The following is a 115,343-nucleotide window of genomic DNA, read 5'->3' on the forward strand; positions in this document are numbered from 1 at the left end:
AGCAGGATGTGATATAGCTACAGTTCCATATAAAGTTTTAATACAGATGACAAAACATCCATTGACTGATATAGGAATAGAAAGATTTCTACAAGACTGGAAATCAGCTTTTAAAAAATAATATCAAACATTCATATGAAAGGATGTGCTCTCAATGAAAGAACTAGATCAATTAACAATAAACACAATTAGATTTTTATCTGTAGAAGCCATAGAAAAAGCCAAATCTGGACATCCTGGCCTTCCACTTGGAGCTGCACCTATTGCATATACATTATGGGCAAAAATGATGAAACACAATCCTAAAAATCCAAATTGGGAAAACAGAGATAGATTCATATTATCTGCTGGTCACGGTTCTTCTCTTTTATATTCTCTCCTTCATATATTTGGATACGGTTTAACTATTGATGATTTAAAACAATTTCGTCAATGGGGAAGTAAAACACCTGGACATCCTGAATATGGACACACTGTTGGAGTTGAAACAACAACTGGACCTCTTGGACAAGGTATTGCAAACGCTGTTGGAATGGCACTTGCAGAATCATATCTTTCAGCTAAATTCAACAGGCCTGGTTATCCTATAGTTGATCACAATGTATATTGTCTTGCAGGTGACGGATGTATGATGGAGGGAATCTCTTCAGAAGCCGCATCACTTGCAGGCACACTTGGACTTGGTAAATTAATTGTGCTTTATGACTCAAATAATATAACTATTGAAGGTAACACAAATATAACCTTCACTGAAAACATAAATAAAAGATTTGAATCATATGGATGGCAAGTACTGAATATAAATGATGGAAACGATATTGAAGTGCTTGAAACCGCAATTGATGTAGCAAAAAAAGAAAAAAATAAACCAACACTTATAATAGTAAAGACTCAAATAGGTTATGGATGTCCAGAAAAACAAGGTAAATCTTCTGCACATGGAGAACCTCTTGGAGAAGAAAATATAAAAGATACAAAGAAATTTTTGAATTGGAAATATACAGAAAAATTCTATGTACCCGATGAAGTTAAGGAATATATGGATAAAACAATTAAAGCTTTAGAATCAGAAGAAGAAAAATGGAATAAGTTAAAATCTGAATATGATAATAAATTTCCAGAGCTTGCAAAAGAATGGAATATGTATCAAAAAAATAATCTTTCTAAAGAATTTTTAAATGACAATAACTTTTGGTCATTCCAAAAGGAAATGTCAACAAGAAACGCTTCTGGTGAAATAATAAATAAAATTTCTGCTAAAATACCAAATCTAATTGGTGGTTCCGCAGATCTTGCTCCTTCAAATAAAACTCATATAAAAAACGGTGGAGATTTCTCAAAAGAAAATAGACTTGGACGGAACTTGCATTTTGGAATAAGGGAACATGCTATGGCAGCCATTGCAAATGGAATATATCTTCATGGAGGATTAATACCTTATGTATCTACATTCCTTGTGTTTAGTGACTATATGAAGGCTGCTATGAGGCTATCTGCTCTTATGAAACTTCCTATAACATATGTGTTAACTCACGATAGCATAGGTGTAGGAGAAGATGGTCCAACTCATCAGCCTATAGAACATCTAGCTTCTCTTAGAAGTATACCTAATATGACAGTATATAGACCTGCAGATTCAAAGGAAACAGCTGCTGCATGGTATTACTCTCTTTCAAATAAAACAGGCCCTACTTCAATAATACTCACAAGGCAAACTGTTCCCCTTTATAAAGAAACCGGAAAGGATGCTTTAAAAGGAGCATACATCTTAAAGGATAGCAAAAATAAAATTCCAGATTTAATTTTAATGGCATCTGGATCTGAAGTAGAACTTATATACAAAGCTTCGCAAAAACTAGAAGAAAAAGGTATCGACACAAGAGTTGTAAGTTTCCCTTCTTTTGAAGTATTTGAAAAACAAGATGATGACTATAAAGAAAAAATACTACCAAAATCAGTAAAAAGAAGATTGGCCGTAGAAGCTGCCTCTTCTTTTGGATGGTACAAATACATTGGTCTTGAAGGTAAAATAATATCAATCGATCATTTTGGTTCATCTGCACCTGCTCTTAATCTATTTAAAAACTTTGGATTTACTGTAGAAAATGTAGTATCTGAAGCTGAAAAACTTTTATAAATTTTATAAATATAAAATTACTAAACAAAGAACTATTTCCATATAGAGGAAATAGTTCTTTATTACATATGTTCATTTTCAGCAACAACTACATTTATGCCATATTTTCTATACTTATCAAGTACATTTTCTGGAGAATTTGAATCAGTAATTATTGTATCAACTTTTTTTGAATCTGCAAAGCTTGATATCGAATTAACTTCAAGTTTTGAAAAATCAAGCATAGCAACAATCTTTTCAGCTCTAGACACAAGAAGTTTCTTTAATTCCGCCTCATATATATTAAATTCTGTAAGACCCTGTTCCAACGTAAAACCGCGTGCAGACAAAAAAGCTATATCAGCATTAATCTGTGAAATTAAATTTTTACCCATTAATCCTTCAAGTGCACCTGATTTTGATCTTACAACGCCACCTACAAGAATTACATTTATATTGTTATTGTCTTTAAGTTCAAGAGCTGTATATATTCCATTTGTCAATACTGTAATTCTGAAGTCAGTTTTACTTAAATACTTTGCAAAAGATACTGCAGTTGAACTTGCATCTATTATAATACATTGACCATCTTTTATAAAATCATAGGCTTTTTTACCTATAATATTTTTTTCATCTTGATTTTTACCTTTTCTAATTGTAAAGCTTAAATCTCTTTTTTGTACAGTTTCAGGAAGAACAGCCCCTCCATGAATTCTCTTTATAAGTCCATCCTTTTCCAATTTATTTAAGTCATTTCTTATAGTACATGCAGAAACATTAATCATTTCACTTAATCCATGTGTTGTAACTTTCTTATTTTTATATAACAACTCCAATATTTTATTGTGTCTTTCAAAAGCAAGCATAATTTCCCCTCTTTCTTATTGTTTTTTAATATTTGATTTATATAAAATAGTATATTTTAGAGAATTACTAAATTTTTTAAGCAAAACGAAAACATATAAAATTAAAACGAAAGTAAAACTCTATTAAAATTATATCAGATAATAATCCTAATAGAAACTCTAAGAACAAAAATTTATAGCGTAATTTTTTTACATACAATTTTATTGGTGTATAATTTTAAATATAGTATTTTTCAGGAGGAATAAATTTGAACATATATATAGATTTTCAGTTTAAAATAAAAAAAGATGAAGTTATATCTAAGCTATCATATTACAATAAATTTTTAAAACCAAATGAATGCAACTTAATCTTTAACTCTCTTTTACCTGTTTTATATGAATATGCCAATCCATATGGTGTATTTAAATCAGAAAAAAACTCTAAAATTTCAGTTACAGATAAATATGATTATACAATTTTCTGTGCCGTAACCCTTGGAAACTCCATAAGTAAAAAAATAGATGAATTATTTGATAAAAAAGATATAAAAAGTGCTCTTGTACTTGATTCAATGGCAGTTTTCTATCTATTTGAAGTGGCCTCTCAATTATTTGAGAAAATATATAAAAAAGCTTCAAAATTGAATTTGGGACTTACCCCTAGAATATCACCTGGAAATAAAAATTTTCCATTAAAATATCAAAAATATATAATAGATATTCTAAAAAACGAAGGCCCTCTTGATATAAAAGCTGAAGAAAGCTTCATGCTAAATCCTATATACTCAATGGCATATTTATATGGCGCAGACTCAAAATTAGCCTTAAACAAGCTAGATCACAGCTGTGATAACTGTAAAAATAAAGACTCATGTAATATAAAGAAAGGATTGATTTAGATGAATTTAAACAAGATAAATGGTAATACATATTATATAGATGCACCAACAAATTCAGGAATATTCAAATTCAAAAACAAAAATTGTCTTATTGTAGACACAGGTTTAAATAACTCTGCTGCAAAAAAACTAGATGAAGTAATTATAGAAAACAATTTACATCCAAAGTATATAATAAACACCCACAATCATATTGATCATTGCGGAGGAAATATATACTTTCAAAAAAACTATCCAGGAGTTTTAGTATATACATCTTACAGAGAAAAAGTATTTATGGAAAATGAATATCTTCACGCCTCTATTTTAAGTTCTTCGTATCCACCTAAGTCACTTAACAGGAGCAACAAGCCAATACCTACAGATTATGTACTTGACTATGGAATAAATAAAATAGGCGATGAAAAATTTAATATAATCAAACTTCCTGGTCATTCAATAGAGCACATAGGAATAATTACCCAAGATAAAGTGTGCTTTCTTGGAGATTCTATCTTCAGCAGCGAAATACTAGATAAATATTCCTTTCCATATCTGTACAATATATCAGACAGCCTTAATACCTTAAATGCCATAAAGGAAATAGATGCAGATTATTTTCTAATAAGTCATTCTAATGGTGTTGTTTCAAAAGATGAAATAGTTACTATTGCAGACAGGAATATAAAAAATATAGAAAACTATAAAGATGAAATACTTGAACTTTTAGATCAACCTCTGACGAGGGAAGATATTTTAGAAAATATAACAATACTTAACAACCTAAAACTTAATTTCAATGAATACTATCTTAATCTTTCAGGAGTATCTGCTTTCATATCCTATCTATACAACGAAAAACTCATAGACTGTTCTATAGAGGACGGAAAAATGTACTATTTTAAAGCAAAATAAGGAACACTGATTAATCAAACAGTGTTCCCACAACCTTATTTCCATCTCTACTTATAACACCATAGTTATAAATTCCAAGAAATTCCCCTTCATATTCTATCGACTTCTTGCTCTTTACTTCAGTAATAGTGTTTTCCGATGAGTTATTTATATAAATATTTCCATCTCTAGATATGTAAATATTCTTCTTGTTTACAGGTTGAGAAAGGGTATATGTTTTTCTGTTGCTTGTATCATCACTTAAGTTTATAACAAATATCTTGTTTATCTCATTGTTTTCACCATTTCCTATATAAACCTGTTCATCATTATCCGTTCCAAGAAGATAGTGCATGCCATTTTCTCCAGTAGCTATAACACTTCCACTTCTTCCTATTCTTATTCTGTTTGTACTTCTATCTTCATAAACTATTTGATCACCATCTTGGTTATTTATTGCTGCTATCTTATCTCCAAGTCGAATTCCACCAAAATCAATCTTGCTTAAGGCAGTCATACGATCTATTCTATATATTCTTCCTACCTCTCCATCTTCCCCTGAAGTTACATAAGTTACATTGCTTGCTCCTGAAAAAGCAATATTTTTAACTTCGTAATTACTATTTGGTAAAAGTATTTCAAGTGGTTCTTGCCCATTTTTACGCTCCTCAGAAGTATCTCTCTTTGCGTCATAGGCAACAAATTTCAAATAACTTGAACCTGCTCTTGAAAACTTTTCAGCCATAAGTATTACATCGCTTTCTAAATCCCATCTATAATAAGATAAGCTAGAATCAGAATCTACATCAACTTCTTTTTTATCATTTGTATCTGTATTAACTACATATATAGTTCCATCTTCATTATAAGATATATAGCTGCCATTATATGATACTTTTATATCTTCTGCATCTTCAGGAACCTTAACTTTAATTTTAGTAGGAGATTTCTCACCTGATATATCAATTTTTTTTATATTAAAAATTTCCTGGTCTTTAATATAGACTTTATCAATAAAAAACAACCCAATAAATTCAAGAATTATAGGTAATAAAGTCCATATAATTAATCTCTTAAGTACTTTCATAAAAATACACTCTCCTCTAACGTTCTACATATACTGCCGTAGCCACAGTTCTTTCTCCATTCCAGTCACATGGATCATTTATTACCTCTCCATTGTAGTACATAGTGGAAGAAGAACCTCCATCAAGATTTGCAGCATTAACTACTCCTCGCTGAAGCAGTATAGTTTGAACTTCTTTCAAACTAGCCCCAAGCTTAACCCCATTTCTCCCATCTATAACTAGAAGTACAACAGTACCATCACTTTTTTGTCCTATTGCAGTCCTTGGATTAAGTCCTGAACTTACAGCTACAGTTTTACCGTTTATTATAAGAGGAGTGTCAAAAGAAAGTGCTTCCTTTACGCCTTCTGCAAGTAATTCATTAAGGCTGTGATATCCAACAATAAGTTTTCCATTTGAATCAAAAGCAGCTACACTAAGCTTGCTTTCCGGATTTACATCTGAATTTATGCTCTTCCCATTTGAAATTACAATACCTTCAGGATAACCTCCAGTTCCAGTCCAAAGTTTTCCATTTGATGCCTTATCCTGAAATCCTCCACCATTTATAGCTGCTATTGCATTGTGATCTTCTGCTATTTCACTTGTCTTTTCACCAACTTTTCCAAGGTGCTTTGTATATCCTATTTTTATCCTAGTAGGATCTTTAACTTCAAGTATGTATCCATCAAATCTGGAACCAGGTATTTCATATTGCTCTATTCCCTTGTCATTTCTATGTTCTATACTTACTCCTTCACTATTTTCAGTTTGAGTTCCCTCTATTTCACCTTGTTTGCTATTATTTAATATTTCATTAATCTTTTCCTTTGATAAAAATGTAGTGGCTATGTATTGGTGTGTAAAAGTCTGCATAGCTGTATTTACCACCATATCTCTTACACCTGTAAAAGGGCCATAAAAAACAAGTAGAGGCGAAGTTATTGTGGCAATTATAAATTCATATATAAAAAATAAAATCAACCTAAACTTTTTCTTTTTCCTCCTCCGTCTTTTTAAACTTCTCTTTTGAGTACTCATATAATTTTACCTCCATAAAATAGGCATCTAGTTACATAAAATAAGTATTATAAATCATATTTTACTATTATTCCATAATTATTTCTACTAAAAAAACTATTTGTAAAAAATTCGTAACATAATTATACCAATTTAAGTACTAGATAAGCAATATTGGTTATATTTACTTAAAAACACTTTGGATTTAAAATCCAAAGTGTTTTTTAATTTAATAATTTATTAAATTAAATTATTTTCCAATGTCGCTTCTAAAGTACTTACCTTTAAAATCTATTTTTTCCAAATTATCATAAGCTGTTTCAACTGCTTTTTTTAAGTCATCTCCTAGTCCATAGGTGCACAAAACCCTACCTCCATCTGTCTTAAATTTTCCATTTTCTCTTTTCACTCCAGATGCAAATATATTTTTACAGGATTCTATACCCTTAATTTCAAATCCCTTTTTATAACTTAAAGGATATCCAGAAGATGCAGCTACAACACAGCAACAAGCACTTGATTTCCATTTTATATTGAAATTTGAAAGTTCTCCATTTAATGCAGAATATATAAGTTCAACAAAATCACTTTCCATAAGTGGAAGTACCGCCTGAGTTTCAGGATCCCCCATTCTCACATTATACTCTAAAAGATAAGTTCCTCTTTTAGTTATCATAAGTCCAAAGAATATAATACCTTTATAATCTAGATTTTCACCTTTTATTCCCTCTAAAGTTGGATTCATTATATCTTTTTCAAACTCTTTAAGTACTTTGCTAGTACAATATGGATTTGGAGCAATGGCACCCATTCCACCTGTGTTTGGTCCTTTTCCTCCATCATATATCTGTTTATGATCTTTGGAAGATATAAATGGAACTATACACTTTCCATCAGTTATAGATAGTATGGAAGCTTCTACTCCTTCTAAGAATTCTTCTATTATAATCTTCTTTCCAGAACCTTTAAATATATCATTTACCATAAATTCATTTATACTTGAAAAAGCTTCATCATAATTTTTACATATTGAAACGCCTTTTCCAGCAGCTAAGCCATCTGCTTTTATTACAACAGGATATCTGCACTGTTTTATGTATTCAAATGCACTTTCAGGATCTTCAATGCTCTTGTACTGTGCTGTTTTAACTCCATATTTTTTCATGAAATTCTTAGCATAAATCTTGCTTCCTTCAAGCTGTGCAGCTTTAGAATCTGGTCCAAAAATAGATAGACCTCTAGTTTTAAATTCATCTACTATTCCAAGTACAAGTGGAACTTCCGGTCCAACAATAGTCAAATCCACTTTCTTTTCCTGTGCAAAATCAGCAAGCTTTTTAATTTCATCATCTTTTATATCAACATTTACACATTTATCCTCTAAATCAGTTCCCCCATTTCCTGGTGCACAAAAAACAATATCTACATCTTTATTTTTAGATACCTTCCAAGCTATTGCATGTTCTCTCCCACCTGATCCGATTACAAGTACTTTCACAAAACTTCCTCCCAACATAAAATATGGTTAAATGAAATTTTAACTAGTGCTTGAAATGTCTTATACCTGTAAACACCATTGATATTCCATTTTTATTACACTCATCTATTGATTCCTTATCTCTTATGGATCCACCTGGCTGTATTATAGCCTTTATTCCATGTTTTGCAGCTTCTTTTACAACATCTCCAAATGGGAAAAATGCATCAGATGCAAGACATACTCCATCTCCTGCTCTATCCATAGCTTGACATGCAGGCCATATCCTATTTACTTGACCGCCGCCAATTCCCTTTGCCATAAAATCCTTTACTACAACAATTGCATTTGATTTTACATATTTACAAATTTTCATTCCAAATATCAAATTATCTATTTCATTTTGATCTGGCTTTTTATCAGTTACAACTTCCATTTTTTCAACTAAATTATTATCAGCTGATTGAACGAGAATTCCTCCATCTACCTTTACAATTTCAAAATCATTTGTAGGCTTTACACTGCACTTTATTATTCTCAAATTCTTCTTTTTCATTAAAACTAAAAGTGCATCTTCATCAAAATCAGGTGCAATAACTATTTCAACAAATATTTTGCTTATTTCCTCTGCAGTGTCTTTATCCATCCTTCTATTTACAGCTACAATTCCTCCAAATATTGAAGTAGGGTCACAACTGTATGCCTTTTTATATGCATCAACTAGTGTACTTCCTATTGCAGCACCACAAGGACTATTATGCTTTACTGCAACACAACATATTTCATCAAATTCATTTACTGCTTTCCATGCAATATCCATATCCTTTATATTATTATATGAAAGTTCTTTTCCATTTAATTTTTCAAAATTTTTCATTGGGTAAGTTCCAACTGTAGGTGTATAGTAAGCTGAACTTTGATGTGGATTTTCTCCATACCTTAGATCTGAATTTTTTCTATATGAAAGTGATAAGTACTCTGGATACTCTTCATCTAAAAGAAAGTTTGCAATAGATGCATCATAAGCAGACATTAAATTGAATACCTTCCCTGCCAGCTTCTTTCTTGTATTAAAGTCTACATCGCCATTTTCTTTTAATTTCTCTATAATTCCATCATAATCATTTACATCTGTAACTACAATTACATCTTTGAAATTTTTAGCTGCTGCCCTTATCATTGTAGGCCCACCTATATCTATAAATTCAATTTTTTCATTAAATTCTATATTACTATCAACTTTATTAAAAAATGGATATAAGTTTACAACAACCATATCTATTGGAGTTATATTCTTCTCTTTAAGAGTGTCCATGTGTTCTTTACTATCACGCCTTGCAAGTATTCCACCATGAATTACAGGATGTAGTGTCTTTACTCTCCCATCAAGTATCTCATCAAAACCAGTAATGCTTGATACTTCTACTACAGGAATACCATTTTCTTTTAGATATTTATAAGTTCCCCCTGTTGATACTATCTCCACATCTCTATTTACTAAAAACTGTGCCAATTTTAAAATACCACTTTTATCATATACACTTAATAATGCACGTTTTATCATTTTTTATAACCTCCAAATTTTACATAAATCTATTCTAAAATTTTAACTTTTCTTCCAAAAACTTTAACTTTACCCCTAGAAATAAGTCCTATAACTTCAGGAAGAACTTTATGCTCTTCCTCAAGTATCCTAGCTTGGAGAGTTTGAGGTGTATCCTCAAAATATACAGGAACAGTCCTCTGCATTATTATAGGTCCGCTATCTGTTCCATCATCTACAAAATGAACCGTACACCCTGAAACTTTGACTCCATATTCAATAACTTTCTCATGAACTTTTATTCCATACATTCCACTTCCACAAAAAGATGGTATAAGAGAAGGATGTATATTTATTATCCTATTTTTAAACTTTGAAATAAGATCTCCTTTCAATATGGAAAGCCAACCAGCACATACTATTAAATCAACTTTTCCATAAAGTACATTAAGTATACAAGAAGATATTTTATCTTTATATATTTTTCTATCAAACACATAAGTTTTAATATTATTTTTTTTAGCTCTTGAAAGAGCATAAATTCCATCTCTATCACTTATTGCAGCTTCTATGGAGCAGTTTTTAATATAGCCTGAGTCTATAGCATCTATTATTGACTGGAAATCCGTTCCTCCGCCAGATACTAAAACAGCTATTTTAAACATACTTTTTTATCTCCTCTTTTTACACTTCCGATTACATAGGAACGTTCTCCCATTTCAGAAAGTTTTTTCATTATACTATCAACGTCCTCTGGTGCAACACATAGCACAAAACCAATCCCCATATTGTATGTATTGTACATTTCCTCTTCATCTACTCCAAGACTCATAATATGCTTAAATATCTTTGGAATTGGAAAACTATTTTTATCTATTACAGCTGTAAAATCATCTTTAAACATTCTTGGTATATTTTCAAAAAAGCCCCCTCCTGTTATATGAGCCATAGCCTTAATATTAAAATTCTTTATAAGCTCATTTACAGGTTTAACATATATTCTTGTAGGAGTTAAAAGCTCATCTCCAAAAGTTTTATCTAAAAATGGAGCATCTAAATCCTCTATAAGCTTTCTAACTAGTGAATATCCATTACTATGAATACCACTTGAAGCCAGTCCTATAAGGGTATCCCCTTCTTTAACTGTACTTCCGTCTATTATGTTGTCCTTTTCTGCAACTCCTACAGCAAATCCTGCAATATCATATTCTCCTTCATCATAAAACCCAGGCATTTCAGCTGTTTCTCCCCCAATAAGTGCGCAACCTGCCTGAATACATCCATCTGAAACCCCTTTTACTATATCAGATGCAACTTTCGACTCAAGTTTTCCACAAGCTATATAATCTAGAAAAAATATTGGTTTTGCACCATGGCAAAGTATATCATTTACACACATTGCCACACAATCTATTCCAACTGTGTCATACTTTTTCTTGTGAAATGCTATTTTAAGTTTTGTACCTACTCCATCTGTACCAGATACCAACACAGGATTTTTATATTCTCCAAGTTCAAACATTCCTGCAAAACTTCCAAGTCCATTTAAAACTCCTGGAATAAAAGTAGCTTTAGAATACTTCTTCATTAATTTTACTGATTTATATCCTTCTTCAATGTTAACACCAGAATCCTTGTATGTTGTCATTATACCACTCCTTATTAATATTTTACCTCAATTTTTAGCCTTTTTAAATTTTTCCTCTGCAATTATACTATGGTCGTGTCATATTCTTTATCCGGAGTAGGCATTGGATATTCCCCATTAAAACAACCAAGGCAATAATCTTTTCTATTCTTCTTTCCAAAGGATTCAATCATTCCTGAAATATCTATATAAGCAAGACTATCTGCACCTATTTTTTCTCTTATTTCTTCAACTGAAAAATTTGCCCCAATTAATTCTTTCCTATAAGGTGTATCAATTCCAAAATAACACGGACATTTTACAACAGGCGATGATACCCTAAAGTGAACTTCTTTTGCCCCTGCTTTTCTGAGTATCTCAACAAGTCTTTTACTTGTAGTACCTCTTACAATTGAATCATCTACAATAACTACCCTTTTGCCTTCAACATTCATCTTAAGTGGATTTAATTTTACTGAAACAGATTTTTCTCTAAGTTCCTTTGAAGGTGCAATAAATGTTCTTGCTATATACTTGTTTTTTATGAATCCTATGCCATATGGAATACCTGATTCTTCTGCAAATCCAATGGCTGCTGGTATTCCAGAGTCTGGAACTCCAATTACAACATCCGCCTCTACAGGACTTTCTCTATAGAGTATTTTACCAGCATTTACTCTTGACTTATATACATTTATACCATCTATAGTGCTATCAGGTCTTGCAAAATACACATATTCAAAAGCACAAGTTTTACATTCTATATTTTTTGTAAATTTACTTGATTCTATCCCTTTCTTGTCAATAACTACAATTTCTCCTGGAAGCACATCCCTTACAAAATCAGCTCCTACAGCATCTAATGCACAACTTTCAGAACACAATATATAGCTTTTACCTATTTTTCCAATACAAAGAGGTCTTATACCATTTGGATCTCTTATTCCAATAAGTTTATCTTTAGTTAAAACAACAAGAGCATAAGAACCTTTTATATTTTTAAGTGAATCGGAAATAGCTTCTTCTAGCTTTGAACACTTACTATCCACTATGAGATTTAGTATAACTTCTGTATCTGCTTCGCTTTCAAAACAGCATCCACACTTTGACATATGATCTTTAACCAATTTAGCATTTACAAGATTGCCATTGTGAGCTATAGCAATACTTCCTTCACTATATTCTTTAACAATAGGCTGTGCATTTTCTATATTACTTGACCCTGCTGTAGAATATCTAACATGGCCTATAGCACTATTCCCAGTTAAACTATTAAGTACTTTCTTGTCAAACACATCGGCTACAAGTCCCATTCCCTTATGACAGTTAAGTTTCTCTCCATCAGATACAACTATTCCTGCACTTTCTTGACCTCTATGTTGAAGTGCATAAAGTCCATAATAAGTTACAGATGCTACATCTACATTATCTTCATTACAAAATATTCCGAATACTCCGCATTCTTCTTTAAACTTATCATCTGAAATATGCATTAGATTTTTTCTCCTTCTATAAGAATTAATTATTGCCACTTATTCTCTTAAGTATTTCTTCATAAGCTTCGCGTACATTTCCCATATCTCTTCTAAATCTATCTTTATCTAACTTTTCATTTGTCTTTGCATCCCAAAATCTACATGTATCTGGTGATATTTCATCTGCAAGAACTATCTTTCCGTTGAATTTACCAAATTCAAGTTTGAAATCAATTAATTTTACACCTTGTTTTAAGAAAAACTCTTTCAATATGTCATTTATCTTTGCTGTCATTTCATATATTTTATTTAATTCATCTCTTGATGCAAATCCAAGTGCTATTGCATGATAGTCATTTATTAGTGGATCTCCAAGTTCATCATTTTTATAGCTGAACTCAAATACTGTAGTTTTAAGTTCTGTTCCCTCTTCAACTCCAAGCCTTTTTGCCATGCTTCCTGCAGCTACATTTCTAACTATTACTTCAAGAGGAACTATCTCTACTCTTTTGCAAAGTTGTTCTCTATCACTAAGTTTCTTTTCAAAATGAGTTTCAATTCCATGTTTTTCTAAAAGTTCAAATAACATTGAAGTTATTGTATTATTAAAAACTCCTTTATCAGATATCTGCCCTTTTTTTTCTCCATTAAATGCAGTAGCATCGTCTTTATAGTAAATTACAACTCTATCCTTATCATCCGTTTCATATACCTGTTTTGCTTTTCCCTCATAAATCATATTTCCCTTTTTCATATTATAATTCAACTCCATTTCCATTTTCTTTGATAAATTTTTCTTTCATATTTTTTCTATATTCAATTAACTTATTTTTAATTTCAGGATATTTAAGTGCTAATATTTCCACTGCAAGCATTCCCCCATTATAGCTATTGTTTATTCCAACTGTAGCTACTGGTATTGACTTTGGCATCTGAACTATTGAAAATAGAGAATCAAGTCCTGAAACAGCTGCATTAAGTGGAACTCCTATAACCGGAATAGTAGTATTTGCAGCAATAACTCCTGGAAGATGAGCTGCAAGTCCAGCTCCTGAAATTATACATTCACATCCACTGTTCTCAAGCTTTTTTATAGTTTCCATAAGTTTTTCTGGTACTCTATGTGCTGACAGTATATAAGCTTCATATTCAATATCAAACTCTTTTAAAACTTTGGCTGCACCTTTCATTTTATCCGTATCGGAACTGCTTCCAAATATAATTGCTACTTTCATTTTTATCCTCCTAAAATCTCCTAAAATTTTATAAATAAAATCCATTCTAAAATACAAAAGCTTCACTATAAATTCCAATAATGAATTTAGTGAAGCCTTAAATTTGACAAATTAATTTATAACCTACTATCTTATAATAATATCAATAAGAGTTAAGTTATAAAACATTTATCCATAGACGGGAAATTTACGGCTTCCTGTAGAAACTCCTAAACCACATTATTAGGATTATATGGATTAATAAATATTTATGATATAATTTATACTAACATATTAAACTATATTATTCAATATATTATTAGAAATATATTAAATAATATTCGTATATTAACAGTATTAAAGTACTTTTATATAACTAATGTTCGTACCATACTGAATATTAATTAAATGAAAATATGAGGAGGTATTTTTAATGAAACTAGTCTGTATTGGCGATAGTATTACAGTAGGATATGGAGTATCAAAAGAAGATACTTGGGTAACTAAAGTTCAAAGATCATTTAAAATTAATATAATAAACAAAGGTGTAAATGGAGATACCACATCTGGCATGCTTTCAAGATCATTTAAAGATATAGTAGAGGAAAAACCAGATTTTGTTTTCATAATGGGTGGGTGTAACGACCTACTTAGCAACAGATCGTTAAAAATGATAGAAGACAATATTTGTGAACTTATAGATGAAGCTATTAAATACAATATAACTCCAATAATTGGCATAGAACCACCAATCATTGGAGTTATGGCAAGTGTTCATTGGAATACTGATTGCAACTATTCAGAAGCACTTAAAAATCAAGTAGAATATAACAATTGGCTTCTTTCATACTGCAAAAAACAAAATATAAAATCTGTGGATTTCTTTAAGTTATTCTCAGACAACCTAAAGCATACAGATCCCAAAAAACTATTTATAGACGGAATACATCCATCTATATTAGGACATAAGTTAATGGCAAATTTGCTAATTAAAGAATTATCTACTTTATTTCAAGATAAATAGCTTAAATTTTTCTTATAACTTCATAAGCAATGTATTTCCATATAGCAGGTACTTCTCTTATGTATCCTAAAATTTCGTAATTTTTATATGGTGGTACAAAAACACCAGAATAACTTGCATCAATTTTTTGCCACTTTGCTATCATAGAAGCTCTCTTTAAATGGTACTTATTAGATACTATGATAGCAGTTTTAAAACCATTTGCATCCATTTTTTCTTTAGAATTTGTCAAATTTTCTAAAGTGGAAGAGGACTTATCTTCTAATATTATTTTTGAAGAATCCATTCCCTTAAATATCAGATAACTCTTCATTGCCTGTGCTTCTGATATATCCTCTCCACTTCCTTTTCCACCTGAAACTATAATATAACTTCCATATCCTTCTTTATAGAGCCTCAAACCTTCATTTGTTCTTTCCTTTAAAAAAGCACTAGGCGTTTTTCCTGAAACCTTACATCCAAGTACAATTATACAATCAGATTTTTCAGCTTTAGCATTTTCTCCAAAAGATATAACTTGAAATTCAGTTACTAAAACAGCTACAAAAAATATAGTAATTAATGCTATTATTATTCTTAAAGACTTTTTCACATAAACCACCTACCATTTATATTATCAGTTATACTATAATATACCACAATTTATCAATTGACAGAAAAAGTCAGTAGTATGAAATGACTCATTTCATACTACTGACTTTTTATTTTAATTAAATTATATTTCTATTTTCTATGAAAGCATTGCAAATCTAAGTATAAACAATGCTGCAAGTACATATATTATTGGATGAACTTCCTTGTACTTTCCTGTTGAAACTTTAACTATTGGGTAGAATATTATTGCAGCTGCAATTCCGTTAGCTATGCTATAACTAAATGGCATAAATGCTATAGCAAAGAATGCAGGAAGTGCTTCTGTAAAATCACTAAAATCTATTTGGGTAACTGCTCCCATCATAAGCACACCTACAATTATAAGTGCTGGTGCTGTAGCTTCTGATGGAACAATTCCAACTAATCCGCTAAAGAAAAGTGATAAAATAAATAGTATTCCAACAGTAAGAGAAGTAAGTCCAGTTCTTCCTCCCTCTGTTACTCCAGCAGTAGACTCTACATAAGTACTTATAGTACTTGAACCCAATGTTGAACCAAGCGCAGTTGCAACTGCATCAGATAAAAGAGCTCTATGCATATTCTTTACTCTTCCGTTTTTATCAATCATTCCTGCTTTTTGCGCAGTTCCAACAAGTGTTCCTATAGTATCAAACAAATCAACGAGTGTAAATGTTAAAATTACCATAATCAAACTTGTAAAAGCTCCCATCAGTCCAGCTGTTCCAATTCCAAAAAGTCCTTTAAAGTCAAATGCTAAAAATGTTGGTGCAAGAGATGGTGGTTTACTTATAAAATATACATTGGAAATATGTGTTACTCCAAACGGTATTCCTACTAATGTAGTTAAGAGTATTCCCAAAAGTATAGATCCTTTAACTCCTCTTGACATAAGTATTGCTGTAATTAAAATACCTATAATAGAAACAAGTACATGTGGAGTAGTAAGATTTCCAAATGCAACTAATGTAGCTGGATCCGCCACAACGATACCGGCATTTTTAAGCCCTATAAGTGCTATGAAAAGCCCTATTCCACCAGATATAGCAAGTTTCAAATTATGTGGAAGTGCATCTACTATTTTTTCTCTTATTGAAGTTACTGTAATTAATATAAATATTATTCCTGATACAAATACTGCTGCCAAAGCCTGTTGCCATGTATATCCCATTCCCAAACAAACACTGTAAGTAAAGAATGCATTTAACCCCATTCCTGGTGCTTGTGCAAAAGGAAGATTTGCATATAAAGCCATAATAATAGTTCCTGCTGCTGCAGATATACAAGTAGCTACAAATACAGATCCTACTATAGGGTCATTGATTGCTGAAATTCCAGCTTTAACAGCTGCATCTCCCATAAGTCCTTGTGCATTCATTCCAGCTTGCATAAGTATACTAGGATTTACAAAAATTATGTATGCCATAGTTATAAAAGTAGTTATACCTGCAAGAATTTCAGTTTTAACTGTAGTGTTATTTTCTGAAAGCTTAAAAAATGATTCTAAAAAAGATTTTTCCTGTTCATTTGAGCCCTTAGGTTGTTCCATATATTTCTACCTCCAATATAAAAATAAAAAATTTTAAAGTTTAGGCAAGACTGAATCCACCTAAACTTTACTGAGTACATAATGGATTCACCCATAGTCAGGAATTTTTGGCTTCCTGGTAGAAACTCTTGAGCCATATAATCAAGATTATATAGATGATACCTAAATATTAAATTTATAACTCTATAACGTCTTTATTAATTTCATATTTATAATATCACCGCACACTACTAAAGTCAATATATTTTACTAAAAAACAGTTTATTATTCTTATCTATTCGTACTATAATTAGTATATTATAAAATATAATTCGTAATGATACGAATTATATTTAAAATGCCAATTTAATACACTTCCAATAATTGTAATATACTTTTTCTACTATCTTCATGTATTCCATATATAGAAAATATAATATTATCAAGTTTACCTTGAAGTATCTTTATTTCATTCTCATCAGTGCAATTTATTATATTTAGAACAATATTTCTTATATATTCTTCTTTATGAGTGTCGCATACCCTTATTGGAATTCTGTCTAAACTGTACTTCTTTATTTGTGGCATTGATCTATAATTTGTAACCATAAAATTTCTATAATACCACTTCATTAATTTTGAATTCAATATTCCCAAAATATATTCAGGATAAATAGCTTCACTATTTACTATAATTCCATATAATGATTGTTCTATTACATTTCCATCATAATCTATTGCAGAAACTATTTCTCTTCCAGTTTTTCTAATAACTATCTTTCCTTTATATCTTAATTTATCTAAATTCTTAGTTCCACCTTTTATATTTTCATCTATAAACTCATAATAAAAATTTCCAAGTACTTTATACTTATCTATATTTTCACCTTTTATTATTTTAATCTGACTATTAGTTTTTCTATTCTTAGTAATAATACTGCTTTTCCCTATAAATCCTGTAAAAGTTGTACTTATATCTCCTAGTTTATAACTATTACTTTCAATAATATCCTTTATAGAATTGTATTTGATATCCTGACAACTATAAAACTGTGTATTAAAGTTTTTTATATAGTTACTTTGCTCTGTTATGTATTTAACTGTATTTTTATCTTCTACAATAACTTTATTGTGCTTATCAAATTTATTTTGCAGTACAAAAATCATTGTATCTGTATTTATTCCAGGAAACTCTACATCAAACACTAAATTAACTATATTATATTTTTCTACTATGTACTTTCTAAAATCCTTATATTGAATATTTTTTGCAAATCTATCTGGAATTACAAATCCAAGTTTCCCATTTTTATTTAATACTTCAAGAGATCTTTTTATAAAGTACTCATATAGATTTGGGAGATATTTATTTCCATTGTAGTTTTTCATATAGTAGTTTGCCAAAGTTTCATCTATATTATTCTTAAATTTTCTACTGAGAGATACCCAAGGTGGATTTCCCACAATATAATCATACCTTCTACTCCAAAATAAAATTTTATTTTTAATTTCTTTTGTTTTTCCAACTACAGTATAATCTTTATCCCACCTTATAAGACTATTACAACATATTATATTTGAGTCTAAATTTACATTGCTTTTTGAAACTCTATTTAGATTTTCCCTTGTAATTTCTACTGCCCTTTCATCTATATCCGATCCATATATACAGTTTTTAAGTATGTGATAGCTTAAATTCTCAATTCTCCAGTATTCAAATCCATTTATCTTTTTATTCTCTTTAGAACTCTCAATAAAATACCACTCATGTTTAAACTTATTTTGGAGCATTTTTAAATTCTGTTCAAATAAAACAAAAAGAAATTTATAGGCACTTAATAAAAAGTAACCACAGCCACAAGAAGGATCCAGTAGTTTCAAAAATGGATTTTCTAGTATATCAATTCCAGCTAAAGTTTTTTGAAGTACAGAATTCACCAAAGACTCAGGAGTATAGAAAGCACCTATTTTTTTCCTAGATTCTCTATCTTTAGATTTTTCATAGTTATCTCCAAACATTTTGTTATATCCTATAACATTCAACTCTTTTCTAATCTAAATATAAGCAATTTAAAAAATTTCATAAGTTTTAATCTATATTTGGGTTCAACCCTTCATAGGATTTTCCACTATTTTTTACATTTAGTTTTTTTACCTCAAGAATCAAAAATGTAGCTGTAAGTATAGAAGAAACTGCATCCGAAACAGGTGATGCCGTCCATACCCCATTTAATCCAAATATTCTAGGTAGTATAAGTAGCATAGGTATAAGAACTATTACTTGCCTTGAAAGTGCTAGAAACATCGATATTTTTGCCTTTCCTATAGCTTGAAAAAAGTTTGAGCTTACTACTTGAAATCCCACTATAGGAAACATTATCATATATATTTTGATACCATTTATTGATATTGCCGCTAATGTGGGATCTGATCTATTAAAAAGTCCTACTAAAGTAGCTGGAAAAATATGAGTTAAAAGTGCACCTGTTGTAGATATAATAGTACCTGCTATAGCAGCAAGCTTTAATGCTTTTTTTACTCTGTCATAATGTTTTGCTCCATAGTTAAATCCAATTATAGGCTGAGCTCCTTGATTAATTCCAAATATAGGCATTAAAACAATTGTGCTTATACCATTTATTATTCCCATAGCACCTATTGCTAAATCTCCTCCATATACAGATAAGCTCTTATTTAAAATTACATTTACAAGACTAGCAGCAAGCTGCATAGCAAAAGGTGCCATTCCTATAGCAAATATACTCATTACTATTGTTTTTTTTAATCTAAGATTTGATTTTCTTATTCTTAGAATACTTCTTCCTTTTATAAAGTAATATAAGACCCATATCATATTTATACATTGTGATATTACAGTTGCAATAGCAGCTCCTCTTATGCCAAAGTGAAATATATATATAAATAAAAAATCAAGTATTATATTACATATGGCACCTATGAGCATTGTTGCCATAGCTTTTTTAGGATCTCCCTCTGAACGTATTATATTATTAAGTCCAAAACCCATAATTTGAAAAATAGATCCTGCAATTAGTATTGTTATAAATTGTCTAGCATATTCTATAGTATTACTACTTGAACCAAAAGCTATAAGCATTGGATCTACAAATTTAAGTCCAAATATAGTAACCATTAAAGAAACTATAATGAGAAGCACTACTGCATTGCCAAGTATATTTTCAGCTTCATCTTTTTTATTCTCCCCAAGCTTTATAGAAATTCTAGCTGCCGCACCAATTCCAACAAGCATGCCAAAGGCCATTATAAGTATTGCAATTGGAAAAGTTAGACTCACTCCTGATATTGCCATAGCACCAACTACTCTACCTATAAACATTCTATCAATTACAATATACATAGAATTTACTAGCATACCAACTATAGCAGGTATTGAAAATTCAAGGAGAAGTTTACTTATTTTTTTAGTCGCTAATTCTTTTGAATTATCCAAAGTATCTACCCCCCTTAAAAATTATTTACAAATTTCAGTTATTATATATGTAAATTTTATGAAAACCTTATTAACATATTTAACCTAAATAAATGTGTATTTATAAACCTTTTAAATAAGCGTACAATATATGCTATAATATTAAAAATTTATTGTCAACATAATTAGTGAATAAAACTCATTTAAAATTGTCATATCTAGTTAACATTTTTGACATAAGGCTGTAACAAATGAAAAGTAGTATATAAAAGTAAGATATAACTATAAATTTTTTAAGGAGGTAATTATTATGGATGGCTTTAATGAACATAAGGTAATATCAAGTAATGATGTATTAAAAAATACATCATCTGAAAAGAAACCCTTCAATTATAAATTCAAATTCAGAGGTGGAAAATTTTTATCTTTTATAGCAGTAGCTTTAATATCTAGTTTAATTGGTGGATTTGTATCCGCATTTGCATTTTTATATGTAGTTCCAAATACAAGTTTCTTTAAAAATACACCTTTATATGAAAGCATTGCAAGTGAAAATACATCAACTACTCAGCAGTCTACTAGCCTTCCTTCTGTATCAAGTACTTCAAGTACTACGGGGAATCTTACAGTTGCTCAAATAGCCAAAAAAGTAAGTCCTGCTGTTGTATGTGTATCTGTAAAATCAATTACACAGTCAAATTCATTTTTTGGAAGCGGTATTACGGAACAAGATGGAATGGGATCTGGAATAATAATAAATTCAGATGGATATATACTTACAAACTATCATGTAGTTCAAGGTGCTGAAACTGTAACTGTAACACTTAGCACTGGCAAGGAAGTACCTGCAAAAGTTGTAAATTACAATGCAAATCAAGATTTAGCTATAATAAAAGTAACCGAAAAGACTACTATGCCTGCTGTAGCAGAGCTTGGAGATTCATCTAAAGTGGAAGTTGGAGATCCAGTAGTTGCAATTGGAAATCCTCTTGGTAAGGAACTTTCAGGGTCTGTAACAAGTGGTATTATAAGTGCAAAGGACAGACAGATAACTGTTGGAAACACTACTCAAACATTTATTCAAACAGATGCTGCTATAAATGAGGGTAACAGCGGTGGTGCACTTGTAAATTCACAAGGTCAAGTAATTGGTGTAAACTCCGCCAAAATAGGTGGAAATGGTGTAGAAGGTATAGGTTTTGCAATTCCAATAAATACTGTAAAATCTAAATTAAGCAATCTATTAAAGCCTGCTCTTACAATAGGAATAATATGCCAAAATTCAAGTGAAGGTGTCTATGTTGAAGGCGTTCAAGAATCAAGTCCTGCTGAAAAAGCTGGTATACAACCAAATGACATAATACAGGAATTTGATGGTAAAAACGTATATACAGTAAGTCAGATAAATGCAATAAAAGCTAAACACAAATCGGGAGATGTAGTTTCTGTAGTAGTACTTAGAAATGGTGAAACCAAAACTTTAAAACTAACATTGGAAGAGTCATAAAAAAGAACTATCACATTTTTTCTATGTGGTAGTTCTCTTTTTTACTTTAATAACTATAAAAAACACTATGCTACATACAATACCCAAAATACTAACAAGTTGAGCAACTCTTATCGGCCCAAGCATTAAGCTATCTGTCCTAAGTCCTTCAATAAAGAACCTTCCTAGAGAATATAGTCCTATATATGCAAATATTACACTTCCCTTTACATGTTTTTTTCTAAATATATAAACTAAAATCAAACATACTAAAAGATCCCATACAGATTCATATAGAAAAGTAGGCTGATAGTATACACCTCCTATATTCATTCCCTTCTGTATAAATGCAGGAAATTTACTTATAAATTCATAACTCACAGGCCCTCCATGAGCTTCACCATTAAAGAAATTTCCCCATCTTCCAATTCCCTGAGCAAATACTATAGAAGGTGCCACTAAGTCTAAAATTTTAATGAAATCTTTTCTCTTATACTTAGTGTATATGTAGGCAGCAAGCAATCCTAGTATAAGTCCACCATGTATGGCAAGTCCACCCTCTCTTATATTAAATACATCCCATAAATTATCTTTGTAATCTTGAAACTGAAATATAACATAATAGGCTCTTGCTCCAATTATTCCAAATGGAAAGGCAATTAAAAAGATATCTATAATTGAATCAAAATCATAATTTTTTTTCTTACAGTTTATATTAGCTAAAATAAACGCAGCACCAACTCCACAAGCTATTATCACTCCATACCATCTAATATCAAACCCATTAATAGAAAAAGCTATTGGATTCATAAAAAGTCACATCCTTTACTAAAACATAGAACTATTGTAACAATATATTAAAACAAAAACAACTCATTATATTTTACATGTTAAATACTAAAGTCTTCTAAGTTCTTCAGGCTTATATCCATACTCTCCTTTTAAAACTCTGTCGATTTTATTTAAAAGTTTTTCCTTATCTTGAGAAAGTGTTCCAGCCAAAGATACATAATTTGATGCATGATTGCTCCTAAAAATACAATTTTGAACATCTATATTTTCAATAAGACATCTAGTTTCTAGCATAATCTCTTTTGGATTTAAAAGCTTAAATTTGCCAGATTTTATATCTCTATAAATTTTAGTACCATTTTCTACCATGAGAGTTAAAAGGCCTACATAATCAGGAGAAATACTATTTATAACACTGGCAGATTTTTCAGCATTTTCTCTCCACATGTCTTTTCCACCTATTCCTGAAATAAAAGTAGTTGAAAGTTTAATTCCACTTTGTTTAACCTTTTTGCCTGCCTCTATTATTTCAGAAGAAGTGACACCCTTTTGTATCTGTTTTAATACAGCATCACTTCCGCTTTCTATTCCCATATATAACATTTTAATGCCAAGTTCTTTTAATTCTTTAAGATCTTCAGGAGATTTCCTTAGAATATCTGATGGAGTGGCATAGGATGTAACCCTAGTGCACTCTGGAAAAATCTCCTTTATCTTAGTCAATATACTCCTTAACTTTTCCATTGGAAGCACAAGTGCATCTCCATCTGCTAAAAATATTCTATCTACATATTCATACATATTTCTTGCATCATAGAGATCATTATATATTTCTTCTAAGTTTCTTATTCTAAAACTCTTGTCTTTATACATACTGCAAAAGCTGCATTCATTATGTGCACAACCTATAGTAACTTGAATTATAAAACTTCTAGCTTCACTTGGTGGTCTATACACAACACCTTCATATTCCATAAACATTCTCCTTAAATTTATTTTACATTAATATAACAATTATACTATTTATTTTATCAAATTTAAAAATAATAGCAATACTATACCTATATGATATAGATTAAAACATATGATAAACATCCAGTATTAATCATTAATTGCTCTTTACTGGATGTTTCCATTACTATCCTTCATTCATAATTGTTAAAATTTCAATATCTGTTTCCTTCATTCCTTCTTTAGCCATTCTACATATACTTTTCAGAGTCTTTTCAATGTCATCTTTAATTAATCCTTCACCAGGATTAAAAACACTTCCTTGAGCTGCCATTTGATATCCCATTATAGCTGAATCAACAGCTGATGCTATTTTAGCTGCACATGATGGTTTAGCTCCATCACAAACTATTCCTGAAACATCTGCCAAAGTATTAATTATTGTATCTGATATAACTTTATAAGAACCATCATTTAAATATGCAATTGCTGCTCCAGCACCAGCTGCTGCACTTACTGCTCCACAGAAAGCAGATAATTTACCAATTCCCGACTTAATGTGAATAGAAACTAAATTACTTAATGCCAGTGCCCTATATAATTTCTCCTTAGGTGCTTTAAGCTGCTTTGCATAAACTATAACTGGCAATGATACTGTTAACCCTTGATTACCACTACCTGAATTTATTACTACTGGCAACTCGCATCCACTCATTCTTGCATCTGAACCTGAAGCAGCATAAGCTTTTGCTAAGTTAGCAACTTGCTCTCCATTCATTTTAATTAAAGTTCTACCAACATTTACTCCATAATTATTTTTTAATCCTTCTTTAGCAATTTTAACATTCAATTCAATTTGTTTTTCTAAAACTTTCTCAAGTTTTTTCACATCAACATTATTTATAAATTTATAAATTCCTTCTATAGACATTTTACTTCTATCTATAACCTTATTAACTTTTTTATCAATTTTTTTATTATTTTCAAAAAGTACTTTCCCATTTTTAGTAATTTCTATTATATTTGTATGTGAGTCTGCAATAGTTACAGTTGCCTGCTTCTCACCTTTAACTACACTTACCTTTATGTAAAGATTTTCCACACCCTTTGCAAGTTTAACCTTACATGCCTTTTTCTCTAATATAGTTTTAGTTATTTCCAAATGCTTTTCATTAATCTCTGATAGTACTTCTAGAACTTTATCTGCATTTCCACCTACAATTCCAAGAACAGCACTAGTATCTACTCCTTTCATATTTTTCGTACCTGGCACTATAACACTCTTTACATTTTTAATTATATTTCCGCTACATTCAACTTCAATACTTTCAGGCATACAACCAAGTACATCTCTTGCTTTGGCAGATGCATACGCTATAGCAATTGGTTCAGTACAACCAAATGCAGGTATAAGTTCTTCTTTCATAATATCTAAATAAAATTCATCCATATTAGCTCGCCCCCTTAAACAATCTATTTAATTAAATACTATATCATATTATTACACATTATAAATAAAAACACCATATTTTTTTATTATTATCAATTTCTATTGTTAAATGTTATTCAATTTATTATGACCTATACATATAATAATCTATAAGAACTATTATAAAGGATTGAATTAAATGAGTCCATTTATTCCTGAAAAACTCTCAGTAGAGTTGAGAGATGGTGTTATTACTACAGAACCTATTAATCACAGACGATACACTCTTACTCATTCTGACATAACTGCAGAACTATTCTTAACTATTGGACTGAACTACGCCTATGACAAAATTAATACTACAAGAGATGAAGTATTTGCTGAATGGTCAAAGCAAGGAGAAAGTTATTCCTTTTACACATATTTGCATGTAGATGATCCATTTAACCCTATGAAAATAGGGCTGCGAGATTATATTTTTAGACATGAATTACCCCTTGCACTAAAAGCTATAAGATACGGAGATACGGAGCTTTTTAAAAAGCATCCTGAGTTAGACAGTTCTCCAATAATAGTATACTTTATGTCATCTAACCCTCTATTTAACAGATTAGAAAATTGGGGAACTTTTTCAGATTATAAATAAAAACACCACTCAAAAGAGTAGTGTTTATAACATATTATGCGACTAAGTCTATAAGCCGAGTTCTGTATTAGACAATCATCTATCTAGGCCTATTGTTGCCAATAGGCTCCAGCGATACTACCCGAAAGCGAAGCGGGCCACTTCTTTTATGCTTTCCTATTCGATCTTGCTCCAGATGGGGTTTACATAGCCGCAAAGTCGCCAATGCGCTGGTGAGCTCTTACCTCGCCTTTCCACCTTTACCGAAAAAATTCGGAAGTATATCTCTGTTGCACTTTCCTTCAAGTCACCTTGACTGGGGGTTACCCAGCATCCTGCCCTATGGAGCTCGGACTTTCCTCTCCTGTAGATAAACTACAGCAGCGATTGTCTGACTTACTCGCAGGTAAAATGATACCATACTTTTTTAACATTTACAATAGTATTTTTATGTTTAATTATAATGTATTATTCTTCCGCAGTTATCACAATAAACTATTTTCTTATTTTTCTTTATATCATCTAAAGTTATAGCAGATACTTTCATTCTGCATCCTTCACATACTCCATTAGATACTTTTGCAGCACCACTTCCCTTTATATCACATATTGTGTAAAATTCATCAAGTAAATCTTTAGGAATTAATTTTTCAGTATCTGCTATATTTTGTTTTGCTTGTTCTACCTTTTTCCTTGACTCTATTATTGAATTATTATAAATTTCTTTGTATTTGTAAAAGTCATCTCTAAGTTTTACTAATTTAGTTTTACTCATATCTCTTTTATTAGACAGCTCCTCCTCATTATACATAAGCTCTAAACTTCTATCTTCCATATCTGCTACTTCTTGCTTCTTTACTTCAATTGACTTTTGCAATCCCTCTATAAATTTTAAATCATATTTCATATTGCTATAAAGTTTACTTTCATCTTTTTTAATCTCTTCTCTTATGATTTTAACATTATCCTCTATATTATTTATTTCCTCTTTTAAATTTTTTAATTTATTATTTAGTTCTACATAGACTTTTTTCTCACTTTCAAATTGTCTTTTAATTTCTTTAATTTCATTTATAATCTTATTATTTTTGGATTCTTTTTTTGTATCTTCTATAATTTGTCTATTACTTTGAATTTTGATTAAAAGATCAAGCATATTATATTAATACCTCCTTGTAATTCATTTAATATATGATAAAATTTAATAAAAAAAGTAGAAATGAATATATTAAATACCCACTTCTACTTATATTTATAAGGATCTTTATTACATTTAGACAGTATAACTCTGTTTTCAAATCCCATTTTTTCAATCTTTTCTTGTAAAAAGTCTGATATTTTTGCCATAGAAGGCCACTCTGTTCCAAAGTGCCCAGCATCTATAACAGCTACCCCTTCTTCATTAAAATCACTTACATAATGATAGGTAGTATCTCCTGTTATAATACAATCACAACCTAATCTTTTAGCCTCTTGAAAATAATCTTTACCGCTTCCGTTTATAACTGCAATTTTTCGTATAACAGCTGTATCATTTCCCGTATATCTTACATGGCTAAGTGCAAGCTTTTCCTTTACTTTTCTGCAAATATCACCTAATGTAACATTACCTTCAAGTTCTACAAATCTACCTATACCAGAGTTAGAGTTAAAATAGCTGTCCATATTTGATTTAGGCTCAATTATGGAAGCATTATAAAGTCCTAAAATGTCCATTATTATGTCATTCATTCCTCCTGGAGCAGAGTCCAAATTTGTATGACTTGAGTATACGTTGATTCCATTTTTAATTAATCTTATTATCTTTTTTCCAATCAATGTATCTGTAGTTATTGATTTGGGCCTAGAAAATAAAAGAGGATGATGTGTAAAAATTAAATTACAATTTTTATCTTCTGCTTCTTTAATTACATCTAAAGTGCAATCAAGTGAAACTAGAATAGATGTTACTTCACTTTCCATATCTCCAACCATAAGTCCAACATTATCATAATCTTCTTTGAGTTTTTCAGGTGCATATTTTTCAATTATTCTATGTATATCTTTTACTTTGAGATGCATTCAATCAACTCCTGTAATCTAACTATTTTACTATTTATTTCTCGCTTTCTGTTTTGAGAAGATATTCCTTCATCCTTTATATATCCAAGTATATTTTTATATTTATTTATCTTATGCTTCATAAATTCTACAATTAAAGGATGTCTTTTTTTAAGTAATCTATCACTAACTTCATAAAGTATAGGTTCTAATTTTACAACATGACTGTTATATTCTATTTTTATTATCTCATAAAATATATTTTCGTCAATGCACAAATCTTCATCAATTATATTAAATCCCATATCATATATATATTTTCTAAGTACTTCAGCATTTTGAACAGGTTGAAGTATAAATGATTTACTAGTCTTTAATATATCCATATTTTCATTTATTATATCCCTTATAAGGTTTCCACCCATTCCTGCAATTATAACTTCATCTGCTTCTCCTTTTACTATTGTATTAAGCCCATTTCCAAGCCTGCAATCTATCTTATGCTCAAGGCCTTTAGATTCTATATTAATTTTTGCTTTATTTATTGGACCTTCATTTATATCAGAAGCAATTGCCTTGTTACATATTCCATTTTCCACAAGATAAACTGGAATATATCCATGGTCAGTTCCTATATCGGCTATACAATGGCATTTATCTACCATGTTGCATATACTTTTTAATCTTATACTAAGGTTCATATTACATTCTCCATTCATGTCAATTAAACTTTTAAAGTTTTTATCTAAAATTTATAAGTATTCTGATTTGCATCACTAAAAATATAACTGCCATCATAAGTGCTACAACAATAAATTTATAAGATGCTTTTTTATCATATTTTTCATATAAAAATCCTGCATAATACATACAAAATAATATAGTCATATTCAAAAGTCCGTAACTCATTTGCTTAAATGCAAACTGTTTTGCAGTACCAAACTTTTCAGGTGTGAAGTCAGCATTAAATGTAAGAGGCATTTTATCAGGAATTTTATGAAAAAAATACATAACTATAGGATTTAGTGTAATTATAATTACTAATACAGATGCTATTAAGAAACTTATTATAAACTTTTTATCTCTAGTGTGTGAAAGATTTTTATCTTTATTTGGATTCCACTTTACATTTTCTATTCCATTATTTTTAATTTGATTTTCAAAGTTTGAAAAATTTTCCGGAGATATTCCATAGTTAATATCTTCAGTATTTAAATATAGAATCTCTTTATTAGAAGTAACAAACATGTTTACAATACCAATATCATCAATAAAAGACTTACCAATAGCAAAGTTGTTCTTTCCATGTCCAATTAACCTTACCCCTTTTATATGTCCTGTTGATTTCTGATAGGCTTTAATAGATGAAAATGGTATTATTTCTTTTTTCAATCCAAATATACTATTTATATAAATATTACTTTCATCAATGGAATAATTAATTGTTTCATATATTACAATGTAGTAAATTTCATACATATTAAATATAATAAATGCAAATTTCAATAAATTTAACAATTCATATGAATCTATAAAGCAGTATAGCAATATAAATATGATATCATATAAAATAGTTGTTCCAATAATATAATGAACTCCTGATCCCTTTACAGATTTATAATTTTTCACATCATCACCTTCCTATATATGATTATAACATAGATAAATATATAATTTTAAAAATATCTAAATGAAAAAACTTAAAGCACCTTGTTGGGTGCTTTAATCTAAATAATCTTTTAACTTTTTACTTCTACTTGGATGTCTTAATTTTCTAAGTGCCTTTGCTTCTATCTGTCTTATTCTCTCTCTTGTAACGTTAAATTCTTTTCCAACTTCTTCAAGTGTTCTTGCTCTTCCATCATCAAGTCCAAATCTCAATCTAAGCACTTTTTCTTCTCTAGGTGTTAAAGTATCAAGTACATTTATCAGCTGTTCCTTAAGCATTGTAAATGCTGCTGCTTCTGCAGGTGCAGGTGCCTCATCATCAGGTATGAAATCTCCAAGATGACTGTCTTCCTCTTCTCCAATAGGTGTTTCTAAAGAAACAGGTTCTTGTGCTATTTTCATTATTTCTCTTACTTTATCAACAGGCATTTTCATTATCTTTGCAACTTCTTCTGGTTGAGGTTCTCTTCCAAGTTCCTGAAGCAGTTGTCTTGAAACTCTTATTAACTTGTTTATAGTTTCAACCATATGTACAGGTATCCTTATAGTCCTTGCCTGATCTGCAATTGCCCTTGTTATTGCCTGCCTTATCCACCATGTAGCATAAGTACTGAACTTATATCCTTTTCTGTAGTCAAATTTTTCAACGGCTTTTATAAGTCCAAGATTTCCTTCCTGAATTAGATCAAGGAAAAGCATTCCCCTACCTACATATCTCTTTGCTATACTTACTACAAGCCTTAAATTAGCTTCTGCTAACTTTTTCTTAGCAACTTGATCTCCCTTTTCTATTCTCTTTGCAAGATCTACCTCCTCTTCTGGTAAAAGTAGTGGTACCTTTCCTATCTCCTTTAAATACATTCTAACAGGATCGTCTATTGCAATTCCATCCGGTACAGTTAAATCCAACTTCTTTTCATCTACTTCTTCTTCATGCATATCACCCATAAGTTCTATACCCATGGATTCAAGTGCTTCATATATTTTATCTATTTGCTCTGGATCAAGCTCCACATCTTCTAATTCATTCATTATTTCTTTATAAGTTAAGGTATTTTTCTTTTTACCTTTTTCTATAAGCTTTTTAACTGCCTTAATTTTTGAACTTTTATTGTTCATTTTTTTACCTCCCTTAACCATCGCTATACTTCACCAATCCTTTTTTGAATTTTTATAAGTTCCTGTGCTAATTTAAGAGACTCTTCAATCTTTCCCTGACTTTCAAGCTGTTTTATTCCATTTATAATATCTGTTTTACGCTGTCTTAATTTATGGATTTTTATATTCTTAATAAAACTATCTACTATACTCTTGCAATCATAATTTCTATACTTAACCTCTGTATTTAATATATTGACCCATTCCTTTGAAGTATCTAAATCAACACACTTAGATTCTATATATGACATTTTATGAGCTTTATCATAGTTACGACTTTCAACTATATATTTATATATTTTCTTGTGACTGTCAATTAAAATATCCTCTTCATTCATAATTTTATTCAAATATTTTAAAGCTTCATTATCTTCTATTGCCAATTTCAAAAGTGACCTCTCTGCCTTTAAATAGGCAGGTTCTAAATATAATTTTTGTCCAAAATGCTCATCTATATTCATATTTGGGTGTTTTTTTGTATTTTTTTGAATATTTCCATTTAACATATCATAAAGCACCTGAATCCTAATACCCGTTTCTTCAGATAACTTTTTCATATACACTTCTTTTTCTATTGGATCTAAATCAATCAATAACTTTAAAGCTTTTTCTGTATATTTTATTTTATCTTCTTCATCTGATAGATTTAATCCTTTTTTTATACTTTGCATTTTATAATCTACAAGTGGAATTGATTTTTCAATCAAATCTAAAAAAGCCTGCTTTCCATTATTTCTAATGAATTCATCTGGATCTTTTCCTTGTGGTATCAAAAGTACCTTAACATCCAAGCCAGTACTTTTTAAAATATCCAATCCTCTTAAAGTAGCCTTTTGTCCCGCAGTATCTGCATCATAAGATATTATAACCTTATCTACATACCTCTTCATAAGTTTTGCTTGAGCTGTAGTAAGTGCTGTGCCAAGAGATGCCACTGCATTTGTTATTCCGTATTGGTGGAGTGCTATGCAGTCCATATATCCCTCTACCATAATAAAATATCCCAAAGTATTATTTCTTATAGCAAAATTTAATCCATATAAATTTGTTCCTTTTTTAAACAATGTAGTTTCTGGGGAATTTAAATATTTAGGTTTGGAGTCATCCATTACTCTTCCTCCAAAGCCAATTATTCTTCCCCTATAATCAAACACAGGAAAGATTATTCTGTTTCTAAATCTATCATAGTAATTACCTTTACTGCTTTTTATTATAAGTCCATTTGAAACCATATCCAATTCTGTAAACCCTTTTTTCTTCAAGTGCATAAGCATACTGTTCCAGCTATCTAAGGAATACCCAAGTCCAAACTTCCTCATTGTATTTACAGTTATTCCTCTATTTAAGAGATAATTTTTTGCGTTGGTACTCCTATTTAGACAAGAAAAAAAATATCTTGCAGCTTCTACATTTAATTGATATAATTTTTTAAAACTGTTGTTTCTCCTCTTATTTTTATTTTTATCAATATCTAGATCTATGTTTGCTCTGTCAGCTAATAGTTTTACTGATTCTGGGAAATTAAGATTTCTAGTTTTCATAATAAAAGTTATAACATTACCTGCCTCTCCACATCCAAAACATTTATATATCTGCCTATCTTGAGATACACTAAATGAAGGTGTTTTTTCATTATGAAATGGACACAGCCCCATGTAATTTTTCCCAGATCTTTTTAATTTTACACTCTCAGATATTACTTCAACTATATCATTTTCATCTTTTACTTTTTGAATGACATCTTCCGATATCACAAAGCAACTACCACCTATCTAAAATTATTGTACCAAGTTTTAATATATTCGACACAAACTATTATATTCCTTCCTAATATAAAATTTTTTATATTTTATTTATCAAATTATTATTTATTATCTAGAGTTTGTAACTTGAAATGCATTAGGAAATTATTCAATTGCATGATGTATATTAAACGTATTTATTAAGTTATTATCCATTTAATAGCAATAGATATTTTATGTATAACTCCTGTGTTATCAATTGAAGTATATTATATATATTCTTTAAAAATTTTAAATATCCTTCAACAAATACACAAAATACGAATTTAATATTCACAGTTTTATTTTGCCATATAGAGCTAGAATATATTCCTAATTTATTACATTTTTAGACAAATATATAGCTAATAAATAACCTCAGATTAATAGTTCTATTTTCATTTTTAAAATTCCTTTTTAAGTATAATGTATAATATAAAAAAATATTTAATATTATTATAAAGAAGTATTTTTTAAGGGGCATTGATAAATGAATAAAGATATAAATTTATTATCTGAAGAAAATGTAAAAAAATATGTACTTCCTTATTATGACCTTCAAAATGCCAATTTAAGTAGAATAAAATTTAAAAATACAGATAAACAAAGAGCAGTATACAAAGTAGACTGTGAAGATAAAAGCTACTGTTTGAAAAAAGTGTATTTTGATGAATCAAATTTACTATTTGTATACTCTGCAGTTGAATGGCTTTATAGAAATAATATAAAAGTTCCAAGAATACTACCTACAATTAAAAGAAGTAGATTTGTAAATTATGAAAATATGTTATTTATACTAACTCCATGGATATTAGGTGAAAAGTGCAATTATGACAATATAAATGATGTAAATTCCGCTATATTAAATCTATCACAAATGCATAATTTTACAAAAAAATTTGTTCCTATTTTAGGAAGTAACGATAGAAAAAACTTCGAAGCTATACATCTATCTTTTGAAAAACATTTTCAGCAACTTTTAAAATGTTCAAATTTAGCCTTCGACTATAGAGATAAATTTTCAAATCTTTTTTTAGAAAATTTCAATATAAATTGTATGCTAGCAGAAATATCTGTTAAAGTATCTCAAACAATAAACTACAATAGATTACATTCATCTTTATGTCATCTAGATTATGTAAATAAAAATATAATATTTGACAATGATAAAAACATATGGACTATAGATTTTGACAAATGCAGCATAGCTTATTGTTCTCACGACATATCATATTTTCTAAGAAGATTCTTAAAACGTACAAATACAAATTGGAATATAAACTATACAATAAACTGCTTGAATTTATATGAAAAAACATTTTCCTTAAATTTAGATGACTATAAATATATAATTTCATATTTGTCTTTTCCTCAGAAATTCTGGAAAATATCAAGAGATTATTATAATAATATAAGCAAGTGCAATCACAACTCATTTTTTTATTTGCTTAAAAAGGCATCAAATAACACAGAAACTCAATTAAAATTTATAATTGAATTTGGTAAATATGTAGAAAAAAAGTTCAATACTTCTTTAATCTAAATAAGCCCTCTAGAAGAATTAAAAAAAGTACCATTAAATGGTACTTTTTTTAATTGCAAATCATATACAATTAATTTATTAAAGACTACTAGCGTGGATTCTTTACCTGTGCTTGAGCTGCAGCAAGTCTTGCTAGTGGAACTCTAAATGGTGAACATGAAACATAATCAAGTCCTATATTGTGGAAGAACTCTACAGATGAAGGATCTCCACCATGTTCTCCACATACACCAAGATGTATATCTGGTCTTGTTTTCTTTCCAAGCTTAACAGCCATATCTACAAGTTTTCCTACACCTTTTTGATCAACTTTCTGGAATGGATCAGATTCATATATCTTTTTATCATAATAGTAATTCAAGAATTTACCTGCATCATCTCTTGAAAAACCAAATGTCATTTGAGTCAAGTCATTTGTTCCAAATGAGAAGAATTCAGCTTCTTCAGCTATCTTATCTGCAGTAACAGCTGCTCTTGGTATTTCTATCATAGTTCCTACTGTATATTTTAAATCTACTCCAGATTTTTCTATTATCTCATTGGCAACTTTTACAACTACATCTTTAACATACTTTAATTCTTTAACTTCTCCTACAAGTGGTATCATTATTTCTGGTACAATATTATATCCTTTTCTCTTCTTTACATCTATAGCTGCTTCAATAACAGCTCTTGTTTGCATTTCTGCTATTTCAGGATATGAAACAGCAAGTCTACATCCTCTATGTCCCATCATAGGATTAAATTCGTGTAGTGAATCTACAGTTGCTTTAAGTTCATCAAAGCTTACATTCATTTCCTTTGCTAAAGCTTTTATATCCTCATCTTCAGTAGGAAGGAATTCATGAAGAGGTGGATCCAAAAATCTTATTGTAACCGGTCTGCCTTCCATTGCCTCATATATACCTATAAAATCACTTTTTTGCATTGGAAGTATACTATTTAATGCATCTCTTCTATGTTCTTCATCACTTGAAAGTATCATCTTTCTAACTGCAGGTATTCTGTCCTCATCAAAAAACATATGTTCTGTTCTGCAAAGTCCTACTCCTTCAGCACCAAATTTAACTGCTTGTTTTGCATCTCTTGGAGTATCTGCATTTGTTCTTATCTTAAGTTTTCTAACTTCATCAGCCCAGGACATAAACTCTTCAAAATATCCTGTTATTTCAGGTGCTGCAGTCTTTATTGCTTGACCGTATACATTTCCTGTACTTCCATCAAGGGATATATAATCTCCTTCTTTATAAGTTTTTCCAAGAACCTCTATCTTCTTTTCTTCCTCATTTATATTTATATCTCCGCATCCAGCTACACAGCATGTTCCCATTCCTCTTGCTACAACTGCAGCATGGGATGTCATTCCTCCTCTTACTGTAAGTATACCTTCTGCTGCTGCCATTCCTTCTATATCTTCAGGAGAAGTTTCAAGTCTTACTAAAATTACTTTTTCTCCAAGTTCATGATGCTTCTTTGCTGCAGTTGCAGAAAAATATATTTTTCCACAAGCAGCTCCAGGTGATGCTGGAAGTCCAGTTGCAATTACTGCTGCTTTTTTTAATTCGTTTTCATCAAAGTTTGGATGAAGAAGAGTATCAAGCTGCTTAGGATCAACTTTAAGCAAAGCTTCATTTTTAGTTATAAGTCCCTCTTTTACCATATCAACTGCTACTTTAAGTGCTGCCTGGGCAGTTCTTTTACCATTTCTAGTCTGAAGGAAATACAATTTACCTTGTTCTATTGTAAACTCCATATCTTGCATATCTTTGTAATGCTTTTCTAAGTTATTAGCAATTTTTATAAACTGATCATAACATTCAGGAAGATCTTCTTTTAATTTAGCTATAGGTTGAGGTGTTCTAATTCCTGCAACAACATCTTCACCTTGTGCATTTATCAGATATTCACCAAATATAGCTTTTTCTCCTGTTGCAGGATTTCTTGTAAAAGCAACTCCTGTACCAGATGTATCTCCCATATTTCCAAATACCATAGATTGAACGTTTACAGCAGTTCCCCAAGATCCAGAAATATCATTCAATCTTCTATATACTATTGCTCTAGGATTATTCCATGATCTAAATACAGCTGTAATTGCTTCTATTAACTGTTCTCTTGGATCCTGTGGAAAATCCTTTCCTATATCTTCTTTATATATCTTTTTAAATCTTACTATAACGTTCTTTAAGTCCTCTTCTGTTAACTCAGTATCAAATTTAACACCTTTTGAATCTTTAATCTCATCTAATACATCTTCAAATTTTCTCTTTTCAATTCCTTTAACAACATCTGAAAACATTTGTATAAATCTTCTATAAGAATCATACGCAAATCTTTGATTGTTAGTAAGTTTTCCTAATGCTTGTACAGAATTATCATTTAAGCCTAAGTTTAATATTGTATCCATCATTCCTGGCATAGATACTCTGGCTCCAGATCTTACTGAAACAAGAAGTGGATTTTCATTGCTTCCAAATTTCTTTCCTGTAGCTTCTTCTACTTTTTTGAGATTAGAATAAATTTCATCCACAATCTTATCATTTATAGTCTTATTATCTTCATAGTATTTTGTGCATGCCTCTGTAGTTACAGTAAATCCATATGGAACGGGGATTCCTAGGTTTGTCATTTCTGCTAAATTAGCACCTTTTCCACCAAGTAGATTCCTCATTTTAGCATTTCCTTCATTGAAAAGATAGACATATTTTTTATCTTCCATGAAATACGCATCTCCTTTTTTGTAATATTTACATTTGATTATATATAAACGGAATATTTCCGTTCATTGCCTTATTCATTTTCACCAATTTTTACAAAAAGTCTTGTTATATTAGTTTTCGAAACTTTTCCAACTATCTTAAGTTTATCTTTTGAATTATCCCCAAATACTTCTACAACTGGAAGACTATCCACTTCATGTTCAATTATCTTCTTAGCAGCAGTATAAGCAGAATCATTACGTTTTACAAATACTATATTAGGCATTCTTGTCATTATTATTCCAACTGGTACCTTATGCATATCAGTACCACCTATAGCTATTTTTAAAAAATCCTTTCGTGAAACAGCACCAATTAAAACACCATTATTCTCTATAAAAAGAGTACCAACATCATTCAAAAATAGATTTACTATTGCATCATAGAGCGTTGTATTTTCATCAACTACAATAGGTTTTGACATTATATCTTCAACACATATATTTCTTATATAATCATATAAAAGGCTATAAGATGGCTTATTAGCATATATATAACCAACCTTTGGTTTAGCTTCCAGTATTCCAGTCATTGTGAGTACAGATAAATCTGACCTAAGTGCAGCTCTTGTAACTCCAACTTTTTCTGCAAGTTGCTCACTTGTTATAGGCGCATGTTTCTTAACTAATTCCATTATTTTTTCCTGTCTATGTGAAAATTTAATACTGTCCACCCTCTCTCAGTGTAGTACGCAATATTGTTAAAAAGTCAATCAAATAATAAAAATTACAATACTCAATTAACTCTTAGAAACATTATACCATTATATATGAATAAATAGTATAGCATTTTTAATTTTTTATTTATAAAATTAAAATAAAAATGCCTTACGCACTACACAAATCAATGGTAATACTATAATTTTATATGTTATACTAATTATTTTTATCTCCAGTATCTTTTTTATCACTAGAGTTTTCATTATCAGCTACATCTTCATTTATATCATCAAAATTAACTGTATATTTATAAATATTCTCTGTGTTATCACTATTCTCCTTCTTTGTAAACTTATTTCTCACAGATGATACTGTATTAAAAATTTTATCCTTAACATCATTTACTGTGTCATCAGATACATTTTTTATTATCTTATTAACAACTTCCACTGATCCATCATCTCGCGTTACCTCTATTGTTACTTTTGTAAATACAGCTGTAAGTATACCAATTGCAATTAAAGGAGGCCAAACAAGTGCTGTAAGTGTAGCAACAATACCTGCATTTACGGGAATATCAACAACTGTCTTATCGTCTTTTTTTATTTTTATTCTATTTACATTTCCCTTTTCAACTGTATCCTTAAGCCATTTTATAAATTCATCCTTTGTTGTGTATGTGTCATTTCTATTAAAATCATTTGTCTTTTCAATATATATAAGTGCATCAACTACATTTGCATTACAAGCCTCTAATGCTTCTTTTGCTTCTGCATAACTTACTCCAGTCCTATCTCGTATAATATCAATTTTTTCTAAAGTTATTTCACTCATTTTATCCTCTCCTTTTACTAACAGTTTTAATTTTTAAAATCAGATAAAAGTTTTAAAGTTTTAAGACTCTTTGGGCTTCTAAAGTAATTTTGAGAGATAATCATCGAAAGAATTTTTTCTAGTTCATCCTTTATTTCTCTTGATAAATTTACTCTATATACCTTTTCTAAACTAACCTTTGAAATATACTTCAATGCGTTAAAAGTGGAGTTTTTTATAGATATGCCATTTACCTTTTTACACTCATCACATACTCCACCAAGATATTGCATGCTCAAATAGTTTGAAGTAGAAATCTTTTTTTTACATATAGCACAACTATCAAAATTAAGCCCATAACCTGTAGCTTTCAATATTTTAATTTCAAAAGCTCTCGCCAAAGTTTCAATATCCACTGCATGATTTTTCATAAGATAGAATGCAGTGACAAGATTCATAAACAAAAACTCACTTTTTTCTTCATAATCCATTCCTATATCCACCAGTTCACAAAAATAAGAAGCATATGTTAGAGTATCTAAATCATCAAGAAGATCCTGAAATGAATCTATTAAATTGCTTTCATCTATGACATAAAATTTTTTTGACTTATATAGTACATAATCTCCATAAGAAAATGGAAGTGTTGTAGAAAAAAGTTTGTTTCTAGTTCTTTTTACCCCCTTGGCTATAGTAGATATTTTTCCCAGTTTTTCTGTAAACAGCCAAACTATTTTATCATTTTCCTTTATGTCTTGAGTTTTAATTATAACTGCTCGTGTTTTAAGTATACTCAGAAAACCATCTCCCAATATTTCTATTTACTTATATCCAAGCTCCTTTAAAAGCCCAGTACTATCTCTCCATTCTTTTTTAACTTTAACCCATACATTTAAGTATACCTTAGAGCCTAAGAATTTCTCCATATCCTGTCTTGCATAAGTTGATATTCTCTTTAACATAGATCCATTTTTTCCTATTATTATTCCCTTATGAGAGGGCTTTTCACAAAGAAGATTGGCTTCTATATCATAAATATTTTTTTTCTTTTTCATAGATACTATCTCAACTGCTATACCATGTGGTACTTCTTCAGAAAGAAGTTTTAAGGCCTTTTCTCTTATAATTTCAGATATAACAAATCTCTCCTGTTTATCTATTATCATATCATCAGGATAATATTTAGGTCCTTCTTTCATATATTTTACTATTGTATCTTTAAGTTCATCTAAATTTTTATCTTTCAACGCAGATATAGGAATATACTCTTTAAAATCAAACTTCTCTGAATAGACTTTAAGTGTTTTTGCAACTTTTTCATGAGAATTCTCATCTATTTTATTAAGAATCATAAATACTGGAACATTGCATTTTTCTAACACATCTAATATAATTTGATCTCCCTTTTTTATTTCACCTTCTGGAGTAGTTAAAAATAAAACTAGATCTACATCATTTAAAGATTCCTTTGCAGATTTAACCATATATTCACCTAATTTATGTTTAGGATCATGCACTCCTGGAGTGTCTACAAATACTAATTGAAAATTCTTCTCCGTGAGTATTGCTTGTATATTATTTCTAGTTGTCTGTGGTCTACATGATACTATTGATATTTTTTCTCCAATTAACCTATTTAGTAAAGTAGACTTTCCCACATTAGGTCTTCCTATTATAGTTATAAATCCTGATTTAAACATATGTATTCTCCTTATTTTTTTGAATCTGTTTGTATAAATATTTTAGGTAATATCCCATATTTTATTCATCTAACATCATTTTTATATTTCCAATTAAAAAAAACTACCCAAATATTTTAAAAAGCAAAACAGTTATAAGCATGCCCAAAACTGCTCCCCAAAATACTTCTGATATAGAATGCACTTCTGAGTCAACTCTACTTTGGGCAACTATAAAAGCTAACAAAAAACTAAGTACAACTACTATAAAATCTTTAGATATAAGTGCAATCATAGTAGCTATTGAAAATGATATAGTACTATGACCACTTGGCATACCTCCTTTTAGAGGCGTTCCTTCTCCAAATATAGCCTTTATAATTATGGTAGATATACACACAATTACAAGTATTATAAATACAGTATACGGACTTGCAGTTCTAACCTTTCTCATAAGTACAAAGTTCATATACCTCAATTTATCCCAAAATATTATATAACCTACTAATACAGCATTTATTGCAGTTACAAGAACTCCCCCTGCTGCTACATTCTTTGCAATTTTTGCTAGTGGATGATAGTAATTTGTAGTAGCATCTATTGCAAATTCTACAGCTGTGTTGAAAAGCTCAGCCATTATTACCATAGTTATAGTTATAGCCAATATTTCGATTTTGCTCAAGTCATAAAAGAAACATAGAGTAAGCACCAAAAGTGCAACTACCATATGAATTCTCATATTTCTCTGAGTTCTTACAGAATATATTATTCCCTCTATAGCATAATTAAAACTATCTAAAAGTTTTTTAACTTTCATGTTAATTCCTCTTTTATATGTAAAGTATATTTAATCAATATATTATAAATTAGAAATCACATTATAACTTAAATACTTTTAAAATTTCTTCCTCCCTACTTCTCATAACTTTTTTTTCATCTTCTTTCATGTGGTCATATCCTAAAAGATGGAGCACAGAATGAACTGTCAAATAGCATACTTCTCTTAAAAATGAATGTTCAAATTCTATACTTTGTTCCTTTGCCTTTTCAAGTGAAAGTGCAATATCTCCAAGGACTAAATTGCCACAATCTAGATCACTTTCTTTAAAGTCATACCCTACATAAGTTTCTTTGAATACTTTACCATCTTGATACTCAAGCATTGGAAAAGAAAGCACATCAGTTTCTCTATCTATATGCCTAGTATCTCGATTTATAACCTTTATTTTTTCATTGTCAACAAGTATCATACTGACTTCACAAGGTATACTTACCATTTCTTCTTTTAAAGCACATTCAATAACATTCTTTATTGTATTTTCAAGTTCATCTGTAACTTCTATTTTCGATTGTCTATTATCTATAAAAATCATATTACTCCTCCATTATGTCTTTTGTATCTGTTTATATTCTGTATTTTTCACTACATTTTTTTCAATAATACTATTATTCTTTTCATTCCACTTGTCCTTAGGATACTCTATTCTGTGATGATATATTCCAAGCAGCACTTTTAAAAATGAATCTTTTATCTTACCTATATCCTTAAGTGTAAGGTCACAATTATCTAGTTGTCCTTCATTGAGCCTATCCTTTATTATATTATCTACCATTTTCTCTATATTTTCTTTATTAGGTTTTTTAATTGATCTTACAGCAGCTTCTACACCATCTGCAAGCATTATTATACCAGACTCTTTACTATTAGGTATAGGACCTGGATACATAAAGTCTTTCTTGTTAACTTCATCTGGATTATCACTAGAATTTTTCATTGTTATATAAAAATATTTTACAAGAGATGTACCATGATGCTGCTCTATAACATCTTTTATTACTTCAGGAAGTTTATATTCCTTTGCCATTTCAACACCATCTTTTACATGAGATATTATTATAAGCGCACTTAAAGCTGGAGTTATTTTATCATGTGGATTATCATTGCCCAATTGATTTTCCTTAAAAAAATATGGCCTCTTTATTTTTCCTATATCGTGATAGGAAGCTGCTACCCTTGAAAGAAGTGAATTTCCGCCAACTGCCTCTGTAGCCATTTCTGCAAGATTTCCAACTAATACACTGTGATGATATGTACCTGGTGCTTCTATAAGCAATCTCTTTAACAGTGGATTATTTGGATTTGAAAGTTCTAATAGCTTTATAGTTGTAACTATATTAAATGTACTTTCAAATAATGGCAGAAAGCCTATTACAAGTATTCCAGATATTATACTTGCTATTCCTGCAAAAGCAGCTTTACTTATAACATCTGTAACATTGCTACTTAATAAAAATCCCATAGATGAAGTAAGTAAGATATTTATAAGTGAAATATATATAGATGCATATAGTATATCATTTCTCTGCTGCAATTTTCTTATTATAATAGAACCTACAATTACATTTATAATTGAAAGCACAGTTATCTGTATATTAAACTCAACAGCAGTACTTATAAGTATACAATTAACAGAATTCAATACAAGAGACACTTCACCATTTATAAGTATTGAAAATATCATTGGAATAAATGCAAGTGGTATAAAATAAGGTGAAACGACTGCAGTTACTCTTGCAAACAAAACTGACATACAGCTTAATATATTTATCATAATGAATATATTTATATTGTCATAAAGTTCTCTCTTATATATTCTTAAATACACCCATTGGATTGTAAATACCAACATTACAATCACTCCAAGTGATAAATATATATACCATTTAAAATATGAACCATCATTTAAAAGTCCTAAATCTTTAAGAATAGCTATTTGATATTTAGTTACTGGTTCACCTTCCTTAACTATAATCTGATCTTTTTTAACTATTACTGGAGATACCTTTTTTGCAGTTTCTTTTTTTAACTCCTCTGTTTTATCCTTGTCATAAAAAAAATTAGGAGATATTTGATTATAAGCTATATCTATTGCTGTATCTCTAATTGACTTTGACAAATTTGATGCTCCAACTTTTAGCATTATATTTTCCTTGGCTTTTTTAATATCTTCCTCATTATCCTTTTGACTATTATCACTTATATTATTATTGTCATACAAATCTGACATGGCATTAACTAAAAATACTTGAAGTGACTTTATATCTCCTTGACTCATTTTAGACAGTGATTCATAGACATCACTTGATAGATTCATATTTGAAACACTTTCTATTTTCTTTTTTTTCTCACTTTGAGATAACTGATTATCTGAAACTATTTGTTGCACTTTTGAAAAAAAACTATTTAATCTATTTACTGTTTTAGTTTTTACTTCTGGATCTTTATTATATTGAATAGGTACAGAATCCAATGCCTGGTTTATTCTGTCTTTAGTTGAAAGCTCATCTTCTACTTCTCTTGGAGCCTTAATATCTGATTTAGCAATTTCTCCTACCTTCAAATTATATCTTTTAGTAGTAAGTCCAGTTAAAAGTACACCATATACGAAAATAAAACTAATCACAAAAATAATAACCTTATTCTGTCTTTTACCTAAAAACAATTTTCTTACTTGTAGCTTCTTCATTAGAAATCACCCTTTATAATTCTAATCACTTTTACTTTTGTTATCTATACTATCTTTATCACTATCTTCTTCTATATTTTCCTTATGTTTTATTTGTAATGTAATATTTTCTTCAGCAATTACCATGACTCTTACCTTAAGTATCCCATTTTTCTCTTGTTTTTTATCAACTATCTTATTCAATATTTTAACAGATTTATCTAAATTTGAACATATATCTCTATAAAGTTTTTCTCCTGTACTTTCAACTACTTTATTCGCATCTTTTTTAACTGTAACATCTTTTACTTCATAGAAAGTTTCTTTGTTGAAAAACAATTTTCTTTCCTCTATTTTATCATACTTACTAAAATTATTTATATGTTTTTTTAAATATAATTTTTTGCCATTTATATTTATATAGTAATTTTCTATTTTCTTTCCAGTCCTCTGTGTCTTAGTATCGGTAATTTTTACAGATTGAGATCTTTCATAAAATGTCCTACACAGAACCTTTCCATCTGCATGTATAGGATAAGTTGATCCTTCTTTTCCCTGCACTCCACTTACAAGAAGTTGACCTTTTTTTACTACATCTCCTACTTTAACTACAGGTGTACCTGCAGTTGTATAAAGTCTAATTACTTCTCCATCTTTTGATGCTATAAGATCACAGGGAGAATTATCTAAAACTATATTTGGAGGAGATTTTCTCTCCTCTACAGTCACTGTAAGTCTAGATCCATCTATCCTTGCTCTTACCCACATTATATTATCATTATTTTTTATAAGAAAGCTTTCCAATTTATACACATCTAAATTCTTCTTACTAATTCCTGGAACTACTCCATAATTTTTTAAAGTTTGTCTTATTTCATATGGTGGCAAGCTAGAATCTGTATTTATATCTATTTTCCATATGAAAGTAGACATATAATATACTATCCCTATAAATAGCATTACGCCTACAATTACCATTTTATTTTTCTTAAATCTTAATAATAAAAATGATAATCCTCTTCTTTTAACTATCTTTATTCTAACACCATTTCTTTTGGCTATTTTATTTATTTTATAAAAGTCACTTAGTCTTACTTCCATAACTCTTGTAGTTATATTTTTCCTTCGTATATTTTTTATATATATGTTATCTTTCCATAAAAGGTTGATAAATTTTTCAGGCATAATAGATTGTATCTCAATTGTTATTACGGCACTTTTATATTTTATAAAATTAAATCCATTAGTTTTCTTCATAGATTATGGACTTAAATTTTCCCCCTATTGTTATTGTACTTCCTCCCATAAAAAGCACTTCAAATTCACTTCCATATATTGAGATTATACCTATACCTGAATCTACCTTTATTTTATCTTTTTCAAAAAGTACTATCCCTTTGTGATTTTCTATTATTATTTCATTGTCACCAGTCACTTGTATTTTTGGCATATTTAAAATTATATCTCTTGGAAGATCTAACTTATCTGCAACATTTTGTTTTGTATTATATAATTTGTTTCCCATAAAACCACCTCTAAAAATTTATATAGGTTTATTTCTCTTACTAATTTATGAATCATCCACCTAATAAATTACTTAAAGGCAAAAATAAAAAACCTTTTCAAAGGTTTTTAAACAAAAAAGGCTGAGAAGACCCAACCTTTTACTTATTCAAATATTGTTTTACAATTTCACTTACAAGTTTGCCATCTGCCCTACCTTTTACTTTAGGCATAACATATGACATAACTTTTTTCATGTCTTTTATACTATTTGCTCCTATGTTTTCAACTGCTTGATGAACAATTTCGGTAATTTCTTCTCTACTTAACTGCTGAGGAAGGTAATTTAGCAAAATCTTTATTTCATTCTCTGCAGAATCAACTAAATCCTGCCTGTTACCTTTTTTAAACTCCAGTATAGCCTCACGTCTTTGCTTGACTTCTTTTGCAATAATACCTATTACTTGTTCATCGTCAAGTTCTTTTCCATCAGTTTTTTCAACTAATAAAACAGCCGCTCTTGCCATACTTATTGTATTAGCTTTAAATTTATCTTTAGCTTTTAAAGCATTTTTCCAATCCTCTTGTAATCTTTTTTTAAGAGACATTAATTTTGGTACCCTCTTTCCAAAAGAACTCTACTTAAACTTTCTCTTTCTAGCAGCTTCTGATTTCTTTTTTCTCCTTACACTTGGCTTTTCATAATGTTCTCTCTTTCTTACTTCTGAAAGAACACCAGCTCTAGCACATTTCCTTTTAAATCTTCTTAATGCACTTTCAATAGTTTCATTTTCTCCAACTTTTATTTCTGACATATTATATCCCTCCCTCCGCTAGCTCAATTTAATTTTAAAAATTAAATACAGTTAACATAGGCCAAATAGCACATAGATTATTATACAACAAATGTTTTTATACTGTCAACAATTTCAACTCAGCCTGGTGGCCAATTAAGTGATCTTCCACCTAACAGGTGAAAATGTACATGAGGAACTGTCTGCCCTCCATTTTTCCCAGTATTTGAAACTATTCTGTATCCATCTTCTGATATATTTAAATCTTTAGCAATTTTTTTAGCAGTCATAAATATATGTGCAATAATTTTTGAGTCCTCTTCACTAATATTGTTTATACTATCAATATGCTTCTTTGGAATTATAAGCACATGAACAGGTGCACCAGGATTTATGTCTTTAAAACTTAAAACTAAATCATCTTCATATATCTTTTCTGATGGTATTTCACCTTTTATTATTTTACAAAAAATGCACTCTTCCATATATTCACCCCCTTTATTTGTGATATTATCTTATACAATTTCAGGGTAATTGCATTTAAATCATAAATTGATTTAAATACATATTGTTTATAATATTCAATAGTAATCTCAAATATCCTTCTAAATCTAGTAAAAACTTTTATATTCTAAATTAATTTGCCTTCAATATATCCTTCTTTTAAATTAAGAAGTTTTGTTTTTCTTATTGAATCCCTTAAATTTATATTAGATTTTGCAACAACCTTTATATAGTTTGGAGTATATCCTTCATAGACATTTTCATTTTTGCCAAACTTTTGTTCATATAATACATCCATATCTTTCAAAATAAATTTATCCATAAATTCTTTTTCGAGTATTTTATCTAAATTTATAAGCATTTCGCTTCTTTTCTCTTTAATTTTTCCGTCAACCTGATCTTTCATAGTTGCAGCTTTAGTACCTTTCCTTGGACTATATTTGAAAACATGCATCTTAGAAAGTTTAATTTTTTGCAAAAATTCATAGGTTTTATTAAACTCTTCTTCAGTTTCACCTGGAAATCCAACTATAATATCAGTTGTCACAGACACATCTTCAATGGAACTTCTCAGTTTATTTAAAATTTCCTCATATTTTTCTACAGTATATCTTCTATTCATCCTCTTAAGTGTTTCATTGCATCCGCTTTGAAGTGAAAGATGAAAATGAGGACATAATTTTTTTAGAGAACTTAACTTTTTTATAACTTCATCAGTAAAAAATTGTGGATCTATAGATCCTATTCTAATTCTTTCTATACCATCAACTTTATCTATTTCTTCCAAAATTCTCACAAGGTTCCAATCACCTTCAAGATCAACACCATATGAGGCTATATGTATACCTGACAAGATTATTTCTTTAAAGTTATTTTCTGACAGTTTTTTAACTTCACTTATAACTGTATGTGGATCTTTACTACAAACAGCACCTCTTGCAAAAGGAATAAGACAATATGAGCAAAATCTATTACATCCATCCTGTATTTTTAAAAATGCTCTTGTTTTATTCTGGTACTTTTCAATATTCAAATTTTCAAATACATTATTTTTAAGAACTTTATTTACTTCTACAACTTTTTTTCCTTTATTAACAGCAGAATTTATCCAATGAAGTATATCCCCTTTATTCTTAGTGCCAAGTACCACATCTACACCTTCTATATTTGATACTTCTTCTGGTGAAACTTGTGAATAACATCCTACAACTGCAATAATTGCATTTTTATTTTTTCTTCTTGCCCTATGTATCATCTGCCTGGATTTTTTATCTCCCATATTAGTTACAGTACATGTATTTATAACATATACATCGGAAACATCATTAAAATTCACTGAATCATAACCTGATTTTATAAACTTTTCAAGCATTGCTTCAGTGTCATATTGATTTACTCTACATCCAAGCGTAGCCATGGCTACAGTCTTATTTCTATTATAAGTATTAAAAAATTCCTCTTTATTTAAAGTTAAGTCCACCATCTTATCTAATCTTTCCAACTAATCTATTCCTCCTAAATCACCCAATTCATACATGAGTAAAGATACACATACAAAACCAGCCGTTTCAGTTCTAAGTATTCTAGAACCAAGTGTAACTATATTTGAATTTATATTTTTTAATGCATTTATCTCTGAATCTGCAAAACCACCTTCTGGTCCAATAATTACAGCAATACTTTTCACATTATTCCTATCTATGCTTTTAATTAATTTTTTCACTCCAAAATTTTTTTCATTTTCATAAGGCACTACAATAATATCCTTAGATTTAACAGCCTCCACTACTTCATCAAAATCCATTGGCAAATTTATTTTTGGAATTATACTTCTTTTGCATTGTTTACAAGCTTCCAATGCTATTTTATTCCATCTTTGAATTTTTTTTGATTCACAATTTTTATTTTTTACAATTACTCTTTCAGTAAAAATTGGTGTTATTTCTCTCACACCTAATTCAGTGGCTTTTTGAACTATTAAATCCATTTTTGTAGATTTAGGAAATCCTTGAAACAAGTGTATCTCTATATTGCTTTCAGAATTTAGGTGGAGCTTCTCTATTATTTTAACTTGAACTTCACTTTTATTTACATTAGATATTACTCCTGAGAATTCTTCACCACAGCAGTTATTTATGATAACAGAATCTCCACTTTTTAATCTGAGTACCTTATATATATGTTTTACATCTTCTCCTAAAATATGAGCCACACCATCTATTATATTTTCATCTGCTACAAAAAACTTACGCATAAAAAACCTCTTTAAAAATTTATCTTCTTATAAATCTTGCAGTTACACAAGTCCATTCTCCATCTTTATTTACATCTTCTATATCAAACCCAGAGTGCTTCAATTTGCCTATTACATCATTTTCTCTACCTTCAATTATCCCAGAACATATAAATAATCCATTATCATTTAAGAAATTTTTAACTTGATCAGTTAAAAGTATTATGATCTCAGCAATTATATTTGCAACTACTATGTCTGCTTTTCCACTTACTACATCCATTAAGTTTCCATGCAATATTTTTATATTCTTTAAATTATTATATTTTACATTGTTTTTAGCAGACTCTACAGCTATACTATCTAGATCAACACCTAAAACAGAACTGGCACCTAATTTTGCAGCTGATATAGAAAGTATTCCAGATCCTGTTCCTATATCAAATACCGTAGAATTCTTATCTACATACTTTTCCAATTGTTTAATACACATTCTAGTAGTTTCATGAGTACCAGTACCAAAGGCCATACCAGGATCCAGTTTTACTACTATATCATCATCTTTTTCTTTATAATTTTCCCATATTGGCACAACAACTATCTTATTCCCAACTTTAGTAGGTTTATAATACTTCTTCCAATTATTTTCCCAGTCCTCTTCATTTACATCTTTTACTACAATATTACCTCTACCCTTATCAATGCCAAATTCTTCTAGATTATTAATTGAATCTTTTATATAATCTAAATTTTTGTTAAAATCTTTATCTCTAGTAAAATAGGCTTTTATTACTGCATAATCCTTTTCCTTTAAAAGACTGTTATCAAAATAGTCCCAATCCTCGGGATGTTTCTTTTTAAATTCAACATCTTCTGGATCCTCAATGGAAAGGCCCTTAACTCCAACATTATAGAGCACTCCAGAAATTGCCTCAATAGCTTCGCTTTTAGTTTCAATAGAAACTTCCACCCAATTTTTATCCATTTATACACCGCTTTCAATAAAATAACTCATATTTTTAAAATTTATGCTTTAGTTTGTTTATGAAAGATTCTTTGCCCTTTTTTCCTCCTACAATTTCTCCACTTGCCTCCATAAAATCAATAAGTGCCTCTTTTTGTTTCTGATTTATATTCTTTGGAACATCTACTATTACATTTACATACTGGTCACCTCTGCCATGACCATTTACTCTTTCTACGCCTTTTCCTCTAAGTCTAAATACAGTTCCAGATTGAGTTCCTGCTGGAACTTCGTATTTCACTTCACCATCTATTGTAGGAACTTTTAGTGTCGTTCCTAAAACTGCATTTCCAAAGCTTATATGCTTATCTATATATATATCAAAACCATCTCTCTTAAATGTAGGACTTGGAGCAACTTTTATATTTATATACAGATCTCCAGAAGGGCCTCCATTTGTTCCTACTTCTCCCTGTCCTCTTATAGGAATTACATTTCCATTGTCTACCCCAGCTGGAATATTTATTTTTATCTTTTTCTTCTTGCGTACTTTTCCACTTCCTTTACAATATGGACAAAATTCTTTTATTACAGTTCCAGTACCTCCACATTTGTCACATGTACTCATTCTCACAACACTTCCAAAAGGTGTACTTGTCTGTGTCTTTATTTGTCCTGTTCCTCCACATTTATCACAAGTATGTGGCTTAGTACCAGGCTTTGCACCTGTACCATGACAATGGCTGCAAGTTTCATGCTTATTTAAACTTATTTCCTTTTTAACTCCAAAAACAGCTTCTTCAAAAGTCAAATTTAAAGTATATTCAAGATCTGCTCCTCTTTGTGGTGCATTTCTCTGTCTTCTTGAACTTCCACCTCGTGAAAATGCTCCTTCAAAAAACGAATCAAATATATCTCCAAAACCACCAAAATCTGAAAAATCAAATCCACCGAATCCAGCTCCACCTGAGCCCATATTTCCAAAATCAGCTGTTCCGAATTGATCATACTGTGCTTTTTTCTGTGGATCTGATAAAACCTGATAGGCTTCATTTATTTCTTTAAACTTTTCTTCAGCCTCTTTATTATTTTGATTCCTATCTGGGTGGTATTTTAAAGCCAATTTTCTATATGCTCTCTTTATTTCATCATCACTGGCACCTCTTTGAAGTCCCAAGACTTCATAATAATCTTTATTTGCCATTTTACATTTCACCACCTAATAAAAAATATACTATACCTATTAATTTATAATTCCAAATTAAATCCTATACTTAAATTAAGGGAGGAGTAAAAACTCATCCCTTAACTATTACTATTATACACATTTAACATATAATCGTGAAGAGAATATATTATTATTTATCGTCGTCTACCTTATAATCTGCATCTACTACATTATCATCTTTCTTATTTGAACCTGCACCTGGATTTGACCCTGCGCCTGGGTTTGAACCTGCACCTGGATTTGGTCCTGCCTGTTGTGCATTCTGACTGTATATCTTTGATGAAATTCCGTAGAATGTCTGAGTTAAATCATCAGTAGCTTTCTTTATAGCATCAAGATCATCACCATCTTTGATCTTCTTTAAAGCTTCTATTTTTTCCTCTACCAACTTTTTATCTTCTTGAGATACCTTATCTCCTAAATCTTTCAATGTCTTTTCTACCTGATATACAGATTGATCTGCATTATTCTTTATCTCTATTGATTGTTTTCTCTTTTCATCTTGTTCTTTAAACCTCTCAGCATCTTTAATTGCCTTATCTATTTCTTCATCAGTTAAGTTAGTAGATGCTGTAATTGTTATATTAGCCTCTTTTCCAGTTCCCTTATCCTTAGCAGATACATTTACTATACCATTTGCATCTATATCAAATGTAACTTCTATCTGTGGAACTCCTCTTGGTGCTGGTGCTATACCTGAAAGCGTAAATCTTCCAAGTGTCTTGTTATCAGCTGCCATCTTTCTTTCTCCTTGAACAACATGAATTTCTACTGAAGTCTGACCATCTGCAGCAGTTGAGAATATTTGACTCTTCTTAGTTGGTATTGTAGTATTTCTCTCAATAAGTGGAGTTGCAACTCCTCCTAAAGTTTCAATTCCAAGAGTAAGAGGTGTAACATCTAAAAGCAATACGTCCTTTACATCTCCTGTTAAAACTCCTGCTTGAATAGAAGCTCCAACTGCAACACATTCATCAGGATTAACACCTTTTGAAGGTTCTTTACCTGTAAAGTTCTTTACAGCTTCCTGAACTGCAGGTATTCTTGTAGATCCACCAACAAGTATTACTTTATTTATATCATTTATTGTAAGTCCTGCATCATTTAATGCCTTTTTCATAGGTTCTATTGTTCTTTGAACTAAATCCTGTGTTAATTCATTAAATTTAGCTCTTGTAAGATTCATATCTATATGTTTTGGACCTGATGCATCTGCTGTTATAAATGGAAGATTTATATTCGTCTGCATTGATGATGAAAGTTCAATTTTAGCTTTTTCTGCAGCTTCCTTTAATCTTTGAAGAGCCATTTTATCATTTCTAAGATCTATTCCATTCTCAGATTTAAATGTATCAGCTATATAATCAATTATCTTCTGATCAAAATCATCTCCACCTAGATGAGTATCACCATTTGTAGCTTTAACTTCAAATACTCCATCTCCAAGTTCCAATATTGATACATCGAAAGTACCGCCACCTAAGTCATATACAAATATTTTCTGATTTGTTTCTGTTTTATCCAATCCATAAGCAAGTGCTGCAGCTGTTGGTTCATTTATTATTCTGCGTACATTAAGTCCTGCAATTTTACCAGCATCTTTAGTTGCCTGCCTTTGACTATCATTAAAGTATGCAGGAACAGTTATAACTGCTTCTGTAACACTTTCTCCTAAATAAGCTTCAGCATCAGCTTTTATCTTTTGAAGTATCATTGCTGATATTTCCTGTGGTGTATATTGTTTTCCGTTTATAGTTACCTTATGGTCTGTTCCCATTTCTCTTTTTATTGACATTATTGTTTTATCAGGATTTGTTATTGCCTGTCTTTTTGCTACTTGACCTACAAGTCTTTCTCCTCCATCCTGAAATGAAACTACTGATGGAGTTGTTCTTGAACCTTCTGAATTCGCTATTACTACAGGATCTCCACCTTCCATAACTGCTACACAAGAATTTGTTGTACCTAAATCAATACCTATTATTTTTGACATATTAATTACCTCCTAAATTAACTAACTTCAAAATCAACTTTAACCTTTATTTTGTATTTTGAATTAATTTGCTACTTTAACCATGCTATATCTTATTACCTTATCTCCCCTTCTATATCCCTTTTGAAATACTTCAGCTATACAATTTTTGTCATAATTTTCATCTTCTATATGCATAACTGCATTATGAAGATGAGGATCAAATTCGCCATCTGTAGGGATTTCTTCTACACCTAACTTTTTAAATGCATCATTAAAAATATTCATTGTCATCTTGACACCTTTTTTCAAATCATCTGCACTTCCATCTGCCGAAATTGCCCTTTCCAAATTGTCAAGTACAGGAAGTATTTCCTTTAACACATCTCCACATGCATCTGTATATATATTTTCCTTTTCCTTTGCAGTTCTCTTCCTAAAATTATCATATTCTGCAACTGTCCTTGCCAACCTATCCTTTAAGGCTTCAAATTCATTTTTCAGTTTTTTACTTTCATCTTTCAACTTTTCATTTTCACCTTTCAGCTTTTCATTTTCACTTTTTAAATCTTTTATAAGTTTCAGATCCCCTATATTTTCTACACTGTCATCTGAACTATTTGTATCCTGTGATTCATTTGAACCTTCTTCATTCTCATTATTACTAGGACTCTCATCTTCATTTGATGTTTCTAAATTTTCTTCATGACTCTCTTCATTATTTTTCAATTCCTCTTTAACATCTTTACCTTCTAAGTTTTCATCTTTACATTTCTCATTGTTTTTCATATCATCCTTCTTTTTAAACATTTAAATGCTTCCTCCAATTCACTATTTTATAATAAAATATAGGTGAACACTAACATCAATTATCATCAAAATAAGTATTTGTCAATATATAATTTAATTCCTTGACTACATTTGTCAGTAAAGATACTACTTTAGAATATGGAATTCTCGTAGGGCCTATTAATCCAATATTGCCTATAGGCTTATTACCAAGATTATAAACTGCTGATATAACACTGCAGTCTTCTGCCCCTTTTATATAATTTTCATTCCCAATTCTTATTGAAATACTTGATGAATTATTTAGAAGTTCACTTACTTTTTCTTTATTGTCCAGCATTGACAGAAATCCTTTAGCTTTTTCAATATCTTTATATTCTGGATAGTTGAATATATTTACAGTACCTTGCATATAAATATTTACATTATCTGCACTATTCAGATTATCATATAAAACAGGTATTATTGCATTAAATATATCTTCATATCCACTCAACTCTGCTTTTATATTATTTATAACTTCTAAATTTATCTGTTCGCTATTAAGTCCTTTAAGTCTACTACAAAGTATATTACTTAATTTTGTAAGCACTCTATCAGAAACATTTTTTCCAATTCTTATTACATTGTTCTTTATAACTCCATTATCTGTAACAATCAAAAACAATATATTGTGATTTGACTCTATATTTATAAGTTGTAGATGTTTTATATAACTCTTGCTTACAGAAGGAGTCTTTACTATACATGTAAGTTTAGTAAGTTCTGAAAGAAGAAGTGTTGCTTGCTTTATTATCTTATCCATTTCAAAAATAGCACTATTTAAAATATGTTGTTTTATCATATACATTTCTTCTTGAGTAATATCTGGTACATGCATAAGTTTATCTACATAAAGCCTATAACCTTTATTTGAAGGTTTCCTTCCTGAAGAACTATGAAGTTGTTCTAAATACCCCATGTCTTCCAGATCTGCCATTTCATTTCTTATTGTGGCAGAACTTATACCCATATCATATTTTCTAGCTATGGTTCTGGATCCTACAGGCTCCGCAGTCTTTATATAATCGTGTATTATAGCCTGAAGTATTCTTATTTTTCTTTCATCCATTTCCATAATATCACCTCTTTATTAGCACTCTCTATCGTTGAGTGCTAATTGCTATGATTAAAAAATATCACTGATATTTTTTTTTGTCAACTTTATGCAATGTCTTTTATATAGTTAAATAATACTATATACTTAATTATATTAAATATTTATATTAAATACTAAGTTTTTCTCCAAATATCTATGCAATATATTTATCACGTCAAGATAAAGTCACACATTACACTATTAGATACATTGATACCTCTTCTACTAAGATGCAATCTATCTCCTTTTCTAATTAATGTTCTATATTTTAAATGTTTCTCTATTGGATTTTTATAAATTGAATATATGTCTACATTAAACCTTGAATTAAATTCTGAAATTGATATTCCACGAATCTTTCTAAGTCCCATAAACATAAACTCTTCCATATCATCTTCAATAGAATTTTTATGTAAATCCAATTTAACTATATTATTTTCATTTGCCTGATTTATATATTCTTTTATATTTTTTGACTTCCTATATCTGTATCCATTCATATAAGAATGTGCATCAACTCCACATCCTAAATACTCTCCTAAATTCCAGTAAGTCAAATTATGAGCACATTCATATCCTTTCTTTGAAAAATTTGATATTTCATATTGTATATATCCATTATCTAAAAGAAAATTTATAGCAAAATCATACATTTCTCTCTCTTTTTCTTCTTCTGGGACTTTAACATCACCTTTTTTATACATATAATATAGTGGTGTATTTGGTTCAATTATAAGACTATAGCATGATATATGCTCCGGATCCAGTTTTATAACATTTTCTAGCGTTTCTTTCCAATCTTCAATATGTTGATTGGGAAGACCAAACATCAAATCAACATTTATATTTGAAAATCCAAGCTTTCTTGCCATATTATATGATTGAATAAATTCTTCAACAGTATGTATTCTTCCCAAATTTTTTAGAATACTATTTTGCCATGCCTGAAGTCCAATGCTCAACCTATTAACACCTATCTTATGTAAAAACTTAAGTTTTTCTTCAGTAAATGTTCCTGGATTGCCTTCAACTGTAAATTCAACATTGTCAGTAAATTTAAGGGAAGATATAGCCTTATATATATTTTCCCATGAACTTAAACTTAAATAAGTAGGAGTTCCCCCTCCTATGAATATAGTCTTTACTTTTTTACCTGTACAAGACAGTATATCTTTTGAAAGTGCTTTAGAATATTCCTCCATTAAATTTTCTACACCACTAAAAGATGTAAAATCACAATAAATACACTTTTTAAAGCAAAACGGTATGTGTATATACAATGATACACTGTCCCTTTGATCAAATGCACATTTAAATGATTCCATATAATATCAACCTAATCCTCTGTTTTTAATATAGCCATAAAAGCTTCCTGCGGTATTTGAACTGATCCAACTTGTCTCATCCTTTTCTTTCCTTCTTTTTGTTTTTCAAGAAGCTTCTTCTTTCTTGAAATATCTCCACCATAACACTTTGCAAGCACATCTTTTCTCATAGCTTTAACTGTTTCTCTTGCTATAATCTTTCCTCCTACAGCTGCTTGAATAGGCACTTCAAATAACTGTCTTGGGATTATATCCTTTAATTTCTGTGATATAAATCTTCCTCTTTCATAGGCTCTTTCTTCTGGAACAATCATTGAAAGTGCATCTACCATTTCTCCATTTAAAAGTATATCCAATTTAACAAGTTTTGCTTCACTGTAACCTTTTAATTCGTAATCAAAAGATGCATATCCCCTTGTTCTTGATTTTAATGCATCAAAGAAGTCATATATTATTTCATTTAATGGTATATCATAATTCAAAGACACTCTTGTAGTTTCTATATACTGCATATCTCTAAATGTACCTCTTCTACTCTGTGCAAGTTTCATAACAGCTCCAACATAATCAGAAGGGGTTATTATAGACGCTTTTACTATAGGTTCTTGCATATATTTTATTTCAGATACTTCTGGCATATTTGTAGGATTTGTAAGTTCTAGAACACTTCCATCTGTCTTTATTATTTTATATACAACTGATGGTGCTGTAGTTATTATGTCTAAATTAAATTCTCTCTCTATTCTCTCTTGGATAACATCCATGTGAAGAAGTCCTAAAAAACCACATCTAAATCCAAATCCCAATGCTATTGACGTTTCAGGTTCAAATGAAAGTGCTGCATCATTTACTTGAAGTTTTTCAAGTGCATCTTTTAATTCCTGATATTTTGCACCATCTACAGGATAAATACCACTAAACACCATTGGAACTGCAGGTCTATATCCCTCAAGTGGCTCAGATGCAGGTCTTGTGGTTTCAGTAACTGTATCTCCTACTCTAGCATCTCTTACATTTTTTATAGAAGCAGTAAAGTATCCCACATCACCAGCTTTCAAACCATCATTTGGAAGAAAATTAGGTGCAAACACTCCTGTTTCTGTAACTTCATAGGACTTATTTGTAGCCATTAATTTTATCTTCATTCCAGGCTTTATACTTCCCTCTTTCACTCTTATATGACAGACAACCCCTCTATAACTGTCATAATTTGAATCAAATATAAGTGCTCTCAAAGGAGCTGTTTCATCTCCATCTGGTGCTGGAATCTTTTCTACTATAGCTTCAAGAACATCCTCTATATTTAACCCTGTTTTAGCTGATACCAGTGGAGCATCTTCTGCCTCAATTCCAATAACATCTTCTATTTCATTTTTTATTTCATCCGGCCTTGCACTTGGAAGATCTATTTTATTTATTACAGGAACAATTTCCAAATCATGATCAAGAGCAAGATAACAATTGGCTAGTGTCTGAGCCTGTATGCCCTGAGTAGCATCTACTACAAGTATTGCCCCTTCACAAGCTGCAAGACTTCTTGACACTTCATAGTTAAAATCTACATGTCCTGGTGTATCAATAAGATTTAATATGTATTCTTCATCTTCAGATCTTTTATATACTAATCTCACAGCTTGCGATTTTATAGTTATGCCCCTTTCCCTTTCAAGTTCCATATTATCAAGCACTTGTGATTCCATTTCTCTTTTAGTAAGAGTACCTGTCTTTTCAATAAGTCTATCTGCAAGTGTTGATTTACCATGATCTATATGAGCAACTATTGAAAAATTTCTTATATTTTTTTGTCTTTCACTTTGCATGCTAAATAACCTCCATCACTTGGTCATCAAATAAATTTAAAAGATTTGCACTTTTTGCAAATCTTTTTACACAAACACTATTATTTATAATAAATTATAACATATCACATATTCAGTGAAAAGACTATACAATAGCAAATTGCAATATTGGAATTTAAATTTTTATAACAAGATTAATGACCAACTATTGATTTTATTCCGTCAAACATTTTAAACATACTATCAGTGATTTTATTTACTACATATTCTATTTCTTTTACAGAACTTGTCATAATTTGAGATGACTTTTTTCCTATATTACTTATTAAATTTCCATTCATATCAATAGAATAATTTGTAGTTTCTACTTTGAAATTCAATGGTGATATACTGTATTCTATGTTAAAATTTGACTCGTCTTTAACAAACTGAGGCATGCCATTATTTATGACAACTACACCCGTTAAAATAAAAACAATACAAAATATTAATACCAATCTAAATGCATATTTGCTCATAAAAATCACCCTTATAATAAAAATTCTATTATTTAGGATGACCATATTTTACATATTTTATTCACATTTAACATTTTATATAATTTAAAAGTCTTAATCTAAGAAGGAATCTATCTCCTTTGTATTAAGTTCAGTTTGCAGTGCTATATTTATTGCAGTTGCTATTACTTTGGATATGTAATTCATGACTGCATCTACATCTTTTGGAGTAACCATAATATTTTGAGAATATGGATTAAGCACATCGCATATTAACTTTTTTTTCTCTTCTCTATCTACATCTTTTAACATATTGTAAAACTCACTACCTTTTTTAGATTTTGATATTAAATCCTTTAATACCATGTCGATAGTGTCATTTGCCATAGTAGCTGCATCTACCACAGTAGGTACACCTATTGCAATTACTGGTATTTTAAGTGTCTTCTCACTTAATTCCATTCTCTTATTCTGAACACCTGAACCTGGTGAAATTCCCGTATCGCTTATCTGTATAGTTGAATTTACTCTATCTAGTTTTCTAGATGCCAATGAATCTATACATATTATAAAATTAGGCTTTACTCTATCTACAATCCCTCTGACTATTTCCACAGTTTCAATTCCTGTAATTCCAAGCACTCCTGGAGCTATAGCACATACAGACCTTATTCTTTCATCTATTTTATCAGGAATAAGCTGCCTTAAATGTCTTGTGACCATTAACTTAGAAATTACTTTAGGTCCAAGGGAATCAGGAGTTATATTCCAGTTTCCAAGTCCAACAACAAGTACAGTCATACTCCTATCTATTTTGGTTTTGAGAGAATTTATCACTTGTTTCAACTCAAATCCAACTACACCACTTAATTTATCTCTTACTTCTCCATCATAATATGTGTGTCTAGGTATATCAATTGTTATATAAGATCCCCTTGGTTTACCTATCTTTTTCTCTCCAACATCATCTAATACTCTTACATTAGTTATTATAATATTATCTTTTACTTTCTCATCAACTTTAATTCCATCTATTTTTGATGAATTTTCATTTTCATAGATTTGCTTAGCTTCTACAGCTAAGTCAGTTCTAACATTATCAAACACAATAATCACTCCAAGTTCATATAGTTGTTAATTATTATTATCTACTTTTAAAATGTATATATTCATTAAATAATTGAAAATTGAAATTTAAAAATTCACTTGAAGAAACTTACTTTTAATGCTATAATAGCATTTGTCAAATATTCGAAACTCACTAGCATTCCCCAAAGCTGCTGAGATTTTATAAAATTATAAGGGGGTGAACTAATATGGCAAATATTAAATCAGCAAAGAAAAGAATAAAAGTTATACAGACTAAAACTTTAAGAAACAAAATGATAAAATCTTCATTGAAAACAACTTTAAAGAAGTTTGAAACTGCAATTGAAAACAAAAACCTTGAAGAAGCTAAAATTACTTTTGCTGCCTCAGTAAAAGCTTTAGACAAAGCTGCATCAAAAGGTGTATTACATAAAAATAAAGCAGCAAGAAAAAAATCTAGATTGGCAGCAAAATTAAATAATTTATCTGCTTAATAAATAAACCGGTTCAAACCGGTTATTTATTTATGCAGCAGTTGTATTTATTATAAGAAGTTCCATTTCAGTTTTCTCATCTACAGACAAACTTTTAATTCTTTGCTCTACATTTAAACATAAATCCAAAGCGCGTCTAAGTTGTTTCAACGTAAACTTCTTACTTTGACTTACCATAATACTATAGGCATAGTCAGATCTAATTTTAAGAGTTTTCATTATGCTTTTTTTGTCTTTTTTTAATTCAAGTTCAATTTTTATTCTAAGCAGCATATCAAATTGTCTTTCCACCATAGCTAGAATATAACTTATCTTAACCCCTTTATATAAAAGTTCATCTAAAACGTTCAAAGCCTGTTTTACTTTCTTATTTGCTATAGAATTTACAAGGTCAAATATATCATCATCATCAACTTTCATAAAAAGCTTTCTTATATCATCTTTAGTTATATCTCTTCCATAAGTATAACAACAGAGTTTTTCTACCTCATTTTTCACAGTACCAAAATCAATATCTTCCATAATACTGCAAAATATCCTAAGCTCAAATTTTCTTATATTCTTTTTTTTCTCATTAAACAGCTCTTGAACTCTATTTTCAAACTGCCTTCCTTTAAGTTTACCTACATTTACTACACATGCATTTTTATCAATGTTGTATATCTTTCTACCGGGCTTATCTCTCTTACTTTTAAAAACATCATACATTATAAGAATACAATGCTTTGGAATCTGTTTTAAATAACTACATATATTTTTAAATTGTTTTTCACCTGACAACTTGCTCTTATCTTTTGAATTGTCATTAATAAATGATGCTCTGTAAACAATCACAACTCTTTTTTCACTCATAAAAGGAAGAGTTTGGCATGCATTTATTACTCTATCAAAACTTTCAAGTGAAGATCCATCAAACTTTTCACAGTTTAATTCTAAGAAATTGTGTTCTATAACCTTATCTACTATACTATTTATACATTCTTCAATAATCTTTTCATCTGTTCCATAAAATATGTAGCAACTTTTTAAATTTCCCTTTTTAATGTCTTCTTTAAAGGTAAATGTATCAATCATAGTATTCACCTCACTTTATAATACCTACTTAACTCTAATTATCCTGTTAAATATTATAACATATTTAATACTACTATCTAATGTATTATAATATTGTTGTTTTTCTTTTATTTTAGGTATATAAACTGTATTTTCACTGCCAGTATCTATGTTAGATTTATTCTTAGAAGAAAATACAAAATTAAATTTACTCCTATTTTCATATAAGCTTACAACAGTACAATTATTCTGTTGAAAATCTAATTTTAAAAATTTATTTTTATCTATTTTATAGACAGTTTTTTCTCTAGGATTTGTTACAAGTTTATCTAGATTCACATGTTCTTTTATATCATCTATCCATTTCCAATGTAATAGATCATAACTACAAAACATAATTTTATCATTTTTATTACTTATAATAATAGACTGTCCATTTTCAAAATTTAAAGCAGTTATCTCAGTAAAAAAGCTATAACTTTCTAAAAATACACCTATTAAAAATATAATTGGAAAATACTTCATCTTTTTATATCCTGATCTATACAAAATATAACTCATATAAAAAATAATGATCAAAATTCCTTCTAAATAACTTAAATGCGTAATATTGGAATGTAATTTTAATATCATATAAGATGAACCTTCTGCTGCTACTAAAACAGTATTCACAAAATGAGCTATTATATTGAACAATGGGGCAAAAAAACAAGCTATAAGAGCTATATTTCCAAGTACAACAACTACAGAATATATAGGAACTAAAAATAAATTTGCAATAAGTGATACATAACTAAACTTTTGAATTGTAAATGCAATATATGGAAGAGAATATATCTGAGATGACAGTCCAAGGCTTATACCTTCATTTATTTTCTGTGGAAGCATATATAGTTTTCTTGATAATTTACTATAATATAAAAGTATTCCTAATGTAGCTAAAAATGATAATCCAAATCCTACATCAACTATATAGTAAGGTTTAGCTATCATCAGTACAATTGCCGCTAGACTCAAAGATGAAAGGCTGTCATATTCTCTAAAAAATATTTTTGACATTTTAAATATAAATATCATTATAAATGCTCTAACAGTAGCGGCAGACATGCCTGTAAAAAATGCATATAAAGCAGAAGCAACTACTGCCAATTTGAATCCAAGTAAATTTTCCACAGCTCCATAAAGAACAGCCATATGAAGTCCTGAAACACTTACAGCATGAACAACTCCAAGTTTCTGAAATTCCAGATTTTGATCTTCATTAAAATATTGAGTATCTCCAAAACTTATACCCATTAAAATGGCAGCTCTATCATTTCCAATTGCATTTTGAAATTTCTCGTGAATAAATTTTTTATATTGATAAGAATAATATACAATATCCTTTTTTAAAGTTACATATTTTTTAATATTGTATTCTCCTATAATTCCTCTTGAAAATTGTCTATTGATTTTAAAACTTCCAAATGCATATATTTTATTACCTTCTTTAATGTCCTCTATATTTCCATTTAATATTATCTTTCTTCCTCTTATATTACCTAAAAAATAATATCCTTTGTTTTCAAGTACTCTTATTTCTGTACTCTTTCCTACATCAATATTAAAATAATTTAAAGTACTAAGTACAGCAAGAATAAAAAATAGAACATTTATTATAAAAAATTTTCTCTTAAGGGTAGTAAAGTATATTATAAAAAATAGAATAGCAATAGCTATTCCTACTAATACGTTATCAAAACATTCCAATGTAAACAGACATCCTACACCTGTAGAAACTGCATAAAATATCAATGGTTTTTTCATAGGCAGCACCTCTGTATACAATTGTATCCAATAAGACAAATTATAAACATTTAAAATGAAACAGAATCAATATTTATAATAGTTTTCCATATCTAATTTATGAAAGACGCAAAATACAAACCATGGCAGAGTAAATATAATTGTAGTAAGCCAATAATTAAAATCATTTATAATCATAAATCCATCTATTAATGGTACTATTAAAATTTGGAGAATAATATTTACTGCAAGTATGACATTGGGAATTTTACCCTTAAATAACTTTCTATTTGTAAAACTCAATATGAAAATTGCAAAGTAAAGATTTAAAACTATAGATGATACACTACTTGAAAAATTACATCCAAAAAAACTTGCTGTTTTAAAAGAAATAAATCCTAGCAACCCAATTAAAAATCCATTAAATATTATAAATGATAATCTATCTTTTACCATGTCTTTTCCAAAACTATAATTATTGTATTCTGTATTCTCATCTTTATATTGATTCACAAGTGCAAGAGATGATAAAGACATTAGCGCAACATTTATCCATACTGTTTTTAAAAACATATTTTGTATACTATCCAGATTAATACCTGAACACATATTTATAAATAGGAAAGATAAAATCCCAAAACTACATGTTAATATGTATATTACTATTTTTCTCAGTACATTTATTATTCTTCTACAGTCTTCAACTAGATTAAGCATCTTCATAAAATCAATATCTGATACAAATATATCTGATAACTTCTTAACTATATTACTTTCACTATTTGTTATTCCAACATTAGCCATATTAAGTGCCGGAATATCTGTTAGCCGATATCCAGTTATAGCAGTCATATATCCATAGTCTTTCAATGCCTGTATAATTTGGATTTTATGTTTTGAATTAATTCTTGAAAAAATATTTATCTTTTCCCCTATACGTTTAAATTCTTCATTTTCCATATTATCTATCTCAACTCCAGATAGTATTTGTTGAAGCTTCTTTACAATTCCAAGTTTTTTCCCAACTGCAAGAGCAGTTAGTTTACCATCATCTGTGATTATAATAGGTTTTATAGAAAGTGCATAAGCTTTCTTAATAGATATTTCTGCAGTTTCATTCAACTTATTCTCAAATCCAATGAGTCCTACAAACACAAGATTACTTTCTATATTTTCATTTTGACTTGGTTCATAATTAAAATTTCTATATGCAAAACCAACTACATTTAGTGATTCATTTGACATGTTTATATCTGCATTGCGTATAGAATTTATATCATCTTCAGTTATTTCAAGTTCTACCCCATTTTTTAATATATGAGTACATCTTTCAAGTATTGAGTCAACAGCACCTTTCACATTTGCTCTATACTTATTGTTAACTTTGTTTACAGTAGTTATTATGCGTCTTTCAGTATCAAAAGAAATTTGGAATAATTTTCTATATTTCCCTTGAATCTTTCTTTTATAAATTCCCTTTTCTTGTGCAAATCTTATAATAGAAGCATCCACTAAGTCATTCTTTGATTCATCTATATTTTCATAATCAGATTTTATATCACTACATAAAACTCCTATATTTAACATTCTAAACAAATTTTCATTCATATCTCCATTAGGATCTTGTTCATAAATATCTATAAATTCACCACTTCCATAGGCCTTTACTATATCAACTCTTTTTTTTGAAAAAGCACCTATCTTATTAGTACATATAGCAGATACCTTAGAAAATTTTTCAACACTAAAAATATTTTTGAAATTTATGTTATGTTTTTTAAGCTTGTTTAATAATATATTATTAATAAACCAGAGAATTACACAAAATCCAATAGGAAAACAACTTAAATACAAAACTATTGGATTAATTATAAAGTCTTCAATATTTCCCTTTAAATTATATTTAAGTAAAAGTCCAATTAAAGAAACTGATATCAAAATCTTAGAATACATATTTAATATTTCATTTAAACTTTCTTTAAAAGAACCTACCATTTTATTCTCTTTTAAAAGAAGTTTCATTATTTCTGCAACTTGTGTATCCATTCCAACTGCCACTACAATTGCAGTAACATCTCCCTTTACAACAACAGAAGACTTAAAGAGCATATTTTTCATATCAGAGAGTCCAATCTCATCATCTTCTATTTTAGCTTCATATTTATCTACAAGATATTTTTCTCCTGTAACAGAAGATTCATCAACTTTTAAATCATTACATTCTATAATTCTCATATCAGCATTTACAGCTTCACCAGTACCTACTATAACTATATCTCCAACTACAATATCTTCTGATGGAATTTTCATTGTCCTTCCATTTCTTATTACTCTTGCATATCCCATATTTAATTTTTTTAATTCTTTAATATTGTTTTCATCCTTATACTGATTTAAAGCCACACATATAGAATTAATAAGTATTATACAAATAAGTATTCCGGATAGTAAAAAAAGCTTAAAATATGTAAGCACTAAAAAACATAAAAAAAGAAATAATATCCAAAACTCTCTAAATTGAGTAAACACAATATTTAAAAGACTTTTAACTTCAGGCATTACTATATTGTTAGTTCCATATTTTTTTCTATGATCTTCAACTTGTTCATCATAAAGTCCATAATAACTATTGCTATCTAATTGTTTTACAATTTCACTCCAGGATTTTTTATACCATTTAATCATAAAATTTTTCACCTTCCTTTTAAAAAGGACAAAATAATATACTTATATTATATCGTATTTAAATATTTCAACTTTATAAATTAAAATAAATTATATTTTTACAAGAATAATACAAAAATATTTTTATATTTTAATTATATAATAAAATATTTAAATGAAAAATATCATAATTGTATAATAAATGAATGAAATATATATTTATAATTTATTCTAATTTTATATAAATAATTATATACAGTCATATTTAGAAAATATTTTAACATAAAACTATTAATTTTTAATCATTTTTATGTATTAATATTCATACTTAAATTACTATAAATTACTATTATTATATATAAATATTGCAATACTATTAATATTTTACACTAATTACTCTATTTATATACCATCCAAAACCATTGACATATCAATATTTATATGATAATATTACAAAAATGTACATTTAATAATATTGTTTACTTATCAATCTATTATTTTTTGAAATAAATATTTTATTTTAAAAATATATTGAATTAATTTTTGCATATTTTTGCATATTCAATTAATTATTTATATTCTACAGTAAATAAAATTCATTTTTTGAATTATGAATTTTATAGAAGTTAAATTATTATATACTTTCATAACAGAAAGTCTTACAATTATCACACAATGGGGGTTAAAAAATGCTTAAGTATATTTTGAAAAGATTAGTCTATAGTGCTATTACAATATGGATTGTAATAACAATAACATTTTTCCTAATGCACTTGATTCCTGGTGGGCCTTTTGACGATGCAAAAAAACTTCCACCTCAAATAAAGGCTAATTTGGAACAAAAATTCGGGCTTGATAAGCCTTTGAGTGAACAATATTCTACATATCTTAGCAATATAGTACATGGTGACTTAGGTCCTTCTATGAGATATGAAGGAAAAACTGTAAACCAAGTAATATCAGAATCATTTCCTGCATCTGCAAAAGTAGGTACATTAGCTATACTTTTTGCACTCATATTAGGATTAATTATGGGAATAGTGGCTGCCCTAAATCAAGGAAAATGGCAGGATAATATTGCAATGCTAATATCTACTCTGGGAGTAACTGTTCCAAACTTTGTAATGGCTACCTTTTTTATGTACTTTTTTTCAGTTAAACTTGGATGGTTCCCTACTATAGGTCTTGATTCTCCAAAAAGTTATGTACTTCCTGCTATTGCACTAGGTGCGTATTCCATGTCATTTATAGCTAGACTTTCAAGATCAAGTTTACTTGAAGTAATTAGACAAGACTATATAAAGGTAGCAAAAGCCAAAGGACTATCTCGAAGTAAAGTAATATATAAACATGCTTTAAAGAACTCACTTATACCTATAGTTACATATATAGGTCCGTTATTTGCAGGAATTCTCACAGGTAGTTTTGTAATTGAAAATATATTTGGAATACCTGGACTTGGTAGAGAATTTGTTCAAAGCATATACAACAGAGATTATACTACAATACTCGGTGTAACAATATTTTATAGTGCATTCCTAATATTATGTAATCTTGTTGTAGATATACTATATGTAATTATCGATCCAAGAATAAAACTTGAATCATAGGAGGTTTAAAAAATGGAAATACCTAAGAGTGAATTTGAAAAAGTTTCTGCTGAGGAAAAACAATCTGAAGCTATATTAAGACCTAATATGTCCTATTGGCAGGATGTATGGAGAAGATTAAAACTAAATAAATTTGCCATGGCTGGTTTTATATTTGTAATATTTATTACGTTACTTGCTATATTTGGCCCAATGTTTTCACGATATAACTATTACACACAGAATTTAAATATGGCTAATCTACCTCCAAGCTCTGAACACTGGTTTGGAACGGATAAATTTGGTAGAGATATATTTGTAAGAATATTATATGGTGCAAGGATTTCTCTAACAATAGGGTATGTTGCCAGTTTCTTAAATATAATAATTGGAATATTATATGGAGGCATAGCAGGTTATTTTGGTGGAAAAGTAGATAATATAATGATGAGAATAGTTGACATTCTCTATTCCGTACCTATGACAATCTATGTAATACTTTTTATGGTAATATTCGGTGCTGGGTTAAAAAGTATAATAATCGCTCTTGCAGTTGCCTTTTGGCTTACAATGGCAAGAATAGTAAGAGGTCAAATAATGTCCCTTAAAGAACAGGAATTTGTACTAGCAGCAAAAACACTAGGTGCATCATCTGCAAGAATACTTCTAAAGCATCTTATTCCAAATTCTATGGGACCGATAATTGTAACTTTAACTTTATCAGTACCTGAAGCTATATTCACAGAATCATTTTTAAGTTTTATAGGTCTTGGCGTATCAGCACCTATGGCTTCCTGGGGAACACTAGCTTCTGAAGCTTTAGATGGATTTCAAATGTATCCACTTCAACTTTTCTTCCCATCTATGGCAATATGTTTAACTATGCTTGCATTTAATTTACTAGGTGATGGATTGAGAGATTCTCTAGATCCTAAAATGAAAAAATAACAGGAGGATATGTAAATGGATAGATTACTTGACATAAAGAATCTGCATACATCTTTCCAAACTTATCTTGGTGAAGTAAAAGCAGTAAGAGGAGTATCATTTCATCTAGATAAAGGAGAAGCTCTTGGAATAGTTGGTGAATCCGGAAGTGGAAAAAGTATAACTATGATGTCAATTATGAAGCTTCTACCTGACAATGGAAAAATAAAAGCAGATAGTATACAATTTTCAGATAAAGAACTAACAAAATTAAGCAACGCTGAAATGGAAAAAATACGAGGAAATGAAATTGGCATGATATTCCAAGATCCTATGACCTCATTGAATCCAGTTTTTAAAATAGGATATCAGTTATCCGAACCACTTATAAAACACAAAAATATGAGTAAAGAAGAATCACGAAAAAAAGTTATTGAAATGTTAAAACTAGTAGGAATTCCTAGCCCAGAGAAGAGAATCGATGAATATCCACATGAGTTTTCAGGTGGAATGCGCCAAAGAGCTATGATAGCTATGGCTCTTATCTGTAATCCAAAGCTTTTAATTGCAGATGAACCTACTACTGCTCTAGATGTTACAATACAGGCTCAAATACTTGAACTTATGAAGGATTTAAAAGATAAGTTGGGCATGTCAATAATACTTATAACTCATGATTTAGGTGTGGTTGCAGACGTATGTACAAGAATAAATGTAATGTATGGTGGAATGATAATTGAAAGAGGTAGCACAAGAGATATATTCTATAATTCGAAGCACCCATATACTTGGGGACTTTTAAGAAGTATACCAAATCCTAAAGAAGATATAAAAACCAGACTTAAACCTATAGAAGGAACTCCTCCAGATCTTTTGAAACCACCTGTTGGATGTCCTTTTGCTCCAAGATGTGAATATGCAATGAAAATTTGTTTAGAAAAAATGCCAGAAGCTTTTGAAGTAAATAAAGATCATTTTGCTTCCTGCTGGCTAAACCATAAAGATGCACCAAAACCAGAAGGAGTTTACACAGGAGGTGAAAAAGATGGAAAACAATAAGCCACTTATTGAAATAAAAAACTTAAAAAAATACTTTCCAGCTAAAAAATCATTCTTTGGCAAAACAATTAGTAACGTAAAAGCAGTTGATGATGTATCATTTGTAATAAATAAAGGTGAAACTTTAGGTCTAGTTGGTGAATCTGGATGTGGAAAGACTACTACAGGAAGAACCATATTAAAATTGTATGAACCAACTAGTGGAAATATAATCTTCGATGGCGTTGATATTTCAAAATTTTCTCCATCTAAAATGCTTCCTTATAGGCGAAAGATGCAGATGATATTCCAAGATCCATATGCATCTCTTGATGCAAGAATGACAGTTGGTGATATAATTGGAGAAGCAATAGATATTCACAACTTAGCTAAAGGAAAAGAAAGACAGGAGAGAATTCAATATCTCTTAAATAAAGTTGGTCTTAATAAGGAACACATCAGCAGATATCCACATGAATTTTCAGGTGGACAAAGACAGAGAATAGGAATTGCAAGAGCTCTTGCTGTTGAACCACAATTTATAGTGTGTGATGAACCTATATCAGCTCTTGATGTATCAATTCAAGCACAAGTTGTAAACATGCTTGAAGATCTACAAGATGAGCTTGGTCTTACATATTTGTTTATAGCCCATGATCTTTCAATGGTAAAACATATATCTACTAAAATTGGTGTAATGTATCTTGGAAAAATGGTAGAACTTGCAGGAAGTAATGAATTGTATAAGAAACCACTACATCCTTATACGAAAGCACTTTTATCTGCAATTCCAATACCAGATCCTGATGCTTCAGCTAAACAAAATAGAATTATACTTCAAGGTGAAACACCATCTCCAATAGATCCTGCACCAGGATGCAGATTTAAAGATAGATGCAAATATGCCACAAAAAGATGTTCTGAAGAAGAACCTCAGCTAAAAGATATCGGTGGAGATCATTATGTAGCGTGTCACCTATATAATAATTAACTAAATAAATTAAGATATATAAATATTTACACTTGTAAATATAAATATATATTAAATTTTAAATTTTAAAGGAGGACTATTATGTTAAAAAGCAAAATTAAAACTCTTGCACTTGTAATGTCACTTACAGTTGTAGGATCTTTGTTTGCAGGTTGTGGAAATTCAAAAACAACAAGCGATAAAAGCACCATAAAAGTAAACATTGGCGCTGACCCTAGAACAATAGACCCAGGCCTAAACAACTCAGTTGAAGGTGCTCACATTGATGTAAATGCCTTTGAAGGACTTACAAACATTGACAAAGACGAAAAGCCAGTACCTGGTGTTGCAAAAAGCTGGGATATCTCAGATGATGGACTCACTTATACTTTCCATCTTAGAAAAGACGCAAAATGGTCTGATGGGAAAAATGTTACTGCACACGACTTTGAATATGCATGGAAAAGAGCACTTGATCCAAAAACAGCTTCTCAATATGCATATCAGTTATTCTATTTGAAAAATGGTGAAGCATATAATGAAGGAAAAGTTACAGCAGATAAAGTAGGCGTAAAGGCAACAGATGACTATACTCTAGTTGCTACTCTTGAAGCTAATACTCCTTATTTTCTATCACTTACAGCTTTTCCTACATATGATCCTGTAAGAAAGGATATAGTTGAGAAAAATCCTGATACTTGGGCTACAAAACCTGAAACTTTCATATCAAATGGACCTTATAAAATGGTTGAATATAAGGCAAAAAGCAGTTTAAACTTTGAAAAAAACCCTTATTACTGGAATGCAAAGAATGTAAAAATAGATAGAATTGAATTCAAGACTCTTGAAAATGCTAGCACTTACTATGCAGCTTTCAAAACAGGAGAACTTGATTTGATAGATAAACCACCTGCTACAGAAGCTCCTACTTTGCTTAAAAATGGAACTGCAAAATCTTATCCATATTTAGGTACTTACTACTATGATTTAAATGTATCTGAAAATGCCAAGAATGTAAATCCTGAAGCTGCAAAAGTATTAAGTGATGTAAGAGTTAGAAAGGCTCTAAACCTTGCTATAGATAGAACTGCTATAACTGAAAAGATTACAAAAAGCGGCGAAGTACCTGCAACTGCATTTGTTCCTGCTGGAACAAGTGATTCAAACGGTAATGAATTTGCTGGTAAAGATTATCTTCCTACAACTGCTAATGTAGCTGAAGCAAAGAAACTTTTAGCTGAAGCAGGTTATCCAAACGGCAAAGGATTCCCTTCACTAGAAATATTCTACAATACAGATCAAGGACATCAAAACATAGCACAGGCAGTACAAGATATGTGGAAGAAGAACCTTGGAATAAATGTTACTCTTAGAAACGTTGAAAGAAAGATTCACCTTACTCAACTTCAAAATCACGAATATATGATTGGAAGAGATGGTTGGATAGCTGACTACGACGACGCTATGACTTTCCTTGATATGTTTACAACAGGAAATGATAACAACAATTCTGGTTACTCAAATGCAAACTATGATAAACTCATAGCTGAAGCAAAGGCAGAATCAGATGTAGCTAAAAGAGCAGATTTAATGCACCAGGCAGAAGATCAGCTTATGACTGATTTACCTATAATACCAATTTACTATTACACTGAAGTTGTATGCATGAACCCTAAACTTAAGGGAGTTCACATATCCAATCTTGGATTCTATATATTCAGAGATGCTTATCTAGCTGAATAAATATAAAAAGAACTGTTCTAAAATCTAGAGCAGTTCTTTTTATTATCATACTATTTTATTTTTATCTAAAAATCCGATAGTAATTTAAATACTAATTAGTTTAATAAATTTTTTTAAACTCTCTATATATTTTCTTCTTTTTATATACAACTTCTCAGCTTCTTTAATAGTTATTTTAGCAAATTTAACTTTATCAAAAGGCTTAAGTTGAACTAATTTCTTAATGTCACAATAAGCAACATGTGCAATTTTAGGATATCCACCTGCTGTAGCTCTATCAGCTAAAAGGACTATTGGATTACCTTCTGGTGGAATTTGAATAGTTCCAAAAGACACCTCTCCTGATATCATTTCTATATCTTCTTCAAATCTAATTTTGGGGCCATTTAATCTATATCCCATTCTATCTGACTTCGTATCTACAGTAAAATAAGAATTAAAAAAATCATATATACTTTCTTCACTTACATTTTTAAACTGTCTATCTTCAAAAACTCTAACAACTGAAGGATTTGAATTTTTTACAACAGAATTCTTTACATACCACTTTGCAGCAGTAAAACTTCCACCTCCGTAAAGCACCTCTAATTTCCTTATAATATTCAAGGAAATCTCACTTTTATGCCCAGTTTCAAGAACATCACCTTTTTTTAAAGCTCTCCCATCTTTTCCACCTATTTTCCCTCTTAGATATGTACTCTTACTTCCCATAAAAGTTGGAATATTGAAACCTCCAGCTATTGCTAAATAACATCTTGATCCACTTATACATTTTCCAAAATTTAATATGCAATCTTCATTTAAGTAAACAGGTCTTCCAAATGGAACCTTCTTTCCATTAATTGTTGGAGAAATATTGGCTCCAGTTAAAGAAATCAAGCTTCCTTTTGTTATTTTAAGTGACGGACCCATTAAAGTTATTTCAAGTACACCTTCATTTTCCTCATTTCCAACAACAATATTAGCAAGTTGCATAGAATATGTATCCATGGCACCACTAGTAACAATTCCATATCTTTGATAGCCATATCTACCAAAATCTTGAATTGTAGTTAAAAGACCTGGAGTTAAGACAGTTACACTCATAATACATTCTCCTTTAACTTTACATACTTGCTATGTGAAATAGGATAAAATTTTACTATATCACCACATTTTAAGAGAGATTTTTGTTCACTTTCAAAATCAAACAGTTTTATTGGAGTATTTCCAATTATCTGCCACCCTCCAGGAGTTTCTATTGGATAAACTCCCGTCTGATTTCCTGCAATTCCAACTGACCCTTCAGGAATTGCAGTTCGTGGAGATTTGCGCCTTGGAGTATAAATTTTTTCTGACAATCCTCCAAGGTAAGGAAAACCAGGCGCAAACCCAATCATATAAACCAAATATCTTCCTTTAGAATGAATTTCTATTACTTCATCTACAGTAAGATTATTAACATGTGCTACATATTCTATATCCGGACCAAATTCCCCACCGTAGCAAACTGGAATTTCAACTACTTTTTGATCATAATCACAAGAAAAATCAAGCCTTGAAAGTATATCCTCTAATACTGATTTTACTTCTTTAAATGGCTCGCTACTTTTTATTTTTAAAGGATCATAAATTACAGAAACACTTGAAAAGTATGGTACATACTCTATCAACCAATCAAATGGATTTTCTTCAAGATATTCGCAAAATATTCTTACTTTTTTATTTATACTTTCATCAATTTTATTTTCAAACTGCAAAAGAGCCGCAGTTTCATTTGCCTGAAAAATATTGAATTCATTTTGTACCATATTTATCACCTGCTATTAAAATCTTTCTTGTAATTATTCATACCTTCTATATTTATAATGCATTTATAATGCTGATATTTCTATATTTTCCTCTTTAAAAGTCTTATTTATTTTCTTCACAAATTCCAATGCCTTTACCCCATCTCCATGGACACATATGGAATCCGCTTTAATTGGAATATCTATTCCATTTATAGTTTTCACTTTATTTTCTCTAATCATTCTAATTACTCTCTCAATTGCCAACTCTTCATCTTCAATAACTGCTCCAGGCTTACCCCTTTTAACCAAAGAACCATCATCATTATATGCTCTATCTGCAAAAACCTCACTTGCCACTTTTAAACCAATCATTTTTGCTGCATCAATCATTTTACTGCCACTTAATGCAAGTAAAGTTAGATTCGAATCAATTTCATATATACCTTCACAAATAGCTAGTGCTAAATCAATATCTTTAGCTGCCATGTTATAAAGCGCTCCATGAGGTTTCACATGATTCATTTTTATACCTTTAGCTACACAAAAAGAATTTAATGCCCCAATTTGATATTGTACAATAAACTTTGCTTCTTTACAGGAAATATCCATTTTTCTTCTTCCAAACCCTACTAAATCAGGCAATCCTGGATGTGCTCCTACAGAAACATTATATTTTTTCGAAAGCTCCACTGTATTATTCATGACTACAGGGTCAGATGCATGAAAGCCACATGCTATATTTGCAGATGATATATATTGAATTACTTCTTCATCTAAACCAATTTTATAGTGCCCATAGCTTTCTCCTAAATCACAATTTAAATCTACCTTATACATAATACCTCCTTAATACTTAAGGTCTACATTTTTTATATCTGTTATAAGCATATGTCCTGGGGAATGAGTGATAACTATCTTTGGCTTTACATTCATTACTACTGACTGAGGTGTAACACCACAAGGCCAAAATACAGGCACTTCACCTTCTTTTATAGTAACTGCATCTCCAAAATCGGGCTTTTCTATGTCTTTTATCCCTATAACTGAAGGATCTCCTATATGAATTGGAGCCCCATGTACCTTAGGCATCTCTCCTGTTACCAAAACAGATTTTACTACCTGATCATAGGGAATAGGTCTCATACTTACAACCATTTTTCCATTAAATATTCCTGCTGGAGTACAGTCAATATTTGTAATAAACATAGGGACATTACATTTTTCTTCAATATGTCTTACAGCTATACCAGCATCAATAAGACTTGACTCAAAAGAAAAGCTACATCCAATTAAGAAACTTACAAAATCATCTCTCCACATATCTTTTATATTTGTATATTCACCTGTTAAGATTCCATATTCATATACTCTATATTTAGGTATATCTGTTGTAATATCAATATCTTTTCCCAAGTATTTGAGCTTTTTATCTCCAACATCACCTACTTCAAGTATTGGACATGATTTTGGATTTCTCTGTGTAAAAAGCAGAAAATCATAGGCAAGTTCCTTAGGTAAAATAACTAAATTAGCCTGTGCATATCCTTCACACATTCCTGCCGTTGGGGTTACAATTTCCTCTTTACGAATTAGATTCCGTACATCATAAGGTTTCATCTTTGAATAATCCATATTTCATACACCTCTAAATTATTCTTTTCAATTTTTTATTTTCATGTTTTGGCAATTTATTATCATCATAAAATCCAAGTTCAATTACTTTTTCAAACCATGTAGCACAAGTTTTTTTAAGTTTGATTGCAGATTCTACACACTCTCTCATAAGGTTTACTATCGAAGTATTCATTGTTAATCCACATCCATCAATAGCTGGAATTAAATCACCATACATATCTATCATTCCGCTTCTAGATGCAGTTATCATTGCATCCTTTTCCATTTCTTTTGTGTGCATTATATTTAAATCTTTCTTTAAATATGCCATTGCAGCTATAAGGCCATAACATCCCCAATCTGATACAGTTGCAGTTATTATGTTATCAGCTTTTACACTTGCTATTATTCCTCCATTACATCCACATCTACAGCTTCCTTGTGCTGCATATGGTACATATTTTTTAAGATGATCTTTTATAGTTCCCATGCCAAGTTCATTTCCAAGATCCCCTATTGCTATGTTAAGTACTCCCTTTTCCTTTAACTTAGTAAATAAAATATCAGCCTTTGCCTCTATTTCAGTTACATCTAGTCCAGTAGCATTATGATAAACTCCTTTAGAGTTTGCTCCAGGACACTCTATGCTTATAACTGCACTAGGCAATCCTTTAGCAATAATCTCATCTGCTTGTTTACTGGCTTCTTTTTTATCCTTTGTAAAAGGTATAGCTGCTATTGACAATGGATATTCTTTCAACTCATCTATATTATCATAATAGTGAAGTCCAACTGAATAAGCTAAATTTTCAACTGCCTTTATATTATCTTTAGGGCATACTATTACAGGTTTTACATTGAATCCTTTTACTAAAGCTCTTGCCAAAAGCATTGTACTAACAATTCCATCCATTTCAGCTTTTTTAAATGGAAGCAAAACAAATCCTGTCATTATATAAACTAAATCCCCTTCTTTTAATGTTCTAACTAGTTTTTTTGCACTATTCATTGTCAAAGGTTCTTTAGTATATTCTCTTGCTGCACTATATAAAATTCTACATACCCCATATCCTCTTGGGTCTAAATTCATTAGATTGTCCAAATTTTCTCCTATATTTAATACAGTCAATTCTTCTTGATTCATAAGACAGCCCCCTATTCTGCTTTTGTTTCTTCCAAAAATTCTTCAAGTAGCGCATCTTGTAATTTTTTAACTATTTCTGGAGCCTTTCCCCCTACAGGCTTACCATCAATCTCACTGGCAGCCATACAAAATTGACCAGAACTTGTAACTATAACCTCATCTGCATCCATAAGTTCATCTAGTGTAAAAGCAGTTTCATCTACAGGTATATTAAACCTCTTACACATTTTTATAATATGTGCCCTTGCTATACCTGGAAGAATCAAGTTGTCAGCAGGTGCTGTTTTAAATATACCATCTTTTATAATAGATACGTTACTGTGTGCACATTCAGTTACTCTGTTACCTCTATGAAATACAGCTTCTTCACATCCTGCTTCATTAGCTTTTTGTGCAGCCATTACACTTGGAAGTAAATTTAAAGTTTTTATATTGCAGTGTAAAAATCTAGTATCTTCTACAGTTATAAGTTTCAATTTCTGTGACATATCTTTTATCTTCATTGGTTTTAGCATAATCCATATATTAGCCTTAACATTATTATCAGGGAAAATGTGATTTCTCATTCCTGTTCCTCTTGTAACTTGCCAATATACAAACTGTTCTCCATCATCAACTTTTTTTACCATATCTTTTAATAATTCCTTTAACTCTGATTTTGTATATGGAATTTTAATTTTCAACAAACCTGCACTATTAAAAAAACGATCAATATGCTCATCTAATGCAAATATAACATGATTTCTGCTGTAAGTTGCATCATAAACTCCATCACCAAAGTAACATACACGGTCATTCATAGGTATCTGCATATTTTCAATTAAATCATATTTACCATTATAATATCCTAAATTTTTCATTTATGTTCCCTCCTATTTATTAACGAATTAATAAATTTATATATTTATTTTTAGTATTTTAGTTAAATGTATAGATATTTTTTAGCACTTTATTATAATTACATAGTATATTATACATAGTATATTACTAAATACTTTTTTGCAATATTTTTTATTAACTTATGTACATTTTATTCTTTATTCTGGTATAAGCAAAATTTTTTCGCTTTTTTTTATATATATTGTAATTTTTAGTTTGATAAAATATTGACATTTTATTTAGTAATTAAATTCTATTTTAGATAATTAATTATCATATTTAATATTATTTAAAATGCAATAAGTTTTTGTTTTAGATACTCCTTTAATATTTTTAATTTTATAATGAATTTCCTCAAGCTCTTTAGGTGACTTGCAAATTATCTTTAAAATAAAATCAAAATCACCTGTTACATAATAACAAAAACTTATATTGTTATTATTTTTAACAGCATTACTAAATGACTCATAAAATTTTGGATGATCTAAGCTAACTTCCATTAAAGCACTTGTAGTATTTCCAATTTTATTTTCATCCAATACTATAGTATAATTTTTTATTATACCATTTGCTTCCATTTTTCTGATTCGTTCAAGAACAGCTGAAACTGACATATGAATTTGCCTACTTATTTCTGAAGCCTTAATTCTAGCATTTAACTTTAAATACTTCAATATTTTATAATCTATATAATCCATGATATCACTCCAAATATTATCTTATTTTTATATACTGTCTTTTTTCCAATTTTATCTATGGAAACAACTATCTTCTTGCATTTATTTTATCATATATATCTAAAAAAAATCACTTTACTTTCACTAAGGATATTTAATAATCAAATAATCTATTACAAATTTATTTCCTGTGGATTATTGAAAAGTTGTAATTTATTTGGTACAATATTATCAATATATTTAATTTATCCCTATATTTTTTATCATTTTAATATTAATTTTATAGAAAGAGGTGCTCTTTATGGAAGGTTTAATTAATGTTCTGAACAGTATTGACAGCATAATGTGGGGATTACCGATGATCGTTATACTTTTTGGAACACATATTTTCTTTACTTTTAAAACAGGAATTATTCAAAGAAAAATTTTTACAGGAATTAAGCTGTCAGTTACAAAAAATCCAGACAGTAATGGAGATGTATCACAATTTGCAGCTCTTACAACTGCACTTGCAGCTACAATAGGTACTGGTAATATAATTGGTGTTTCAACAGCAATTACTCTTGGAGGTCCTGGCGCAGTTCTATGGATGTGGTTAACAGGAGTATTAGGTATAGCAACAAAATATGCCGAAGCTCTTATATCTGTAAAGTACAGGGTTAGAACAAAAAATGGAACTATGCTTGGAGGAGCTATGTATGCCCTTGAAAGAGGACTTAATATGAAATGGCTTGGAGTAATTTTCGCTATCTTTACTGCACTTGCAGGTTTTGGAATAGGATGCTCTACTCAAACAAATGCTATCGCTTCAACTTTAAATGATAGCTTTGGAGTACCTACTTGGATTACTGGAATAGTAGTTTGTGCATTTATCGGAATAGTCATTATAGGTGGAATAAAATCAATTGCTAGAGTATGCGAAAAATTAGTACCATTTATGGCTGTATTCTATATAATAGGTTGTGCAATTATTTTAATAATGAATGCAGATGTTCTTGGACAATCAATTGTACTTATAGTTAAATCAGCCTTTACACCTCATGCAGCTGGTGGTGGTTTTATAGGTTCTACTGTTGCAGTCGCTTGCAGATTTGGAGCAGCAAGAGGTCTTTTTTCAAATGAAGCAGGTCTTGGATCAGCTCCTATTGTAGCTGCAGCTGCAAAAACTAGAAATCCTGTAAGACAAGCTCTTGTATCAATGACAGGTCCTTTCTGGGATACAGTTGTAATATGTCTTATAACTGGTCTTGTAATTACAAGTAGTGTAATTAAGAATCCTGCAATTGGCACAGACAGTTCTTCACTTCTTACAAGTGCAGCTTGGAATCAAATTCCAGTTGTTGGATCATCAATAATAGCAATCGCACTGTCTGTATTTGCACTTTCTACAGCACTTGGTTGGTCTTACTATGGAGAAAGAGCTGCAGAATATCTATTTGGTAAAAAAATTATTAAGCCTTACAGAGTTCTTTGGGTAATAGTTGCGTTATTAGGATCTATTATAAGCCTAAATGTAGTATGGACAATTGCAGATATATTGAATGCAATGATGGCAATTCCAAATATTATAGCAATGTTCCTTCTCAGCGGAGTTATTGCATCTGAAACTAAAAAATATGTAAATAATCCTGATTTACCTTCAGAAGAAAAAATCTCCTAATAATATACATTGTATTAAAAACATAACTGCACTAATTTTTACAAAAAGAGATATGATATTTTTCATATCTCTTTTTATATCATATATAAGCAAACTATCTCACATCTATTTTGCTTTTCATCTTTTCAAATGTCTTATCTCCTATTCTGTCTACATTTTTTATATCTTCTACTGATGAAAAACCTCCATTTTCTTCTCTATAATCTATTATCTTCTGTGCTGTCACATCTCCTACTCCTGGTATGCTCTTTAATTCTTCTTTTGAAGCAGTATTTATATTTACCGTACCATCTTCATTTACTCCAGATTCAGAATAAGCAGCTGTTTTCTGAGATTGATCCACATTTTGTATTTTATCTACATATATATAATCTTCATCCTTTAATTTTTTAGCAAGGTTTATTTTATAAGTATCTGCATCATCTTTAAATCCTCCTGAAACTTTTATCAGATCTTCTATTCTACTGTCATTCTTCAATTTATATACTCCAGGCTTTTCAACCTCGCCATTTATATATACACTTATACTTTCAGAATTGCTTTTAAGTCCTCCTTGAGCATCTTTATTCTCACTATCTTCATATTTTTCATTAAAAATATCACTACTATTAGATATATTAATAGGCCTTGAATTAATGTACCCTATTATAAGAAATATTGTAAATAAAATAATAATAACTAAAGAACCTATAATCTTCTTTTTATACTTTGAATTTTTGTTTTTTTCAATCCATACATAAACTTTATCTATTATACTCATAAAGTTTCCCTCCAGATAAAAAATATGCTAAATTTGCAATTTACATTATTTTGAATTAAAATATATATTTGTATCCATTATTTATATTATTGACAATATACAAAAATTATATCGCGAATAATATACTTTTTTGATATAATGTTATAAGTATTGTAAAGGAGGAAATTATGAAAAAAATATTTACATATATCATACTGACTTTATTTATAGGAGTGATTATAAATCCAATTGAAGTTCATGCAGAAAATACTCCACCTTCAGTATCAGCTGACAGTGCTATACTATTAGATGCAAATACAGGTGAAATTCTATTTTCTAAAAATCCTGATTCTGCTTATCCTCCAGCATCAACTACTAAAATAATGACTGCACTTTTGGTATTTGAAAATGCCAATTTAAATAATTATGTTACCGTTGGTGAAAATCCTCCCAAAGTAGACGGAACTAGACTTGGTTTAATAGAAGGTGAAAAGATAAAAGTAATAGATTTGCTATATGCAATGCTCCTGGCCTCAGACAATGACTGTGCAGAAGCTCTTGCTGAATATATAGGCGGTTCTATTGATAATTTTGCAAATATGATGAATAAACGTGCAAAGGAACTTGGGGCTACTCACACCAATTTTGTAAATCCAAGTGGTCTTTTTGATAATAATCACAAGACATCCGCTAATGATCTTGCACTTATAATGAAGAAACTATCCGAGAATCCGGAATATTCTAAGATAGCTACTACGCTATATTATAAAATATCACCAACAAATAAATCAAAAGAAACTCGAACTGTATGGAATGAAAACAGACTAGTACAAAAAAACTCCACCTATTACTATAAAGACGCCATTGGTGGAAAAACAGGCTACACTATCCAATCATTTCACTCATATGTAGCAACTGCAACTCGAGATGGTCACAAATTAATAGTAGCTCTAGTTCACGATAAGAAGAAGACATTTTTTCCTGACTCAATAGCACTATTTAATTATGGTTTCAACAATTTTAAATTAGAAAAACTGTATTCAAAAGGAGATATTGTAACTACATATACAAAAGACAATTTATCTATTCCACTAATAGCTGCATCTGACTTCTATTACACAAAAAAAGTAGACAGTAATTCAATACCTACACTATCTCTAAAGAAAACAAATTTAAGCTTGAAATCATTTAAAAAAGGTGATACTGTAGAACAGGCCACTATACTAGTAGATGGTAAATCTCTTGGAAAACTTGAACTTATAAGTGGAACAGATTACAGTCCGAGGACTCTATTTACCACTCGTTTAGTTGAAATGCTACATATAGATCCACAATACACTCCTATGCTATTCTGTTTATTCATACTAGTAGCAACAGCTGCAGTATTTGTTATAAAAAAACGAGTTTCAGCATAAATAATAGTATCTAAACATAAAAAATAAGTTGAAATCTATGTTATAGTTTTCAACTTATTTTTTTTATCAATTTTTTTATATCCTCTGGCAAATCTGTTTCAAGTTCAATTATCTTTCCCATTCGTGGATGAGGAAATTTTATTTTATATGCATGAAGTGCCTGTCTTTTTATATATTCGCTATCATCATATTCACAATACAATGCATCTCCAAATATTGGGTGACCTATACTACTTAGATGTACTCTAATTTGGTGAGTTCTTCCCGTTTCAAGTGTCAATTTAACAATATCACCCATTTTCATACTATCAATTACATTGTATCTTGTTATACTCTTCTTTCCTCTTTCATCAATAATTCTCTTTATACCTATTCCCTCAGGTTTATATATAGGTAAATTTATAGTTCCTTGTTCATCTTTCATATTATTATGTACTACTGCAATATAGCTCTTCTCAAAACTTTTAGATTTCATATCTCTTGCAAGTGCCATATGTGCATATTGATTCTTAGCAACTATAACAAGTCCTGAAGTATCCATATCAAGTCTACTTACAAGTCTTACTATACAATCCTCACCATTTTCTCTAAAATGATATAATAATCCATTTGCCAATGTTCTACTCTGATAACTCTTGGTGGGATGAACTACCATTTGAGGTTGTTTATTTACAACAATTACATCTTCATCTTCATATACTATATCCAAATCCATTTTCTCAGGATTTATATTCTGAGTTTCCTTCTTAAATGGATCTAGTGATACTCTGTCATTTAATTTTAATATATAGTTCAATTTAGCTCGTCTTCCATTTACCTCAATTCTTCCATCTAAAGCTGCACCTTTTATCAGCCTTCCTGATAAATTCTTATGTTTTCTAAGATATTCTCTAAGCTTTAATCCTACTTCTTCTTTCTCTACATCAAAAAATAATTTTCTGTCTTCTTTCATAAGTCTATCCCTTCTTTAAAAAAATACAGGAGAGCTATAAACTCTCCTTAAAAATTACTTATCTAATGTTGCTATTACCTCTATTTCTACAAGTGCATCTTTTGGAAGTTTTACTTCTACACATGATCTTGCAGGCATATCAGATTTAAAGTATTTTGCATAAACTTCATTTACCGCTGCAAAGTCATCCATATTTTTAACAAACACTGTAGTTTTAACAACATCTGCAAAAGAGCTACCCGCCTCTTCTAAAATTGCCCCTACATTTTTTAAAGATCTTTCAGTTGCTTCTTTAACATTGCCAGAAACTAATTCTCCTGTATCTGGATCTAGTGGAATTTGTCCAGATACAAATAATAAATTTCCAGCCTTTACAGCTTGAGAATATGGTCCTACAGCAGATGGTGCTTTTTTAGTACTTACTATACTCTTCATAAAAAGTCCCCCTCTTTATTTTTTTATTTATATTTTATATTGAGAAATTAAATAATTTCTTCCTTTTATAGTATTTACATGTAGTAACTGTCCCTTATTAATTACATGTTTTATTGTATTATTAAAACAATCAAGAAGAGTTTTATCTAAATTAATTAATGCATCATTTCTTATATCATTTACTCCTGGAAAATTTCTTCCAGGCTCAATATAATCTGCAATATATATTATCTTTTCCATTAACGTCATATCTTCTTTCCCTGTAGTATGATATGCTACAGCACTGAGTATATCTTTATCTGATATACCCATCTTATCTCTTGCTATTACAGCTCCTACTGGACCATGGAGAAGATTAGGGGTTTCCTCAAAAACTTCATCTATAGTAATATTATTTTTATTTGCAATACTTATTAATTCCTCATCTGACATACATTTTGCACAGTCATGTACAAGTCCTGCAATTTTAGTATTATATACATTTACATTATATAATTTCGCCAATTTTTCCGCAGTATCTCTAACTCCCAAACTGTGTTTAAATCTATTTATTTTCAAATTTTCTTTTAAATATTCAATTATTTGTTTCTCATCCCACATTTTCATTATCACTCCAAAGCAATCAATTATATATTTTATCTATAAAGATTATATTTTTTTATTATATCATAAACACTTTCAGGCAAAAGATAACTAACATTTCTACCAATTCTAATATTTTCTCTAATACTTGTAGAAGAAATGTCAAGAAGTGGAGCATCTAAAAATATAATATCTGCTGAGTACTTATTCTCTATATATATTTTCTGATTTTCTATACTTTCTTTGCTAAATCCAGGTCTATTAAACACTATAAATTTACAAAGTTTAAATATACCACTTGGATTATTCCACTCTTCTACATCCATCAAGCAGTCTACTCCGGTTAAAAAATACCATTCTACATTTTTATCTACTTTATTAAAATGAGCTAAAGTTTTATAAGTATAACTCACACTGTTATCTTTCATTTCATAACAACTTACTTTAAATTTATCTTCTTTTTCAACGGCTTTTTTTACCATATTATATCTCAAAGATGCATCTGTTACTTCATTTTCCATCTTATGAGGTGGATTACCTGAAGGCATGAATATAACTTCATCTAAATTAAGCTTATATAGTGCTTCATAAGCTATGTGTATGTGCCCATTATGCAATGGATCAAATGTGCCGCCAAAAATAGCTTTTTTAATCATTTTGTTATCTCTCCAAATAAATTATATCAGATATTCAAATTCAAAATCATTTAGTTTTATAATATCTCCATCTTTAATTCCCATTTCTACTAATTCATCCATTACACCTTTATTTTTAAGTACTTTATAAAAATATCTTAGTTCATTATAGTCATTTACGTTGACGCTTGCAAGTAATCTGTCTACAAAGCTTCCTTCAACTATATATGTGTTATCTTCTTTCCTTATTGTATAGGTAAATCTCTTTTCTTGTGGTACAAATTTCTCACTTTCATCTATATCCATTTCTTTAACTGGTATTTCATTAAGAGTTTTAGCTACTTCCTTCATGAGTTCATTTACACCTTGATTTGTAGCCGCTGATATTTTAAACACCTTTTTATATCCAAGCTTTAGAACTTTTTCTTTAAAGTCATTAAATACACTGTCATCATACATCATATCTGCCTTGTTTGCTGCAATTATCTGAGGTCTATCCCAAAGTTTCACGTCATATTTTTTTAACTCTTCATTTATCTTTATAAAATCATCAAATGCATTTCTTCCTTCAATTTGTGATATATCCACAACGTGTATAAGTAATCTCGTTCTTTCAATATGTCTTAAAAATTTAAGTCCAAGCCCAGTACCAGATGAAGCTCCCTCTATTATTCCAGGTATATCAGCCATGACAAAACTGTTTATACCAGGTACATTAACTACTCCAAGATTAGGATTTAATGTAGTAAAATGATAATTTGCAATTTTAGGTTTTGCCCTTGTTACAACTGAAAGCAATGTTGATTTACCTACATTTGGAAAACCAACGAGTCCTACATCAGCTAATACTTTGAGTTCAAGGGAAATATATCTCTCCTCTCCTGGCATACCAGGTTCTGCAAATTCAGGTGCCTGTCTTGTAGGTGTAGTAAATCTAACATTTCCCCTTCCCCCTCTACCTCCTACGGCTACTGTATATCTATCTCCTTTATGGGAAAGATCTGCCATTATCTTATTTGTTTCAACATCGCGAACAACAGTTCCCAATGGAACTTTTATATATAGATCTTCTCCATCTTTTCCAAAACACTTAGATCCACCACCGTTGCCACCATTTTCTGCCTTATACTTTTTCTTATATGCAAAATCTAATAGAGTTGTACTGTTTTCATCAGCTACAAGTATTACATCTCCTCCATCTCCCCCATCTCCTCCATCAGGTCCACCTAGAGGAACGTATTTTTCTCTTCTAAATGATATAGCACCATCACCGCCATCTCCAGATTTTACAAAAATCCTAGCCGTATCAACAAACATCAATATCTCACTCCTTTTTACTTTTATTTAAAAAAAGCACCCTAAAATGGGTGCTCATACATATTATTCAGCCACAAGTTCTTCCTCTGGTAAAGGATAAACACTAGCTTTTTTTCTGTTTTTCCCTACTCTTTCAAATCTAACTACACCATCTACTTTAGCAAATAGTGTGTCATCTGAACCTATTCCTACATTATTTCCAGGATGAATCTTTGTTCCTCTCTGTCTAACTAGTATGTTACCAGCTAATACAAATTCTCCGTCTGCAGCCTTTGCACCTAATCTCTTAGATTCACTTTCTCTACCGTTTCTTGAACTACCTACTCCTTTTTTATGAGCAAATAACTGAAGATCTATAGTAAACATGTACCTACACCTCCTTAACACATATATTTATATATTTACCATAACTTAATTCTATTCTCTCTAATCCAAGCAACATGGTTTTCATAAGTACCTGGCATTTACTTACATCACTTTGTGACATATTTTCCAAAGAAAAACTCAAAAACCCATTATCTATCGAATAGTTAACATCAAGATTTAAAACTTCTGTCAGTCCAATTAATATACTTTGGGACAATACAGACACAGCACAACATACTAAGTCATACCCTTCTTCAACGGAATCTGCATGCCCTTTTAATTTAACTGAAACCAAATTACTTGATTTTTTTTTAAATTCAACATTAATCATAACTAAGCATCTATTTTTTCTATCTGCAATTTAGTATATGGCTGTCTATGTCCCTGTTTCTTTCTGTAATCTTTCTTTCTCTTGTACTTAAATACAACCACTTTCTTCTTCTTTCCTTGAGCTAGAACTTTAGCACTTACTTTAGCACCTTCTACTTTTGGCTTTCCAACAACTAATTCACCATCTTCTTTGCTTACTGCAAGAACATTGTCAAATTCAACTGTTGAGTCTACCTCGGAGTTAATCTTTTCAACATATATAATGTCTCCTTCTGAAACCTTATACTGCTTTCCTCCTGTAACTACAACTGCATACATAAAAAAACACCTCCTCAATCCAGTCTCGCCTAAAAGGTATGTAGAAAACATCTACAATTTAAACCTATTTCGTGCGGTCTACAAAGGGTATTTTAGCATACATGATTTGCTTTGTAAAGTTTTAATTACAAATTCAATTGGCTTTACTGCTCTACTTCAACCTTGAATTCACTAAAACTTTGAATCTGATTTGAAAACACAAGAGGTTCTACTTTAAAATATTCTCCTCTTCCATAAGTTAAATAAATATTTTTATCTAAAGCACCTATACTTTCTAAAAATCTCTTTTTATTTTGCTGAATATTCTCTTTATAAGCATTTCCTATTTGAAGATGAATATTCTTTTCCTGTATTTTTTTTATCTTATTACATATAAGCATACTTATATAGGAAAATTTTATTCTTCTACCTTTCCCATCGCACAATTTACAATCTTCATCTATATAATCAACTATTGATCTTCCTGATCTTTTTCTAGCTATTTGAATAAGGTTTAAATCTGTAAATGGATATATCACTGTCTTATTTTTATCATTAGAAAATCCTTTTTTCAACGTGTCCATTACTCTATTTTTCATTTCATCATTATCCATATCAATAAAATCTATCAATATAATACCGCTCAAATTTCTAAGTCTTACCTGACGAGAAATTTCCTCTGCAGCCTGAATATTTGTAGTAAGTACTGTATTTTCCATGTGTTTGTTTTTTATGTTTTTCCCTGAATTTACATCCACCACATACATTGCTTCAGTTCTATCAATAACTATGTATCCACCACATTTTAGATATACTTTTCTATTTCTGAGAGCAAGTATATCTTTCTCAATATTACTGTACTCATGTATATTTATAAATTCATTACAGAATTCTACTCTGTTTTCATCATATCCGTATTCTTTTAAAAAAGAAACAACATCTTCATAAGTTTTCCTACTATTTGTAAATATTTTAAAATCATTTACTTCTAATCTATCTCTTAAAACTTTTTGTACAAGTCCTCCATTGTCAAAAATAAGTTCAGGCTTTACCGAATATCTAGCTTTTCTCACTACATCATTGTAAATTTTATATAATTTATTGAGCTCTTTTTGTATAGTATTAACAGAAATATTCTCTGCTGCCGTTCTAATTGTAACACCTAAATCTTTGGGAACACAGAGATTTTCACATACTGTTTTTTTAAATTCACTGCTGACTATTTTCTTTGAAAACTTTATACCCTTATTAAAAGTATTCAGCACACAATATTTCCCGGGCACATCAATATAATTTGTCACTTTAGCAGCCTTTTTACCTAAATTTTCTTTTACAACTTGAACTAAAACTTCATCACCTTTTCTAAGCCTTGTATTCTTAAACTTACTGTCTATATACATATAGGCTTTTTTATTAATTCCTATATCTATAAAAGCAGATTTTATAGCAGGAACTATGTTTTTAACAACTCCTTTATATATTTCTCCTGGATATATTTCATCTTTTTCTTTAAAAAACAACTCATTCATTACACCATTTTCTAGAATTACAATTCTTAAAAGCTCATTACCTTCATCTATAAATATAGATCTCAAAACTTCACCTCATTTATAAAACATACTCAATACAATTCTACTATTTCTAGAAGAGGCATCATCTTTCCTTTATATATTCCATACAGCTCCTTCCTCATTATATCCACAAAGGCATCAAAATTTACATTTCTTGTATTTTTCTGTATAAACTGCGCTAAAAGTGAACAGGATAGATTTTCTATACTTCCACAGCTAATTGTAGTATCAATTACTAAAGTGTTCCCAGATACTTTGTATTCAATATTCTTTACAAATTTCTTTAAATCAGACTCTTTTTCTCCTCTCTTTGTCTTCTTAATAGCTCTCCATTCAGGCATTTCAAGTATATTTTTCATATCTTTATTTATATTTGAAATATCATTATACTTTATTTTTATAATATATCTTGCTGCTCTAATTTCCGCCATAGATTTAAATACTTTTTTATTTGGATCATCACTTATTTTTCTTACGCCTAATACTTTTATACCAGCAGGTGAATTTTCATTAAGCCTAGACTTTATTTCATCTTCTGACACTTCATTTTCAAAAGAAATATCCATATACTCTCCACAGGAATATACTCCTACAGGAAGGGGCTGTGCAATAGACATATTTATATGTGGATTAAATCCATTAGAATATTTAACTGGTAATTCGGATCTTCTTATCATTCTTTGAATAGTCCTCATAAGGTCAAGGTGTCCTATAAACTTTATACTGCTTTCTTTAGTGAATTTGATTAAATATCGCACCATTAAAACATTCTCCTCCCTCAACATTTGAATTTGCTCCACATTTTCTACACCCCTGTCTGCAATCAGGAGTTATTTCTGCATTCTTGGCTTTTTCATTTTCCCTTATAAGATATTCTTTTTTAACTCCTATATCTATAAAGTCCCAAGGTAAAACTTCATCATAACTTCTATTTCTATAGGCATAAAAGTCACCATCTACACCGCACTTTTTAAATGCATCCATCCATATGTCGAAGTTGAAATACTCAGACCATCCATCAAACTTTGCACCCATTTTAAAAGCCTCTACTAAAACATCACAAACTTTCCTATCACCTCTTGCAAATATAGCCTCTAAATAGCTTACTGGACTTTCATGCCACTTATAGGTTATTTGTTTACTTTTTATAGATTTTCTAATACATTTAATCTCATTTTTTACATCATCCATAGATATTTGTGGAACCCATTGAAATGGTGTAAATGGTTTCGGAACAAATATAGCTGTACTTACAGTTACCTTAAGTCCCTTTTTTCTCTTTTCTTTAGGAACTGAATAATATTCATTAACTACCTTTTCTGCAAGTTTTGCAATGCCTTCTATATCCTCCATTGTTTCACATGGAAGACCTATCATAAAGTAAAGTTTTATTGTAGACCATCCAGATTCAAAGGCACTTCTTACAGAATTAATAAGGTCATCTTCTGTAACTCCCTTATTTATTACATCTCTAAGTCTTTGACTTCCTGCCTCAGGAGCAAAAGTAAGTCCAGTCTTTCTAACTTTCTGTATTTCATTTATTAATCCTACAAAAAATGAATCTATTCTAAGAGATGGAAGGGATACTCCAACTTTTTTATCTTTATATTTTTCCATAAAATCATGTACAAGATTTTTTAAGTTGGAATAGTCACATACACTAAGAGATGTAAGTGAAACTTCAGAATATCCAGTACTTTTTATAAGCTTATCAGCTTCTTTTAAAAGGGTATCCTCAGTTTTTTCTCTAACAGGTCTGTATATCATGCCAGCCTGACAAAATCTACAACCTCTTGTACATCCTCTAAAAGTTTCAAGCATTATTCTATCATGTACTATATCAGTATATGGAACTATAAGTTTATCTGGATACTTAGCATGATTAAAGTCAGATATTACTCTCTTTTTTACCTTTTTCGGTACATCATCATATAGAGGAACAAATTCCTTTAACGTTCCATCTTCATTATAATGTGCTTCATATAGTGAAGGAACGTATATACCTCCTATATGTGATGCTTCCCTTAAAAACTCTTTTTTCTTCCCTTTACCCTTGTATTTCTTGTATAGTTCTATCACTTCCTGAAGCTGCTCTTCTCCCTCTCCAAGTGCAAATATATCTGCTATATCATAAAGGGGTTCAGGATTATATGCACATGGTCCTCCACATATCACAATTGGATCATTCTCCCCTCTTTCAGATGCCCTTACAGGAAGTCCTGCAAGATCAATCATGTTCAATATATTTGTATAACTCATTTCATATTGAAGAGTAAATCCTATAAAATCAAAGTCAGTAATTGGATCTTTACTTTCAAGTCCATATAATGGTATGTCATTTTCCCTCATTAATTTTTCAAGATCAGGCCATGGTGCAAAAACCCTCTCACAGTAGGTATCCTCTCTAGTATTTAATATATAATAAAGTATCCTCATGCCAAGATGTGACATTCCAACTTCATATACATCTGGAAAGCAAAATGCAAATCTAATATCTATGTCTTTTTTATCCTTTATAAATGAATTCAGTTCTCCTCCAATATAGCGGGACGGTTTTTCAACTTTGAACAATATATCATCAGAAATTCTATTCATTAGAATCCTCCTCTTAAGTACATTTTTATAATCTCATGCAAAGTCATCATTTTTATATTCTAACATAACCCTATGTTTTTTTAAACATTATCACCTTTTGGGTAATTTAAAAATTCTTCCAACGTTATATTACCATATACTTTTAATCCTTCTATTATCTCTTCTTCATATATAACATCTAAAATTTTCATATTATCATCAAGTACATTAAAAATATTATACTTGTTTTTATCAAACATGGACATAGCAGTAAGTAAATCCTTCTTATAATGTATTGACATACTTCTATTTTCCATGTATCCTCTTTTTAAAAATTTATATTTCTTTTTAATAATATCACTCATAAGTATATATGATATCCTTTCATTTTCTTTAAGAGAAGATATAACTATAAACAATCCAATAATTCCAATATTAAAAAAACCTTCTCCTTTTAAAAAGCTTATTAAGTAAATGAGCATTAATATACCTCCTATAATAATGCTCACAATTATCATTATTTTATTTGCTCTTCTATAATTAGTCTTAAAATTCAATATATCTCTTAAAATTCTTCCACCATCTAATGGGAATGCAGGTATTAAATTAAATAAACCTATACCTAAATTTATATAACATAGCATATAAGCTAAATTAATCTGCGTCTTTATATAAAAAAAATAAAATACAACTGAAAAAAACAAATTTGCCAAAGGAGCACAGGCAGATATTACAATGTCTTCTTCTTTATTCGCCTCATCTAAATCCCTTAATTTCATTACAGTTCCAATTGGTATGAACTCTATATCAAATCCAGAAAACTTATAATATCTGGCAACAAGATAGTGAATTAATTCATGGCAAAAAACTATTATAAAGGTATAAAAAATTTGACCTCTATAACCTATGATAGTTAAAAATATTACATATGGAATAAAATATTTATTAATTTTTATCAAAAATTATTCCCCAATCTTTTACTTTGGTATATTCACTTGAAGTCTGTATATTATATTATGTGCCTTATCTTCTACAGTCTTAAGATCCACATTACTTAAATTTTGCTTTAGTACCTTATAATCATAGGTTTTATTAAGTAGTTGTTTGGAATAATTATATATATCTTTAGTTTGCCGAGTAGGTATAATTTTACATCCTAATACAAATATAGATAAAGCTAAAACTCCTGCTAAATCTCTTATTATACGCTTTACAATATAATTCATTTTAGATTTTTTAGCATTATTACTTCCACTATTATTATATCTAGGCGAATATTTGACTCTGCTCTTAAGTCCATTGTAATAATCCTCATATTGCGAATTATAATAACCCAAAAATTATCACCCTTCTAATATCATTAATCATAATCTATATATATTTAAATTTGTTCTGAATTATTACATCACAATATAGGATAAAAAAATAGCCAGTAACTAAATAGAATAATTCCTAATTACTGACTTAAATAGTTTGTCCATTTTAAATTATAAGTTTTTATCAGCATGCATTGTAATTACTTTAGCAAATATCTCTGCAGCAGCCAAATTAGTTGCAAGAGGTACACTGTGTACGTCACATATTCTAAGAAGTGCAGATACATCAGGTTCATGAGGTTGTGCTGTAAGTGGATCTCTTAAAAAGAAAACAAGATCAATTTTACCCTCTGCAATTTTACCTCCTATTTGTTGATCTCCTCCAAGAGGACCTGAAAGGAATCTATGAACTTTAAGTCCTGTTGTTTCATTTATCAACTTTCCTGTAGTACCTGTAGCAAAGAGTTCATGTCCTTTGAAAGATTCCTTATATCTTCTGACGAAATCTATCATGTCATCTTTTTTCTTATCATGTGCAATAAATGCAATTTTCATAATACTACCTCCAAGATTAAAAATAATTATAAAATATTAATACAACAAAATATTAATACAATAATCTAAAAATTAATTTTCTTTCTTCTCATTCCTATATTCAAAACAAGGGCAATATTTATAAAAGCAGTTAGAATTGAACTTCCACCGTAGCTCATAAAAGGAAGGGTTATTCCTGTTATTGGAAGTAATCCTATAGTCATTCCTATATTTTGCAATATTGAAAACAACATTGTAGAAACAACACCTATACATACTACGGATCCAAATATATCTTTAGCCTCTCTTGCAATACATATTATTCTATACAAAATAATTCCATAAAACAGTATTAGAACTATTGCTCCTAAAAATCCCCATTCTTCTCCAACTACTGAAAATATAAAATCTGTAGATGCAAATGGAACGTATCCACCAGAAATCTGTGTTCCCTGCAAAAATCCCTTTCCCAAAAATCCACCAGAACCTATTCCTATCTGTGATTGTCTAAGTTGAAGTGCATAAGAGGTTTCATACTTCACAGGATTGAAAAGAGCTATAATTCTCATCTTTTGATAATCCTCTATAAGTGAAAATTTCCAGGCAACAGTTATTAGCCCTGCAACAGCTACAATACCTCCAGATATCACCCTAAAATCCAATCCTGATACAAAATATATACCAAGTACAGTAAAAAAGCAGACCATAGTCATACCAAGATCAGGCTGAATTACTATAAGAGACATTGGAATTACTGCATATAAAGTAAGTTTAAAAAAGTTTTTTACATTATTTATATTACCTTCCATGTTATCCAACTCTTTTGCTATCATAAGTATTATACCCACTTTTGCAATCTCCGATGGCTGGAAGGAAATAGATCCTATTTTTATCCAGGAGGAAGCACCATTTACAGTAGACTTTATACCTGGAATACAATTAAGCACAAGTAAAAATACTCCAAACCAATAGAATATACTTGCGTAATCCTTTATTACAGCATAGTCTATTACTAATATTATGTATGTTAATATAATACCTCCTATAATCCATATAACTTGACTTTTGAGTGTTGAAAATCCCCTTGTCATACGAGTGGCACTATATATATTTAAAGCTCCAAATATGGCAACTACAAGTACTGTTATTATTATTGTAAAATCCAGTTCTCTTAGAAATCTCTTTTCAATAGTGATCTTTTCTAGCATCCTACCTACCCCCAATATAACTAATATGATTATACCATATTAATTAAAAAAAGCTATGCATCAATACATAGCTATTTTTTGTGTTTCACATTTTTTATAGGCACACTTGCAATTAATGCCGGAGCATCCAATTCTTTTTCAGATGTCATCTTTACATCTATATCTCCAAAATCAACCTCCATATATTTTGAAAGTACTTTTAAAATATCTTCTTTTATATTTTCAAGCAGATCAGGAGAAATATTGGATCTATCATGTATAAGTATCAATCTAAGTCTTTCTTTAGCTACTTTTTTGGAAGACTGCTTAGAAAACATATTAAGTAAATCCATTATATTACCCCCTATCATTTAATCTTAAATAATCTTTTTATAGACGAAAAAAATCCTTGTTGATTTTGACTGAAATCTATAAATGGTACTTCTTTACCTGTAATCCTTGCAGATATATTTCTAAATGCTTGTCCAGATACAGATTTTTCTTCTAAAACTACAGGTTCACCATTGTTAGTAGATATAGTTATATCTCTATCATCTGGAACTACTCCTATTAATTCTATAGCAAGACTATCAAGTATATCATTTACATCAAGCATTTGACCACTTTTAACCATATCATAATTTATTCTATTTACTATAAGCTGATGATTTTCAAGCCCTTTAGAGTCAAGCTTTCCAATAACCCTATCTGAGTCCCTTACTGATGTAACTTCTGGGTTAACTACAATAAGTGCTCTATCAGCTCCTACAATTGCATTTTCAAATCCCTGTTCTATACCTGCTGGACAATCAATTAAAACATAATCAAACTCTCTTTTCAGTTCAGATATCAAATTAAACATATCATCACTGTTTACATCTTCTTTATCTCTAGTTTGAGCTGTTGGAAGTAAATAAAGATTAGAAAGCCTCTTATCTCTTATAAGTGCTTGCTTTAGTTTGCACTTTCCCTCTATAACATCTACAAGTGTAAATACAATTCTATTTTCCAGTCCCATTAACACATCTAAATTTCTAAGTCCTGTATCACCATCAACTACAACTACGCTATAATTTAAAGATGCTAGGCCAGTACCTAGATTAGCTGTAGTGGTAGTTTTTCCAACTCCTCCTTTGCCTGATGTTACTACAATTGCTTCTCCCATAAAAAAAACCTCCATTATATAAATTTATTAGGCAAATACGGTTCAACTATTATAGTATTACCTTTTACTCTTGCTACTTCTGGATATTTGGGCTTAATATTGTCCTCTGGTGCCCTAGTAAGTATATTTGCAATTTGGAGTATTTCAGGTTCAAGAGAAATAGCTGCAACTATCGCCTTTATATTACCTGAAAATCCTGCATGAACATATCCTCTAAGTGCTCCAAATACGATTATATTACCACCTGCATAAACTTTAGAACCAGCATTTACATCGCCAATTACAACTATGTTTCCAGAATAATTTATAATCTGTCCACTTCTAACTGTTCTCCTTAAAAATTTGGTTCTTCCTTCATATATACCAGAGAATACTTTGGTATACTTTTCTTTTACATCTTCAAATATACAATCTTTTACAAGGAATTCCTCAAATAATATATCTTTGAGCTTTCTATACTGTCTTTCATTTACATCCCTCAAATCAGTTGTTATCTTTAAAGTACATCCCCTGTAAAAGTTTTTGCCTTTAGAAAGTCTATTTTTTAATGTTTCAACCATTTCATCAAAATCTCTAAACTTATTTATATTTATAATTACATTTATTCCCTCTCTATTTCCCTTTATAAGTATACCTCTATCCATATTACTAGACCTCCAAAACCTACCACCACATATTATATTTCAACATAGCTAATGTAAATCCTTCTAAAAAGTTAAATTTTATTTTAAATTAAGTGAACTACCACACCCACAAGGGGATGTGGCTTCTTTGTAAGAAGTTTGGCATTTAACTTTCGACTTGAATTAACAAGCAACCCTTATTCTTAACGGGCGAGAACACTTGCCCTTATCCCTCATAGTTTCAACTAACTTGGGAATACATTTTTCTTCTTTTCTTAATATGTTTAGGCTACCATTTACATCTGAATTTACCAATCCAAAACTTGATTTGAATAGTCCTCTTACTACTCTACGAGATTTATCATATGTATTTTTAGTTATTAGCTCTAAGTCAAAAGCACTACACCCACTTGTATAACTTTCTTCTTTATATTTAACTTTGATTCCTTGAAGTTTAGCTTTATACTCTACAAGTTCTGCCAATCTTTGAATAGGAATTTGAACAAAACCTTTATTATAATTCATGTCTTTCTTAATTCCTTTAAGCTTACCTATAACTATTTTCCCAACCTTATGCTCTATTGCTTTATCAATAATATTCTTACTTACTTTGTGAAGATAATCATTTACATAATTATTTCTATATCTTCTTAATCTATTGATTTCCTTAGTGTTTTTAAATTTATCAGAACCACACTTTTTCATTTCAATACTTTGCAATTCTGCAATTCTTTTATTTGTATAAGAATTAACTGATTTAAGTTTCTTACCACAAAATAAGTAACTATTTTGATTTTCTTTGAATGTTAATGTAGCCAAATTATCTAAACCTAAATCTATTGCCATAACATTAGTGTTATTATCAGTTTGTTCTAATTCCTGTTTTTTGTAGATTACAATTAAGTACCATTGTTTTAAAGAATTATCCCATTTAATTCTTACTTGTTGCAATCCATCCCAATTTATGAGGCTTTGAAGTTTGCTTAAAACCTCAAAATTTAAACTCTCTACCTCAAAAATAGATTTAATTGCTTTAGATAAGGACAATTTTAATATGTTATCTTGAAATCTTATAGCAAGATTAGTGAATATAATTTCATTTTTTCTATCTTGCATGTTCTTAAATTTTGGTGGTTTTGGTAGTCCATTATATTTATGTGGATTTACTTTATAATCTTTGATACTTGCAAAATAAGATTTCCAATTCTGCTCTAATACCTTAAATGCTTGTTGCCTTGTATGACTATGAAGAAAGTCACAATGCCAATTTGATTTAAAAGCATTTTCAATATCTACATAAGATTTAAAACCATTTTCTCTTAAATCATAATTTATTATGTTGTAGAGTTTTGTTGTGTGAAAAGACAATTCTTCTATGATTTTTAATTGCTCTACCGTAAAATTTGGTTTGAATTTAAATGATAATTTCATTTTCCACCTCCTTTACATTGTTATGTATGTTTATTTTAACATAATATTTTTAAAGTCCTTACATCTACAGGCACAAGACACAGTGGTTTTACGGACTAAATTAAATAAAATTTGCGAATAGAAAATTCCTAAACGCAAATTTTATACACAATATAATATTAAATGTTCTAATTATTTGTAGTGCTTTCAGTATTTTCATCATTTTCATCAAGTCCAAAATAAGCAGAATATATACTCTTTGCTATTTGAGCAGACCCTGCTCCTTGACCACCATCAAATACCACAGCACATACAGCTATCTCAGGATCATCAATTGGTGCAAATCCAACATACACAGCATAATCTGTTCTCCCAATTTTTGTCATATGTTCTTCACTTCCAATACTTGCAGTTCCCGTCTTACCAGCTGTTTTAATTGGAAAATCTGCAAATACCTGCGATGCTGTTCCCTTTTCATTAACAGCTTGCATTCCAGCTTTTACCCATTTAATAGTTGATTCACTTACACCTGTATCTTCAAGGACTTCAGGTTTTGTTTTACTTATTACCTTATTGTTTGGATCAATTATCTTATCAACTAAGTGAACCTTATATCTTGTTCCTCCATTTGCAATAGTAGCCATATAATTTGCCAGCTGCAGAGGTGTAAATTGATTCAATCCCTGTCCTATAGAAGCATCTTCTATATTTGCAGGAACTTTAAGCTGTGAATTTGCATCTAATATAGTTATATAGTATATAACATCAAGTAATGTGTCCATTTGCTTTTCTGTAATAGTCTTCTTATTGTTAGGATCCTTTTCTGTAAGTTCAGTAAACAACTCTTTATACTTTGATTTATCAAAACTCTTAGTTCCATTTTTTATACAATCTTGAATAAGTGTTTTTATACTCTTTTTAAGTGCAGCTACTTCCTTTGAATCTTCTTCACTGTCATTCAAATTGATTTTAACTACCTTGTTACCTCTATCATCTTCACCATTTCTAAGTACATCCATTACTTTCCAAAGATATGTATTTGCAAAAGTATTCTTATTTGATACAGTATTATACACTTGCCCAAATTTCTCAGGTATCTCTATACCAGTAGTTGGCACTTCACCACTAGTTGGATCCGCTCCAAGTCCAAACTTCCATGCATACTTTGCAAGAATATCATCCCCAAATGCATCACGAAGCATTTTACCTACAGTCATAAAATAAGGGTTACTTGACTTTTCTATAGCACGAACAAGATCAACTATTCCATTTGCACCATCTAAAGTAAAATTAACAATATTTCCTCCACCTTTATCAAAATAACCTTCATCATCAACTGTAAAATCCGGAGTTATAACACCACTTTCAAGTCCTGCAATTGCAGTCATAGGCTTGAAAGTCGAACCAGGTGGTATAAGAGATTGAGTTGCATAATTGTAAAATGGTTTTGGATATATATCATACAAATCCTTCCTTATAGTCGTATTTCCCTTTATACTCTTATCTATTGGAAAGAGTTCATCTAACACTTGCTCTTCAGTTTTTCCTGAATAATATTGTGTAAGATTTCTCTTTTCAATATATTCTTTTCCAAATTTCTCAAGATCAGGATTAAAATACTGAACATACTGTTCTGATGTCAACTTTCCAGGATTGGAAAACAAATTTGGATCATATCCTGGTCTACTTGCAAGTGCAATTACTGCACCTGTTTTTACATCTATAGCAACTGCTGCACCTCTGGTTGCATTTGTAGTATCAGATCTTCTCTGTCCATAAGGATTTTTCTGCAACTCTTCCATTCTATTATCAAGGGCTTTTTCTGCAGCTTCTTGAACATTTTTATCTATAGTAAGCTGTACTGTATTTCCAGGAACAGCTTCTTTCGTTCCCATTTCCTCAATTATCTTTCCGTTGTTATTAAGCTTTACTGTTCTGCCGCCTTTTTCACCTCTAAGCTCATCTTCAAATGCAGCTTCAATTCCCGCTTGGCCTACATAATCTGTATTAACATCATATCCTTTTTCTTTATACTTTGCAGAATCTGTACTACTTATCTTTGATATGTATCCAATTACTGATGATGCAAGGTCCTCATTTGGATAGTACCTCATCGGTTGGGTATCTACATTTACCCCTGGAAGATCATTTAACATTTGAGAAAACTTAAGTGCAGTTTCTTTTTTTATATTACTTGCAATTACAACTGGATCATATCCTGAATAGCTGTGCATCTTTAAAGTGTCCTTTACTATCATAAATCTTCTTTGTTCTTCTAATGAATAGTTGCTACTTATACCATATTTTTCTAAAAGCAGTTTAAAAGTTTCCTCTGGAGAAATCTTTAATAGCTCTTCATTTACTTTTTCTTCAAGTTCATCATCTGATATATCCTTATTTTTACTTTTTATTTTTTTCTCTATAGAGTCGTTTAAATTTCTATCTCTTTTAAATCGTATTTCTAACATCTGTCTTGTCTTTGGATCATCACTTCTAAACTCAAACTTAAATGGATTTATTTTAAGCTCAAAATCATCATCTTGACTTTCTCCATTTTCATCTAGAATTTTAAATACTTTATCCATTGTCTGAAAAAAATGTTTATCACTTTCATCGGTTTCATTGTAAACAAGATTATATCCCTGTCTACTTGTTGCCAAGAGTTCCCCATTTTTATCAATAATATCACCTCTTGGAGCAGAATCCGATATCTGTCTTATAGATCTATTGGAGGCTTCTTTCTTATATTCATCTCCATTTAGAATTTGGAGTGAAAAAAGTTTACCAATAATTATACTAAATATACATGCTATAATTATAATAAGTGCAGAATATCTAGTTAGTCCCTTTTCCTTCTCCAACTTCATAATATTACCTCCTCTTTAAAATCTATTAAAATTTCCATTCAGTTTTCATGTAACTAATTTGAGAAAGTCTATATACAGGTTTATACATAAAAAATCCAACTACAGTATTGTATATGGAAACAAAAAACAAACTTACTAAGTTTATAGTAATACCGCTTAACCAAAGTATTACAAATAGAAATAGTCCTTTTAAAATTGATAGTCCAAAACAAGATAAAACAGGAATAAATTTCTTATCCTTAAATATACTATTTCCTATAAATCCTGAAATAACACATACTATCATATTTACAAATGCATTTATCCAGAAACCATCTATAAAATAGATATCTTGAAGAATTCCTGCAAAAATTCCAATAAAAAGTCCATAATAACTTTCACTTGCGATACAATAGCAGATTATAAAAACAAAAAGCAAACTTGGATATACCGTTTTTATAGCTAAAAATGGTACAACCGAATTATCTAGAATAAAAAGTATTACTAACAAGAACAATAATATAAATATCTTTTTCATAAACATCACCTTAGTACTTTATATCTGCTTCATTTTTAGGAACTACAACCATTACTTGTTCAAGTTTATCAAAATTTACATATGGCTTTATTACCGCTTCTTTCATTACCTTTGCTCTGTCAAGCTCTACACTTATAACCTTACCTATTTTTATTCCCTTTGGATAAGAATTATCTATTCCAGAAGTTAAAATTGTATCACCTTTTTTAATTTTAGATTTAACAGGAAGATAATACATCTTTGCAAGCATATCGTTTGAAGTACCTTTGTATCCTTTAACAATTCCCTGTTCTGTAATTTCATCTTTAGTACTTATGCCTTGAATTTCACCGCCTACTGCAATATTCTCATTTACTATAGACTGAATTATAGCCCAATTTTTTCCAACATAAGTCACCTTTCCAACAAGTCCTTCAGGTACAATTGCTACCATGTTTTTCTTTATTCCGTCACTGCTTCCTCTATTTATTATAAATTGATTTAAAGCAGCATTTTGTCCCTTTCCTGTTATATCACATCCTATATATTCATACTCAGATCTATTTTTTTTAAAATTCAACTCTTCTCTCAAATTAGCATTTTCATTTTTTAAATAATTATAGTCTATAAGTTTATTCTCAAGTTCACTATTTTTCTTAATCAATTCTTCATTTTCTTTTTTCACTTCGGAAAAGTTTATTATAAAACTAAAAAACTGCTTTATATTATTATTGAATTTATAGATTACACCCTGCACAGAATTGAATGTAACACCAAGTTCATTTCTCATAAAGAATACATTATTACCCTTTATGCTAAAAGAGATTAAGATCAAAAATGTAACTGACAGCACTATTACAATTACTGCCAGCTTATTTCTAAATGACTTCATAAGGCATCACTATTTTCTACTAGATACTATTTTATCTATAGTATCTAGTGCTTTTCCTGCACCTAATGCTACACAATCTAAAGGTGTTTCCGCTATATGAACTGGAATATGTGTTTCTATATTTACAAGTTGATCTAAACCTCTAAGCATAGCTCCTCCACCTGCTAGCATGATCCCTTTGTCCATTATATCAGATGCAAGTTCAGGTGGTGTTTTTTCAAGTGTAGTCTTTATAGCATCTATAATTGCAATTACAGGTTCTTTCAGCGCACCTCTTATCTCTTCTTCTGTTATAGTTATAACTTTAGGAAGTCCTGTAACAAGATCTCTTCCTCGTATCTCCATAGATTCATTCTCTCCAATATCATAAGCCGATCCAAGTTGTATCTTAACATTTTCCGCTGTCCTATCACCTATCATAAGACTATATTCCTTCTTTATATAGCTTATTATAGCCTGATCTAATTCATCTCCTGCAATTCTTAAAGATTTACTTGTAACTATTCCTCCAAGGGATATTATAGCAACTTCAGTAGTTCCTCCCCCTATGTCAACAATCATACTTCCAGTTGGTTCATTAACAGGCAATCCTGCTCCTATTGCGGCTGCCATAGGTTCCTCCATTAAAAGTACATCTCTAGCTCCTGCATGTTTTGTTGCCTCTTCTATTGCTCTCTTTTCAACTTCTGTAACCCCTGATGGAAAACATACAAATATTCTTGGACTAGTAAAAGCTGACTTTGGACTTACTTTTTCAATAAACTTTCTAAGCATTGTGTGAGTAACATCAAAATCTGCAATAACTCCATCTTTAAGTGGTCTTATGGCTACAATATTTCCAGGAGTTCTCCCTATCATATCTTTTGCTTCATTCCCAACTGCCATAACTTTTTTTACATCACTATTTATAGCCACAACGGAAGGCTCTCTAAGAACTATTCCCTTACCCTTTACATATATTAAAGTATTTGCAGTACCTAAATCTATTCCCATATCTCTTGATATTCCAAAAAATCCCATTTATATTTCTCCTTTCAAATTCACAATATTCCCTTTTCTTTTAAACTTATATATCTTCCATTTCCTATTATCAAATGATCAAGTAATTCTATTCCTAAAATTTTTCCACATTCATTTAATCTATATGTAACTTTAATATCTTCTTTACTTGGAGATGGATCTCCAGAAGGATGATTATGACATACTATTATGGAAGCACTACTCTTTTTAATAGCATCATTAAAAACTTCCCTGGGATGCACTATAGATGAATTTAAACTTCCAACAAAGATTGTCTTTACACTTATAACTATATTTTTTGTATTTAACATTATAACTACAAGTTTCTCCTGATTAAGGAACTTCATCTCTCCCATTACAAGTGATGCAGCATCTTTTGAACTGCATATCTTATAGTTTTCTCCATTTTTAAATGAATTAAGCCTTTTAGAAAGTTCAATAATAGCCATAATCTTTGCACTTTTTGCCTTTCCAATTCCATCAATATTAATAAAATCCTCCAAAGTAGATTTCATCATTCCACTTAGTCCACCTTCTTTATGGATAATTTTACTACTTAAAGATATTATATTTTCTTTTTTACTTCCAGATCCAAGTAATATAGCCAAGAGTTCAACATTTGATAAAATTTCAGGTCCATATCTAAATAATCTTTCTCTAGGTCTTTCATTTTCAGGTAAATCCTTGATTTTTAACATAGTATTTAATCTAACTCCTTACTACAGATTTACCCCCATCCCAACTAATATTTTATAAATTTTATTTAAAGGAAGTCCTACTACATTGTAATAGCATCCATGAATTTCAGATACAAATACTCCTCCATAACCTTGAATGCCATATGCACCAGCCTTATCCTTATATTCACCTTTTTTTAAATATCTCTCTATCTCATCATCAGATATATCTGAAAACTTCACAGAAGTTTTAACAAAGTCCTTTTCTACAATTCCAAGCTCTTTATTTATAACTGCTATTCCAGAGTACACCTGATGTTCATTTCCACTTAAAGATTTAAGCATATAAAAAGCTTCATCTCTATCTTTAGGTTTTCCAAATATCTTTCCATTAAAATATACTACAGTGTCACATCCTATTATAACAAGATTTTTTTCAGGTAATTTCAAGCAGGCATTTTTGGCCTTGCCAAGTGCAAGATCCATAACATATGTACTGCAGTCCCCCTTGAATTCAACACTTTCTTCTGAAAAGTTACTGACAAACACATCAAAATTATCTACAAGTCTTTTCAAAAGCTGCTGTCTTCTAATTGATGCAGAAGCTAATACAACTTTCATTTAATCACTTCCTAATATCTTCTATATAATATTATAGCCACAATTACACCTATTATAGTCATTATATTAATATTAAATTTTAACCCAAGAGTTACAGTCATAATTCTAAAGCTTAAAATTAAAGGTGCATTGGTGCCTACTTCATAGAAATTTTTTAAAAATTTTAACTCACTAAAACTATTACCAAGAGTATCACCAATAAGGCTGCCTGCTATAGCACCTAGTAATATCAATAGCCATAAAAAAGCTGAATTTTTAACTGTACTCTTCACTTGAATCCCCCTATTCAACAGTATGTCTAATATAGTTTATCATTTAATATAATCATAAACAAGTACATACACTATTGTTTAAAAAATTTTTTAAATTAAATATAAAAATAGCAGGTATTGTAAAAAAATTATACATACCTACCTCTCTATCTCCTCTTCAATTATGCATTTTAAGATAAAATAATATACTAAGTTACATTTATTTTATGCTTTTTAATTTACTGTATATATATATATATTCTTTTGAGCTCTCATCTCTTGAAAGTGTATCTTTAAGTGATTTTACATGTTCTTTTAAATCGTTAAGCACTGCAAAATTTTCATCACTTTTATCTAAGTTTTCCAAAGAATCACACCATTTTTTTAAATCATCAGTTTTTATATACTCTACACTTTTATCAGAAAACTTATTTAAAATCTGTAAATTAGCATTTATGATCTCTATTATTTCCGCATTGCAAAGATTACTTTTCTTTATAATAAAATCTTTTACTGAATTATCCACCTTTTCTTTTTTTAAAGATTCAGTAACAGCTTTTGCAGCATCACTTGAGTATATACCTAAAAAAACTCTTACCTCTCCACCATCATTTACAGTAAATGGAGTTCCATATTTAATTAAAATTTCTTTTTCCTTTTCTGCATTGTTTTTATCCTTGTAAATTCCACCTTGAATTGCTACAAATTTTACACTACTTCCATCAACAATAGTCTTACCACTATTAACATTTGAAGCCTGAGATGTATTTTGAGTATCTTTAAAAGCACTTTTATCAGTTTCACTTAAAAATATTTTAGATGCAACTGTTCCTATTATGAATGCTAAACAAAGTATAATTAACATAATAAATACAAAGCTTTTAGTTTTATTTTCCTTTTTTAAATCATATCTTGTGTACTTCATTTTTCCACCTCATTTTTCTAAAGTTTGTATATTATATATATAATTACAAGGTGGAAAAATTATTACTCTATTTAAATTATTTTTCTAAACTATATAGCCTTTACCCCTTCAATATCCGGTTCTAACAATACAATATCCCATTTATCTTTAAGTTTATCTAAAAACTTATTCATAGATTCAATAAAGAAGCTTGAATTTTCATCTAAAACAACTGCCATAAGTGTTGATCCAGATCCACTTATAAATTCACCTAAAGATCCAAATTCTCTACATTTTTTAAATATAGTATCGGAATTTTCTATTAAATCTCTTCTATAAGGCTCATGAATCTTATCTTTAAAGCAATACCTAAGTTTATCAAATTCAGAATTATTCAATGCACTTATAAGCATTGAAGCCCTCGACACATTAAATATACAATCTTCCTTTGAATATGATTTTGGGAGGATCTTTCTAGAAAGTGCTGTATTGATTTCAAAATCAGGTATCATGGCAACAAATCTTAACTTAGAGGGTAAATTTACCCTGGAATAGCTTATTTTATCTTCCGATTTCAAAGAAACAACCATTCCTCCAACTATAGCAGGTACTACATTGTCAGGATGTCCTTCTATTTTAACTGACAAATCAATTATATCTTGAAAAGACATACTACCATTCATAATTAAATTAGCCGCATATATTCCACCTACTATACAGGAAGAACTACTTCCAAGTCCTCTTGACATTGGTATGTCACATTTTGACACATTTATCCTTATACCTTTAGTATAATATCCCTGATTATCCATAGCCATTTTTATACTCTTATATATTAAATTATCATTAAAATCCCCATTTATCTTAACCCCATTGTTGTATATTTCACTTTCTCCCTCTATTTCCTCAACTTCGATTTCATTGTATAGTTTAAGAGCCATTCCTAAAGTATCAAATCCTGGTCCCATATTAGCTGTAGTTGCAGGTGCTCTAACCTTAACTTTACTCATATCTGCTCTGCGCCTCCTTTGTAACTCAATTTACTAAGAATACCTTTTACTTATCTAAAACTAATAACTTTTTCACAGACTTAAACCATGTGTTTTTCTGTATCTTTTTTATATATTCATCTATTTTAACTTCACTTTTAGCATTTACAAAAGCCGCAACTTCATTATTCTCCTTAGAGGCTTCATTTGACAGTATATAACTTGTTGCAAAGTTCTCAGCTATACTCTCAATAACAGATACTCTATCTAGTGTTTTTATTCTAAGCAGCCATTTTCCTTCAGTATTCCACTTTTTATTTACTTCTATTTTTTCATCGTTGAATGTAATTGTGTCTTCCTCTCTATGAGCAATTATATCCACTATATCAGAAAAAACAGCACTAGCAGTAGGAAACATTCCTGCACCTTTTCCTGAAAACAATACATCTCCTACAGCATCACCTTTAACTAAAATTGCATTGTATTCATCATGAATTCTTCCAAGAGATGAATTTTCATTTATCATAACAGGTCTTACAGCAGCATATACACCTTTATCTGTTCTCTTACTTATGCCCAAAAGTTTTATATTACATCCTCTCATTTTTGCATATTTAAAATCTTGCTCATCAATATCTGTAATTCCCTCTATATCCATATCTTTCCAATAAATTCTCTTATTATATGCTATTGTAGAGAGTATAGATAATTTTCTTGCAGCATCGTAACCTTTTACGTCAGATTCAGGATTTGCTTCTGCAAAACCAAGATTCTGTGCAAGCTTTAGTGCATCTTCATAGCTCATATTTTCACTTCCCATTTTGGAAAGTATGAAATTAGTAGTTCCATTTAATACAGACATTATACTCTCTATTTCATTTCCAACAAGACATTCATTCATTGATTTTAATATAGGTATTCCTCCTCCTACACTTGCTTCAAAATGTATAGTTACACCATTTTTATCTGCAATTTCAAGAAGTTCATGTCCATATTCTGCTATAAGATCCTTATTTGCAGTAACAACATGTTTTTTCATTTCCAGTGCTTTTTTCACATATTCATAAGATGGATTAAGTCCTCCCATTGCCTCCACAACAATGTCAACTTTTTTACTGAAAACATCATTTATATTATCTGTTAAAATATCTTTATTTTTGTTATTTAAATGTTTGGATACATTTTTCACTAGAATATTTGATATAACAAGTTCTTCATTTAACTTTTGTTTAAATTTATATCTATTTTTCATTATGAGTTCGACTACCCCGCTACCAACAACTCCATATCCTAACATAGCTATAACTGCCATTTTATATGCCCCCTTTTTATTTATATAAAGAACTCATCATAAATCTTGCTGAGTTCGCAATATCTTTTAACTACCATATTATAATTTTTTGCAGTTTTAATTCATAGCAATACATTTTTCCTTTAACTTAGGTATATAGCATTTAACAAATTTAAATTAAAATCTTAAAATTCAATTATTCCACAGCTATAAGTCTAACACTTACAATATTTTCCATATTCTCTATATCTTTAACTAATTCTTTTATATCTATTAAAAGCTTTGACGCATCAAAAGTTACAGAAACACTAGCAACATTATTTATTGGTATATCTTGATTTATAGTAAGTATATTTCCATGTTCTTCGGCTATTTTATCAATTATCTTTGAAAGTGTACCAGCTTTATGGAGTATCATAAACCCCAATGTAATCTTATGACCAGCCACTCCTTCTGACATGTCAAATACCGAATCCTTATACTTATAGTAAGTACTTCTACTTATTCCAACTTTTCTTGTTCCTTCTGATATGTCTTTTACTCTTCCTGTTCTAATAAGTTCTTTTACTTTTATGACTTTTAAAAAAACATCTGGAAGAATATCAGAATCAATTATCAAAAACTTATTACTCATATCTTCTCCTTTTGTATGCGTATGACGTACATCTGTACGCAATAAATTTTATAGTCTTTATAGTATCACATATTAATTTAAAATTCAATATTTTTTTCACCTATACAAATATGCAAATAATTATTTTATCAACTAAAGACATAATATATTATTATATTTTTATATGTAAATGTTTAATAAAGTAAATTTATGTATAAATAGCCTTTATAATTTAAAAAAATTAGAAATCGCAACTTAAATTTAATTAAACTGCCATTTCTAAATTAATTTACATGTATTTTATTTTTCAACTATTATATAAGGCACTGTAACTATTGCTATATTTCTTCTTTTAAGAAGCATAGTCCTTATAAAAAGTGAAGTCTGATTATGAAGTATATTCCCCCACCACTTTGTAACTACAAATTGAGGGAGAACTACAGTTATGGTGTCTTGCGGTCCAGCCGCATATTCTTCCGATTCTATGAATTTAACAAGTGGTCCTACAATGCTTCTATATGGTGATTTTTTAACTATCATAGGTATATCTACATCATATTCATTCCATTTTTTAAGGAGCCGTTCAGTAGCTTCATCATCTACAGATACATGAAATACTATTATATTATCCGATATTGTTCTTGCATAATTTAATGCCTTTAAAAATGATTTATTAAGAGTATCTATAGGAACTATTGCATATCTCTTTTGCTCATCAAAATTTATTTTCTTAGGTTTTTCATCCAAAGGAAGTTTTAATTGTTTTGAAACTTCACAATAGTGCTTATTTATAGCAAGCATAAAATATACAATTATAGGTACCAATATGAAAACTATCCAGGCACCACTTGTAAACTTAGTTATTCCAAGCATTACAGCAGTAGCTAGTGTTACAAACGCACCCATTCCATTTATAAAAGCTTTGTATATCCATCCTTTTTGTTTTTTTCTAATCCATCTCATAAGCATTCCTGTTTGAGATAGAGTAAATGATACAAATACTCCAACTGCATAAAGAGGCAGAAGATAATGTGTTTCTCCATCAAACATTACAACAAGTAATGAAGATATAATTCCAAGAGTAACTATACCATTTGAATAACCAAGTCTTTTTCCTCTCTTTGCAAACTGTCTTGGTGCAAATCCATCTTTTGCTATATATGCAAGAAGCATAGGCAATCCTGCAAAGGCAGTATTACTTGCCATAATAAGTATAATAGCAGTAGTCGCCTGTACTATATAAAAGAAAATGCTATTTCCAAATACCTGAGATGCAATTTGTGCTACTACTGTTACACTTGTATTAGGAACTGCATGATATAGTGTTGAAAGATATGACAGTCCTCCAAATATTATAAACATTATAAGTGTCAAAATTCCAAGAACCATTTTTGCATTTTTTTGCGATGGTTCCTTGAAATTTGGTATTCCATTACTCACAGCTTCTATTCCTGTAAGAGCAGTACATCCCGAAGAGAATGCCCTTAAAAACAAAAATATAGTTATATCTCCAGTAACCTCTGGTATCTTATAGATAGATACAGGAACATATCCCAAAACCTTAATTTTGAAAACTCCCCATATTATCATAAACAGAGTTACAATAATAAACAAATATGTAGGAACTCCAAATATCTTTGAAGATTCTCTAACTCCTCTAAGATTTCCAATTGTCATAAAAAGTATTAAAAATAATGTTATTCCAACTCTGTGAGGTAATAATGATGGAAAAGCTGAAATAACAGCTGCAGTACCTGCAGAAGCACTAACTGCAACTGTAAGTATATATCCTATAGTAAGCGATGCACCTGCAATAAGTCCAGGAAGTGTACCAAGGTTATCCTTTGCTACAATGTAGGAGCCACCCCCACCTGGATATGCATCTATAGTTTGTCTATATGACAGAGTAACCAAAAACATTAAAAACACAATGCAAAGCGCTGCAAGAAACATGTATTTATAAGACAATACACCTAATACAGGTATAAGTATCCAAAGTATTTCTTCTCCTGCATATGCCACCGATGAAATAGCATCACTTGACAATATTGGTAATCCCCAAAACACATTGAGCTTTTCTGATTTTAATTCTTCAGTTTTTAAACTTTTTCCTGTAAGGATGTTTAAAAACTTTCCTAATTTAGCTATCATTTTTTAGCACCCCTAAAAGTAAATTTTCTTTTAACTTTAACACGGAATGATTATATATTATTATTCATCTTTATCATAACTTCACTCAGTTTATTTAAAGCTTATTTAAGATTAAATTCCTTAATTTTATCGACAATACAGACACTTTAGTTTGTTTTTTTATGTTATTCTCTATTTTTAATAGGATAGATATTTCAATATTTTAAAATAGTCATATTAAACCTTTACATTAAAATTTTCCATTCATCTTTTAAATTTAATATAGAAATGCTATACTAAATTTAACTTTTATATATAAAATACTTTTATCACAGGAGATAATGCCTATGGAAACAATTAAATATGAACATAGTTTAGAAACTATTATAGAGTCACCTGTATTTAAGTCAATTTTAGAATCTATATATGACGGCATTATAATAACAGATAATAATCTTTATATTAAAGCATCAAATCCTTCTGCTTCAAATATATTAGGTGTAGAAGAAAACAAGCTCAAAAAGATTTCCATGAATGAAATCTTAAAAAAAGATTATATTAAATCGCCTATAAAAACAGGTGAAAAAATGCTTGATGAAGATTTAAAATTTCATATAAATAACAGATATATAAGATGCGTCGTTAATATTGTTCCCATAAAAGTTGATAAAAATGTAATAGGGCTTATATTTTTATTAAGGGACACAAAAAAGCTACATCATATAGTAAATAATGTAGTTGGCTATAAAGCTTCTTTTACATTTGATGACATAATAACAAAATCAAAAAATATGATTTCTATAGTAAATCAGGCAAAGAAAATTGCAAAAACTGACTGTAGTATACTAATTGAAGGTAAAAGTGGAACAGGGAAAGAAGTATTTGCCCAGTCAATTCACAATTATAGTAAAAGGCACAATGCACCTTTTGTAGCTGTAAATTGCGCTGCAATACCAAGAGAATTAGTTGAAAGTGAATTATTTGGATATGAAAAAGGTGCATTTACAGGTGCATCAAAAGGAGGCTATCCTGGTAAATTTGAACTAGCAGATGGTGGAACTATATTTCTAGACGAAATAGGTGAACTTCCTCTTGATGTTCAATCAAAACTATTAAGATTTTTAGATAACTTAAAAATAGTACGAGTAGGTGCTACTTATGAAAAAGCTGTTGATGTTAGAATAATTGCAGCAACTAATAAATTACTTGCAGAAGAAGTAAAAAACAAAAATTTCAGATCTGATCTATATTACAGGCTAAATGTAATGAAACTACACCTTCCACCATTAAATGAAAGAAGTGATGATATAGAACTCTTAGCTCATTATTTTATAAATAAATTAAACGCAAAGAATCCAAGCTGTCCAAAATATATAGATTCCACATACATATCAAAACTGAAATCACATAATTTTCAAGGAAATATAAGAGAGTTAAGAAATTTAGTAGAAAGTTCCTATTATCTATGTGAAAGTAATATTATAACAAGCAATCATCTAAATTGTAACAATACAAATACAACTTATAAAACAGATTTAGATAAAGATGATACTATATTACCTCTTGTTAATGTAGAAAAAATATGTATAGAAAATGCACTTAACAAATTTAAAGGGAATGTATCAAAATCAGCTAAAGCATTAGGTATTGGAAAAGCAACTATGTATAGAAAAATCAAGAAATTCAACATTAATTTACAATTTTATAATAAAAAAATATGAATTAAATAGTTGACAATGCATATAAATGTAGTTATAATACTAAATGTATCAATTGAATTGTGCGAGAGTGGCGGAATAGGCAGACGCGCACGTTTGAGGGGCGTGTGGGTAACCGTACGGGTTCAAGTCCCGTCTTTCGCACCATTTTTATAATTATCTTTTGAAAATGTTTGCAAAATTATTGACATAGAAATTAATAAGTCTTATAATATGACTTGTAAGCAATTTCAAATTCTGAAATATGCGTCAGGCTTTAATTTGAACCTACATTAATTGAAAGGGAGTTCAACATTTAGATGCTTATATGTACCCTTTAAGACATAGGAGTGATAGCGGTATCTGTGAGGACACCCACCTATCGGGAGATAGGTGTCAAATGAAGTCAGCGGTATTTTGGATTTAATTTAAAATTCAAAGAGAGATGTAGTCATCTCTCTTTTTTGTATATACAATATAAATTGAATAAATTGAGATAAAAATTCACATCAATTTATATTGTACAAATATTTATATATTTTATAGTTTACCTTTACTTTCTTCACATACTTATCTGTTTCTTTAAATGGTATATATTGCAGGTTCTTTCCATCAGAAGAGTGTTCCTTAAGCCACTTTTGAACATTTCCTCTACCACCATTATATGCTGCTAATACAAGATCAGTATTTCCTTCAAACTCCGTTTCAAGATTGTTTATATACCAACATCCCATATTTATATTAAATTGTGGATCATAGAGCATATCCTCCTTAAAATTGTATATCTCCATTTTTTCCGCAGCCCACTTGGCAGTGTCAGGAGTTATCTGCATAAGTCCTATGGCATCCTTATTTGATCTTACATTTTTGTTAAATCCACTTTCTGTTTTTATAACAGCTGCAACTAAATATGGATCCAAATTATATTTTTGAGAATATTGAACTATATATTGTTCATATTTTAGAGGATAAAATTGTCTTACTATATTCTTTGCATTTATTATAAGTAAAGCTAAAAATACTACAGCAATTAATTTCTTTGTAAGTTTCAATATTAGATATGCCCTAAATATTGAATTTAGGACATTTCACCCCCTTGTGTTTAGTAATTATCTTATTAAGTATATTCTCTAAATTTTTTTTAGTTGTAGAAATATCTTTTGAATTATCCAATATAAAGCTTGCATACTTCTTTTTTTCATCTAACCTCATTTGTGAATTAATTCTTGCCATCACTTGATCTAAGTTAAATTTATCCCTTATTTGAACCCTCTTTATCTGTGTTTTCAAGTCCACCCAAACTAAAATAACCTCATCCATATATTGGTGTAAATTATTCTCTATAAGAGTAGCTGCATCAAGTATACAGATATCTTCATTCTGTGCTGACAATTTATCAATTTCAGAAAATATATCTTTTTTTATATATGGAATTATAATGTCTTCATATTTTTTTCTAAATTCTTTATTTGCAAATAAAAAATTACCAAATTCCCTTCTTTTAAGATTCCCATCACAATCAAAAAAACTTTTTCCAAATATCTCTTTGATATTATACATTATTTCAGGATACTTACTCAGTACTTTTCTACTTACAACATCTGCATCTATTATTGGGATCTCTCTTAATTTAAGCATTGAAGATACAGTACTCTTCCCACTTCCTATTCCTCCTGTAAGACCTACTTTTAGCATAACCTACCCACCTTAACCTATTTTATTTCATACCAATTATATCCAGAACTCATATCCACTTCAAGTGGAACTCTAAGAGAAACACAATTTTCCATCTTAGTTTTCAATATACTTTTAACTTCTTCAATTTCACTTTTATAAACATTCAAAATAAGTTCATCATGAACTTGAAGTATTAATTTACTTTTCAAATTTCTCTTTTTAAGCTCCCTATACACATCAATCATAGCTATCTTTATAATATCAGCGGCACTTCCTTGTATAGGAGTATTCATAGCAAGCCTTTCACCTAGGGATTTAACTATCTTATTTGAAGAATTAATTTCCCTTATAAATCTCCTCCTGTTCATTATAGTAGTAACATATCCGCATTTTTTAGCTGTATCAACTATATCTTCCATATACTTTTTTACATTTGGATACCTTTCAAAATAAGTATCTATATATTTTTTAGCTTCCTTTCTGCTTATATTTAAGTCCTTAGCCAAGCTAAAATCTCCTATACCATATACTATTCCAAAATTTACAGCTTTAGCATTACTTCTCTGTAATTTACTAACTTTATCTATTGGAACATTAAACACCTCTGAAGCTGTCTTTGCATGAATATCACTGTGATTTTTGAAAGCTTCTATCAAATTATCATCATTTGCAATGTGTGCAAGTACCCTAAGCTCTATTTGTGAATAATCCGCAGATAGTATAATACTATCCTCATTTTCAGGTACAAACACTTTCCTTATTTCTTTACCTATTTCATACTTTATAGGTATATTTTGCAGATTTGGCTCAGTACTTGAAAGTCTGCCTGTTGCAGTTATAGTTTGATTGAAATTTGAATGAATTTTCTCATCTTTATCTATAACAGCACTTAACCCCTCTACATAAGTTGAATATATTTTAAATATCTGTCTATAATAAACTATTTTAGGTATTATAGGATGTTTATCCATTAACTTTTCAAGTACTTTGGCATTTGTTGAATATCCCGTTTTTGTCTTTTTTATAACTGGAAGATCTAATTTTTCAAACAATATTTTTCCAAGCTGTTTTGGAGAATTTATATTAAATTCTTCCTCTGAAAGTTCATATATCTCTTTTTGAACCTTCTCTATTTCAGCTTTAAATTTTACTCCTAATTCATCAAGCTTACCTCTATCGACTCTAAAACCTTCTGATTCCATAGAAGCCAACACTTCAATAAGAGGAAGTTCAACTTTATACATAAGGTCTTCCATATTGTAGTCAATTATTTTCTCTTTAAGAGATGTATATACTTTTTTTAAAATAGAAGTTGCCTTTTCAAAAAAATATTGATCCTCATTTTCTATAGAAATTCCAGCATATTTATTTATAATTGATGAAAGATCAAATTTATCTGATGGATTCAATATATAAGCTGCTATCTTTACATCAAATTCTACTTTATTCAAATGAATATCCATTTTATGAAATATACTATAAGGTGTTTTAAAATCATACCCTACTTTATCTATATCTATATCCTGAAATAGAACTTTCATTAATTTCTTTGTATTTATACTATCTTTATCCATCAAAACATCTAGATTAATTACATAATTATTTTCTAAAAAATTGATATATATTTTAGAAATACAACTTTCAGAATACTTCTCTTCATTTAAAACTTTAAAATTAACATATAATATTTTATCTTTATCATTATTTGAATTTATAGTTTCTATTAAACCTTGAAATTTATCAATACTATCTATATCAGAAACATTTAAATTGAATTCAACTTTTTCATCTTCTAAATCATTCATTCCAGGCATTCTATCTATAAATGACTTAAATTGAAGTTTTTCAAATAATTTTTTCAATTTAGCTGCATCATAATCATCTTTTGACTTTATAGATTCCATATCTATATCTAAAGGTACATTAGTTACAATTGTAGCAAGCTTCTTACTAAATATTGCCTGTTCCATGTATTCATTAAGATTCTCCTTTAACTTTTTTCCTTTTATACTATCTATATTTTCAAATATATTTTCAATACTTTTATATTCTTTTATAAGTTTAAAGGCAGTCTTCTTACCTATTCCAGGAACTCCTGGAATATTATCAGAGGTGTCACCCATAAGTCCCTTTACATCTATGAACTGGGATGGCGTTACACCATACTCATCTATCATTTTTGTCTTATTATAAACTTCTTTTTCTGTGATTCCCTTTTTAGTTATAATTATATTTATTTTATCTGAAGCAAGTTGTAAAAGAT

109 protein-coding genes, 1 tRNA gene, 2 other RNA genes and 2 riboswitches (2 of these 114 running past the window's edge) are annotated in these 115,343 nt (G+C 29.8%); of the genes, 19 read left to right on the plus strand and 93 right to left on the minus strand.

Going from position 1 to position 115,343, the window contains the following annotated elements:
* Together fsa and tkt are read left to right on the plus strand one after the other, a co-directional pair.
* A protein-coding gene (gene fsa / locus H2684_RS00665) for a fructose-6-phosphate aldolase (protein ID WP_182087426.1) crosses the window boundary here: on the plus strand, positions 1-121 show its final stretch. Its footprint begins 527 nt before the window's first position; 121 of the gene's 648 nt are visible here — the last part of the coding sequence; its start codon lies beyond the left edge, outside the window; the stop codon is at positions 119-121.
* A 33-nt stretch (positions 122-154) separates the two neighbouring features.
* Complete coding sequence (tkt, locus tag H2684_RS00670) at positions 155-2,137, plus strand: transketolase (protein WP_182087427.1); 1,983 nt, start codon at positions 155-157, stop codon at positions 2,135-2,137.
* Positions 2,138-2,199: 62 nt separating this feature from the next.
* Here the strand turns inward: tkt and H2684_RS00675 are convergent, their stop codons facing one another.
* Positions 2,200-2,982, minus strand: coding sequence for a DeoR/GlpR family DNA-binding transcription regulator (locus tag H2684_RS00675; protein WP_182087428.1), 783 nt, complete (start codon positions 2,980-2,982; stop codon positions 2,200-2,202).
* Between the two features lie 248 nt (positions 2,983-3,230).
* On the opposite strand from H2684_RS00675, the gene H2684_RS00680 reads away from it, so the two are divergent.
* Together H2684_RS00680 and H2684_RS00685 are read left to right on the plus strand one after the other, a co-directional pair.
* Positions 3,231-3,863, plus strand: a complete 633-nt coding sequence (locus H2684_RS00680; RefSeq protein ID WP_182087429.1) for a 5-methyltetrahydrofolate--homocysteine methyltransferase — start codon at positions 3,231-3,233, stop codon at positions 3,861-3,863.
* Positions 3,864-4,757 carry an MBL fold metallo-hydrolase gene (locus H2684_RS00685; RefSeq protein ID WP_182087430.1) on the plus strand — a complete coding sequence of 298 codons (894 nt, stop codon included), beginning with the start codon at positions 3,864-3,866 and terminating at the stop codon, positions 4,755-4,757. It begins immediately after the preceding gene.
* Between the two features lie 10 nt (positions 4,758-4,767).
* Here the strand turns inward: H2684_RS00685 and H2684_RS00690 are convergent, their stop codons facing one another.
* The 9 genes from H2684_RS00690 to purE all read right to left on the minus strand — a co-directional run bounded on the left by H2684_RS00690 (position 4,768) and on the right by purE (position 14,180).
* Positions 4,768-5,823 (minus strand): hypothetical protein, encoded by a 1,056-nt coding sequence (locus H2684_RS00690; RefSeq protein ID WP_182087431.1) that lies wholly within the window; start codon positions 5,821-5,823, stop codon positions 4,768-4,770.
* Positions 5,824-5,839: 16 nt separating this feature from the next.
* On the minus strand, positions 5,840-6,844 hold the full coding sequence (locus H2684_RS00695; RefSeq protein WP_182087432.1) for a phosphodiester glycosidase family protein: 1,005 nt from the start codon (positions 6,842-6,844) through the stop codon (positions 5,840-5,842).
* A 229-nt stretch (positions 6,845-7,073) separates the two neighbouring features.
* On the minus strand, positions 7,074-8,321 hold the full coding sequence (gene purD / locus H2684_RS00700; protein WP_182087433.1) for a phosphoribosylamine--glycine ligase: 1,248 nt from the start codon (positions 8,319-8,321) through the stop codon (positions 7,074-7,076).
* 43 nt (positions 8,322-8,364) lie between these two features.
* Positions 8,365-9,864, minus strand: a complete 1,500-nt coding sequence (gene purH, locus H2684_RS00705) for a bifunctional phosphoribosylaminoimidazolecarboxamide formyltransferase/IMP cyclohydrolase (RefSeq protein ID WP_182087434.1) — start codon at positions 9,862-9,864, stop codon at positions 8,365-8,367.
* Positions 9,865-9,893: 29 nt separating this feature from the next.
* Positions 9,894-10,508, minus strand: coding sequence for a phosphoribosylglycinamide formyltransferase (gene purN, locus H2684_RS00710; RefSeq protein WP_182087435.1), 615 nt, complete (start codon positions 10,506-10,508; stop codon positions 9,894-9,896).
* Entirely contained in the window at positions 10,496-11,491 is a 996-nt protein-coding gene (purM, locus tag H2684_RS00715) for a phosphoribosylformylglycinamidine cyclo-ligase (RefSeq protein ID WP_182087436.1), read from the minus strand. The genes purN and purM overlap by 13 nt, the downstream gene beginning before the upstream one ends.
* A 62-nt stretch (positions 11,492-11,553) precedes the next feature.
* Complete coding sequence (gene purF, locus H2684_RS00720; RefSeq protein WP_182087437.1) at positions 11,554-12,963, minus strand: amidophosphoribosyltransferase; 1,410 nt, start codon at positions 12,961-12,963, stop codon at positions 11,554-11,556.
* Positions 12,964-12,988: 25 nt separating this feature from the next.
* A complete protein-coding gene (purC, locus tag H2684_RS00725; protein WP_182087438.1) occupies positions 12,989-13,699 on the minus strand; it encodes a phosphoribosylaminoimidazolesuccinocarboxamide synthase in 711 nt (236 codons plus the stop codon).
* A 1-nt stretch (position 13,700) separates the two neighbouring features.
* Complete coding sequence (purE, locus tag H2684_RS00730) at positions 13,701-14,180, minus strand: 5-(carboxyamino)imidazole ribonucleotide mutase (RefSeq protein WP_182087439.1); 480 nt, start codon at positions 14,178-14,180, stop codon at positions 13,701-13,703.
* Between the two features lie 155 nt (positions 14,181-14,335).
* A riboswitch (purine riboswitch) is annotated at positions 14,336-14,436 on the minus strand.
* A gap of 156 nt (positions 14,437-14,592) precedes the next feature.
* Here purE and H2684_RS00735 point away from each other — a divergent pair.
* Complete coding sequence (locus H2684_RS00735; protein ID WP_182087440.1) at positions 14,593-15,183, plus strand: GDSL-type esterase/lipase family protein; 591 nt, start codon at positions 14,593-14,595, stop codon at positions 15,181-15,183.
* 1 nt (position 15,184) lies between these two features.
* Here the strand turns inward: H2684_RS00735 and H2684_RS00740 are convergent, their stop codons facing one another.
* The 4 genes from H2684_RS00740 to H2684_RS00755 form a co-directional block, all read right to left on the minus strand.
* Positions 15,185-15,775 (minus strand): YdcF family protein, encoded by a 591-nt coding sequence (locus H2684_RS00740; RefSeq protein ID WP_182087441.1) that lies wholly within the window; start codon positions 15,773-15,775, stop codon positions 15,185-15,187.
* A gap of 138 nt (positions 15,776-15,913) precedes the next feature.
* Complete coding sequence (locus H2684_RS00745) at positions 15,914-17,344, minus strand: NCS2 family permease (RefSeq protein ID WP_182087442.1); 1,431 nt, start codon at positions 17,342-17,344, stop codon at positions 15,914-15,916.
* Positions 17,345-17,418: 74 nt separating this feature from the next.
* A riboswitch (purine riboswitch) is annotated at positions 17,419-17,519 on the minus strand.
* A gap of 170 nt (positions 17,520-17,689) precedes the next feature.
* On the minus strand, positions 17,690-19,342 hold the full coding sequence (locus H2684_RS00750) for a TaqI-like C-terminal specificity domain-containing protein (RefSeq protein ID WP_182087443.1): 1,653 nt from the start codon (positions 19,340-19,342) through the stop codon (positions 17,690-17,692).
* Positions 19,343-19,412: 70 nt separating this feature from the next.
* Positions 19,413-20,795, minus strand: a complete 1,383-nt coding sequence (locus H2684_RS00755; RefSeq protein ID WP_182087444.1) for an MATE family efflux transporter — start codon at positions 20,793-20,795, stop codon at positions 19,413-19,415.
* A 289-nt stretch (positions 20,796-21,084) separates the two neighbouring features.
* Between H2684_RS00755 and H2684_RS00760 the strand changes: the two genes are divergently transcribed.
* Complete coding sequence (locus tag H2684_RS00760; RefSeq protein WP_182087445.1) at positions 21,085-22,281, plus strand: trypsin-like peptidase domain-containing protein; 1,197 nt, start codon at positions 21,085-21,087, stop codon at positions 22,279-22,281.
* 21 nt (positions 22,282-22,302) lie between these two features.
* Here H2684_RS00760 and lgt read toward each other — a convergent pair whose 3' ends face one another.
* The 3 genes from lgt to H2684_RS00775 all read right to left on the minus strand — a co-directional run bounded on the left by lgt (position 22,303) and on the right by H2684_RS00775 (position 25,453).
* Positions 22,303-23,070, minus strand: coding sequence for a prolipoprotein diacylglyceryl transferase (gene lgt / locus H2684_RS00765; protein WP_182087446.1), 768 nt, complete (start codon positions 23,068-23,070; stop codon positions 22,303-22,305).
* 87 nt (positions 23,071-23,157) lie between these two features.
* Positions 23,158-24,027, minus strand: coding sequence for a radical SAM protein (locus H2684_RS00770; RefSeq protein WP_182087447.1), 870 nt, complete (start codon positions 24,025-24,027; stop codon positions 23,158-23,160).
* A 163-nt stretch (positions 24,028-24,190) separates the two neighbouring features.
* Complete coding sequence (locus tag H2684_RS00775) at positions 24,191-25,453, minus strand: L-serine ammonia-lyase, iron-sulfur-dependent, subunit alpha (protein WP_182087448.1); 1,263 nt, start codon at positions 25,451-25,453, stop codon at positions 24,191-24,193.
* A gap of 178 nt (positions 25,454-25,631) precedes the next feature.
* Here H2684_RS00775 and H2684_RS00780 point away from each other — a divergent pair, with 178 nt between their 5' ends.
* On the plus strand, positions 25,632-26,078 hold the full coding sequence (locus H2684_RS00780) for a staygreen family protein (protein WP_182087449.1): 447 nt from the start codon (positions 25,632-25,634) through the stop codon (positions 26,076-26,078).
* A gap of 35 nt (positions 26,079-26,113) precedes the next feature.
* Here the strand turns inward: H2684_RS00780 and rnpB are convergent.
* The 7 genes from rnpB to dnaG form a co-directional block, all read right to left on the minus strand.
* Positions 26,114-26,460, minus strand: an RNA gene (gene rnpB, locus H2684_RS00785) — RNase P RNA component class A.
* Between the two features lie 51 nt (positions 26,461-26,511).
* Positions 26,512-27,213: a C4-type zinc ribbon domain-containing protein gene (locus H2684_RS00790; protein WP_182087450.1), complete on the minus strand. Its 702-nt coding sequence runs from the start codon at positions 27,211-27,213 to the stop codon at positions 26,512-26,514.
* An 86-nt stretch (positions 27,214-27,299) separates the two neighbouring features.
* Positions 27,300-28,118 carry a Nif3-like dinuclear metal center hexameric protein gene (locus H2684_RS00795; RefSeq protein ID WP_182087451.1) on the minus strand — a complete coding sequence of 273 codons (819 nt, stop codon included), beginning with the start codon at positions 28,116-28,118 and terminating at the stop codon, positions 27,300-27,302.
* Positions 28,103-28,798 carry a class I SAM-dependent methyltransferase gene (locus H2684_RS00800; RefSeq protein WP_182087452.1) on the minus strand — a complete coding sequence of 232 codons (696 nt, stop codon included), beginning with the start codon at positions 28,796-28,798 and terminating at the stop codon, positions 28,103-28,105. The genes H2684_RS00795 and H2684_RS00800 overlap by 16 nt, the downstream gene beginning before the upstream one ends.
* A gap of 40 nt (positions 28,799-28,838) precedes the next feature.
* Entirely contained in the window at positions 28,839-29,726 is an 888-nt protein-coding gene (locus tag H2684_RS00805) for a PH domain-containing protein (RefSeq protein ID WP_182087453.1), read from the minus strand.
* Positions 29,727-29,819: 93 nt separating this feature from the next.
* A complete protein-coding gene (rpoD, locus tag H2684_RS00810) occupies positions 29,820-30,884 on the minus strand; it encodes an RNA polymerase sigma factor RpoD (RefSeq protein ID WP_182087454.1) in 1,065 nt (354 codons plus the stop codon).
* A 23-nt stretch (positions 30,885-30,907) separates the two neighbouring features.
* The gene (gene dnaG / locus H2684_RS00815) at positions 30,908-32,677 is read right to left on the minus strand and encodes a DNA primase (RefSeq protein WP_182087455.1); all 1,770 of its coding nucleotides are present in this window, start codon (positions 32,675-32,677) and stop codon (positions 30,908-30,910) included.
* A gap of 517 nt (positions 32,678-33,194) precedes the next feature.
* Between dnaG and H2684_RS00820 the strand changes: the two genes are divergently transcribed.
* Entirely contained in the window at positions 33,195-34,247 is a 1,053-nt protein-coding gene (locus H2684_RS00820; RefSeq protein WP_182087456.1) for a CotS family spore coat protein, read from the plus strand.
* 88 nt (positions 34,248-34,335) lie between these two features.
* Here the strand turns inward: H2684_RS00820 and ppdK are convergent, their stop codons facing one another.
* The 24 genes from ppdK to gpr all read right to left on the minus strand — a co-directional run bounded on the left by ppdK (position 34,336) and on the right by gpr (position 59,516).
* On the minus strand, positions 34,336-36,966 hold the full coding sequence (gene ppdK / locus H2684_RS00825; protein ID WP_182087457.1) for a pyruvate, phosphate dikinase: 2,631 nt from the start codon (positions 36,964-36,966) through the stop codon (positions 34,336-34,338).
* A 71-nt stretch (positions 36,967-37,037) separates the two neighbouring features.
* Positions 37,038-37,679, minus strand: coding sequence for a helix-turn-helix transcriptional regulator (locus H2684_RS00830; protein WP_182087458.1), 642 nt, complete (start codon positions 37,677-37,679; stop codon positions 37,038-37,040).
* A gap of 202 nt (positions 37,680-37,881) precedes the next feature.
* Positions 37,882-38,499 (minus strand): DUF4342 domain-containing protein, encoded by a 618-nt coding sequence (locus H2684_RS00835; RefSeq protein ID WP_182087459.1) that lies wholly within the window; start codon positions 38,497-38,499, stop codon positions 37,882-37,884.
* A 26-nt stretch (positions 38,500-38,525) separates the two neighbouring features.
* Positions 38,526-39,290, minus strand: a complete 765-nt coding sequence (gene recO / locus H2684_RS00840; RefSeq protein WP_182087460.1) for a DNA repair protein RecO — start codon at positions 39,288-39,290, stop codon at positions 38,526-38,528.
* 9 nt (positions 39,291-39,299) lie between these two features.
* Positions 39,300-40,178, minus strand: coding sequence for a GTPase Era (gene era / locus H2684_RS00845; RefSeq protein WP_182087461.1), 879 nt, complete (start codon positions 40,176-40,178; stop codon positions 39,300-39,302).
* Between the two features lie 103 nt (positions 40,179-40,281).
* Positions 40,282-40,974 carry a diacylglycerol kinase gene (locus tag H2684_RS00850; protein ID WP_182087462.1) on the minus strand — a complete coding sequence of 231 codons (693 nt, stop codon included), beginning with the start codon at positions 40,972-40,974 and terminating at the stop codon, positions 40,282-40,284.
* A 61-nt stretch (positions 40,975-41,035) separates the two neighbouring features.
* Positions 41,036-41,530, minus strand: a complete 495-nt coding sequence (gene ybeY, locus H2684_RS00855) for an rRNA maturation RNase YbeY (RefSeq protein ID WP_182087463.1) — start codon at positions 41,528-41,530, stop codon at positions 41,036-41,038.
* 12 nt (positions 41,531-41,542) lie between these two features.
* The gene (locus H2684_RS00860) at positions 41,543-43,684 is read right to left on the minus strand and encodes an HDIG domain-containing metalloprotein (RefSeq protein ID WP_182087464.1); all 2,142 of its coding nucleotides are present in this window, start codon (positions 43,682-43,684) and stop codon (positions 41,543-41,545) included.
* Between the two features lie 21 nt (positions 43,685-43,705).
* Entirely contained in the window at positions 43,706-44,920 is a 1,215-nt protein-coding gene (gene yqfD / locus H2684_RS00865; RefSeq protein WP_182087465.1) for a sporulation protein YqfD, read from the minus strand.
* Complete coding sequence (yqfC, locus tag H2684_RS00870) at positions 44,907-45,188, minus strand: sporulation protein YqfC (RefSeq protein ID WP_182087466.1); 282 nt, start codon at positions 45,186-45,188, stop codon at positions 44,907-44,909. The genes yqfD and yqfC overlap by 14 nt, the downstream gene beginning before the upstream one ends.
* A gap of 139 nt (positions 45,189-45,327) precedes the next feature.
* Positions 45,328-45,774 (minus strand): GatB/YqeY domain-containing protein, encoded by a 447-nt coding sequence (locus H2684_RS00875; protein ID WP_182087467.1) that lies wholly within the window; start codon positions 45,772-45,774, stop codon positions 45,328-45,330.
* 30 nt (positions 45,775-45,804) lie between these two features.
* On the minus strand, positions 45,805-45,981 hold the full coding sequence (gene rpsU, locus H2684_RS00880) for a 30S ribosomal protein S21 (RefSeq protein ID WP_182087468.1): 177 nt from the start codon (positions 45,979-45,981) through the stop codon (positions 45,805-45,807).
* A gap of 119 nt (positions 45,982-46,100) precedes the next feature.
* Positions 46,101-46,445 carry a histidine triad nucleotide-binding protein gene (locus tag H2684_RS00885; protein ID WP_182087469.1) on the minus strand — a complete coding sequence of 115 codons (345 nt, stop codon included), beginning with the start codon at positions 46,443-46,445 and terminating at the stop codon, positions 46,101-46,103.
* A 146-nt stretch (positions 46,446-46,591) separates the two neighbouring features.
* Positions 46,592-47,947, minus strand: coding sequence for a tRNA (N(6)-L-threonylcarbamoyladenosine(37)-C(2))-methylthiotransferase MtaB (mtaB, locus tag H2684_RS00890; RefSeq protein ID WP_182087717.1), 1,356 nt, complete (start codon positions 47,945-47,947; stop codon positions 46,592-46,594).
* 18 nt (positions 47,948-47,965) lie between these two features.
* Positions 47,966-48,718, minus strand: a complete 753-nt coding sequence (locus H2684_RS00895) for a 16S rRNA (uracil(1498)-N(3))-methyltransferase (RefSeq protein ID WP_182087470.1) — start codon at positions 48,716-48,718, stop codon at positions 47,966-47,968.
* Positions 48,719-48,737: 19 nt separating this feature from the next.
* A complete protein-coding gene (prmA, locus tag H2684_RS00900) occupies positions 48,738-49,682 on the minus strand; it encodes a 50S ribosomal protein L11 methyltransferase (RefSeq protein WP_182087471.1) in 945 nt (314 codons plus the stop codon).
* Positions 49,683-49,716: 34 nt separating this feature from the next.
* Positions 49,717-50,865 carry a molecular chaperone DnaJ gene (gene dnaJ, locus H2684_RS00905; RefSeq protein ID WP_182087472.1) on the minus strand — a complete coding sequence of 383 codons (1,149 nt, stop codon included), beginning with the start codon at positions 50,863-50,865 and terminating at the stop codon, positions 49,717-49,719.
* A 154-nt stretch (positions 50,866-51,019) separates the two neighbouring features.
* Complete coding sequence (gene dnaK, locus H2684_RS00910) at positions 51,020-52,882, minus strand: molecular chaperone DnaK (protein WP_182087473.1); 1,863 nt, start codon at positions 52,880-52,882, stop codon at positions 51,020-51,022.
* 63 nt (positions 52,883-52,945) lie between these two features.
* Positions 52,946-53,671 (minus strand): nucleotide exchange factor GrpE, encoded by a 726-nt coding sequence (gene grpE, locus H2684_RS00915; protein ID WP_243159237.1) that lies wholly within the window; start codon positions 53,669-53,671, stop codon positions 52,946-52,948.
* A 55-nt stretch (positions 53,672-53,726) separates the two neighbouring features.
* Positions 53,727-54,767, minus strand: a complete 1,041-nt coding sequence (gene hrcA, locus H2684_RS00920) for a heat-inducible transcriptional repressor HrcA (RefSeq protein WP_182087474.1) — start codon at positions 54,765-54,767, stop codon at positions 53,727-53,729.
* Between the two features lie 191 nt (positions 54,768-54,958).
* A complete protein-coding gene (hemW, locus tag H2684_RS00925; RefSeq protein WP_182087475.1) occupies positions 54,959-56,113 on the minus strand; it encodes a radical SAM family heme chaperone HemW in 1,155 nt (384 codons plus the stop codon).
* Between the two features lie 11 nt (positions 56,114-56,124).
* Positions 56,125-57,933 carry a translation elongation factor 4 gene (lepA, locus tag H2684_RS00930; protein WP_182087476.1) on the minus strand — a complete coding sequence of 603 codons (1,809 nt, stop codon included), beginning with the start codon at positions 57,931-57,933 and terminating at the stop codon, positions 56,125-56,127.
* A 173-nt stretch (positions 57,934-58,106) separates the two neighbouring features.
* Positions 58,107-58,430, minus strand: a complete 324-nt coding sequence (locus tag H2684_RS00935; protein WP_182087477.1) for a hypothetical protein — start codon at positions 58,428-58,430, stop codon at positions 58,107-58,109.
* 93 nt (positions 58,431-58,523) lie between these two features.
* A complete protein-coding gene (gene gpr, locus H2684_RS00940) occupies positions 58,524-59,516 on the minus strand; it encodes a GPR endopeptidase (RefSeq protein WP_182087478.1) in 993 nt (330 codons plus the stop codon).
* Between the two features lie 209 nt (positions 59,517-59,725).
* On the opposite strand from gpr, the gene rpsT reads away from it, so the two are divergent.
* Positions 59,726-59,992, plus strand: coding sequence for a 30S ribosomal protein S20 (gene rpsT, locus H2684_RS00945; RefSeq protein ID WP_182087479.1), 267 nt, complete (start codon positions 59,726-59,728; stop codon positions 59,990-59,992).
* Positions 59,993-60,022: 30 nt separating this feature from the next.
* On the opposite strand, the gene holA is transcribed toward rpsT, so the two are convergent.
* The 3 genes from holA to H2684_RS00960 form a co-directional block, all read right to left on the minus strand.
* On the minus strand, positions 60,023-61,066 hold the full coding sequence (holA, locus tag H2684_RS00950) for a DNA polymerase III subunit delta (RefSeq protein ID WP_182087480.1): 1,044 nt from the start codon (positions 61,064-61,066) through the stop codon (positions 60,023-60,025).
* A gap of 24 nt (positions 61,067-61,090) precedes the next feature.
* Positions 61,091-62,851: a ComEC/Rec2 family competence protein gene (locus H2684_RS00955; RefSeq protein WP_182087481.1), complete on the minus strand. Its 1,761-nt coding sequence runs from the start codon at positions 62,849-62,851 to the stop codon at positions 61,091-61,093.
* Between the two features lie 66 nt (positions 62,852-62,917).
* On the minus strand, positions 62,918-65,515 hold the full coding sequence (locus tag H2684_RS00960; RefSeq protein ID WP_182087482.1) for an HAD-IC family P-type ATPase: 2,598 nt from the start codon (positions 65,513-65,515) through the stop codon (positions 62,918-62,920).
* Positions 65,516-66,183: 668 nt separating this feature from the next.
* Between H2684_RS00960 and H2684_RS00965 the strand changes: the two genes are divergently transcribed.
* The 5 genes from H2684_RS00965 (at position 66,184) to H2684_RS00985 (ending at position 71,761) form a co-directional block, all read left to right on the plus strand.
* Complete coding sequence (locus tag H2684_RS00965; RefSeq protein WP_182087483.1) at positions 66,184-67,104, plus strand: ABC transporter permease; 921 nt, start codon at positions 66,184-66,186, stop codon at positions 67,102-67,104.
* A 12-nt stretch (positions 67,105-67,116) separates the two neighbouring features.
* A complete protein-coding gene (locus H2684_RS00970; RefSeq protein WP_182087484.1) occupies positions 67,117-68,031 on the plus strand; it encodes an ABC transporter permease in 915 nt (304 codons plus the stop codon).
* Between the two features lie 15 nt (positions 68,032-68,046).
* Complete coding sequence (locus H2684_RS00975; RefSeq protein WP_182087485.1) at positions 68,047-69,069, plus strand: ABC transporter ATP-binding protein; 1,023 nt, start codon at positions 68,047-68,049, stop codon at positions 69,067-69,069.
* Positions 69,056-70,039: an ABC transporter ATP-binding protein gene (locus tag H2684_RS00980; RefSeq protein ID WP_182087486.1), complete on the plus strand. Its 984-nt coding sequence runs from the start codon at positions 69,056-69,058 to the stop codon at positions 70,037-70,039. The genes H2684_RS00975 and H2684_RS00980 overlap by 14 nt, the downstream gene beginning before the upstream one ends.
* An 81-nt stretch (positions 70,040-70,120) precedes the next feature.
* Positions 70,121-71,761: a peptide ABC transporter substrate-binding protein gene (locus tag H2684_RS00985; protein WP_182087487.1), complete on the plus strand. Its 1,641-nt coding sequence runs from the start codon at positions 70,121-70,123 to the stop codon at positions 71,759-71,761.
* Positions 71,762-71,845: 84 nt separating this feature from the next.
* Here H2684_RS00985 and H2684_RS00990 read toward each other — a convergent pair whose 3' ends face one another.
* From H2684_RS00990 to H2684_RS01020, 7 genes are all read right to left on the minus strand, one after another.
* A complete protein-coding gene (locus H2684_RS00990; RefSeq protein ID WP_182087488.1) occupies positions 71,846-72,847 on the minus strand; it encodes a biotin-dependent carboxyltransferase family protein in 1,002 nt (333 codons plus the stop codon).
* Positions 72,844-73,551, minus strand: coding sequence for a 5-oxoprolinase subunit PxpB (pxpB, locus tag H2684_RS00995; protein ID WP_182087489.1), 708 nt, complete (start codon positions 73,549-73,551; stop codon positions 72,844-72,846). The genes H2684_RS00990 and pxpB overlap by 4 nt, the downstream gene beginning before the upstream one ends.
* Before the next feature lie 63 nt (positions 73,552-73,614).
* The gene (locus tag H2684_RS01000) at positions 73,615-74,370 is read right to left on the minus strand and encodes a 5-oxoprolinase subunit PxpA (protein WP_182087490.1); all 756 of its coding nucleotides are present in this window, start codon (positions 74,368-74,370) and stop codon (positions 73,615-73,617) included.
* Between the two features lie 9 nt (positions 74,371-74,379).
* Positions 74,380-75,165 carry a putative hydro-lyase gene (locus H2684_RS01005; RefSeq protein ID WP_182087491.1) on the minus strand — a complete coding sequence of 262 codons (786 nt, stop codon included), beginning with the start codon at positions 75,163-75,165 and terminating at the stop codon, positions 74,380-74,382.
* Between the two features lie 13 nt (positions 75,166-75,178).
* The gene (locus H2684_RS01010; RefSeq protein ID WP_182087492.1) at positions 75,179-76,291 is read right to left on the minus strand and encodes a DUF4392 domain-containing protein; all 1,113 of its coding nucleotides are present in this window, start codon (positions 76,289-76,291) and stop codon (positions 75,179-75,181) included.
* Positions 76,292-76,302: 11 nt separating this feature from the next.
* Positions 76,303-77,151: a D-amino acid aminotransferase gene (locus H2684_RS01015; protein WP_182087493.1), complete on the minus strand. Its 849-nt coding sequence runs from the start codon at positions 77,149-77,151 to the stop codon at positions 76,303-76,305.
* 285 nt (positions 77,152-77,436) lie between these two features.
* Positions 77,437-77,868, minus strand: coding sequence for an Lrp/AsnC family transcriptional regulator (locus H2684_RS01020; RefSeq protein ID WP_182087494.1), 432 nt, complete (start codon positions 77,866-77,868; stop codon positions 77,437-77,439).
* 280 nt (positions 77,869-78,148) lie between these two features.
* Between H2684_RS01020 and H2684_RS01025 the strand changes: the two genes are divergently transcribed.
* On the plus strand, positions 78,149-79,507 hold the full coding sequence (locus H2684_RS01025; protein ID WP_182087495.1) for a sodium:alanine symporter family protein: 1,359 nt from the start codon (positions 78,149-78,151) through the stop codon (positions 79,505-79,507).
* A 94-nt stretch (positions 79,508-79,601) separates the two neighbouring features.
* Here H2684_RS01025 and H2684_RS01030 read toward each other — a convergent pair whose 3' ends face one another.
* Positions 79,602-80,267 (minus strand): helix-hairpin-helix domain-containing protein, encoded by a 666-nt coding sequence (locus H2684_RS01030; protein ID WP_182087496.1) that lies wholly within the window; start codon positions 80,265-80,267, stop codon positions 79,602-79,604.
* A gap of 167 nt (positions 80,268-80,434) precedes the next feature.
* Between H2684_RS01030 and H2684_RS01035 the strand changes: the two genes are divergently transcribed.
* Complete coding sequence (locus tag H2684_RS01035) at positions 80,435-81,661, plus strand: D-alanyl-D-alanine carboxypeptidase family protein (protein WP_182087497.1); 1,227 nt, start codon at positions 80,435-80,437, stop codon at positions 81,659-81,661.
* Positions 81,662-81,710: 49 nt separating this feature from the next.
* On the opposite strand, the gene H2684_RS01040 is transcribed toward H2684_RS01035, so the two are convergent.
* From H2684_RS01040 to H2684_RS01190, 31 genes are all read right to left on the minus strand, one after another.
* Positions 81,711-82,613: an RluA family pseudouridine synthase gene (locus tag H2684_RS01040; RefSeq protein WP_182087498.1), complete on the minus strand. Its 903-nt coding sequence runs from the start codon at positions 82,611-82,613 to the stop codon at positions 81,711-81,713.
* A gap of 54 nt (positions 82,614-82,667) precedes the next feature.
* Positions 82,668-83,048, minus strand: a complete 381-nt coding sequence (locus H2684_RS01045; protein ID WP_182087499.1) for a RidA family protein — start codon at positions 83,046-83,048, stop codon at positions 82,668-82,670.
* A gap of 27 nt (positions 83,049-83,075) precedes the next feature.
* Positions 83,076-83,648, minus strand: a complete 573-nt coding sequence (yqeK, locus tag H2684_RS01050; protein ID WP_182087500.1) for a bis(5'-nucleosyl)-tetraphosphatase (symmetrical) YqeK — start codon at positions 83,646-83,648, stop codon at positions 83,076-83,078.
* Positions 83,649-83,683: 35 nt separating this feature from the next.
* Complete coding sequence (gene nadD / locus H2684_RS01055) at positions 83,684-84,286, minus strand: nicotinate-nucleotide adenylyltransferase (protein WP_182087501.1); 603 nt, start codon at positions 84,284-84,286, stop codon at positions 83,684-83,686.
* 21 nt (positions 84,287-84,307) lie between these two features.
* Positions 84,308-85,582: a GTPase ObgE gene (obgE, locus tag H2684_RS01060; RefSeq protein ID WP_182087502.1), complete on the minus strand. Its 1,275-nt coding sequence runs from the start codon at positions 85,580-85,582 to the stop codon at positions 84,308-84,310.
* A 63-nt stretch (positions 85,583-85,645) separates the two neighbouring features.
* Complete coding sequence (gene rpmA / locus H2684_RS01065; protein ID WP_182087503.1) at positions 85,646-85,948, minus strand: 50S ribosomal protein L27; 303 nt, start codon at positions 85,946-85,948, stop codon at positions 85,646-85,648.
* A 4-nt stretch (positions 85,949-85,952) separates the two neighbouring features.
* Positions 85,953-86,279, minus strand: coding sequence for a ribosomal-processing cysteine protease Prp (locus H2684_RS01070; RefSeq protein ID WP_182087504.1), 327 nt, complete (start codon positions 86,277-86,279; stop codon positions 85,953-85,955).
* Positions 86,280-86,281: 2 nt separating this feature from the next.
* On the minus strand, positions 86,282-86,596 hold the full coding sequence (rplU, locus tag H2684_RS01075) for a 50S ribosomal protein L21 (protein ID WP_182087505.1): 315 nt from the start codon (positions 86,594-86,596) through the stop codon (positions 86,282-86,284).
* 143 nt (positions 86,597-86,739) lie between these two features.
* Positions 86,740-88,170, minus strand: coding sequence for an Rne/Rng family ribonuclease (locus H2684_RS01080; RefSeq protein ID WP_182087506.1), 1,431 nt, complete (start codon positions 88,168-88,170; stop codon positions 86,740-86,742).
* Between the two features lie 26 nt (positions 88,171-88,196).
* Positions 88,197-88,907 (minus strand): TIGR03936 family radical SAM-associated protein, encoded by a 711-nt coding sequence (locus tag H2684_RS01085; protein WP_182087507.1) that lies wholly within the window; start codon positions 88,905-88,907, stop codon positions 88,197-88,199.
* Positions 88,879-90,741: a TIGR03960 family B12-binding radical SAM protein gene (locus H2684_RS01090; RefSeq protein WP_182087508.1), complete on the minus strand. Its 1,863-nt coding sequence runs from the start codon at positions 90,739-90,741 to the stop codon at positions 88,879-88,881. Before H2684_RS01090 ends, H2684_RS01085 begins: the two co-directional genes overlap by 29 nt.
* 80 nt (positions 90,742-90,821) lie before the next feature.
* Positions 90,822-91,679, minus strand: a complete 858-nt coding sequence (locus H2684_RS01095; protein WP_182087509.1) for a M50 family metallopeptidase — start codon at positions 91,677-91,679, stop codon at positions 90,822-90,824.
* A gap of 18 nt (positions 91,680-91,697) precedes the next feature.
* Positions 91,698-92,057, minus strand: a complete 360-nt coding sequence (locus H2684_RS01100) for an endopeptidase (RefSeq protein WP_182087510.1) — start codon at positions 92,055-92,057, stop codon at positions 91,698-91,700.
* A 150-nt stretch (positions 92,058-92,207) separates the two neighbouring features.
* Positions 92,208-92,591 (minus strand): methylglyoxal synthase, encoded by a 384-nt coding sequence (gene mgsA / locus H2684_RS01105; RefSeq protein WP_182087511.1) that lies wholly within the window; start codon positions 92,589-92,591, stop codon positions 92,208-92,210.
* Positions 92,592-92,656: 65 nt separating this feature from the next.
* Positions 92,657-93,778, minus strand: coding sequence for a rod shape-determining protein RodA (rodA, locus tag H2684_RS01110; RefSeq protein ID WP_182087512.1), 1,122 nt, complete (start codon positions 93,776-93,778; stop codon positions 92,657-92,659).
* Positions 93,779-93,849: 71 nt separating this feature from the next.
* A complete protein-coding gene (gene minE, locus H2684_RS01115; protein WP_182087513.1) occupies positions 93,850-94,110 on the minus strand; it encodes a cell division topological specificity factor MinE in 261 nt (86 codons plus the stop codon).
* Positions 94,111-94,124: 14 nt separating this feature from the next.
* Complete coding sequence (minD, locus tag H2684_RS01120; RefSeq protein WP_182087514.1) at positions 94,125-94,922, minus strand: septum site-determining protein MinD; 798 nt, start codon at positions 94,920-94,922, stop codon at positions 94,125-94,127.
* 14 nt (positions 94,923-94,936) lie between these two features.
* Positions 94,937-95,566, minus strand: a complete 630-nt coding sequence (gene minC, locus H2684_RS01125) for a septum site-determining protein MinC (protein WP_182087515.1) — start codon at positions 95,564-95,566, stop codon at positions 94,937-94,939.
* A gap of 162 nt (positions 95,567-95,728) precedes the next feature.
* Positions 95,729-96,976 (minus strand): RNA-guided endonuclease TnpB family protein, encoded by a 1,248-nt coding sequence (locus H2684_RS01130; RefSeq protein ID WP_182087516.1) that lies wholly within the window; start codon positions 96,974-96,976, stop codon positions 95,729-95,731.
* A gap of 167 nt (positions 96,977-97,143) precedes the next feature.
* On the minus strand, positions 97,144-99,822 hold the full coding sequence (locus H2684_RS01135; RefSeq protein ID WP_182087517.1) for a penicillin-binding transpeptidase domain-containing protein: 2,679 nt from the start codon (positions 99,820-99,822) through the stop codon (positions 97,144-97,146).
* Between the two features lie 25 nt (positions 99,823-99,847).
* Entirely contained in the window at positions 99,848-100,339 is a 492-nt protein-coding gene (gene mreD, locus H2684_RS01140; protein ID WP_182087518.1) for a rod shape-determining protein MreD, read from the minus strand.
* Positions 100,340-100,349: 10 nt separating this feature from the next.
* On the minus strand, positions 100,350-101,210 hold the full coding sequence (mreC, locus tag H2684_RS01145) for a rod shape-determining protein MreC (protein ID WP_182087519.1): 861 nt from the start codon (positions 101,208-101,210) through the stop codon (positions 100,350-100,352).
* A 9-nt stretch (positions 101,211-101,219) separates the two neighbouring features.
* Positions 101,220-102,230, minus strand: a complete 1,011-nt coding sequence (locus H2684_RS01150) for a rod shape-determining protein (protein WP_182087520.1) — start codon at positions 102,228-102,230, stop codon at positions 101,220-101,222.
* A gap of 20 nt (positions 102,231-102,250) precedes the next feature.
* On the minus strand, positions 102,251-102,928 hold the full coding sequence (gene radC, locus H2684_RS01155) for a DNA repair protein RadC (RefSeq protein WP_182087521.1): 678 nt from the start codon (positions 102,926-102,928) through the stop codon (positions 102,251-102,253).
* Positions 102,929-102,949: 21 nt separating this feature from the next.
* Positions 102,950-103,528 carry a Maf-like protein gene (locus H2684_RS01160; protein ID WP_182087522.1) on the minus strand — a complete coding sequence of 193 codons (579 nt, stop codon included), beginning with the start codon at positions 103,526-103,528 and terminating at the stop codon, positions 102,950-102,952.
* A gap of 11 nt (positions 103,529-103,539) precedes the next feature.
* Entirely contained in the window at positions 103,540-103,800 is a 261-nt protein-coding gene (locus tag H2684_RS01165; protein WP_182087523.1) for a DUF4321 domain-containing protein, read from the minus strand.
* Between the two features lie 199 nt (positions 103,801-103,999).
* A complete protein-coding gene (locus H2684_RS01170) occupies positions 104,000-104,704 on the minus strand; it encodes an SPOR domain-containing protein (protein ID WP_182087524.1) in 705 nt (234 codons plus the stop codon).
* A gap of 89 nt (positions 104,705-104,793) precedes the next feature.
* Positions 104,794-105,693, minus strand: a complete 900-nt coding sequence (gene thrB, locus H2684_RS01175; RefSeq protein WP_182087525.1) for a homoserine kinase — start codon at positions 105,691-105,693, stop codon at positions 104,794-104,796.
* A gap of 46 nt (positions 105,694-105,739) precedes the next feature.
* Positions 105,740-106,984, minus strand: coding sequence for a homoserine dehydrogenase (locus H2684_RS01180; RefSeq protein ID WP_182087526.1), 1,245 nt, complete (start codon positions 106,982-106,984; stop codon positions 105,740-105,742).
* A 175-nt stretch (positions 106,985-107,159) separates the two neighbouring features.
* Entirely contained in the window at positions 107,160-107,597 is a 438-nt protein-coding gene (locus tag H2684_RS01185) for an ACT domain-containing protein (RefSeq protein WP_182087527.1), read from the minus strand.
* Between the two features lie 279 nt (positions 107,598-107,876).
* On the minus strand, positions 107,877-109,727 hold the full coding sequence (locus H2684_RS01190; RefSeq protein WP_182087528.1) for an APC family permease: 1,851 nt from the start codon (positions 109,725-109,727) through the stop codon (positions 107,877-107,879).
* Positions 109,728-110,053: 326 nt separating this feature from the next.
* On the opposite strand from H2684_RS01190, the gene H2684_RS01195 reads away from it, so the two are divergent.
* From H2684_RS01195 to ssrS, 3 genes are all read left to right on the plus strand, one after another.
* Positions 110,054-111,427: a sigma 54-interacting transcriptional regulator gene (locus tag H2684_RS01195; protein ID WP_243159238.1), complete on the plus strand. Its 1,374-nt coding sequence runs from the start codon at positions 110,054-110,056 to the stop codon at positions 111,425-111,427.
* A gap of 61 nt (positions 111,428-111,488) precedes the next feature.
* Positions 111,489-111,571 (plus strand) — tRNA-Leu (locus H2684_RS01200).
* An 84-nt stretch (positions 111,572-111,655) separates the two neighbouring features.
* A non-coding RNA gene (gene ssrS, locus H2684_RS01205) (6S RNA) lies at positions 111,656-111,831 on the plus strand.
* An 81-nt stretch (positions 111,832-111,912) separates the two neighbouring features.
* Here the strand turns inward: ssrS and H2684_RS01210 are convergent.
* The 3 genes in view from H2684_RS01210 to polA are tightly spaced (at most 17 nt apart) and all read right to left on the minus strand, a layout consistent with a single transcriptional unit that may run on beyond the window.
* The gene (locus tag H2684_RS01210; RefSeq protein WP_182087530.1) at positions 111,913-112,455 is read right to left on the minus strand and encodes a lytic transglycosylase domain-containing protein; all 543 of its coding nucleotides are present in this window, start codon (positions 112,453-112,455) and stop codon (positions 111,913-111,915) included.
* 13 nt (positions 112,456-112,468) lie between these two features.
* On the minus strand, positions 112,469-113,098 hold the full coding sequence (gene coaE, locus H2684_RS01215; protein ID WP_182087531.1) for a dephospho-CoA kinase: 630 nt from the start codon (positions 113,096-113,098) through the stop codon (positions 112,469-112,471).
* A 17-nt stretch (positions 113,099-113,115) separates the two neighbouring features.
* Positions 113,116-115,343, minus strand: partial view of a DNA polymerase I gene (gene polA, locus H2684_RS01220; RefSeq protein WP_182087532.1) — the 3' portion only. 409 nt of this gene lie beyond the right edge of the window; the window shows 2,228 of its 2,637 coding nt (coding positions 410-2,637); the start codon falls outside the window, past its right edge; the stop codon is at positions 113,116-113,118.

The organism is Clostridium sp. cel8 (assembly GCF_014050525.1).
Lineage (GTDB): Bacteria > Bacillota > Clostridia > Clostridiales > Clostridiaceae > Clostridium_B.

What these genes read in the sequence shown, in the direction of transcription:
- mreD (WP_182087518.1), bottom strand. Translation starts at nt 100,339, where the DNA reads ATGAAAAAGATATTTATATTATTGTTCTTGTTAGTAATACTTTTTATT.
- ppdK (WP_182087457.1), bottom strand. Translation starts at nt 36,966, where the DNA reads ATGGAAGATAAAAAATATGTCTATCTTTTCAATGAAGGAAATGCTAAA.
- H2684_RS01150 (WP_182087520.1), bottom strand. Translation starts at nt 102,230, where the DNA reads ATGGGATTTTTTGGAATATCAAGAGATATGGGAATAGATTTAGGTACT.
- H2684_RS00675 (WP_182087428.1), bottom strand. Translation starts at nt 2,982, where the DNA reads ATGCTTGCTTTTGAAAGACACAATAAAATATTGGAGTTGTTATATAAA.
- H2684_RS00885 (WP_182087469.1), bottom strand. Translation starts at nt 46,445, where the DNA reads ATGGAAGAGTGCATTTTTTGTAAAATAATAAAAGGTGAAATACCATCA.
- purF (WP_182087437.1), bottom strand. Translation starts at nt 12,963, where the DNA reads ATGCATATTTCAGATGATAAGTTTAAAGAAGAATGCGGAGTATTCGGA.
- H2684_RS01085 (WP_182087507.1), bottom strand. Translation starts at nt 88,907, where the DNA reads ATGGTGCGATATTTAATCAAATTCACTAAAGAAAGCAGTATAAAGTTT.
- rpoD (WP_182087454.1), bottom strand. Translation starts at nt 30,884, where the DNA reads ATGAACAATAAAAGTTCAAAAATTAAGGCAGTTAAAAAGCTTATAGAA.
- grpE (WP_243159237.1), bottom strand. Translation starts at nt 53,671, where the DNA reads ATGTTTAAAAAGAAGGATGATATGAAAAACAATGAGAAATGTAAAGAT.
- hemW (WP_182087475.1), bottom strand. Translation starts at nt 56,113, where the DNA reads ATGGAATCATTTAAATGTGCATTTGATCAAAGGGACAGTGTATCATTG.
- minD (WP_182087514.1), bottom strand. Translation starts at nt 94,922, where the DNA reads ATGGGAGAAGCAATTGTAGTAACATCAGGCAAAGGAGGAGTTGGAAAA.
- purN (WP_182087435.1), bottom strand. Translation starts at nt 10,508, where the DNA reads ATGTTTAAAATAGCTGTTTTAGTATCTGGCGGAGGAACGGATTTCCAG.
- H2684_RS00970 (WP_182087484.1), top strand. Translation starts at nt 67,117, where the DNA reads ATGGAAATACCTAAGAGTGAATTTGAAAAAGTTTCTGCTGAGGAAAAA.
- rplU (WP_182087505.1), bottom strand. Translation starts at nt 86,596, where the DNA reads ATGTATGCAGTTGTAGTTACAGGAGGAAAGCAGTATAAGGTTTCAGAA.
- yqeK (WP_182087500.1), bottom strand. Translation starts at nt 83,648, where the DNA reads ATGTGGGATGAGAAACAAATAATTGAATATTTAAAAGAAAATTTGAAA.
- H2684_RS01170 (WP_182087524.1), bottom strand. Translation starts at nt 104,704, where the DNA reads ATGAAGTACACAAGATATGATTTAAAAAAGGAAAATAAAACTAAAAGC.
- H2684_RS00745 (WP_182087442.1), bottom strand. Translation starts at nt 17,344, where the DNA reads ATGGAACAACCTAAGGGCTCAAATGAACAGGAAAAATCTTTTTTAGAA.
- yqfC (WP_182087466.1), bottom strand. Translation starts at nt 45,188, where the DNA reads ATGGGAAACAAATTATATAATACAAAACAAAATGTTGCAGATAAGTTA.
- H2684_RS00860 (WP_182087464.1), bottom strand. Translation starts at nt 43,684, where the DNA reads ATGAAGAAGCTACAAGTAAGAAAATTGTTTTTAGGTAAAAGACAGAAT.
- H2684_RS00820 (WP_182087456.1), top strand. Translation starts at nt 33,195, where the DNA reads ATGAATAAAGATATAAATTTATTATCTGAAGAAAATGTAAAAAAATAT.
- purH (WP_182087434.1), bottom strand. Translation starts at nt 9,864, where the DNA reads ATGATAAAACGTGCATTATTAAGTGTATATGATAAAAGTGGTATTTTA.
- lgt (WP_182087446.1), bottom strand. Translation starts at nt 23,070, where the DNA reads ATGAATCCAATAGCTTTTTCTATTAATGGGTTTGATATTAGATGGTAT.
- mgsA (WP_182087511.1), bottom strand. Translation starts at nt 92,591, where the DNA reads ATGAAAATTGCATTTATTGCACATGATAAGAAAAAAGATGACATGATA.
- yqfD (WP_182087465.1), bottom strand. Translation starts at nt 44,920, where the DNA reads ATGAAGAAAACTAATGGATTTAATTTTATAAAATATAAAAGTGCCGTA.
- H2684_RS00685 (WP_182087430.1), top strand. Translation starts at nt 3,864, where the DNA reads ATGAATTTAAACAAGATAAATGGTAATACATATTATATAGATGCACCA.
- H2684_RS00875 (WP_182087467.1), bottom strand. Translation starts at nt 45,774, where the DNA reads ATGTCTCTTAAAAAAAGATTACAAGAGGATTGGAAAAATGCTTTAAAA.
- H2684_RS00985 (WP_182087487.1), top strand. Translation starts at nt 70,121, where the DNA reads ATGTTAAAAAGCAAAATTAAAACTCTTGCACTTGTAATGTCACTTACA.
- era (WP_182087461.1), bottom strand. Translation starts at nt 40,178, where the DNA reads ATGTTTAAATCAGGATTTATAACTATAATAGGAAGACCTAATGTGGGA.
- H2684_RS01185 (WP_182087527.1), bottom strand. Translation starts at nt 107,597, where the DNA reads ATGAGTAATAAGTTTTTGATAATTGATTCTGATATTCTTCCAGATGTT.
- H2684_RS00770 (WP_182087447.1), bottom strand. Translation starts at nt 24,027, where the DNA reads ATGGAATATGAAGGTGTTGTGTATAGACCACCAAGTGAAGCTAGAAGT.
- purE (WP_182087439.1), bottom strand. Translation starts at nt 14,180, where the DNA reads ATGAAAGTAGCAATTATATTTGGAAGCAGTTCCGATACGGATAAAATG.
- H2684_RS00975 (WP_182087485.1), top strand. Translation starts at nt 68,047, where the DNA reads ATGGATAGATTACTTGACATAAAGAATCTGCATACATCTTTCCAAACT.
- coaE (WP_182087531.1), bottom strand. Translation starts at nt 113,098, where the DNA reads ATGCTAAAAGTAGGTCTTACAGGAGGAATAGGAAGTGGGAAGAGTACT.
- H2684_RS00795 (WP_182087451.1), bottom strand. Translation starts at nt 28,118, where the DNA reads ATGCATCTCAAAGTAAAAGATATACATAGAATAATTGAAAAATATGCA.
- H2684_RS01005 (WP_182087491.1), bottom strand. Translation starts at nt 75,165, where the DNA reads ATGGATTATTCAAAGATGAAACCTTATGATGTACGGAATCTAATTCGT.
- mreC (WP_182087519.1), bottom strand. Translation starts at nt 101,210, where the DNA reads ATGAAGTCATTTAGAAATAAGCTGGCAGTAATTGTAATAGTGCTGTCA.
- mtaB (WP_182087717.1), bottom strand. Translation starts at nt 47,947, where the DNA reads ATGGTGGACTTAACTTTAAATAAAGAGGAATTTTTTAATACTTATAAT.
- radC (WP_182087521.1), bottom strand. Translation starts at nt 102,928, where the DNA reads ATGTTAAAAATCAAGGATTTACCTGAAAATGAAAGACCTAGAGAAAGA.
- holA (WP_182087480.1), bottom strand. Translation starts at nt 61,066, where the DNA reads ATGATTGATACATTTACCTTTAAAGAAGACATTAAAAAGGGAAATTTA.
- hrcA (WP_182087474.1), bottom strand. Translation starts at nt 54,767, where the DNA reads ATGGAAATGGATGAAAGAAAAATAAGAATACTTCAGGCTATAATACAC.
- H2684_RS01130 (WP_182087516.1), bottom strand. Translation starts at nt 96,976, where the DNA reads ATGAAATTATCATTTAAATTCAAACCAAATTTTACGGTAGAGCAATTA.
- H2684_RS00960 (WP_182087482.1), bottom strand. Translation starts at nt 65,515, where the DNA reads ATGATTAAATGGTATAAAAAATCCTGGAGTGAAATTGTAAAACAATTA.
- dnaJ (WP_182087472.1), bottom strand. Translation starts at nt 50,865, where the DNA reads ATGGCAAATAAAGATTATTATGAAGTCTTGGGACTTCAAAGAGGTGCC.
- obgE (WP_182087502.1), bottom strand. Translation starts at nt 85,582, where the DNA reads ATGTTTGTTGATACGGCTAGGATTTTTGTAAAATCTGGAGATGGCGGT.
- H2684_RS00955 (WP_182087481.1), bottom strand. Translation starts at nt 62,851, where the DNA reads ATGAAAAAACCATTGATATTTTATGCAGTTTCTACAGGTGTAGGATGT.
- H2684_RS00760 (WP_182087445.1), top strand. Translation starts at nt 21,085, where the DNA reads ATGGATGGCTTTAATGAACATAAGGTAATATCAAGTAATGATGTATTA.
- H2684_RS01000 (WP_182087490.1), bottom strand. Translation starts at nt 74,370, where the DNA reads ATGTATAAGGTAGATTTAAATTGTGATTTAGGAGAAAGCTATGGGCAC.
- dnaK (WP_182087473.1), bottom strand. Translation starts at nt 52,882, where the DNA reads ATGTCAAAAATAATAGGTATTGATTTAGGTACAACAAATTCTTGTGTA.
- tkt (WP_182087427.1), top strand. Translation starts at nt 155, where the DNA reads ATGAAAGAACTAGATCAATTAACAATAAACACAATTAGATTTTTATCT.
- pxpB (WP_182087489.1), bottom strand. Translation starts at nt 73,551, where the DNA reads ATGGTACAAAATGAATTCAATATTTTTCAGGCAAATGAAACTGCGGCT.
- H2684_RS01090 (WP_182087508.1), bottom strand. Translation starts at nt 90,741, where the DNA reads ATGAATAGAATTTCTGATGATATATTGTTCAAAGTTGAAAAACCGTCC.
- purC (WP_182087438.1), bottom strand. Translation starts at nt 13,699, where the DNA reads ATGAAAAAGGGAAATATGATTTATGAGGGAAAAGCAAAACAGGTATAT.
- rpsT (WP_182087479.1), top strand. Translation starts at nt 59,726, where the DNA reads ATGGCAAATATTAAATCAGCAAAGAAAAGAATAAAAGTTATACAGACT.
- lepA (WP_182087476.1), bottom strand. Translation starts at nt 57,933, where the DNA reads ATGCAAAGTGAAAGACAAAAAAATATAAGAAATTTTTCAATAGTTGCT.
- H2684_RS00775 (WP_182087448.1), bottom strand. Translation starts at nt 25,453, where the DNA reads ATGGATGAATTTTATTTAGATATTATGAAAGAAGAACTTATACCTGCA.
- H2684_RS01030 (WP_182087496.1), bottom strand. Translation starts at nt 80,267, where the DNA reads ATGAGTATAATAGATAAAGTTTATGTATGGATTGAAAAAAACAAAAAT.
- H2684_RS00695 (WP_182087432.1), bottom strand. Translation starts at nt 6,844, where the DNA reads ATGAGTACTCAAAAGAGAAGTTTAAAAAGACGGAGGAGGAAAAAGAAA.
- H2684_RS01035 (WP_182087497.1), top strand. Translation starts at nt 80,435, where the DNA reads ATGAAAAAAATATTTACATATATCATACTGACTTTATTTATAGGAGTG.
- nadD (WP_182087501.1), bottom strand. Translation starts at nt 84,286, where the DNA reads ATGATTAAAAAAGCTATTTTTGGCGGCACATTTGATCCATTGCATAAT.
- thrB (WP_182087525.1), bottom strand. Translation starts at nt 105,693, where the DNA reads ATGAGTAAAGTTAAGGTTAGAGCACCTGCAACTACAGCTAATATGGGA.
- H2684_RS01045 (WP_182087499.1), bottom strand. Translation starts at nt 83,048, where the DNA reads ATGAAGAGTATAGTAAGTACTAAAAAAGCACCATCTGCTGTAGGACCA.
- ybeY (WP_182087463.1), bottom strand. Translation starts at nt 41,530, where the DNA reads ATGATTTTTATAGATAATAGACAATCGAAAATAGAAGTTACAGATGAA.
- H2684_RS01020 (WP_182087494.1), bottom strand. Translation starts at nt 77,868, where the DNA reads ATGGATTATATAGATTATAAAATATTGAAGTATTTAAAGTTAAATGCT.
- H2684_RS01135 (WP_182087517.1), bottom strand. Translation starts at nt 99,822, where the DNA reads ATGAAGTTGGAGAAGGAAAAGGGACTAACTAGATATTCTGCACTTATT.
- H2684_RS00965 (WP_182087483.1), top strand. Translation starts at nt 66,184, where the DNA reads ATGCTTAAGTATATTTTGAAAAGATTAGTCTATAGTGCTATTACAATA.
- H2684_RS00835 (WP_182087459.1), bottom strand. Translation starts at nt 38,499, where the DNA reads ATGAGTGAAATAACTTTAGAAAAAATTGATATTATACGAGATAGGACT.
- H2684_RS01015 (WP_182087493.1), bottom strand. Translation starts at nt 77,151, where the DNA reads ATGAAAAATTTAGGATATTATAATGGTAAATATGATTTAATTGAAAAT.
- minC (WP_182087515.1), bottom strand. Translation starts at nt 95,566, where the DNA reads ATGGATAGAGGTATACTTATAAAGGGAAATAGAGAGGGAATAAATGTA.
- H2684_RS00895 (WP_182087470.1), bottom strand. Translation starts at nt 48,718, where the DNA reads ATGCGTAAGTTTTTTGTAGCAGATGAAAATATAATAGATGGTGTGGCT.
- H2684_RS00690 (WP_182087431.1), bottom strand. Translation starts at nt 5,823, where the DNA reads ATGAAAGTACTTAAGAGATTAATTATATGGACTTTATTACCTATAATT.
- H2684_RS01160 (WP_182087522.1), bottom strand. Translation starts at nt 103,528, where the DNA reads ATGAAAGTTGTATTAGCTTCTGCATCAATTAGAAGACAGCAGCTTTTG.
- minE (WP_182087513.1), bottom strand. Translation starts at nt 94,110, where the DNA reads ATGGATTTACTTAATATGTTTTCTAAGCAGTCTTCCAAAAAAGTAGCT.
- H2684_RS00750 (WP_182087443.1), bottom strand. Translation starts at nt 19,342, where the DNA reads ATGTTTGGAGATAACTATGAAAAATCTAAAGATAGAGAATCTAGGAAA.
- H2684_RS01025 (WP_182087495.1), top strand. Translation starts at nt 78,149, where the DNA reads ATGGAAGGTTTAATTAATGTTCTGAACAGTATTGACAGCATAATGTGG.
- H2684_RS00735 (WP_182087440.1), top strand. Translation starts at nt 14,593, where the DNA reads ATGAAACTAGTCTGTATTGGCGATAGTATTACAGTAGGATATGGAGTA.
- H2684_RS00790 (WP_182087450.1), bottom strand. Translation starts at nt 27,213, where the DNA reads ATGCTTGATCTTTTAATCAAAATTCAAAGTAATAGACAAATTATAGAA.
- H2684_RS01190 (WP_182087528.1), bottom strand. Translation starts at nt 109,727, where the DNA reads ATGATAGCTAAATTAGGAAAGTTTTTAAACATCCTTACAGGAAAAAGT.
- H2684_RS01180 (WP_182087526.1), bottom strand. Translation starts at nt 106,984, where the DNA reads ATGGCAGTTATAGCTATGTTAGGATATGGAGTTGTTGGTAGCGGGGTA.
- rodA (WP_182087512.1), bottom strand. Translation starts at nt 93,778, where the DNA reads ATGCTAGAAAAGATCACTATTGAAAAGAGATTTCTAAGAGAACTGGAT.
- H2684_RS00780 (WP_182087449.1), top strand. Translation starts at nt 25,632, where the DNA reads ATGAGTCCATTTATTCCTGAAAAACTCTCAGTAGAGTTGAGAGATGGT.
- H2684_RS01070 (WP_182087504.1), bottom strand. Translation starts at nt 86,279, where the DNA reads ATGATTAATGTTGAATTTAAAAAAAAATCAAGTAATTTGGTTTCAGTT.
- H2684_RS00980 (WP_182087486.1), top strand. Translation starts at nt 69,056, where the DNA reads ATGGAAAACAATAAGCCACTTATTGAAATAAAAAACTTAAAAAAATAC.
- purM (WP_182087436.1), bottom strand. Translation starts at nt 11,491, where the DNA reads ATGACAACATACAAGGATTCTGGTGTTAACATTGAAGAAGGATATAAA.
- H2684_RS01010 (WP_182087492.1), bottom strand. Translation starts at nt 76,291, where the DNA reads ATGAATCAAGAAGAATTGACTGTATTAAATATAGGAGAAAATTTGGAC.
- rpmA (WP_182087503.1), bottom strand. Translation starts at nt 85,948, where the DNA reads ATGTTTACTATAGATCTTCAGTTATTTGCTCATAAAAAAGGAGTAGGT.
- prmA (WP_182087471.1), bottom strand. Translation starts at nt 49,682, where the DNA reads ATGGATAAAAATTGGGTGGAAGTTTCTATTGAAACTAAAAGCGAAGCT.
- rpsU (WP_182087468.1), bottom strand. Translation starts at nt 45,981, where the DNA reads ATGTCAGAAATAAAAGTTGGAGAAAATGAAACTATTGAAAGTGCATTA.
- H2684_RS00800 (WP_182087452.1), bottom strand. Translation starts at nt 28,798, where the DNA reads ATGAACCTTAGTATAAGATTAAAAAGTATATGCAACATGGTAGATAAA.
- H2684_RS01040 (WP_182087498.1), bottom strand. Translation starts at nt 82,613, where the DNA reads ATGAAAGAAGACAGAAAATTATTTTTTGATGTAGAGAAAGAAGAAGTA.
- H2684_RS00990 (WP_182087488.1), bottom strand. Translation starts at nt 72,847, where the DNA reads ATGAGTGTAACTGTCTTAACTCCAGGTCTTTTAACTACAATTCAAGAT.
- H2684_RS00850 (WP_182087462.1), bottom strand. Translation starts at nt 40,974, where the DNA reads ATGAAAGTTAAAAAACTTTTAGATAGTTTTAATTATGCTATAGAGGGA.
- H2684_RS01195 (WP_243159238.1), top strand. Translation starts at nt 110,054, where the DNA reads ATGGAAACAATTAAATATGAACATAGTTTAGAAACTATTATAGAGTCA.
- H2684_RS00935 (WP_182087477.1), bottom strand. Translation starts at nt 58,430, where the DNA reads ATGAGCAAATATGCATTTAGATTGGTATTAATATTTTGTATTGTTTTT.